Genomic DNA, 109,453 nt, shown 5'->3' with positions numbered 1-109,453 from the left:
GGCGGCCGCAGGCATCAGCACGCGCGACCTTGCCAGCCATTCGCAGCGCCTGCGCACCGACATTGCAGCGGCCAATTCCACCATCGACCAGCAAACGGCCAAGCTCAAGGCCAACGGCGAACAGCAGCGCAAGCTGGCCGAGCTGCGCAAGCGCCACGGCAACGAAATGATGCACACCGGCATGATTGCCGCCGGTAGCGCTGCCCTGATGGCCGGTGGCAACAAGATGGCGGGGCCGCTGCGCTCTGTGGTGGGCGCGTTCATGCCTGCCGAGGTGTCGGAATCCCAGCTGCGCGCGTCCATGATGGGCAAGGCGGGCGAGGTGGGGCCGGAGTTTCAGCAGATCGTGGACCTGGCCACGCGCCTGGGCGATAGGCTGCCCGGCACCACCGCCGAATTCATCGACATGATGACCATGCTGCGCCGCCAGGGCATGGCATCCAAGGCCATCCTGGGCGGCCTGGGTGAGTCGGCCGCATACCTGGGCATCCAGCTGCGCATGCCAGTGACGGCGGCGGCCGAGTTTGCGGCCAAGATGCAGGACGCCACACAGACGGCAGAGGGCGACATGATGGGCCTGATGGACACCATCCAGCGCGCCTTCTACCTGGGTGTGGACCCCACCAACATGCTGCAGGGCTTCACCAAAATCAGCGCGGTGATGCCCTTCCTGGGGGAAAAAGGCCTGCAAGCCAGCAACATGCTGGCGCCGCTGCTGGTGATGATGGACCAGACCGGCATGGCCGGGGAATCCGCGGGCAACGCCATCCGCAAGGTGGTGCAGCTGTCGCTGGATGCCGAAAAGCTGGCCAAGACCAACAAGATGCTGGCGGGCGAAGGCATCGAGCTGAACTTCGCCACCAAGGGCGGCAAATTCGCGGGCCTGGACAACCTGTTCGCGCAGCTGGACAAGCTCAAGGGCGTGGACAGTGACGTAAAGCGCATCGCCGCCTTGAAGAAGCTCTACGGCGACGACGCGGAAACGCATCAGGTGCTCAATACCCTGATGGAAAAGGGTCTGGACGGCTACCGCGAGGTGGTGGCAAAGATGGAAGCCCAGGCCGATCTGCGCAAGCGCGTGGACTCCCAGCTCAAGACCCTGAGCGCTTCGGTAGAGGCCGCCCAGGGCAGCTTCACCAACATGCTCAAGGACATGGGCGCCACCATCGCGCCCGATCTGGTGCTGATCGTGGGCAAGCTGGGCGACATGGCCAACGCCGTGGGCGCATGGACGCGCGAAAACCAGACCGCCGTGAAATGGGCACTGCGCGTGGTGGCCGTGCTTGCCATTGGTGCCACCGCCGTGGGGGCCATCGGCCTGGCCTACGCATCGGTGATGGGGCCACTGCTGCTGTTTCGCTTTGGCCTGGCCCGCCTGGCCTTCCTGTTGCCGGGTGTCGGCAAGGCCGCCAGCCTGTTGGTGTCGGGCCTGGGGTTCCTGCTGGGCGCGTTGCGCGCTGTGGCGCTGTTCCTGCTGGCCAACCCCATCGTGCTGGTGATCGCGGCCATTGCGGCGGCGGCCTTCCTGATCTGGCGCAAATGGGACACCGTGAAGGGCTTCTTGCTCGCCATCTGGCAGCAGCTGGCGGGCGCGGCTTCGGCCTTGTGGGCCAGTGCCACCGCAGGCGCCGCCGCCCTGTGGCAAACACTCGTAAGCCTGAAAGACCGGTTCATGACAGCGGGCGCGGACCTGATGCAGGGCCTGGTGAACGGCATCACCAGCCGCGTGCAGGCCGTGCGCGACGCCATCGTGGGCGTGGCCGATGCCGTGGGCGGATGGTTCCGCGAGAAGCTGGGCATTGCATCGCCGTCCAAGGTGTTCATGCAGTACGGCGGCTGGATCAGCGAAGGGACGGCCCTGGGCATTGCAGGCGGCCAGGGCGCCGTGCGCACTGCGGCGCTGGCCATGGCCACGGCGGCTACCGCCACCATGCCGATGGCGGCCGACGCCGCTGCGTTGCGCATCGACAGCCGCGCGCCCCTGATGGCACACGGTGCAGGCATGGGGGCGCCAATGGGTGGTGGGGATAACTTCTACATCACCGTGCATGCGGCCCCCGGAATGGATGCAAGCGCACTCGCCAAAGCCGTGGCGGATGAGGTGCGGCGGCAGAAGAACGCCGACCGATCGCGCGTGAATTCTCAGTACAGCGACATTGACGGGTAGGAGCACCACATGCTGTTTTCTTTGGGGCAGTTCACCTTCGGGCTGCAGACCCTGCCCACCGATCAGCTACGCCGGCAAACGGCCTGGCGCCACCCCAGCAACTCGCGCGTGGGGGCCAGGCCTGCACGCCAGTTTGTGGGCCTGGGCGACGACACCATCAACCTGTCGGGCGTGCTGGCGCCTGAGTTCGCGGGCTCCATGCGCTCACTGGAAGCGCTGCGCAAGATGGCCGACAGCGGCAAGGCCTGGGCGCTGGTGTCAGGCGCGGGCGAAGTGTTCGGCGCCTGGACCATCGAGAATCTGACCGAAACCCGGTCCGTGCTGATCGACAACGGCGCCGCGCGGCGCATCGAGTTCGACCTGCAGCTGGCGGCCGTGGATGACCAGCGCGCCGAGCCATCGGGCGGTGTGGACCCGTGGCCGGTGGATGACTGGTGGGAGTGGTGGGAATGATGGCGCCCGACTACCAACAGACCCGCCAGCTGCACCGCGCGCCCACGTTCACCCTGGTGGTGGACGGGCGGGACATTTCCAAGAAGGTGGAGGCGCGCCTGGTGTCGCTCACCCTCACAGAAGCCCGAGGCGGCGAAGCCGACCAGCTGGACCTGGTGATTGACGACAGCGACGGCCGCATGGGCATCCCTGCCAAGGGGGCCGAGCTGGCCCTGGCCCTGGGCTGGGAAGGCAGCGGCATGCAGGACAAGGGCACGTTCGACGTGGACGAGGTGGAACACAGCGGCACGCCCGACACCATCAGCATTCGCGCTCGATCTGCCGAGATGCGGCGCGAGCTGCGCACCCGCGCGGAGCGCAGCTACCATGGCGAGAAGCTGGGCGAGATCGTGGGCGACATTGCGAAGCGCAACGGCCTGCAGCTGCGCATGGACGACAGCCTGACCAAGACCCCGGTGGAACACATCGACCAGACGCGCGAGAGTGACCTGCACTTCCTCACCCGCCTGGCCAAGAAGCACGACGCTGTGGCCACGGTGAAGAAAGGCCGCCTGGTGTTCAAGCCCATCGGCTCTACCCGCGCCGCCAACGGCGACGACTTGGAAACCATCACCATCATCCGGGCCGATGGCGATCAGCACCGCTACCACAGCGCCGACCGCAACGCCTACAGCGGGGTGCGGGCGTACTGGCACGACCCCAACGCGGCCGAAAAAAAGAGCGTGCTTGTCGGCGAGCAGGAAAACGAAAAGCGCCTGAAAGACACCTACGGCAGCGAGGCCGACGCCATGGCCGCCGCGCGGGCAGAACGCGGGCGCATCGAGCGCGGCAAAGCCACCATGGAGCTGACCCTGGCTATCGGCCGGCCCGAGCTGATGCCGCAAACCCCGGTGGTGCTGCAGGGGTTCAAGGATGTGATTGATGACACACCGTGGCTGGTGGTGAAGCTGACGCACACCCTAGGCGACAATGGCCTGACCACACGCATGGAGCTGGAAACCCGCGCAAGCGGCAGCTAGGCAAGCACCTAGCCAATGACGACCAGACATGTTCGGTAGCGTACAGAAGTAGTGTGCAGAAATCGGCAATATCTACACATGGTGAACTCACAATTAGCGCTCGACAGTCAAGCGGCCATCCACTACCAACAGTGGCTTGATGCAATGGAGGTTGTCTTGGCCGATGTCGAAAGAGTATCGCTAGGGGGAATACCGAACCCTTTGCATACAGAATCTTTGCTTGCCGCCGCCGATAAGGCACGCGAGCAGGTTGAAGCCTCAACGCTGCAGGCACTGGATAACGTTCGCGGTTGAGGCCAGCGGCACGGGCTGGCAAAACCCGCGTGAATGAGCTGCTGCGCGACGCTGTGCGTCGGGGCAAGCTGGCTGCATGGCACCATCGTGTTGTTGGCCCTCGGCCGGCCTGAACTGATGCCGCAAACACCGGTGGTTCTGCAGGGGTTCAAGGATGTGATCGACGCCACCACATGGCTGGTAGTGAAGCTGACGCACACCCTGGGCGACAACGGCCTGACCACACGCATGGAGCTGGAAACCCGTGCATTGCAAGCTGGCTGAGTGCGCCGCGGACGCACTGTGCAAATTCACAGTACACTCGACGCGAAGATCGTTTGTGCTGCTGGAACAGCTCGGGGCCGGAACCGGCCTTTTTTGTTACCCTACAGCCGAACGGCAGAAAAATACCTGGCCTCTCCACCGAACCGGAAAAAGCGACATGAGCGAACGCAACTTCACCCCGATTCCTGATGCGCTTGCCAGGATGAAACATGCCCGCATTCTGGCCGGCAACGCCCCGCGCACGCTGGACCTCTTTGCCGGGTGCGGCGGCCTGTCGCTGGGGTTTGATGCTGCGGGCTTCAAGACCATTGGCGCCGTGGAGTTTGACCCCGATGCGGCGCGGTCGCATGCGATGAACTTCCTGTCTGACCTGCCACACGAGCTGTTCGAGGTGCACGCCAAGGCCAAGGACATCACCGCCATCGAGCCGGAAGAGCTGCTGCAGTCGTTTGGCTACGCAGGCCCTGCGGAAAACCATGTGGACGTGATCGTGGGCGGCCCGCCCTGCCAGGCATTTGCCCGCGTGGGCCGCGCCAAGCTGCGCGAGGTGGCAGACCACCCCGAGGCGTTCCTGAAGGACCCGCGCGGCAACCTGTATCTGCGCTACCTGCACTACGTGAACAAGCTCAAGCCGCTGGCGATCCTGATGGAGAACGTGCCAGACGTGCTGAACTATGGCGGCCACAACGTTGCCGAGGAAACCTGCGAGCTGCTGACCGACATGGGCTACCGCTGCGGGTACACGCTGCTCAATTCCGTGTACTTCGGCGTGCCGCAGATGCGGGAGCGGATGTTTCTGGTGGCGGTGGCAGCGTGTGCGGTGGACCGCATCAGCTTCCCCAACCCCACGCACTGGATCAACATGCCCAAGGGCTACGAAGGCACCCGGCAGGTGGCGCTGCAGACGGTGAAGCGGGGCATGTTTGATGAGCATGCGTTCTTCATCGACCCGCCCAAGGCCGACAAGGCAAAGTGCCTGCCTGCGGTGACAGCCCGCGACGCGCTGCAGGACCTGCCCGTCATCACCGAACACCTGGAAGGCAAGCTCAAGAAAGGTGCCCGGCGTTTTGACACCGTGGCGCCCTACCCCAAGAGCAAGCTCAATGCCTATGCCAAGAGCATGCGGGCATGGCCCGGCTTTGAGAACGACGAAGGCATCAAGGACCACGTGATCCGGTATCTGCCGCGCGACTACGCGATCTTTCAGCGCATGAACCCCGGTGACCAGTACCCCGAGGCGCACCAGCACGCCGTGGCGCTGTTTGAGGAGCGCATTGCCGAGCGGCGCGCCAAGACGGGCAAGGCCCTGGGCGAGAAGTCGAAGGAGTACCAGGAAATCTGGAACGCCACCGTGCCGCCCTACGATGCCGCCAAGTTCCCGAACAAGTGGCGCAAGATGGAGTCGGACGCACCCGCCCGCACGCTGATGGCCCACCTGGGCAAGGACGGGTATTCGCACATCCATTACGACAGCGCACAGGCGCGCACGATATCGGTGCGCGAGGCAGCGCGGCTGCAGTCCTTCCCAGACGGGTTTGTGCTGTCTGGCTCCATGAACCCGGCGTTCAAGCAGATTGGCAACGCCGTGCCCGCGCTGCTGGCCAAGGCCATCGCGACCCATCTTTTCAGTCTGATCGTGGAGAACAAAGTTGCGGAAACTGGCACTCAAGAAGCTCAAGAACTCTGACCTTTCGTTCTTCAAGACCCACTTCAATAGCCACCAGCAGTCCAAGCAGAAGGGCTTCAACCTTGACACCAAGGTGATGCAGGGCGAGGGCTTTTTCCCTGCACTCAAGAGCCTGCTGGAGCCGCTGCCAAAGAAGGCGGCGCACGTGGACCTGGTGTTCTTTGGGCCGGGCCTGGCGCCAGCGCATTCGCTTGCGCGCAAGGTGAAGATCGACGCCAAGAACCTTCGCCTGAATGGCGAGTTTGTGCACGACCCGGACGAAGAGCCCGGCCGCTACGGCCAGTTTGTGGAAGGCGACTTTGCCGTGATGGAGTTTGGCGGCGATGCCCTGCCCGACTCGGTGAAGGTGGTGCTGGTGGCGGCAAAGAACCCGCAGGACGCAGGCCTGCACAAGGTGTTCAGCAAGATGCTGCCCAGCGCGGACGATTCGATGGCCGCACTGGGGGAAGATGCGCTGCAGGCAGCCATTGAAGAGGCGCAGCCGGTAGCCCAGCACCCCATCCGCAACTGGCTTGACCCGGTGGTGCTTGAAGAGATTGGCAGTGGGGACGCAGACGCGATTGAACGCGTCAACAAGCTGCTGCCCCGCCAGGGCATCAGCCCGGAGGCCTTCAAGTCCACCAAGGAAGCCGCCGCTAGAAACGGGCAGCTGGGCGAAGAGCTGCTGAAGCTCTACCTGGAATCAGACGCGCCGCACGGAGTCGCGTCGCATGAGTGGACATCGCAGATCAACGCCATATCCCCCTACGACTTCAGCCTGACCATGGCTACCGGCGAGCTGCGCCACGCTGACGCAAAGAGCACATCAGGCCCGTTCTCCACCCGGATGTACCTGTCCACCGCCGAGGTCCGCCACGCGCTTGGCAGCGGTGTGCCGTACGACATCTACCGCCTGTACAACGTGACTGAAGAAACCGCGCAGATGCGTTTGGCCCGCGACGTAAAGGCGCGGCTGCAGGCGGTGATGGATTCACTGGCCGACGTACCCGCCGGGGTGAACGTGGACTCGCTCTCGTTCGAGCCGGGCTACTTTGACTTTGATCCAGCCGAAATCCAGATCACACTGCCTGCGGACGAATAGGTTTGAGCGCTTGGGGCTGCAGACGTGTTCGTGCAGCCCACACCATTGCCGCCGCGGATGAAACGCTATGATGCATTGTTAACCTCCCAGATTTCACTCCTTTCCCATGTCCCGCCAGCCCCTCAAGATCAGCGGCCAACTCATTGATGAGCTGCGAGCCGCGTACCAATCCGAAGAGGCGGTGGACCAATTCACCTTGAGGAGATTGGCCCATGAAGTGGACAAGTTGCTGCCTGTTGATCCAACGCCGGCTTATTTAGGCAAAGCCCTGCTCGCAGTGCTCAATCACGACGCAGCGGAGGCCGCGCGATATGCCGCCAACTATTTGAGGCTGGACACGAGCGCAGCTGCCTTTGCCAACGTTGGCATGATCTACCGAAGGATCGGAGAGTCGGCCAAGGCTGTGGCCTGCTTCATGGACGCGTATGCGAAGGCTGAGCAGGACACGGATTTTGTCGAACCCATCGCCTACGAACTGTCTTGCCTGGGCCGCTACGCGGCTGCTGAGAACATGCTGGTGCGACTGAATCGGAAAAACGCGAAGGTAGAAAAGCTGTTGTCGTCTATTCAGGAGGACATGCAATCTATTTCCGAAGCCGATATCGACTTCGCTGATGTGGAAGCACAACTGGACATCGCTTATGAGGTTGCGAGAACCCATAACGTCGCTCCGACGATGTACTCTATTCAAGCATGCGCTGACGAAGGCAACCGCTCTGTTCTGATCGCTCTGCACATAGATGGTGACGACGATCTAGAGTATTCGCTTGAATACCAGCTTGCTGAGAAGCTCAGCGCGTTACCCAGCTGGGCGCCAGAGCGCTTGAACGTAGCATTCGAGTGCCGCTGACATGGCAGTCACCCCAACCCAGATACTCGCCCTGGCAGAAAAGCTTGCAGCTGAGGCCGAAGCGCAGGCATGCGAGGCACATGCAAGGTCTGCCGTCTCTCGTGCCTACTACGCTGCCTTTCTGGCTGTGGCTGATGAAATTTCGCCATATCTGGAAAGCCAGACCACCAGGCTGGACGGAGAGGGCCTGCACTCCCAGCTGATTGGCCGAATCACTGCCTACGCCAGCACGGCAAAGGTAATCCGGCCGGGCTTTCAGGACGCCGCATACATCAGCAAGACACTCGCAAAAATGAAGGCCAAGCGGGTGGAGGCCGACTATAGGCTGGATGTTGACCTGGAAAGTGACGAGCCGCACAAGGCAATAGACCGCGCCACGCGCGTGTTCGAAAGCTTGGAGAGATTCAAGACCAAGGTTGAGCGGACCAGCGCTGCGGGTGCGTGATCCCGGGCGGTAACACTACTCTGTGGAAGGCCGCTGGCCAGCAACTGGCATCGCGCCCGCCACCGCTGGTGCTGCAAGCTCACCGGCTCCGGCGCCCTGCTCTATCCAGTCCGATATAGCGGCGGCAATGGATGGCAACTCCTGCTGCTGCCGAATAAAGCACTCCCACACCACCAGCACGCGCCAGCCCTGAAGGCGCAGTGTGCTCACCGCAGCCGCATCGCGCGCCACGTTGCGGCCCAGCTTGTCGCGCCAGAAGTCGGGCCGGGTAGCAGGCAGCTTTGCCAGCCTGCAGCCCTGGTGTGCGTGCCAGAAGCAGCCGTGCACAAAGATCGCCACCTTGCGGCCGGGCAGCACGATGTCGGGGCTGCCAGGGAGATCCTTGCGGTGCAGGCGAAAGCGGTAGCCAGCGGCAAACAAGGCCTTGCGCACCAGCATTTCAGGCTTTGTATTCTTGCCTCTGATGCCCGCCATCATTGCGCTGCGTACCGCTGGCGAGACTACGTCAGTCATGGTGAGGGGAACGAAGTTGGTTTGCGCCTTGGGCTGCTAGGTGGGTTGCAGCGCGGCGATGCCATCGAGAAAGCACTTCGGTCCCGGCAATAGACATAGAGCGCCGAGACTTTGCAACTCCGGATCGTGCGTAGTGATGGACCGAAAACTGCCCGCACGCAGGCTAGTTACATAATTTCTCCCACAGCGCAGCGTTGCGAAAAGACAAGCTCGCCGTTGGGGCGCACGGTACCCAGTCAACCCTTAAGGCCCTTGAGTACCTCTTGTCTACGTTTTTCCGTTTCAGCTTGAAGGCGGACTTTGTCAATGAAAGACTGCGATTCGTTGAACCAAACAGGAACAAGCACCAAATAAGACACGCTGATCCCAAACAGCACTCCAACGGCAGCAGCGTAGAGTGGGGATGATGCCGGTAGCTCAAGCATAGCCAGAAGCCAATTGAGTGCCGAGCATGCAAGCCCGATAGCGCCAATCCACCAAACGCGCTTGCGTATGGCGGCCAGTCTCATAGCGAGTCGTTCATGTTCACGGGTACTAAGACCCGAAACCGCCGACACCTCGCTAAGTCGTCGAAAGAACAAGAGTTCAAGGCCCCATACAGCTGTGAACACGGCAGACAACCAACGGACTGCTTCAGATGCCAACAGAGCGGGCAGGAGATACCATGCCGCTCCGAAAAGCAGCGGACTTAACAGAAGTATTCCTATCCGTAAAATTTTTAGCATCTCGTTCTAAGGGTCCACAACCCCGTTTTGAACCTGTGCAGTTAGCCAAGAGACCATTCCATCCCAGAGCTTTTGCTCATCGGGTAGCTTGTTGGCAAGGACTGAAATGTCAATATTGGACGAAATTCTCAACTCCTGTCCTTTGACCGTGTTTCCGTCCTCAAGTTCTAGAATGACTTGGTCAGACTCAACATCTCTGAGGGTTACCCCGAGAGTATCCATGAGAGCTGCGGAATCTTCAGGCTTGGTCCGCTTGCGTTTCGGATAACGGATTTCTATCCACAACTCAAGGTTCCCATCGAATACGCCATCCAGCCCTAGGCTTTCAAATGCAGCGTCGTCGGTGAAAAAACCTCGCAGCAAGTCAAGAGCCGGCCCCCCTGGACGAAATTTCTTGGGAGACTTAGCTTGTTTTGACTTCGGAAGTGTTGAGCTGGCTGGCGACTGTGTCAAGTCCTGAGGGAGTGGCGGTACCTCAACTTCAGACATGAGCGGCTGGCCGAAGGAAATGCGTTTCACATGAGAGCGCTTGATCTTTTCTCGCGTAGCTTTCTGAGCTTCGTCCGAGAGTGCGAAAGCCACCGTAGCTGGCAGTTGGTTTGTGCGCTCCTTCAGAAGCCAGCTCAGATGCGACTCTAATGAGGATGTTCTCATCGTCGCGCTTTGGATCACGGCTACATGATTGTTATGTATGGCGAAATACACGACACCCGGCACGTATTGCTGTTGGACGCCCCCTTTCCTTGCTGGTGGAGGTGCCAACATGCTAAGCCGAAGGCTCGCTGCGCTCGGATCATCATCGATCACTGGTTGAGTCGCGCCCCGCTCGAATGCCGTGAGGTATCCGCATAGACAATTGCTGACGGTGGTGAAGTGCCCGATGAAGCGCAGCTCAGAGCTTTGCGCGTTTAGTGGTTCAAGCCGATCAGCCGGCTTGGGCTTTGCACTCAGCGCCGCTCCTACCAACTGTTGCAGCGTTTGCGCTTGCTTCGGTTGCGCAACACAGCGTCGATAGCTGATTGTTCTTTGAACATTTTCTTTCTTCGCCATTTACCCTCCTTTTATGTGACCAGCTGTCCGGTGCACGAGCGAGACACCGCCGATCAGTCTAAAACCGCCGTCCGTTCCAACCGTAAACCACCCGCCCGCAGATACGCACAGGCTGCGTTCCATCCAACACATCCACAGTACGCACGCTAGGGTTGTCACTGGTGATGACGTGGGCACCATCCATGCGGCGGGTCACGCGCTTGATGAACAGCTGGCCGTTGGCCTGCAGCACGTAAACGCCGTCGATGTCTGCCACCTGGCAGTCGGTATCCACGATGGCGAAGTCGCCTGAATTCAGGGTGCCCAGCATGCTGTCGCCGTAGGCGTGCACCAGCTGCAGCGCTTCGGGCCGGGACCGGGGCACGTTGAGTGCCAACCAGTGGCGCGAAACCGGAATGTCCCCCATCAGCACGTCTTCGGTGATGAGGTCATTGCCCTTGCCCATGCTGCCGGTGGCGCTGAACAGGGGGATACGGATGGTGTCGGCGTCTCCCGCGGGCGCAGCTGCTGGGCCAGTAGGAGGCTTTGTATTACGGCGGCCGGTAATGATGTAGTTCACGTCGAGGCCGAGCGGCTCAACATCCGCGAAGAACTCAGCCTTCGGCGTCGTTTTTCCAGCCTCCCAACTGCTCACAGTTCGTACCGGCCAATCACCAAACCGGCCGTAATCTGCCTGCTTGAGACCAAGGCGCTCTCGCTCCTCCTTCATTCGCAAGCCGATTTCCGAACGACTAGCGCTTTCTTGCTTCTTTTTTTCAGGCATCAGCAGATTTTTGCTTGTTACCGGCAGAAAATTGCCGTAAGATTCGGCGCACCAGCAGTTAACGCCATCTACCACGATGGTACACACCGCCACGCATGGCGGATAGGAGGTTTTGGCAATGGCAGATCAAGACAAACCCGTGCGCAACTGGAACGGGTTCGACGCCTGCAAGGCGCGGCTCACGGATGCGCTGGCGGCCTTGGTTGGCAGCCCAGATCCCGGCGCATTTGGCAAGGTGTCCGTACACATCACCCCCGCACGAGACGGCAATGCTTTGCCGGTAGAGCGCTGGGTGCATGACGCACAGGTACTCATCAACTGTCTGCGCGCAATCGAACCCACGGCCCAGGTGCGCATTGACGTGACGGGCATTGGCGCTATGCACAGCATGGCGATGCATGACGCCGGAGTGGATGTAGGGCAGTTTGTGAGAGCCGTGGATTACGCCCCCGTGCTGGCCCTTATCCCAGAGGCGCTTCGGCCGTGTACACGCACCGACTTGCCAGCGAAGCACGCGGTACTTGGTTGCGGTCCGGCTCCTTCGCAAGGTTGAGGATGTATTCAACGCTTGTCACACGCACGCGCCGTTTGCCAGACCCGAGATACAGGATGTCGCCCACGTTCAGAACTGGATCAGTGGGCACCGGGAATGTGCAGGCGACGAACTCACGCGAGCCGGGTTCAAAGATTTGCGTTGGGTTGGTGTGTGTCATTCGGCGTTGGTTATCACGGTAAGAAACACCATGCTACATGGAAGATTTTTGACGGGGAGTCAGGCAATGGCAATCGAGGTTGAGCTGAAGCGTGCCCAGCGCCGCACCCAGGGCGCTAAAAGGCTGCTGGACCAGCGCCGCGCACAGCTGGGTGCGCGCCTGGGGCAGATAGCGGGCGCAGGCCCAGGCACCGACGCCGGGCCGCGCTACCTGCTGGCACAGAGCGTGGGGGCGGCTGACCGCCCGGTGTGGGCCTTTTTGAGCGTTGCCGACGCGACCACCGGGCAGCTGGTGTTTAGCGGCAACCGCAGGCCGGTGGAGTTCTCGGAGCGCGAGGCGCTGGAACTGGCACCGCTGCTGGGGGTGTTTGTGGGGGCGGTGGAGTTTCGGCCCATGGCGGGGGTGAGAGCATGAAAGCGACTTCAACCACCCAGCCAGAGCGTAGGCAACTGCAGCTGCTGCGCAATGCGAAAGCACTCGCGGCACTGCCTGCGACCACTTGCAGAGACACAAAGGCCGCAGCGTCGCCACCCCGCAGTGAGTTCGGAGTGTTCCTAGCCAGAGACCTTATCGGCAAACCTGACCACTTGTTCTACTTGTGCCACAACAGACTGCAAAACGAGCGGCGACCATCGCCATACGTGTGGAGTACGCGAGGTGAGCGGGTGACGTTTTCAATAGCTGACGCCATTGATGCGGCACCACTCCTCAAATTCCGCGTCAAGCAGGCCCTCATCGTCCCAGGCGCTGACAACGACATGCAGCCCATCGACTGGAGCCAGGTACACCATAAAACCGCTGGGGTCGGAGTCCGGGTCGTCAGCGTCATGGGTGGAGCTGACATCAGCTACCTGGAATTTATGTCCATCGCGCGTGGCGAGAACCTGCCCAACTTGTGGTTTCTTCATTACTCCCCCATTCATCAATACGCCATCTGACGCGATGGTACACACCGCCAATAGCGGCGGGTAAGAGGTTTTGGCAATGGCATACGACAACAAGGAACAGCGCCGCGTTTACCGGCACACCGTGCGCTTCAAGAAGGCCGACGATGTTCTGCTGGCCGTGCTGGCGGACCGCCTGGGCGTGCAGAAGGCCACGCTGATCCAGAACATGGCGCTGCTGGCCGCCGAGAAGGAGCTGCAGAAGCTGGGCCTGGGCGGAATGGCGCAGGCGGCCACCGTGGGCAACAGTGTGCGTTGCTGACGCCATGGAATGCGTTCATGCAGACCACAGAAATCCTGGTGGAAGTCTCCGCCGAAATGGAGCACCACCTGGAGCTGCTGCGGCAGGCGTACAGGCTGCCCACCACCACAGCGGTGCTTGAGCTGCTAATCAGCACCCAGATAGACCGCAGCGTCTACGAAATGACGGGCATCAAGCCGGGCCCGAAGCTGGCGATTGACAACACCCAAGGAAGAACATGATGCAGACCGCAAAGAACACCCCGCACAGCTTCAAGGCCCTGGTGGCGGCCAACCGCGCGGCGGGCCGCCTGGCCGAGCCTGTAGCGCCCGAGCCCAAGAAGAGGATGGAGCAGACGGGCATGCGCCTGTGGCCCGAGGAGCTGTCGCAGGCGCGCGAGCTGGCTGCCAGTGAGGACCGCAGCGCGGCCAGCTTCATGCGCCGCATCTACCTGCGCGGGCTGGAAGGCTACCTGGCCGAGCGCGGCGCCGGCACGGCGACGCAGTGAGGGGCTGCAAATAGCCGCTCAAGAGCCGCTGATAAGCGCCAGCACGATGACCGTGGGGAAAAGCATGTTGCACACCAACGCAGAGCACGAAGCGCTGCAGGCGGCCAGGCCGGCGCGCCAGCGCACCAGCCACCAGGGACGCAAATTGCGGCTCGAAGGCACTCGCCGCCCCTGCCCGATGTGTGATGCGCAGGCAGAGATACGCACCAGCTACCACGTGTCGCGGACGCTGTTTGAAACCTTCTACCAGTGCACCAATGTTGAGTGCGGCTGCTGCTTCGTTGTCAATTCGGAAATTGTTCGGCTTTTGAACCCTGGCGCCACGCCAAACCCGAAGGTGAACATTCCGCTATCCACCCACGTACGCCGCGACATGGTGCGCGTGCTGCTGGACAACGCGGGCGAGGCGGCGCATGAAGCACGGTTCACCCTACCCGTGACGGGCGACCTTTTCGCAGGCGGCGCCGACACGTCTTAGACAGCGCCCCAGCCGCTGAATAGCAGCGGCACCCATCACCCCCTACCCCGATTTTTTGCAAGGCGGCAACGCCAGGCGGGGACTTCTGTTGCCCAAAAAACCTGAGAGGACGCGATGAGCCTTTACGCCATGACCTACCGCGCGGCCAATGGCAAGCGCATGACCCAGCACCTGCTGGCCGCTGACCGGCAGGCAGCCACGCGGCAGGCGTTTGACCTGGCAGAGCGCCTGGCCGGGGGCCGCTGCGGATTTGGCATCGCCCCTGTGAAGAAGGGGCGCACATGCATCTGAGACTGGTTGCGCCTGACATGGACCTGCTGCAGCCACCAGCGCCACCTGCGGCCAAGCCCGTGCCGCCGCCGGCGGACGTGCTGGCGCAGCTGATGAAGCTGCGCGACGAGATGACGCAGAGCGCGAGCAATGGGCGCTTTTGCGACGCGGCATCGCGGGAGTGGCGCAGGCTGCCGGTGATGTGGCGCGTGTCGCTGCTGATGATTGCCGGCATTGGTGCGGACGTGGAGCACCTGTACACGCTGGCCGACCGCAACTGGCAAGAGCTACCGCCGCCTGAGCGCGAGGAGCTGCGCGGTGTGGTGCGCGATGCAAAGAAGCACCTGGGTGGCCTGACTGCCCTTGCAGCGCGGGTGTAGAGCCGTGCCCACGATACCGCGCAAGCTGCCCAACGGCAGCCTGAAGGAATGGAACGCGAACAAGCCCACGCTGCACATGGCGCGCGGGCACCTGGAGCGCGTGATCCGGTGTGCACCTGCCAGCTGGCAGGCTGCAGTGCGCGAGCGTCTGGCGCCCGCCGTGCCGCCCATGCTGGCCACGAACAAGACGGATCGGGAATGGCTGCAGGAGCCGCCCGAGTGGGCGCAGGCGTGGGACATGCTGCAGGCGATTGCCCAGTATGAAGACCGCTTTGGCGCCGCAGCCATGTGGAATCTTGACGACCACGAAATCTGCGAGATGGCCAACAAGCTGGCGGGTGAGGCCGACGAGCTGGATGCGCTGGCCATTGGCCAGGGCGCCAGCCTGGCAGAGCGTGTGGACAGCATCCGGCTGCTGGTGCGGTGCGCGGGCATCGTGGAGGACAAGCCCATCACGGGCGAGCCCGCCATCAAGCGGGCACAGGATGCCGCGTGGTGGCGCAAGCGCCTGCGCGTGCATGTTGCGCGTGTGGTTGAGGGCGGCAACATTGGCATGGGGCGTGTCCACGTGAGGCTGGGCGGCTACATCAGCCGCGACGGGCTGGCGCGCCGCAAGGCGCAGGTGAAGCGCAATGCCGAGGCCCTGGGCCGCACGCTGTTCCGCAATGAGGCCGGGCAGGTGTACACGCTGCGTGAGCTGGCCCAGCTGGGCACGGCCAACCCTATCGTGCGCGGTGGCGAGCTGATGACGCGTATCAGAGGCGCGGAGGAATACGCCGACGCGCGCGCACATGTGGGCCTGTTCCTGACGCTGACGCTGCCGAGCAGGTTCCACCCGGTGAAGCTGGGCAGCGGTGGCCGTCCGATCCCCAACAAGAAGTATCGCGGCGCCACGCCGCGCGATGGCCAGCGGTGGCTATGTAACAAGTGGGCCAAGTTTCGCGCCGCGCTGGCGCGCAAGGGCGTGCGCATGTATGGCCTGCGCGTGGCGGAGCCGCACCACGACGCCACGCCGCACTGGCATGCGCTGATATGGGTAGAGGATGAAGCGAGCGCACAGGCCGCTGAAGACAAGGTGCGCCACTACTGGCTGAGCGAGGACGGCGACGAACGCGGCGCGGCCGAGAACCGCGTGAATATCAAGCGCATGGTGAAGGGCGGCGCCGCAGGCTATGTGGCGAAGTACATCGCCAAGAGCGTGGGCCACCTTGCACTGGCTGAGCACCAGGATGTGGTGAACGGCCAGCAGATTGCCATGGACTTCGGCCACACCGACCAGTGGGACGTGAAGGAGTCAGCGACTGGCCATCAGCGCGTGGACGCCTGGGCGGCGCACTGGGGCATCCGGCAGTTTCAGACCATCGGCATGCCCAGCGTGACGGTGTGGCGCGAGTTGCGCCGGGTATCGAGCGACCAGCTGGATCTATTTGCGCAGGAGGGCGACCGGGCCACGGTGCGGGCCTTCAGTGCCTGCCACCGGCGTGGGGAGATTCGGGCGGACTGGCGCATCTTCATGGAGGCGATGGGCGGCCACGCATTGCCCCGCAAGCAGTGGCACCTGCGCACAGCCCACCGCACGCCCGAGGCGGGCCAGGTGAACAAGTATGGCGAGGAAGTGAAGGTGGGCCGCATCGTGGGCCTGCAGCCGCAGCGCGGGCGCATGTGCGGGCGCTGGCTGGTGAGCCGCCGCATTGCCTGGGCACCTGTGGTGGATGAGGTGGCTATTGCGGCCCATGCCGCGCATGCGGCGGATTGCACAGCTGCAGCAGGACAAGCGCAGGGCGACGGCACAGCCACGGCCCGCGCGGCTTTGCCGCGCGCTTGGACTGGTTTCAATAACTGTACGGCCCGCATCACGGGCGAGCTGGCGAGGGAGCTTTTCCCCCCAAGCCCGCACTTCAAAGAGGACTGGTGCACCCCTGAAACGGTGGCCCGGTTCCGCGCATTACGCGCCATGCAGTCCACCGAGGCGTGGCACTGATGAAAAAACAGGCACCAAAGCACACCACCGCCACCGAGGCGCGCAGCGGCATGGCCGAAACGGGCCGCAAGCCCACCCCGCTGCAGGCCCAGGTGCTGCTGGCAGCGTGCCGCCGCAGCGAAGACATGGGCGACAGCCAGGCCGCCCGCGACCAGATGAAACGCGAGGTGCTGGAGACACCGGCCGAGCTGCTGCCCGACCTGTTGACCGCCCTTACCACCGTGCGCATCACGCGCGCCGACCTTTTCCAACCCACCACCACCGACCGAAAGGAGTGCAACCCATGAATGCAAAGCGCACTGAACCCCGCGTGCATTGCTACCAGCGCCCGCTGCAGGGCGGCTACGTGCCAGAGGCTGGCACCACGCCCGAACACCTGCGCGCCGTGTTCGACGCGGAGCGCCAGCGCCTGGCCGATGCCACCAAGCCGCGCCGCCGCCGCCGTCAGCCCGCAGCGCCCACCACCAACCCCGCCCAGGCCCAGCTGCAGCTGGTGGCCTGACAGACCACAGAAAGGAAATCGAAGGCATGCAACCCATTCATCACATCCAACCATTGCGCAGCTATCGCGCAACGCTGGTACCCCAGGGCGTCACTCTCTCGGACGTGGAAGACCTTGCGGACGCCAAGCTGCTGCCCACAGTCCGTGTGAAGGCCGCAACCGCAGAGCAAGCCGAGGCCCACGCGCACATTGCCACCGGCAAGAACGTGCTGCGCGTGGAACGCATCGAAGAACGCGCGGAGGCCTGAACCATGGCAAAGCCGAAAAACGCACCGGCACTGGCGCACCCCGTTGAGCCATCGCGCTGGTCTCAGATCAGGCAGGCAGAGCGCGTGGACTACAGCACCGCGCAGCCCATCAGCATGAGCTGGAAGACGGGCAAGCCGTACACCTGCCCCGAGCTGCAGCACCGCAGCGCGGCCAATCAACCGCCCAGTCTGGTGATGGGCCGGCGGGTGGGTCGATAGGGAGGCCACGCGATGCGAATCTACGTTGCAGGCCCGATGACGGGCTACCCCGACCTGAACTTCCCCGCCTTTCACGCAGCAGCGGCGGCGCTGCGCGCCCAGGGCCACCATGTGGAGAACCCTGCCGAAATCAACGCGGACCCCAAGGCCCAGTGGCTGGACTGCATGCGCATGGACATTGCGCGGCTGGTGACTTGCGATGCGGTGTACCTGCTGCCCGGCTGGGAGAAGTCCCGCGGGGCGAAGGTGGAGCACGGGCTGGCGGTGGGCCTTGGCTTTCAGATCATCAACCCGGAGGGCTGACACATGGGCCAGATCATCATGAACAAGGCCCAGCTGCTGGAAGAGCTGGGCATTGTGGAGAACACGCTGCGGGCGTTGATCGAGCAGCGTGGATTTCCGCCGCCTCGCAAGATGGGGGCGAAGCTGTTTTGGCTGGTGGCGGAGGTGGTGGAGTGGTTGCAGGGGTGCCCGAGGGCGTGGATTGATCTGGGTAAGACTTAAGCGGTTTCATATACCATCTTCGCGGTAAACATCCGGAGAGGTTTTAGGGAACTGCAATGATGAGTCTTTTGAAAAAGTATCTGTTGACGGGGACAGTGGTTACAGTTGCTGCCGCCTTTGTAATTTTTGGGTGGCAGGTCTACCTGGAGCGCACATCAAAATCTTTGTCTGGCCGGGTAATTAGTCAATCCCCACTACAACCCGATTCGACCAGCACACTGCCGGGGCTAAAAGTCACCGTTGATGGAATTCCACTTGAGAAGCCATACCTAACGGTTATTGAGATAAGAAACAGCGGGACACGTCATATCCAAGCCTCTGACTTTGAAGCGGATATTGAGCTGAGGATAAACTCCGAGGCCAGGGTAGTTCGCGCGCAGGTGGCAACTATTCAGCCTGAGGACCTTGATTTGAAAATTTCCGGAGAGCAGAAGTCAATCAAAATTAAACCGCTTCTACTCAACCCGGGCGACTCGTTCAGTCTCTCAATCCTTAGTGCAGGCGATAAACCAGTCTTTACACCGAGGGCCCGTATTGCGGGTGTAGGAAAGTTAGAACTGGATGAAGTTTCCACGAAAAAACAAGTCTCTGGCTCCCAATTTCTTGCCGCTGTTTTTGCGGTGGTAATGCTTGTCATTGGCAATCTAACAGCCCCGAGCTTCATCCAGAGCGGATCGCTTCAGCTGACGAGAAAGACGGCGCTTTTTATATCGCTTACGTCCTCCGTCATCGCAGTCTTCACGATAGGCCCTGTTTTTGAAGCGATAGGACTTCAAGGTTTTCGACAATCGTTCGCAATTATTATTTTCTCCATGTCCGTGCCAACTTTATCTATATTGTGGACTCTATTAAAGGGTAATGAAGCAATATCAAATAAAGCCTAAGCATTGCTTTAAACCGTCAAAGTGGGGCTGGAGAAGTCTGCCCAGTTCTGCATGATTACTGCACGCTTCTCCAGCATGTCGCCACGGCGGTAAGCGGCTTCGGTCTTTGTATCAATGGTGTGAGCAAGGCATAGCTCCACAGCATCACGCGGGTGATGCGTCATTTCTCCAGCCCAGTCCCGAAAGGTAGACCGGAATCCATGGGGCACCGCACTCAGCTTATGCCGACGCATAAGCGCGGTGAACGCCATGTCCGATAGCGGGCCTTTGCGGTTGCTGGGAAAGACGTGTTCCACCAGCTCCTCGCGCGCGGCCTCCTGAGTACGCAACAGCGCTACGGCTTGGCGCGACAGGGGCACCCGGTGTTCCCTATTCGCCTTCATACGTTCAGCGGGAATGACCCACAGGGCCGCGTCTAGATCGACCTCGCTCCACACCATGCCGCGCACCTCGCCCGAACGCACCGCGGTCAAGATCAGGAAGCACAGCGCGCGGGCGCTTTGGCCGTCCACATCGGCTATCTGTTGGTAGGCGGCGGGCAGATCGGCCACCGGCACGGCAGCGCGGTGTTTGACCGGCGCGACCTTTTCCGGGTTGGCCAGGATGTGCTCCAGCTGCCCGCGCCAGCGCGCAGGATTGGGGCCGGTGCGGTGACCGTGGGCGGTGGCCCAATCCAGCACCTGTTCAATGCGCCCACGTACCCGCGTAGCGGTTTCGGTCTTGGTCTTCCAGATGGGCGACAGAGCGCGCAGGACGTGGGACTGGTCAATCTCGGAGACAGACAGCCGGCCAAAGTGAGGGGACGCGTAGGTGGCGAGGGTGTTGCGCCACTGCTGGGCATGTTTGGCGTTGCGCCACGTGCTCTCGTGCTCAGTGATGAAGGCATCAGCGGCCTTGTCGAACTCCAGCCGCTGGGCGGCGGCCAGCCGGGCGGCCTCGCGTTCATCCTGGCGCAACTTGATGGGGTCGGTTCCTGCATCACGCTGTCCCAGCGCAGCCCGCGCGGCTTCACGCGCGGCGGCCAGCGTCACGCCGGGATAGCTGCCCAGGCCCATGCGCCGGCGCTGGCGCATGTGCACATAGCGGAACACCCAGGTGCGCGACCCTCCTTCGATCCGCAGATACAAACCACTCACACCGCCCACAGCGTGCGAGCCTTCCACGCGCAGCCTGGAAACTTCCAGCGCCGTCATCTCAAGAATTCGCTTCGGCATCGTTCAATTTCTGTAGGCCATCATATAGGCCATAAAATTTTGAATTGAGCGTGGAAACCAGTTGGTCAGCGCTTGCGAAAATACTGTACAAAACACCATGAAACAGAGCGTACCACGTTGTTTTATATAGGGTCAATGCCAAGCGCAGACGTAAAAAAACCCGCTGGTTTAGGGCGGGTTTTTTCAGCTCTGGCGGAAACGGAGGGATTCGAACCCTCGATGAGGCTCTACACCCCATACTCCCTTAGCAGGGGAGCACCTTCGGCCACTCGGTCACGTTTCCAATCCCGCTATTATGCCCCATTTCTGAGCCGATTCAGGCAGTCTGGTACGGCTTGCTGGTCGCACTCGAATGCTCTGCACAGGCTCTGCACGGCCAACTCGGCGTACTTTTCGTCGATCACCACCGAGGTCTTGATTGCGGACGTGGAAATCATCTGGATGTTGATGCCCTCTTCTCTCAGGGCACTAAACATCTTGCTGGCCATCCCCACAGGGCTGTGCATGCCGATACCGGCGATGCTCACCGCGCAGATGGTGGTGTCCCCCACCAGTTCCTGCACCCCCAGTGTGGGTGCCACCTTCTCCTGGAGCAGGTCCATGGTGCGGGCATAGTCATTGCAGTGCACGGTGAAGCTGACGTCGGTTTTTCCGTCCTTGTTCACGTTCTGGATGATCACGCCGACTTCGATGTTGGCATCGCCCACCGCGTCCAGGATCTCGCGGGCAAGGCCGCGCTTGCCGGGCACGCCCAGCACGGAGATCTTGGCCTCGTCGCAGTTGACCACGATGCCTGGTACGACGGCTTGTTCCATTTTTTGTCTTCCTCGCAGGGTGCCTTGCGATGTTCGGGCAACTAGAGCTCCCCAACTTGGGGGCAGTACCAGTCAAGGGCTGGCCCGGTCCGCACCACAAAGCCACGCCCCACCTTGATGTGGATGCGGTGGCCGCGCGTGGTGCAGGCCGCAATCTGGTCCAACAGCTCGCCCAGTTGCGCCGCCGCGGGTGTGGTGTGGTGGAACTGGCGCAACCAGTGGCGCAGCACGTTGGCCTGGCGCGAGCGGCTCAAGCCCTGCAGTGCAGCGATCTGCGGCGGTGCACCGACGCGCGCCAGGTCCTGCTGCGCCAGTTCTTCGAGCAGCTCAGCGGCCTGCGCGGCGTTGGAGGCCGAGCGGGCGAACGTGTCGCGAAACGCCGGAAAGGCGGCCTCCAGCGCAGGCAGTAGCTGCGCGCGGATACGGTTGCGGGTGTAGCGTTCGTCGGTGTTGGTGGGGTCTTCCACCCAGCCCTGTTCCTGCGCTCGCAGCCAGCTGCGAATGTCTCCGGCGGCCACCGGCAGCAACGGGCGGTGCCAGACCACGCCAGCGCGTTCCCACCGGGCAGGCATGGCGGCCAGCCCGGCAACGCCTGCACCACGTGACAACGCCAGCAGCAGCGTCTCAACCTGGTCATCCGCATGTTGCGCAATTGCTATTGATTTGATAGCTATTCGCGATTGACTGGCAAGCGCCACAAACTCAAAAGCCTTGTATCTTGCCTGTCTGGCGGCATCTTCGGGGCTCTGGCCCGGGGCATGGCGGGCATCCAACCGTTCCACCCACAGCGGCACGCCAAGGCCCTGGCACAAGGCGGTGCAATGCCGCTCAAACCCATCGGCCGCCGCCTGCAGGCCGTGGTGCACATGGATGGCCTGCACCTGCCCAGGCCACCGGCGCGCACAAGCCAGCAGCAGCGCCGTGGAATCAGCCCCGCCACTCAGACCCACAGCCAGTGGCAGTGCGGGCGCAAAGGCCTGCATGGCAGCGTCGAAAGACTGGGTCACTGCGGCACCCGGCCCGCGCCACGGAGCGGTGGTGGCGCATCAAGCACACAAAAGCGATGGACAGAGCGGGAATGCATGGGCGCCGATTATCGCGGGCACCTTCCCCTCGCCTGCCCCCTTCATCCCATCAACCGGCTGGCGCGGACAAACGCGGCCCGGCGCGTGAGGCATCGGCGGACAGGCGGAACGTGCCCACCACCTCCGACAGCCGCACCGACTGGTCCTTGAGGCTCTGGGCTGCGGCGGCGCTTTGCTCCACCAGCGCCGCGTTCTGCTGGGTCATCTGGTCCAGGTGCGATACCGCCTGCCCGACCTCGTTGATGCTGGTGCTTTGCTCGTTGGTCGAGGCCGTGATCTCGGCCATGATGTCCGTGACGCGCTGCACCGAGGTCACGATGTCTTTCATCGTGGTGCCCGCGTCATGCACCAGGCGCGAGCCGTTTTCCACCTGTTCCACCGACGCGCTGATGAGTTGCTTGATTTCCTTGGCAGCCTCCGCACTGCGCCCTGCCAGGCTGCGCACTTCACTCGCGACCACGGCAAAGCCACGCCCTTGCTCGCCAGCGCGCGCTGCCTCCACCGCCGCATTCAATGCGAGGATGTTGGTCTGGAAGGCGATGCCGTCAATGACTCCGATGATGTCGTTGATCTTGCGCGACGCGGCATTGATCTGCTCCATGGTGGTCACCACATTGCCCACCACCTGGCCACCGTGCTGCGCCACGCTGGATGCCTGGGCCACCAGCTGGTTGGCCTGGCGAGCTGAATCCGCGTTGTGGCGCACGGTTTCGGTCAGCTGCTGCATGGAGGCGGATGTCTCCTCCAGGCTGGAGGCCGTGAGTTCGGTGCGCCCGCTCAGGTCCTGGTTGCCGGTGGCGATCTCTTCGGCCGCCACACGCACCGAGCTGCTGGCGTCTCGAATCTGCGCCAGCACACCCGAGAGCTTGCCCGCAAAGCTGTTGAAGCTGGCGGCAATTTGCGCCAGTTCGTCTTCGCCCTGCGCGTCGATGCGGCGCGACAGATCACCGTCGCCTGTGCCGATCTCGTGCATGGCGTCGCGCACCAGGCTCAACTGGCGCAGGCGCCGGGTCAGGATCACGCCCAGCAGCCCGACGGCTACCAGCAACACCAACACGCTGGAAATCAAGGATGTGGCCAGCATGGAGCGGATGGGCGCCATCGCTTCGCTCTCATCCAGGGCCACCACCAGCATCCACGAGGTGCCAGCGATGGGAACCACACTCAGCAGGCGGTTGCGCCCTCCAATGTCGGCTTGCAACAGGCTGGTACTGTCCTTGGCGGCTGCGACCAATTTGTCCACCGCAAGGTCTTTGGACAGCTCCGCAATGGGCTTGAGGGTGAGCGCCTGATCGCGGTGGGCAATGATCTTGCCGTCGGCTGACACCAGGAACCCAAAGCTCTGGGGCGTGGGCCGGATGGAGGCCACATTTGCCACCACCGACTCCATATACACATCGCCCGCCGCCACCCCCTTGAGGGCTGCGCCTGCGCCCACCGGGGTGGCAAACGTCACCACGAGCTTCTGGTCCGACGCTGAAATGTAGGGCGGCGTGACGACCGACGTGCCCGCCTGCGCCGCCTGCTTGTACCAAGGCCGCGCAGTGGGGTCGTAATCTGCCGGCAAATTGCGTGTTTCAGAGAACACGTATTTTTTGTCGGCATAGCCAAAATAGGCGGTACTGAACTTGCCAGCGTCCCGCAGCATGGCCAGCGGCTTGGCGGGCTCGGGCTCTTCAAAGGCGGTGACGGACGCCGCAATGATCGCCGACTTGCCCCGCGCCCATTCCTCAATGGTCTCGGCGTGGCTTTTGGCCGTGGCCAGCCCCTCTTCCGCCAGCGACACCTGCGCCTGCCCGCGTGCCGAAAAGTAGTTGACCAGGGTCAGTACCAGCAGGGCGGCCACCATACACAGGGCGGACAACACCAGAATCTGGCCTTTGAGCGTCTTCAGAAGCGACATGGGGCACCCCTTCTTGATCCACCCGCGCGGGCGGACATGGACCATGTTACATCCGGTATCAGTCTGCGCGCTAGTGGAGGTTAGCCAGCAGAGCGCTAGGAGTGTGGGCGGCAGAAGGCACCGAAGCGAAACGTGCGAAAACCGAGGATCGCGTGGTGCTACCGACAAGCCCAGGGTGGACCCCTGGGCGCCGGAGGTAGTACCGCGCGAGACCGGTTTATCGCGCGTTGCAGCCGGTGCTCCTTCTGCCGCCCACACTCCTAGGTTCTGACCACAAAAACAACAACGGCCCCGGAGGGCCGTGGGCGCAATGCGCGGTGGGCAGTCAACCGCTCAGCGGCTATCGGCCTTGGTGTCGCTGAAGCGGCCATAGCTCTGCAGACGCTCGTAGCGGCGGTCCAGCAGGTCTTTGGTCTTGAGATCGGCCACCTGGCGGAAGGCATCGCCCAGGGCACGCTTCAAGAAGGCCGCCATCTGCTTGTGGTCGCGGTGGGCGCCGCCCACGGGCTCGCTCACGATCTTGTCCACCAGGCCCAGGGCCTTCAAGCGGTGGGCGGTGATGCCCAGGGCATCGGCAGCCTCCTGTGCCTTGTCGCTGGTCTTCCAGAGGATGGAAGCGCAGCCCTCAGGGCTGATCACGGAGTAGATGGCGTATTGCAGCATGACGACCTGGTCACCCACGCTGATGGCCAGTGCGCCGCCAGAGCCGCCTTCACCAATGATGGTGGTAATGATGGGCACTTCGAGTTGCGCCATCTCGAAGATGTTGCGGCCGATGGCTTCAGACTGGCCGCGTTCTTCGGCGTCGATGCCGGGGTAGGCGCCGGGCGTGTCCACAAAGGTGAACACGGGCAGCTTGAACTTCTCGGCCGTTTTCATGAGGCGCAGGGCCTTGCGATAGCCCTCGGGCTTGCTCATGCCAAAGTTGCGCATGGCGCGCTCCTTGGTGTCGCGCCCCTTCTGGTGGCCCAGCACCATGCAGGCGTGGCCGTTGAAACGCGCCAGGCCGCCCACGATGGACAGGTCGTCCGCGTAATGGCGATCGCCGTGCAGTTCCACGAAGTCGGTGAAGATGTCGCGCACGTAGTCGAGCGTGTAGGGGCGCTCGGGGTGCCGGGCAATCTTGGTGATCTGCCAGGGCGACAGTTCGCTGTAGATGTCTTTGGTGAGTTGCTGGCTCTTCTTGCTCAGCTGGTCGATTTCTTCCGAGATATCGACGGCACTCTCGGTCTGCACGTAGCGCAGTTCTTCAATTTTGGATTCGAGTTCGGCGATGGGCTGCTCGAAATCCAGAAAGGTCTTTTTCGCCAACGTTTTTCTCCTAGGGGATCGCGCCGGTTGCGGCTGCCACGAATACGAATGGCACGCACTGTAACCGACGGTTAACGAGTTTTGTAAAGCGCGTCAGGCTGGGTCAGCCGTTTTCAGTAAGCCACCGGCAGGGGGTCGAGCGATCGCCAAATATACCAAGTTGCCACGCTGCACCATGGCTTCCAGGCCTCAGCCACCTCGCGCGCATCGCTGCGGCTGACGGGATCGCCCGAGAAATAGTTGTGACTGATCCCTGCGATCAACCCTGGGTCATCCAAGGGCAGTACGTTGGGGCGCATCAGGTAGAAGATCAGGAACATCTCGGCCGTCCAGCGGCCAATGCCTCGGATCGCTACCAGTTCGGCAATGATGGCTTCGTCGTCCATCGCCGCCCAGTCCTTCACGTGCAGCTTGCCTTGTTCAAAGTGGATGGCCAAGTCCACTAGGTAATCCACCTTGCGCGCCGACAGGCCTGCGGCCCGCATGTCGTCGATCTTGAGCTTGAGCACGCTGGCGGGCTTCATGCCGCGCGGCAGCAGCGCGACGAAGCGCTCCCACACGGCCTGCGCCGCCGTGACGGACACCTGCTGGCCCACGATGCTGCGCGCCAGCGTGACGAACGCATCACCCCGCGTACGCAGCGCGGCATCGCCCAACTGCGGGATCAGGCGCTTCATCACCCGGTCCTTCTTCACCAAGTGCTTGCAGGCCTCCGCCCAATAGTCGGGCGTGGCCAGCACCAGCGGCGGCGTTGCAGCATCGCTCGCTATCTTTTTAAGAGCTGCCACCGCTTACCCCACCTGCGCCAGAGGCATATTTGACATAAAAACCAGCTTCACTGCGCAGCTTCCCAGGTCGTGCCTGCGGCGGAATCCTTGAGCACGATGCCCTGGGCAAGCAGCGCCTGGCGGATGCGGTCGGCCTCGGCGAAGTTCTTGGCAGCCTTCGCGGCAGCGCGGGCGGCGATCTGCGCCTGGATGTCGGCCTCGTCCACGCCACTGGCACCCGCTTGCAGAAAGGCTTTGGGGTCACCTTGCAGAATGCCCAGGCATCCCCCCAGCGCCTTGAGCAACCCCGCCAGCGCGGCCGATCGCGTCTTGTTGACTTCACCGGCCAGATCAAACAGCACGGCCACGGCCTCGGGCGTGCCAAAGTCCTCGTCCATGGCCGCCTTGAAACGCGCGGCGTAGGGATCGGCCCAGTTGATGGTCGCCACATCGGAGGGCGCCACCAGGCTCAGCGCCGTGTACAGGCGCTTGAGCGCCTGGCGCGCGTCGTCCAGATGGGCATCGCTGTAGTTCAGCGCGCTGCGGTAGTGGGCACGCACGATGAAGAAACGCACCGTCTCGGCGTCGTACTGCTGGAGCACGTCGCGGATGGTGAAGAAATTGCCCAGACTCTTGGACATCTTCTCGTTGTCCACGCGCACAAAACCGTTGTGCACCCAGAACTTCGCGAGCGGCTTGCCCGTGGCGCCTTCGCTCTGGGCGATTTCGTTTTCGTGGTGGGGGAACTGCAAATCAGCCCCGCCGCCGTGGATGTCAAACGTCTCGCCCAGCGTGGCGCAGCTCATGGCCGAGCATTCGATGTGCCAGCCGGGGCGGCCAACGCCAAAAGCGCTTTCCCACTTGGCCTCAGGTGGTTCCTCGGCCTTGGCGGACTTCCACAGCACAAAGTCGAGCGGGTCTTCCTTGCCATCGAGCACGGCCACACGTTCACCCGCACGCAGTTCATCGAGCGACTTGCCCGAGAGCTTGCCGTAGCCGTCGAACTTGCGCACGGAGTAATTCACATCGCCATTGCTGGCACGGTAGGCCAGGCCCTTGCCTTCCAGCTGGCCGATCAGCGACAGCATCTGGGGCACGTATTCGGTGGCGCGCGGCTCGGCCGAAGGCGGCTCGATGCCCAGCAGGCCGATGTCCTGGTGCATGGCGGCAATCATCTCGTCGGTGAGCTGACGGATGGTGATGCCGCGCTCCAGCGCGCGCTTGATGATCTTGTCGTCAATGTCCGTGATGTTGCGCACGTAGGTGACGCGGTAGCCGCTGCTTTTGAGCCAGCGCTGCACCACGTCAAAGGCCATCATCATGCGGGCGTGGCCGATGTGGCACAGGTCATAGATGGTCATGCCGCACACATACATGCGCACATGGCCAGGTTCGAGCGGGGAAAAGTCTTCCAATGCACGCGACAGCGTGTTGTAGATGCGCAAACTCATGGGATTTCAGTAACGGGGGATGGGGTGGTGGGTGAATGAAAATCCACCCGGCAGCTGGGGGCAAAGGCCCCTGGCGAAGGGTTGGCCCAGCGAGGGGCCTACAGCGAAATCACCCGCGGCAACAGCGTTCCGTCATGACAACCCCCTCAGCTACAATCCGCCGCAGTATAAGCCCCCGCCCGGGACAGACGCTGCCCCACACCTTTGAAGCCCCCATGAAGCAAGTCCGCCGCACACTTCCACGCCTCCTGCGCCTGCTGGCACTGACCGCGCTGCTGGGCACTGGCGCGGCCCAGGCCGACGACTACACAGAAATCACCCAGCTGATCAAAGCAGGCAAGCCCGCCGACGCGCTCGCCAAGGCCGATCAGCGCCTGGCCGCCAACCCACGCGACCCGCAGCTGCGCTTCCTGCGTGGCGTGGCACAGGCAGATTCGGGCAAGCCTGCCGATGCCATCACCACCTTCACCAAGCTGACGGAAGAATACCCAGAGCTGCCCGAGCCCTACAACAATCTGGCGGTGCTCTACGCCAACCAGAACCAGCTCGACAAGGCACGCACGGCGCTGGAGATGGCAATCCGCACCAACCCCAGCTACGCCACTGCCCACGAAAATCTGGGCGACATCTACGCCAAGCTGGCCAGCCAGGCCTACAACAAGGCGCTGCAGCTGGACGCCACCAACGCCAATTCCGTCAAGCCCAAGCTGGCACTGATCCGCGAGCTGTTCGCGCCAGAAGCCGCCGGCAAGCCAGGCCGCCCCGCCGCCGCAGCCCCGGCAACGGCCCCTGCCGTGGTGGCCACGCAGCGGCCAGCGCAACCCGCAGCAGTGGCCCCCGCCCCTGCACCGACCCCGGCAGCCACACCCGTACCCGCATCTGCGCCCAGTGCAGCTCCTGCTCCTGCGCCTGCTATCGCCCAAGCCCCCACCGCAGCACCCGCAGCCACCCCGGCAGCAGCAAGCGACGCCGCAGCCGTTCAGGCCGTGACCTCGGCCGTGCAGGCATGGGCGGCCGCCTGGTCGGCCAAAGACATGCAGGCCTATCTGGGCGCCTACGACAAATCGTTCGATCCACCCGGCCGCCAGACGCGCTCAGCGTGGGAAAAGGAGCGCGAGGCGCGCATCGTGGGCAAGTCCAAGATCAACGTGCAGCTGTCCGACGTTACCGTTGCGGTCAATGGCGACAAGGCCACCGCCCGTTTTCGGCAGGCCTATACCGCTGATGCGCTCAACGTCACGAGCCGCAAGACGCTGGACCTGGTGAACTACAACGGCCGCTGGACCATCGTCCGCGAATCCACAGGCGGTTGACTGTGAACCCCGACCCTGGGCCTGCGCAGCGTGCGCGGGCTGTGCCTGCTGCCGAGCCCCTCAAGGCCTGTACCTGAAACCGCGCATGTTTGTGGAGTTGTCCGCACCAAGCCGCCGGGCTGCGGCAGGCACCCTGTTCCTCGCCGCACTGCTGCAGGCAGCACCGGCGCACGCCCAGAGCGGAAAAGTACGCCGCGCCGCCACCCAGCCATCGACAGAGCCAGCCGACACCAAGGCGCCCAACCTGCGCGACGGACAGGCAGAAACACGCCTGCTGGCCGTGTACAAGCTCATCGCAGAAGGCCGCAGCCGCGAGGCACTGGCCCAGGCCGAAACCCTGGCGCGTGACTATCCCAACTTCCAGCTGGCGCAACTGGCCGTGGGCGACCTGCTGATGTCGCGCACGCGGCCCATCCGCCGCATGGGCGATGTGCCAGAGCCCGACACTGCACGCAGCCTGCAGGTAGCCACCACCCTGGAAGAGCTGCGCAACGAATCGCGCCAGCGCGTGGACGCCCAGCGCAGCCGCCCGCCCGCGCACAGCATTCCCGCCCAGTTCCTGGAACTCTCGCCCCGCTCGCGCCATGCCATTGCAGTGGACGCTTCGCGCTCGCGCCTGTACCTTTTCGAGAACACGCCCAAGGGCCTGCAGTTGGTGGCCGACTACTACGCCTCGGTCGGCAAGCTGGGTATCGAGAAAAGCCTGGAGGGCGACCAGCGCACACCGCTTGGTGTGTACTTCATCACCAGCCGCCTGGACCCCGCCACGCTCAAGGACTTCTACGGCGCAGGCGCGCTGCCCATCAACTACCCCAACCCCCTGGACCAGAGCCGGGGCAAGACCGGAAGCGGCATCTGGCTGCATGGCACGCCACCCGACCAGTTTGCCCGCGCGCCCCTGGCCACCGATGGCTGCCTGGTGCTGGCCAATCCCGACCTGGAACGCATTCTGCGCACGGTGGAGCCCCGTTCCACCCCCGTGGTCATTGCGCGCCAGCTGCAGTGGGTAGCGCCCCACGCCGTGCAGGCGGACCGCAAGTCTTTTGACGCGGTGCTCAATGCCTGGCGCAGCGCCAAGACCCAGGGCGACATGAACCGGTTGCTGGGCTTTTACGCGCCAGACTTCCAGAGTTACCGCAAAAAACCGCTCAACGAATGGACCCAGGTGCTCCAGGCGGAGACCCGCGCCCTGAAAGGCCGGGAACTCCACCTCAAGGACAAGTCTTACCTGCGCTGGACAGACTCCGCCGACACCATGGTGGTAACGTTCGGCGAAGTCGCCGAAGGCGCCCGCACGGGCCCCGTCAAACGCCAGTACTGGGCACGGCGGGGCCAACAATGGCAGATATTTTTCGAAGGAGTGATTGGATGATTTCCAGAAGAAATTCGACCCTGGCGCTTGCTGGTATTGCGCTGACAGCTATTTTTTCAGTAGCATCCGTACAGGCGCAAGACACCCCCAAGGTCAAGCTGTCTACCTCGATGGGCGACATCGTGGTGCAACTCGACCCGGCCAAGGCGCCCAAGACGGTGGAAAACTTCCTGGGCTACGTCAAGGACAAGACCTATGACGGCACCGTGTTCCACCGCGTGATCGATGGTTTCATGATCCAGGGCGGTGGCTACACCGCTGACCTCATTCCCAAGCCCACCAGGGCCCCGATTCCGCTTGAAGCCAACAACGGCCTCAAGAACGACACCTACACCATAGCGATGGCACGCACGGGCAACCCCAACTCGGCCACATCGCAGTTCTTCATCAACGTGAAGGACAACGCCATGCTCAACGCCCCGAGCCCCGACGGCCATGGCTATGCCGTGTTCGGCAAGGTGGTCGAAGGCACGGCCGTGGTGGACAAGATCAAGGCCGTGGCCACCGGCAACAAGGGCCCGCACCAGAACGTGCCCACCACTCCCGTCACCATCAACTCCGCCACCCTGGTGAAGTGAACCCGCCATTTTTTTGAAGGAAGCATTGCCATGAGCAACCCCCAGGTCGAACTGCACATCACCGGCTACGGTGTCATCACCCTCGAACTCGATGCCGCCAAGGCCCCCAAGTCGGTCGAGAACTTTCTGGCCTATGTGAACAAGGGCCATTACAACAACACCATCTTCCACCGCGTGATCCCTGGCTTCATGGTGCAAGGCGGCGGCTTTGAGCCCGGCATGACCCAGAAGGGCACTGACGCGCCCATCGAAAACGAAGCCAACAACGGCCTCAAGAACGCCAACTACACCGTGGCCATGGCCCGCACCAGCGACCCGCACTCGGCCACCGCACAGTTCTTCATCAACGTGGCCGACAACGGCTTCCTGAACCACACGGCCCCCTCGGCCCAGGGCTGGGGCTATGCCGTGTTCGGCAAGGTCGTGTCGGGCACTGACGTGGTGGACAAGATCAAGGCCGTGAAGACGGGCCGCAAGGGTTTCCATGACGACGTGCCGAAGGAAGACGTGATCATCGAGAAGGCCGTCGCTCTCTGATCTGACTTCCAAGTCCGTGACCACGACCGTGCCCCGGTTCGAGGAGCTTGCCGCTCCATCGCACTGGCGCACGGTCGATTTCATTTCGGACCTGCACCTGCAGGCCAGCGAGCCCGCCACAGTGGCCGCTTTCGAGCACTACCTGACCACCACCACGGCCGATGCCCTCTTCATCCTGGGCGACCTGTTCGAGGTGTGGGTGGGCGATGACGCCATGGGCGAATCTGGCAGTTTCGAGGCCGAAGGCTGCGCCGCCCTGCGGGCCGCCGGGCAGCGCCTGCCCGTGTACTTCATGCACGGCAACCGCGACTTTCTGGCGGGCCCAGGGTTCCTGGCGCAGTGTGGCATCACTGGCCTGGCAGACCCGACGGTGCTGGTGTTTGGCGGCCAGCGCTTCGTGCTCAGCCATGGCGACCTGCTGTGCCTGGACGATGTCGAGTACCAGCGCTTTCGCGTGCAGGCCCGCAGTGCCGAGTGGCAGCAACAGTTTCTGGCGCAGCCCCTGGCCACACGTCGCGCGCAGGCCCGTGGCATCCGCCAGGAGAGCGAGGCACGCAAACAATCAGGCGTCACCTATGCCGACGTAGACGGCCCGGCCGCCATCACCTGGCTGCAGGCGGCGCAGGCGCATACGCTCATTCACGGCCACACCCACCGCCCCGCCGACCATGTGCTGGCGCCCGGCCTGCAGCGCGTGGTGCTCAGCGACTGGGATGCCGCAGCACTACCGCCCCGCGCGGAAACACTGCGTTTGTCGCAAACGGGCTTGGAACGGCGGTCCCTGACCCCCAAGTACTCGCGATCCTGAACTGCGCGGGGTTTCACCACCCGCTGCCTGATCGCCATGCCCCCTCTTTTCCATCGGCTCTGGAGCCGCGTCCGCGCCACGGTGGCCCCCGTGCCCGACATCTCGGCCACGCTGTGGCTCCAGACCCTGCAGCGTTACCCGTTTCTGGCGGCGCTCTCGCTGCACGACCAGTCCAAGCTGCGCGCCTTGAGCGCCCTCTTTCTGCACCACAAGGAGTTCCACGGCGCCCACGGCTTGGTGGTGACCGACGCCATGGCCATCGACATTGCGGCGCAGGCCTGCCTGCCCCTGCTGCATTGGGGCGACTCGGCCAAGGCGCTCGACTGGTACGACGATTTTGTGGGCATCGTGCTGCACCCTGGCGAAGCCGTGGCACGCCGCCAGACGGTGGACGAGGCCGGCGTGGTGCATGAACACACCCAGGTGCTGCTGGGCGAGGCCATGGAGCGCGGCCCCATCATGCTCAGCTGGGAGCACGTGGCCAATGCCACCGAGAACACGGCACGCGGCCACAACGTGGTGGTGCACGAGTTCGTGCACAAGCTCGACATGAAGAGCGGCGAACCCAACGGCTGCCCGCCCTTGCCCGCAGGCTTCATGGGGACACGCACCGGACGCGCCGCCTACGAGGCCTGGTGGGCCGCCTGGGAGCCAGCGTACGAGCAGTTCCGCGAGCGTGTGATCCTGGCCGAGCGCTTTGGAGCAGAACGCCCCTGGCTGGACGCCTACGGGGCCACATCACAGTCCGAGTTTTTTGCGGTGGCCTGCGAGGCGTACTTTGTCAACCGCGAGCGTTTTGCACAGGAGTTTCCGGCGCTGATGCCGGTGCTGGATGCATTTTTCTGCCCGCCTGTGCGCTAACCCCACAGCCATCTCAAAATCCTCATGCCAATTGGGAGGGCCGGGTGTTTTAACGTATGCCCGCCTGCCGTAACCGACAGTTACTTGGCCGCTGTCATACACAGCCCATAAACTCGTCCCGTCATGTATCGTTGCCCCAACGTCACCGATAGGACTTAGAGCGGCTAACAAACTCAGCGAAGCGGTTCTGGCTAGCGTTGCGTCGCAGGCTGTACGAGCAGTACGACAAGACGCGGCAACCACGCCAGAAGAGTTTTGTTAGCCGCTCTTATGCAAACAGGGATGCAACAACCGCCTTGTCTTGAGGCGCGCTGTTTGCCTGGGCACTGCTTTGCGAAAGTCAAAACCGAAATTCGCGATAGGGAGCTTCATGCCCAACACCGCATCCAAGGATCGACTGCGACGCATTGGCCTGCTTGCTGCATTGGGAGTCCCCGTGGTCGCCGCGTCTGGGGACAGCTCTTCTGACACCCCTACCTCAGCGCTAGCGCCGCACTCGCGACGGCCCGCTTTGGAGTCAGCCTGGATGAGATGGCGGTGACCAACTTCCCCTCCCATGCGTTTTCATCGGGCTGATGGCCAGTCTGCGACTCTGACCCAACATTTTCATAGGATTTTTATGCAAAGCAAACCACGCACCCCACACCGAGCCCGCTGGAGGCTGCTGGCCTCGCTGGCAATCCCTGTGCTTGCATCCTGCGGCGGGGGTTCCAGCGATACACCAGCCCCGCCACCGCCGCCCGCCACAGCCCTGTCCTTGTTGGCAGGTAGCACCGACGGCCCGGGCAACCAGGATGGCACCGGGGCTTTCGCAAAAATCAGCGTCGAAACGGGCGGTATGGCGCTCACCCCCGCGGGCGATGTGCTGATGGCAGACACCGGCAACAACACCATTCGCAAACTCTCCCCCACCGGGCAGCTCACCACAGTCGCAGGCGGCGGCCCCACACGGAGTGGCGCGAGCAGCACCGAGACGCGCTACCTGGACGCCGCAGGCACAGCATCCCGTTTCAACGCGCCGCTGGCCGTGGCGGTGGATGCGGCGGGCAACGCCTACGTGGCCGACGCCGGGAACCACCTGGTGCGCAAGATCGATGCATCCGGCAACGTCACCACGCTGGCCGGCCAGGTGGGCGTGTGTGGCAATGCCGACGGCACCGGCACGGCGGCTACGCTGTGTAGCCCCACCAGCATTGCCGTGGACAAGGATGGCAATGTCTATGTCTCTGAATGGGCACCTTTGACGCAGACCCTGCCTGCCGAGCCCACGGGCAACCCCATCCGCAAAATCACACCAGCCGGCGTGGTCAGCACCGTGGTGTTCAAGGTCAGCCAGATTCCGACGCCAGGACAAGGGCGCAACAACCCCGCGCGCTTCTACCCGGTGCAATTGGCGACCGACTCCGCCGGGGCCTTGTACGCCGCCGATCCCAACGACCATGTGGTGCGCAAATTTGCGCCCGGTGGACAGGCCACGGTGCTCTCAGGCACCGTGGCCCAGGGCAACGCTGGCCATGTGGACGGTTCGGCATCAGCGGCCAAGTTTGGCGAACTGCAAGCCATTGCCATAGACCGCTCCAACCGGATATTTGTACTGGACAGGCACCTGGGCACGCCGCTGCGCGAGATCGCTGCCGATGGTTCCGTCACCACCGTGCGGCGCGCAGCGGACTGCGCCTTCGGCGCCGATGGCCTGCCGCCTGCCTTTTGCGCTGCCAAACGCCTCGCGGTGGATGCCCAAGGGCGCTTCCTCGTCACCGAAAGCAGCGCGTCCAGCAGTTTCCAAAGCTACGCACTGGTCCACCGCTACCCCCGCGATGGCGCTGCCGACTTGAAAGTGGGAACGGCACCCAGCCCTGGCTGGGCCGATGGCAGCGGGAGCACAGCCCGGTTTGACGGCCCGGGGGCGCTGGCCGTGGGCAAATCAGGCACCCTGTATGTGCGCGACCGCAACAATGCAGCCATTCGAACCATTCAGCCGGATGGCATGGTGGGCACCCTGGGCAGGGTTAAAAACCCGTGCTCGCAAATCACGGGGCCAATCAACGAAGTCGCCTTCTGCGGCCCCGAAGCACTCACCGTGGATGGTGCCGGAAACATCTACTCGTACTCTCTCAAGCGCATCCTGAAGGCCACGCCCGCAGGCAACGTCGCAGTTTTTGCCGACCTGTCCGCCCAGTTGAATGCCATCCCAGCATTTCTGGATCTTGGCATCACGGGCCTGGTCGCCGACGATGCGGGCACCTTGTACGCATCGTCGCTGCAAGGCGTGATCTTCAAGATCAGCCCGACCGGTGCCGTCAGCCTGTTTGCAGGCAACCCCAACGCACGGGGGCATGCAGACGGCCCTGCCGGTTCGGCGCTGTTCTCGGCGCTGGGCCATATGGCGCTGGACCCTGCGGGCAACCTGTATGTGGTCGATGGGCGCTACCACAACATCACGGGCGTGGGCCCCACCATCCGCAAGATCACCCCCGCAGGCAGCGTGAGCACCGTTGCAGGCCGCGCGGACATGCCCCCCGGGCTGGTGGATGGCCCCGTATCGTCGGCGCAACTGGCCGTGGACACAGGCGCGGCACTCTCCGACTCTCAGGCCCACCTGGCAGCCGACGCAAAGGGCAACGTCTATGTGACCGATCCGCGCCACCATGTGGTGCGCAAGATTGGCGTCGATGGCCAGGTCAGCACGCTGGTGGGCAAACCCTGGGGCCAGGGATTTGCGGCAGGAGACCTGCCCGGCCTCATCGACGAGCCCTGGGGCCTTGCCGTGCGCGACACCACACTCTTCATCTCCACGTCCAACGCCGTGGCGGCCGTCAAACTGCCCTGACCAAGGGGCTGCGGCCCCTGGCGCACCGAAGGGGCCAAGGTGCAAGGCCCTTTGGCGCCTTGCAGTCGGCATGGCGGGTGGGTGCTGCAAAAAAGCAGTTTCACGAATCAGTGTCGGCCCTGGCGCCCGTTGGTATTGCGTTGGCCGCTATAAAAAACAAAGCCCTTCAACACCTGATGGAATCCAGCAAGCTGCTGGATGCCTGACGGATTCAGGCCCGACAACGGTTCACGCCGACAGCGCCTGCTCGACCGCCAGTTTGGCTTCTTCCAGACTGCTGAAAAACCGTGTGGGCTGGGGCATGGCCTTGGGCAGATGGGGTGGCGCTGGCCACAGGCGCTCATCCATCCAGACCGCCGTCCAGCCGCCAATGTCCTTGCGCTTGATGGAGCAAAGTGCTTGCCCGTCCGCCATCGCTGTCCAGGTGGTCGGCGGGTTGTGGTCCCAGGTGACGTGTGTCATGGCGCCCTCTCGCGGTTGCTGGGCCATTGTAGGAAGCCTGCGCCGAATTGGGCAACGGCATTCACCCACCCCACCCCGGCGGCGGAATTGCGGAATCACGGAACGACAGCAGGCGCCCACATGGCGCCCGTGTTCGTCAGCCAGCGGCCATCGCGCGTCGTGCAGCTTGGGCCACGCTGGAAGCGTCTACGCCAAAAAAATGGCGCAGTGCAGCGCGCGTGTCGCTGCGTCCAAATCCGTCCGTGCCCAGGGTCACATACTTGCGGCCCTCGGGTACAAGCGCCCGCACCGTCTCGGGCACGGCGCGCACGTAGTCGGTGGCTGCAATCACGGGCCCGCGTGTTGGGGCCAGCTGCTGCGTCAGCCATGCGGATGCAGGCGCGGATTCGCCCGCCAGCCAACGCTGCTCGCACGCCACACCATCGCGCGCCAGCTCGCTCCAGCTGGTCACGCTGAGCACGGTCACATCCACGCCTTCTGCGGCCAGCAGTTCGGCGGCCTTGACCACCTCGGTCAGGATGGCGCCAGAGCCCATCAGGGTGACGGATTTGGATGAAATCGTGCTATCGCGCTTATCTATCAAGCGCGAGTAGCTCTTAAAAACATAGCAACCACGCAACACACCTTCTGCCGCACCGGCGGGCAGGTCGGGCTGGGCGTAGTTCTCGTTCATCAGTGTCACGTAGTAGAAAACGTCACGCTGCTCGGTCACCATCTCGCGCATGCCAGCATCGATGATCACGGCCATCTCGCCTGCGTAGGCTGGGTCGTAAGCCTTGCAGTTGGGGATGGTGGCGGCCACCAGGTGGCTCGATCCATCCTGGTGCTGCAGGCCCTCTCCGCCCAGCGTGGTACGGCCCGAGGTGGCGCCCAGCAAAAAGCCGCGCGCACGCTGGTCGGCCGCGGCCCAGATGGCATCGCCCACGCGCTGGAAGCCGAACATCGAGTAGTAGATGTAAAACGGCAGCATGGCCAGGCCGTGCACGCTGTAGCTGGTGGCCGCGGCCGTCCAACTGGCGATGGCGCCGGCTTCGCTGATGCCTTCTTCCAGAATCTGGCCGTCCAGCGCCTCGCGGTAGCTCAGCACCGAGCCGATGTCCTCGGGCGCGTAGCGTTGGCCCACGCTGCTGTAGATGCCGACCTGCTTGAAAAGATTGGCCATGCCAAAGGTGCGCGCCTCGTCGGCCACGATGGGTACGATGCGCGGGCCCAGCGTGGCGTCCTTGAGCAAGGTGCCCAGCATGCGCACGAAGGCCATGGTGGTGCTCATCTCCTTGCCATCGGCCTGTAGCGCGAACTGGGCGTAGCTTTCGATGGCAGGCACGGGCAGCGCGGCGCAGGTGGTCTCTCGGCGCGGCAGGTAGCCGCCCAGCGCGTCGCGGTGGCTGAGCAGGTAGCGCATCTCGGGGCTGTCCTCCGCAGGCTTGAAGAAGGCGAGGCTCGTGGCCTGTTCGTCGGACAGCGGCAGGTTGAAACGGTTGCGGAACTCGATCAGGTCGGTCTCGTCCAGCTTCTTCTGGCTGTGCGTGGTCATCTTGCCCTGGCCGGCCGTGCCCATGCCGTAGCCCTTTTTGGTGTGGGCCAGGATCACCGTGGGCTGGCCTTTGTGCGCGCTGGCAGCAGCGTAGGCAGCGTGGATCTTCACCAGGTCGTGCCCACCGCGCTTCAAGCGATCAATCTGCTCGTCCGTCATGCCCTGGGCCAGGGCCGCCAGCTCAGGGTTCTGGCCGAAGAAGTTGTCGCGGTTGAAGCGGCCGTCCTTGGCGGCGAAGGTCTGCATCTGGCCATCGACCGTGCCTTCAAGGGTGCGCACCAGCGCTCCGGTGAGGTCGCGGGCGAACAGGCCGTCCCAGTCGCTGCCCCACACGAGCTTGACCACGTTCCAGCCGGCGCCCGCAAACAGGCGCTCCAGCTCGTCGATGATGCGGCCGTTGCCGCGCACCGGGCCGTCCAGGCGCTGCAGGTTGCAGTTGACCACCCAGACCAGGTTGTCCAGGCCCTCGCGCGCGGCCAGGGTCAGGGCGCTCATGGATTCGGGCTCGTCCATCTCGCCGTCGCCAAACACGCCCCACACCTTGCGTTGGCCGCAGTCGAGCAGATTGCGGTGCGTGAGGTAGCGCATGAAGCGCGCGTGGTAGATGCTGCTGATGGGGCCGATGCCCATGGAGCCGGTGGGGAACTGCCAGAAGTCCGGCATCAGCCACGGATGCGGGTAACTCGAAAGGCCTTGTGCGCCCGCAGCCGGAGCGGTCAGCTCTTGGCGGTAGTGCATCAGATCTTTTTCGGACAAGCGCCCTTCGAGGAATGCGCGGGCATACACGCCCGGCGCGCTGTGGGGCTGGAAGAACACCAGGTCGCCCCGGTGCTGGCCTTCACCCACACCCTCACGTGCACGGAAGAAATGGTTGAAGCCGCTCTCGAACAAGTCGGCCGCGCTCGCATAACTGGCGATGTGGCCACCCAGTTCGCCATACGCCTGGTTCGCGCGCACCACCATGGCCAGCGCGTTCCAGCGCACGATGGAGGCCACGCGCTCCTCGATGGCCAAGTCGCCGGGGAACACGGGCTGGTCCTGTACCGCCACGGTGTTCACGTACGGCGTGTTCAGGTCGGGCTGCCAGCGAATCCGCTGTGCGCGCGCCACCCGCACCAGCTGCTGCAGCATGTGCCGCGCCCGCTCGGGACCTTCGGTGGCGACCAGGGCCAGAAAGGCGTCGCGCCATTCGGCGGTCTCCTGGGGGTCAGTGTCGGCCAGGGCATCCTGGGTATGGAGCAGATGGGAAGGCAAGGGGGCGTTCATAGGAGCACACTCTAGAAGGATTTGCAAAAAATGTGATGCCGAATCGCGAAAATTAGCCATCTATAGCAGCACAATATTCCACCAACAACCAATATTGCAGCATATGAAGCTTGACACCACCGATCTGCGCATACTGGCCGAACTGCAGGCCGATGGCTCGCTCTCCAACGTGGAGCTGGCCCGGCGTGTGCATCTCTCGCCGTCTCCCTGCCTGGCACGCGTGAAGGCACTGGAGACCGAGGGTGTCATCGCCCGTTATGTAGCGCTGGCCAACGCCGCCGCACTGGGGCTGGGACTGAACGTGTTCATCAGCATCAGCCTGAAAAGCCAGAGCAAGGAAGCGCTGGCCGACTTTGAACAACGGATTGCCGAGCACGATGAGGTGATGGAGTGCTACCTGATGAGCGGCGACTCCGACTACCTCATCCGCGTGGCACTACCCGACATTGCGGCGCTGGAGCGCTTCATCGTCGAACAGCTTTCCCCCATTCCAGGGCTGGAGAAGATCCGCTCCAGCTTCGCGCTCAAGCAGGTGCGTTACAAGACGGCGCTGCCGCTGCCGCAGTCTTCCCCGTAGTGGGCTCGGCCTTGAAATCCAGCGCCTGCACCAGGTCCAGTGCCTGGCCAATATCGGCCAGCAGGTCATCCAGGTCCTCCAGGCCAACCGACAGGCGCACCAGCCCTTCGGCAATGCCATGGGCGGCACGCTGCTCGGGCGTGTAGGTGGAATGAGTCATGCTGGCCGGGTGCTGGGCCAGCGTCTCGGCATCGCCCAGGCTCACGGCGCGGGTGACGAGCTGCAACGCGTCCATGAAGCGCACGCCCGCCTGCAGGCCACCACGCAGCTCAAAAGCGATCATCCCGCCCATCTGGCGCATCTGCTGCTTTGCCAGCGCGTGCTGGGCAAAGCTGGGCAGGCCGGGGTAGTGCACGGCCGCCGCAGCCGGGTGGGCGGCGATGAACTCGGCCACTTTCTGAGCGCTCTGGCAGTGGCGGTCCATGCGCAGCGCCAGCGTCTTGAGGCCACGCATCACAAGGTGCGCGTCCTGCGCCGACATCACCGCGCCGGTCATGTCTTTAAGACCATACAGGCGCACACGCTGGGCCAGTTCTGCATCGGCAAACACGGCCGCGCCTGCGGTCAGGTCACCATGGCCACCGAGGTACTTCGTCATGGAATGCACGCTCACATCGGCACCCAACAGCAGGGGCTGCTGCAGGTAAGGCGTGCAGTAGGTGTTGTCCACCACCACCTTGGCGCCCTGGGCGTGGGCCAGGGCCGAAACGGCGGCAATGTCCACCAGCCGCATGTTGGGGTTGGCCGGGGTTTCCAGGTAGACCACGCGGGTCTTCTGGCTCAGCGCGGCGGCCACGTGGGCCGGGTCGGTCATGTCCACATGGCGCACGCTCACGCCAAAGCGGCCCAGCCCGTGGTGCAAAAACGAGAAGGTGCAGCCATACAGCGTAAGGTCGGCCAGGATTTCATCGCCCGGCTCCAGCATGGACCACAGCGTGGCCGTGATGGCCCCCATGCCCGAGCCGAACACCACGGCGCCTGCGCCCTGCTCCAGGCTGGCCAGGCGCCCCTCCAGCAGCGCCAGCGTGGGGTTGGCGATGCGGGTGTAGAAGTAGCCGGGCTCCTCGCCTGCAAAGCAGCGCGCGCCATAGGCCACATCGGGGAAGGCAAAGGTGGCCGAGGTGTGGATGGGCGGCACCAGTGCGCCCTGGTGGTCGGCCGGGTTGTAGCCGTGGTGGATGGCGCGGGTGCTGAAGCCGGTGGCGGATGTGCGGGTCATGGTGGTCTCCTTGGAATAGAGAGATTCTTCAACCCATCAACGGGTAAGTTTTCGCCTTATTTGCCCTTCATACGATCAAAGAAGGCAAAATTTGCCTTAAATCGCCCAATCTGCAGGACACACTGCCATGCACCCTCATCCGCTCGACCCCGTGGACCGCACGATCCTCAACGCCCTGCAACGCGATGGTCGCGCCACCGTGGGCGATCTGGCCGAAGCGGTTTCGCTGTCCACCTCCCCGTGCTGGAGGCGCGTGCGCGCGCTGGAGGATGCGGGCGTGATTGCGGGCTACCACGCCCATCTGCACCGCCAGCGTGTGGGCTGGGGCGTGCTGGGCTTTGTGCAGCTGGCGCTGCACGACCACACGGCTGACACCACATCGGCCCTGGAGCGCGAGGTCATGGCGATGCCCCAGGTGTTGTCGTGCCACAACCTTTCGGGCCGCTACGACTACCAGCTGGAGGTGGTGGCGGCCGACCTCGCATCGTTTGCCGACTATGTGCGCACCCATGTGCGCAGCCTGCCCGGCGTGCGTGAGATTTCCACGAGCTTCTCGCTCAAGGAGGTCAAGCGCACCATGGCACTGCCGCTGTAGCCGCCGCGCAGCAACCACTCACATCCTTCACCGTTGCGGGAGCTGCAACTCGCTGGTTGCCACGCGCTTGCGCAGATCACGGAGCAGCGCTTTCGCGCGCGCCTGGTTCGCAGGCCCCATCCGCACCAGAATTTTTTGCCCGCTGGTGAGCGATTCGAGTGCCGGGTCCACAAACTCATAGCGCACCCACGGGCGCAGGTTGGGCACATCGGTGTTGACGGGCGTGAGCTTCACGCGCAGCGGGCTTTTGGGTTCGGGCGCCAGCAGCAAGTGGTCCAGTACGGCCACCAGGCGGTCGTTGAAGTAGCGCTTGGGGTAGCCCAGCTCTTCATACGCCTGCTGGAACAGCGGGTACAGCCGCGCATACAAGGCCACGGCAGGCTCCAGGGGCACGGCTTCTGCAAAAGTCAAAAAGGCGCTGTAGCGGGCCGCATTGGTGGTGGCAATCGTGGTGGGGGCATCGCCCTCGCCGTCTACCACAAAGCGCTGCGGCATGGGCTGTACCGGCCACATGCGCGACGGGGCCTGGGCGCGGCCCAGGTTGTCTACCGTGGCCACCACGCTGCGGACAAAACCTTCGGTCAACAAGAACGACGCGACCTTGTCGCTGCCCAGCAATTCGGCCAGCAACTCCGCCACTCGCTTGTCGGATTCAGCCAATGCGGGCAAGGCGGTGTCTGCCGGGGCCAGCGCATCCACAGGGTTCTGGGGACCCGATGCCTCGGGCATGGGCGGTGGGGCCACGGGCGCTTCGGGTGCGCTGGCCACGGGGGGCGGCGCACCCGGGGCCTCCACCGGGCGCAGCCAGAACCACCAGGCGGCTCCAGCGCCGACCGCACAGGCCAGCACGGCGGCAATGATCCACGGTGTGGAGGATGCGCGCGGTGGCACGGGGCGGAACTCGGCGGTTTCGTTTTCAGGCATCGGATCTCCTTCAAGACGGGAACAACCCTTGTCCGAGTGGCTGCGGCGCAGGGCGTTCCCTACCAATCCCCCTTGGGGATCTGCTTGATTGGAAACCTGCTGGATGAGGCGCCGGTAACGCGATGTAGACCGCGCCCCGGAACCCCGCGACTAAAACGCCGTTGGCGTTGTCGACAGCGACTCCAGCCACGCCACCGTGGCCGCCAGCTCAGAAGGTCGGATCTCGTGCGCGCTGGGGAACTCGTGGTACGTCACCGTCACCGGCAGCGGCGCCATGTGGTGCGCAATGGCCTGCGCGTGGGCCAGGGGGATCACGTTGTCGTGCGTGCCGTGGCTCAGCCACAGCCGTTTGCCTCGCAGCGCGTCGGCGGGCGCACTCAAAGGCACCACCTGCTGCAGCAGCCGGCTGTGCCACACCAGCGCGGCCTGCATCAGCGCGGGCCGGGTCAGCAGCAGCGACAGCGCCATGATGCCGCCCTGGCTGAAGCCGCCCACCACCACGCGCTCGGGCGGAATGCCCAGTTGCTCGGCGGCAGACTCGACCGCCTGGGCTACCAGGGCTCGGCTTTGCGCTTCCTGCTCTTCGTTGATGGTGCGCTCGCCACCGGGCTCGATGGAAAAATCAAACCACGCGTGCGCGCCCGGCCCCATGCGAAACGGTGCGCGCAGGCTGAGCACGTGGAACCGATCCGGGATCTGCGGCGCCAGGCTGAACAGGTCCTGCTCGTTGCTGCCCACGCCGTGCATCAGCACCAGCAGCCAGGGGCGGGGGGTGGTGGAAGCAGCGGGTCGCTGCAAAAATGTGAGCGGTAGATTGAGCATAGACAAGCGCCAGCGGCATTTTTAGCTAAAAAACTTACTTAAACCGCCCGTCCTGCGACAGGCTCCAGGGCAAAAGCATCCATCGACAGCATGCTGTACATCACCTCGCGGCTCAAGTAGTTTGCGTGCAGATCGTCGCCCGCCGCGCCCAGCGCGAAGAAGATGGGCAAGAAATGGTCTTCGGTCGGGTGGGCGCGGCTGGCATGGGGGGCCTGGGTACGGTAGTTGAGCAGCGCGGCCATGTCGCCACGGGCCAGCGCATCCTCGATCCAGCGGCTGAATTCCAGCACGTAGGGCGCGGGCGCACGCTCGCCGCCAAAGAATTCGGCCAGGTTGTGCGTCATGCTGCCGGACCCCACCACCAGCACGCCCTGGCTGCGCAGGCTGCGTAGCGCGGCACCCAGTGCATACACATCGGCCGGGCCAGCGCCCACGGGCAGAGCCACCTGCACCACGGGCACATCGGCCTGCGGGAACAAATGCATCAGCGGCACCCAGGCGCCATGGTCAAAGGGGCGCGCGGCATCGCCCTTTGCGGCCACACCGGCGGCCTGCAGCAAGCCCAGCACCTCTTGCGCCAGCGCAGGCGAGCCTGAGGCGGGATATTGCAGCTGGTACAGCGCGGGCGGGAAACCGCCAAAGTCGTGCCACGTGGCGGGCTGCGGGCCGGTCATGACCTGGGCAGAACGCGCCATCCAGTGCGGCGACATGATGACCACACCCCGCAGGCCAGGATACTGCGCCTTGAGGCTTTCACCCCACTGCGTGAGCGCGGGGCCGGTGGTGCCAGCATCGATGGCAAACAGCGGCGCGCCGTGCGATACGAACAAGGCGGGAACCACAGCGGGCGCAGTGAGAGGGGCTTGGGCAAAGGCAGTCATGGCAATTCCATCCGTGAATGCAATGAATGTAGGACTGATAGCACCTGATACCAAGCCCTGCTGGCCGGACAGATTGTTCTACAAGTGATACCAATGCGCCATGGACGATGGCCGTGGAGATACCCACCACACAGGGAGCCCCGGTTCAAGACCCGTCGCGCACCCTGCCCCGCAGTGCCTTGGTCTCGCTGCGCTGGGTCTTGCCCTCCAGCCGCCGCTGTTTCGACCCGTAGGTGGGTTTGGTGGCGCGCCGCACCCGGGGCGGCACAGCCACAGTGTTGACCAGCGCGTTCAGCCGCGCGAGCGCATCGGTGCGGTTTTGCTCCTGGCTGCGGTACTGCTGGGCCTTGATGACCACCACACCCTCTTGCGTGATGCGCGTGTCGCGCAGGGCCAGCAGGCGCTCTTTCACGTCCTCGGGCAGCGACGATGCTGCCACGTCAAAGCGCAGGTGGACGGCGCTTGATACCTTGTTGACGTTCTGCCCACCCGCGCCCTGGGCGCGCATGGCGGTGATCTCCACCTCGTCCTCAGACACCTGCAGGGGCAATGGGGGATTCATTTATCTATCTACCCCCTTGCCCGCCCCGCGTCAGGCCGCAGGTTGTTGGGCCAGCAACTGCGCCAGGCCGTCAATCGCCAGGCCATAGCCCAGCACGCCAAAGCCACACATCACCGCCTTGGCGGCTGCCGCCATGTACGAATGGTGGCGAAACGCCTCGCGCGCATGCACATTGCTGATATGCAGCTCAATCAGCGTGATGCCCGTGCCCTTGGTGGCATCGTGCAACGCGATGCTGGTGTGGGTGTAGGCCCCGGCGTTGATCACCACGCCTGCCAGCTCGCCCGCTGCGTGCAGGCGGCCTGCCTCGTGAATCCAGTCCACCAGCGCGCCTTCGTGGTTGCTTTGGTGAAAGCGCAGCGCAAAACCATGGCGCTCGCACGCATCGGCGCACAGCTTTTCGACATCGGCCAGCGTGGCCGCGCCATACACAGCGGGCTCGCGCGTGCCCAGCAGGTTCAGGTTGGGGCCATTCAGGACAAAAACGGTTTTTTTCTTCACAGACATGCGGCACTCCGGGGGCGTTGCGCCTGCCACGCTGGCAGGCCAGAGTGCGCGATTATGCGGCGCCCCGCGCGCACCGTGCGCGCGCCAAAATTCCCGCGTCAAAAGAAAAGCGGCCCCGAAGGGCCGCTGTAAAAGGCAGCCTGTGCAAAGACGCTGCCTGTGAGCGACTGGCGCCCAAGAGGTTGGTTACACAACGCGGCAACCCGGTCAGGCTGCCAGCGGATCAGACCAGGGATCAACGATCCCAGCGGCCGTGGCCATACCCATGGCCATATCCGTGGTGGCGGTGGTGCCGATGGTGGCGGTAGCCGCGATCACCGTAGTACACGACCGGGGGCGGTGCGTAATACGCGGGGGGAGGCGCGTAGTACACGGGCCGAGGGGGCGCGTAATAAACGGGCGGGGGCGGTGCCACATACACCGGGGCGGGGGCGTAGTAGCCATTGCTGGCCCCCACCACCACGCCAGGCACGCCAATGCCAACCGACCAATTTACGTCGCGGGCCTGGGCTGCGCCCGTGCCGGCCAGCAATGCCAGCGCCACGCCAGCCGAAGCGGCCATGGCATAGATAGAACGGGTTTTCGTCATGGAAATCTCCTGTTTGAGCGAGGGCAGCCAGCCAAATGGACTCACCTCACCGGTACATAACGCACCAAGTAGGCAAAAGGATGGCACAAAATCGTCTTTACGTTGTGTCTGGACGTATACGCGCCTGTTTCTATGCGTAAACCATCACGAAACCGGCGCCTAAAATGGCTGTATGAGCACCCCCTCCCCCGCCAATACCGCCGCCACTGCAACTTCTGCGGCCCCTGAAACCGTCAAGCCCAGCAACTTTTTGCGCCAGATCATCGAGCATGACCTGGAAAAAGGCACCTATACCAACCGCCGCTGGGCAGGCACCCCCGGCGACGCCGCCCACCACGCCCAGGGCGAGCCCGACCCCGCCAAGATCCGCACCCGCTTCCCGCCCGAGCCCAACGGCTACCTGCACGTGGGCCATGCCAAGAGCATCTGCATCAACTTTGGCCTGGCGCGCGACTACGGCGGCATCTGCCACCTGCGCTTTGACGACACCAACCCCGAAAAAGAAGACACCGAATACGTCAACAGCATCATCGACGCGGTGAAATGGCTGGGCTTTGACTGGAACGGCGCACCCGACGCCGCTCCCTACCAGGCCAGCGACTACTTCGACTTCATGTACCGCGCCGCCGAGTACCTGATCGAAGCCGGCCATGCCTACGTGGACGAACAGACGGTGGAGCAGATCCGCATCAACCGGGGCGACTTCAGCAAGCCCGGCGTGGACAGCCCCTTCCGCAGCCGCACCCCGGCCGAAAACCTGGCCAAGTTCCGCGAAATGCGCGACGGCCAGCACGAAGATGGCTCCATGGTGCTGCGCGCCAAGATCGACATGGCCAGCCCCAACATCAACATGCGCGACCCGGCCATCTACCGCATCCGCCGCGCCACCCACCACAACACGGGCGACACCTGGTGCATCTACCCCATGTACACCTACGCGCACCCCATCGAGGACGCGCTGGAGCAGATCACCCACAGCCTGTGCACGCTGGAGTTTGAAGACCAGCGCCCCTTCTACGACTGGCTGCTGGAGCGCTTGACCGAAGGCGGCCTCCTGGCCAGCCCGCCCCCCCGCCAGTACGAATTTGCGCGCCTGAACCTCACCTACGTCATCACCAGCAAACGCAAGCTCGCCCAGCTGGTGTACGACCACAAGGTCAGCGGCTGGGACGACCCCCGCATGCCCACCATCGTGGGCCTGCGCCGCCGTGGCTACACGCCCGCCTCCATCCAGACCTTTGCCGAACGCATCGGCGTGACCAAATCCGACAGCTGGATCGACTACAGCACCCTGGAAGGCTGCCTGCGCGAAGACCTGGAGCTGAAAGCCCACCGCGGCATGGCCGTGCTCAACCCCGTCAAGCTGGTGCTGACCAACTGGGACGACGTGATGGGCGCAGGCCACCTGGAGCCCTGCAGCCTGCCCGCCCTGCCCCACCCACCCGAAGGCGTGGAAAGCCCCGTGCGCCACTTCACCATCGGCAAGGAAGTCTGGATCGAACGCGAAGACTTTGAAGAAGTGCCGCCCAAGGGCTACAAGCGCCTCTTCCCCGGCAACAAGGTGCGACTGAAAGGCGGCTACGTCATCGAATGCACCGGCTGCACCAAGGATGCGAACGGAGTCATCACCGAAGTGCTGGCCACCGTGGTGCCCGACACCAAGAGCGGCACCCCCGGCGCCGACAGCGTGAAGGTGAAAGCCGCCATCACCTGGGTGGGCGTGGCCGACGGCGTGAACGCCGAAGTGCGCATGTACGACCGCCTGTTCCTGGACGCCCACCCCGACGCGGGCGGCAAGGACTTTATTGAAAGCCTGAACCCGAACAGCCTGAAGGTGGTGACGGCCATCGTGGAGCCGTCATTGGCCAACGCCAAGCCGGACGACAAGTTCCAGTTTGAGCGGCATGGGTACTTTGTGGCGGATCGGGTGGACCATGCGGCGGGCAAGCCGGTGTTTAACTTGGCGGTGGGGTTGAAGGACTCGTGGGGGAAGTGATTACCTCCTGATTGGAAAGAAGGCCAGCAAATTTCTACATTTGCTGGCCGTTTTCTTTTGGACTGATGACAGCTTTCGATGCGAAACGACCTGTCACTGTGCAATATGGATCTGTCATTTGCTGCCGTTTAGTCAAAGTCCCCGCCTTCAGATGAGAATTTTCTGCGTCGAACACTTCGCATCTCAAGGGGTAGGACATCAGCTACCCAGTAGCTTGGTGTGAAAACACAGTCTGCGACTTTGGGCGGAATGGCGAATGATGCTGCTGTGCAAGCTGCAGCTTGAAAAGCGAGGAAAACAACATGCTGCTAACCGATATCGCCGTCGAGCACACCCTGGTGTCCAAAAAGAATGGCGTTCGTCAGACCTTCTTACTGCATCCGTTTACCGATACACAGCGAGATTCACTCGGTAAATTTGAGATCGTTCGCGACATCAGCCAGCCAGGATTCAAAGACGTTAAACGTTCAACCTTCGTGACGTTTCAACAACTGGCAGAGTTGTATGCAAAAGGTGCGCTCGAAGAATTCGGGTTTTCCGTTCGCATGTGTCCGGGTCAGGGCACGTACCCCGCCAAGAATCCAGCAAAAAAGATACTGCCAACCAGCATCAGGCCGGGCTCACCGTTCGACGTGGCTGTTCAAAAGGTGGATATTTCAAAACCGGCTACTCGCGAATTGAGAACCGCCTTGCTTCGCACCAACGTCACCCTTCAAGGGTGATGACGCTGATGGAAAGGAAAGTCCTTGTGAACTCATCCGTTGCCCATGCTGAACTCATCGCCACTTTCCAGCGGGCGCAGGCAGATGCCGCTCACAAGCTCGGATTGATCAAAGCTGCGGCGAACAAGGGGCCCAAGGCAGTCCAAGCCGCCACGGAAACGGCTGCAAAGGCCGCAAAACGCAGGGACTCGTATGCAAAAGCTGGACAACCTGGGGGTGAGCCTCAAGGATTGATGGTGGCCCAGCCTAGGGACCGGCACCGGCCAGTAGCCACCGGCTACACCTGGCCGCCAGAGACAGATAAGTGCTAGAGACCAATTGCATGATCCATGCAAACCGCCCATAGTCTCCCACGGGGTGCAGAGCGAAACCTGCGATCGGTCGGCAAAGCACCCACAACACGCGACACACCGGGCAGAGATCGAGCTACCGCGCCGCAAGCGCCACGCCATTTGCGATAGAGACACCGCCATGCTCCCTTCCTCACCCCTGCCGCTCACTTTCACCCCCACCTTCGCCCACATACCGCCCGGCCCGCTGGCAGGCCCCTTGCAGTTGCTGCCCATCAACGCCGCCGCAGTGGCAGTCCACACCGCCGATGGCGCGCATGTGGGCTCGCTCAAGCTGGTTGGCGGGGTGTGGAAGTTCAAGGCCATGGGCTACGACGCTGCGGGCCGCATGGAGCCGGGCCATGGGCCGCTGACGGAACAGCACAACATGGCATTCGCCACGCTGGATGCGGCCGAGGTGAGTGCGCGGTTGCTGGGCGCGTTGGGAAGCAATCCGTAAGAAGCACTCGCACTCATGCATCAAACCCTTTTTTGCTTTCAATTTGATAGCAGAAAAGGCAATACCATCAGGCGGAAATGGCCCATTTCGCCTCTATTTCCGCTCCACCAACGCCCGCAACGGCTGCCCGCCCGTGGAGAGCTGAAACACCAGCCCCATGGCCTGCACCTGCCAGCCTTGTTTGGCAACCGTGGGGGTGATCTGGAAACCCGCCATCACGCAATCGGTCGTGCGCACCTCGCCTGCTTCGGGGGGGCTGCCCAGCATCTGGGTGTAGGTCTGCGGCGGTTGCTGCGTCGGAGCTTGTTGCGGCTGCGCCGCCTGCCCCTCTTTCACCAGCACCAGGTACGCCCTTTCGCGCGCCATGGGGGCGGCGGGGTCGGCGCCGTCGGGGCGCAGGGTGAGGGGGAAGTCGGGCACGGGGGTGGCCGGGTCAAACACCTGCTGGGGCGTGAATTCGGCCTTGGTGGGTGCGCCGTTGCTTTGGGCCCAGTGCAGGCGCAGGTAGGGTGGGGGTTCCTGGGCGGACCACATCAGGTGCACGTCGTTGCCGTGGGTGCAGTAGCTGGGGTGAGCCACGGGGTGGGGGTGCGTGGGCCATCGGCCGCCGCCGTGGCGCTGCTCCACGCGCAGCAGGCGGTTGTCGGGGGTGCCCAGCAGTGACTGGGTGTAGATGAGCCCCACGCCGGGCAGGTGGTAGCGCTGCACGGGCTGCACGGTGTGGGCCAGCGGGGGGTTGCTGGCGGGCAGCTCCCGGCGCTGGGCCACGTCGCGTGCTGCGGTTTGCAGGGCGCTTTGCGCGAGCAGGCTGGCGTAGATGGGCACGGCGGCAATGGCCAGGCCGGTAAGGCCCAGCACCAGGCTTTCAGCGCGCGAGAGTGCGGGCCGCACCCAGCGCCCGGCCAGCACATGGCCGCCAAACCACACCACCGGCCCCAGGGTGTAGAGCGACAGCACAAACACGCCCAGCGCAGCGGGCCCGCCCACGGCGCGTGCGGGCAGCAGCACCGTCGCCACTGCCAGCAGCGCGGCCAGCACCGACACCAGGCGCACCGCCAGCCAGCTGCCCACGCGGCGGCTGGACTTGAAGTAGCGGCTCTCCAGCCACAGCAGCGCCACCACCAGGGCCAGCAGCCCGGCGGCCATGCGCCACCAGGCCTGCTGCTCGGCGGCGGGCATGCGGGCGAAGGTATCCAGCATCTGGGGCCAGTCCATGGGCGTTGTTTCCTTTTAGAGCGACTAACAAAACTCTTCTGGCGTCGTTGCCGCGTCTTGTTGTATTGCGCGTACTGCCTGCGACGCAGCGTCTAGCCAGAACCGCTTCGCTGAGCTTTGTTAGCCGCTCTAAATGCGGGGGGTAGGTGGGCTTGAGCTTTGGCGCCTCAGCGCCATTTGCTTCTATTTTTATAGCTATCAGTGCTTATCCTTCAAGCGGTAGAGGCCAATTTGACTCAAAAAAAAAACGACACAGGTTTACTGCACCCCACACACAAACTCCACCGCCGCGCACACCGCCGCCACCTGCGCCGCGATGCACTGCTCGGGCGTGGCGCGGGGGCTGTCGGGGTAGACCTCGGTGGTGGTGGTGTAGCGCGCACCCGTGACGCTCGCGCACAGGCCCCAGGCCTTGAATTCGTAGCGGATCACGCCGGGGGCCACCACCGGCGAGCCGATGATTTCGTTCTTGTCGTCCGCAGGCGCAATGTGCGTAACGCGGCCCACGGCCTCGATGATGGCCTGCTGGAAGGCGGGCTGCGGGTTCTCGGTGTCGTCCACCAGGTAGAAGCCGTCGGGGATGCTGCCGGGCTCGAACACCTTGCCGTCGCGCGCGGCCACGGCGGGGCGGTATTCGGATTCGTCGGTGTCGGTGGTTTCATGCAGATCGATGTGGGCAGTGAACTGACCATATTGGCCTTGGTGCTGCGCCACCAGCCGCATGAGGGCGAGGGATTCCTGCGCGGAGGAGCCTTCTTTGAACGAGCGGTTGGGGTCGATGGCGTCAAAGTTCCAGCGCTGAAACCGCTCATACGCCCAGGGGCTGACGCAGGGCACCACGAGCAGGTTGGCACGGCCCGCAAAGCGTTCGGCCTGGGTATCCACAAAACGCAGTGCGCCGTGCACGCCGCTGGTTTCGTAGCCGTGCACGCCGCCGGTGATAAGCACGCTGGGCAGGCCGGGTTGCCAGTTGCGGCTGCGAATGGCGCGCAGCGGAAAGCGCTCGGCCGGGAGCTGGTCGTTGGCATACACCACGTCGCCATACAGCTCCACATCAAACCGGCCCCGCAGTGCCTCCACGGCATTGAGCACGTCGTCGGCGTAGCTGCGCTGGCGCACCTGGCGCGCGCGCCACTGGTCGCGCTCTGCGGCGCCCCAGGGCTGGCCGGGCGTGCCGATGGGATAGGTGTGGGTTTCTGGCATGGGTGCGTGGGTGTTGGATGGATTGCCCAGGCAGAACCTGGGGCGGTGCAGGGCATTCATAGAATACCGCGATGCCCTTCCCCCTGATCCGGCCCCTGCGGCTGGCTACCTCGTCCTTGGTTCTGCTGCTCTGCGCCCTGGTGGCCCACGCACAGAATGCCCCTCCACCCGCCGCCCCCCCGGCAACTCGCCCTGCGGGCAGTTACCCGGCAGACGGCACCACACCGCCACCGGGGGCCGCTGCAGCCTCTGTACCCACCGGGGCGGATGCCGCCCTGCTGTCGCGCGATGCGCGGCGCATTTATGAGCTGTCGCGCGACAAGCTGGTGCAGATCCGCACGCTGCTGCGCAATGCCAACACGCAGGCGTCGATTGGCTCGGGGTTTTTTGTATCGGCCGATGGGCTGATCGTGACGAACTTCCACGTGGCCAGCCAGCTGGCGCTGGAGCCCGAGCGCTACCGGGGTGTGTACGTGACGATGGAGGGGCAGGAGGGCGAGGTGGAGCTGCTGGCGTTTGACGTGCAGCGCGACCTGGCCGTGCTGCGCGCCAAGGGCCGCACGGCCGCTGCGCCGGTGCTGGGCTTTCGGCCCGCCGACGAGGCGCTGGCACAGGGCGAGCGCATCTACTCGCTGGGCAACCCGCTGGACATCGGCTTTGCCGTGACCGAGGGCACCTACAACGGGCTGGTCAAGCGCAGCTTTTACCCGCGCATCTTTTTTGGCGGCACGCTCAACCCCGGCATGAGCGGCGGCCCGGCGGTGGACGATGCGGGCCGGGTGCTGGGCGTCAACGTGGCCAAGCGGCTCGACGGCGAGCAGGTAAGCTTTCTGATCCCGGCCGAGTTTGCGCAGGCGCTGGTGCAGCGTGCGGCCAACGCCCAGCCCATCACCCAGGCCGCACATGCCGAGATGACGCGGCAACTGATGGAGCACCAGCAGCTTCTGACAGACCGGTTCCTGAAAGCACCGTTTCGCGAGCAGCGCCACGGAAACTACCGCGTGCCCGTCCCCGACGACGCGCTGGCGCGGTGCTGGGGATCGGGGCGCGACCCGGCGTTTCCGGGCCTGAACCTGGAGCGCACGCAATGCCGGGCCGACAGCGATGTGGTGGCGGGTGAATTCAACACAGGCGCAGTGCGCCTGAGTTATGAGGCCTACAACGCCCCCACCCTGGGCGCTGCACGGTTCGCCCGGATGTTTTCCCAGAGCTTTGCCAACGAACAGCTGCAGCGGCGCGGCAACCGCCACCAGACGGCCGCAGAGTGCAGCGAGCGCTTTGTGGACCCCGGTAGCCTGCCGCTGCGCGCGGTGGTCTGCCTGTCGGCCTATCGCAAGCTGCCCGGTCTGTACAACATGACGGTTCTGGCCGCGTCCATCAACCAGCCTACGCAAGGCGTGCTGGGCCGCCTGGACGTGCAAGGCATTGCTTTTGACAACGGCATGAAGCTGGCCAGCCACTACCTCAAGGCCTTCCGCTGGGAGGCCGCACCATGAGCACGATGCCGACCACCCTGGGGCTTATCGAAGCCTTTGACCGCCACGGCGCATTGCTGGCGCGCGCACCCATCACGCGCTGGCCCATCACAGTAGGCCGGGCGCTGGACTGCGACCTCGTGCTGGACGACCCTTTTGTAGCGCCCCGGCACCTGCGCATCGACCGCGCGGTGAATGAGCCACGCACCGTGCAGATCGAGGTGCTGGAGACGCGCAACGGCGCACGCCTGCAGCGCAAGCAGCATGCCCAGGGCGAGCGCTTTGACTGGCCCGACGCCACGCCTATCGACCTGGGCCACACCCACATCACGCTGCGCCTGGCCGATGCGCCGATTGCCGACGAGCAGCCGCTGCCGCAGTTTCCGTGGCGCACGGTGGGCACCACGGCGGTGCTGGTGGCGCTGGTGCTGCTGGCGGGGCTGGGGGAGTCGTGGCTGGATGCGCGCGACACTTCGCAATACCTGAAGGCTGTGCCGGGCGTGTTGCTCACGCTGCTGGTGGTGCTGGGCGCCTGGTCGGGCGTGTGGGCAGCGGCCAACAAGGTGTTTGCGGGCCACCTGCAGTTCTGGCGCCACGTGCGCATAGCCTGCGCTGCGGCCCTGGGGGTGGATGTGGTGCATCTGGTGGCCCACCTGACCGCATTCGTTTTCTCGCTGGAGGTTTTTTCGCAGTTCGCCAGTGTGTTGATCGTGCTGGTGCTGGCTGGTGCGCTGTATGCGCACCTGGCGACCGTGCTGCCGCGCCGCCGCGTGGGCCTGGCGTGGATGGTGGCTGCAGTAGTGGCCCTGGGCGTGCCGTCGTGGCTGGGTGCGCAGTGGCTCAACAACATGCGCTTGTCGCAAACGCTCTACATGAGCAGCCTGTTCCCGCCCAGCCTGCGCGTGGCCCCGGCCGTGCCAGTAGAGCAGTTTCTGCAAGAAACCGAGTCGCTGCGCAGCAAGCTGGACCGCCGCCTGAGCGATGACGGCCAGGCGGACGATGACGAGTAAAAAGTAGCACCGCGCAGAACGCTACACCGCAGCCCTACTACCCGCGTCTATCCCATCCACCCATGCGCCGCCGCAAGCTCCACCACCACGTCTACGTGGTCGAACTCTCCAAGGACGTGCTGCTGGAGCCGCGCTTTCGCCGGTGCAACCCGGGCTACATCGATGGCAAGCCCTGCGTGTATGTGGGCATGACCGGGCTGGACCCGGATGTGCGCTTTGACAAGCACAAGGCGGGCATCCAGGCCAACCGGTTTGTGACGCAATACGGCCTGCGCCTGCTGCCCGATCTGTACGAAGGCTTCAACCCCATGAGCTACGAGGATGCAGTGGACCGGGAGATCGAGATTGGCATCGACCTGCGGTCGGCGGGGTTTGGGGTGTGGCAGGCGTGATGCGTGCTAGGGAGTCTGGGTTCATTCCGACCCGAAGAAACCCAAAAAGGAATGATCCACCCCAATATGGGTATGGCAGCGCACTCCACCAATCCCTCAACCCGGGCAAGTTGGTGGCTCCATCGAACACCTCCCTTGTGAAGCTGCACCGCGGCCGCAGCGGCTTGATGCAATCAACCGCCAAAATACTCATCTATTCATAGCTACTAGCGCTTACTCATAAAGCGCTAGAGACCAATTTCATTCATATTTTCATTGACAACCATGAACTTCGCAGACCGCTTGAAGCAACTCCCCTCCGCCAGCCACCTCACCGCCCTGCACCTGCTGGGCCCGGATGGGCAAGTGCTGGCCACCATCGAGAACAAGCCCGGACAGACCGGGTCGCTGGTGGTGTATGCCGCGTTGGCTGCCTTGTACGGTAGCAGCATCACGCCTGCGGCCGCCACCCTGGGGCTGGAGTGGTATGCCGAGCATGTAGCCGATGCGCGCACCTTCCCCGGCAAGCACCCCAACATTGACCGGCTGCTGGCCTGGGCGCAGGGCAGCGAGAGCTTTGGGGTGCGGACGGTTGTGGCCTGAAAGGCTGAGGCTTTGCCAAAAAGTTGGCCGTTACAACAGCAGCGTGTCGAAAACGCGCAGGTCCGTTCGTCGTTGGGGTGTGAACACGTTGAATAACCGATATGGTTTGGCGGTTCACGCTTTCATCCACCACAGATCTGCATCCCAAGGAGACCCGAGCATGACGACCAACACCAACACCGGTACCGTCACCCTGCACCGCGTGCTGCGCGCCCCGGCAGAGCGCATCTACCGCGCCTTTCTGGACCCAGACGCCATGTGCAAATGGCTGCCGCCCCACGGGTTTACCGGCCGGGTGCTGAGCATGGACGCACGCGTGGGCGGCAGTTACCGCATGCAGTTCACCAACTTCAGCAGTGGCGGCACGCATGCGTTTGGCGGCGAGTATGTAGAGCTGGTGCCGGGCGAGCGCATCGTGCACACCGACCGGTTTGACGACCCCAACCTGCCGGGCGAGATGCGCACCACGATCCAGCTGAAAAAGGTGATCGCGGGGACCGAGGTGTCCATCGTGCAGGCGGGCATCCCGGCGGTGATCCCCACGGAGATGTGCTACGTGGGCTGGCAGGAGTCGCTGCAGCTGCTGGCGCTGCTGGTGGAGCCAGAGATTCCGGGCGAATAATCCAGACGCCCAAAGCCTCAGGCCCTGATCACTTCAGCCACTTGTCTGCCGCCTGCTTGATGGTGCCCCGGCTGTCCACCAGGCCCCACACAAAGCCCATCACACGCACATAGTCAGCGTCGTCGGTGGGCAACATGAAGCCCAGGTAGTTCTTGGGCGTGAGCGGCGCATCCACAAACGAGGCGTGCAGGCGGGGGTCGGCCTTGGCGTAGTGCAGGGCTTCGTAGGTTTCGGTGATCATTACGTCGCCCTTGCCTTCGGCGATCAGCGCAGGGATCTCGGCGTTCTTGTCGTGCGTGCTGACCTGGGCGGCCTTGAGGTTGGCCAGCACATAGGTTTCGTTGGTGCCGCCGGGGTTCTTGATGACGCGCACGGTGGGCTGGTTCATGGCGTCCACGCTGGTGTATTTGGCCTTGTCGGCCGCGCGCACCAGGGCCACTTTGCCAAAGGGAGCGTAGCCGGGCAGCATGTCAAAGATGCGCATGCGGTTGACGTTGCGGGTGATGCCGCCCACCGCCACGTCAAACTTGTCGCCCTGCAGGTCCTTCACCAGGTTGGGCCAGGTGGTGGGCACGTATTCGATCTTCACGCCCAGTTCTTTGGCCATGGTCTCGATCACGTCGATGTCGTGCCCGCTGTAGCCCGCGTCGGTCTTGATGGCAAACGGGCGGTAGTCGCCGGGCGTGCCCACGCGGATGACCTTGGCCTCCATGATCTTGTCGAGCCGGGGGCCGGCTTGCGCGGTCTGGCTGAAGGCGAGGGTGGCGGCCACGGCGGCTGCGGCCACGACGAGGATTTTTTGGGTGATCATTTCGAGGTTCTCCGGTGGGTGAGGGACAGTTTGGTGAAGGGGGTGCCTGGCACGGGAATCGCCACCAACAATACAGCAGGCCTGGGTGCATCCCGCAGCGTTATGCACGGGGTGGTCGTTGGTGGTTTCTGCGCGAGCATTTGCGGGGGGTCATGAGCACCTGCGGGCTTCGACACCAGCAGGCTCCAAGCAACGCAAGTGGCGTGCCATGCAGCCCGCCCCGTATCGGTGCCAGGCTGCGCAGGTACAAGGCCTCTTCAAATGCTCTATTTTTTATAGCACATTGCGCTGGTGCAATAAGCGCTAAACGCCCATTCTTCTCAAAGTGGGTTACCCTGCCCGGTTAGCAACAAGGAATCGCCATGAAAAAACTCAACGTCACCATCCAACTCGAAATGACCGTGCCCGACGACTGGGAGCTGGTCGACACCTCGGAGGGCACGCCTGTCATCAAGCTGCCCGACGGCAAGTTCATGGACATTGCCATCGAACCCCTGTTTGCGGCAGACCCTGAAGACCTGTGGGCCAGCACCGAAGATGAAGATGTGCTGGACGACATCCTCGACATGGTGGACAGTGAGGCAGTGACGTATGAGTTTGTGACGCACTGATGGACGAGGGTCCCGAGTTTGAAACTCGGGACATTGGGGGCAAATGCCTGCTTGGGTTGGAAAATCCAGGCGGCGTCTTCGCCCCCGCATCAGACGCAGAAAACTACACTATTGATAGCGTCTGGCGCTTTACCCAAAAGCGCTAGCACCTGATTTCATTCAAACTCCATCACAACTGCGACCGCAGCAAGGCCGTCAATTTCTCGTGAGCCTTCTCGCGCAGCGGCCGGTCCAACCAAGCCTGGTAGGTCACGCGGCGTGACCGCTCGATATCGTCTTCAAAAACCTGGGTCTGGCGCTGCGCAAACGCCGCGTCGTACACGTTCAGGTTGGCCTCATCGTTCAGGCGGAACGAGCGGTTGTCAAAATTGGTGGAGCCCACCGACACCAGCAGCTGGTCCACGATCATGACCTTGCAGTGGTACATGGTGGGCGTGTATTCATAAATCTCGGCACCGGCCTGCAGCAGCGGGCCCCAGGTGGCGCGGGATGCAGCCTTCACCGTTTCGGTGTCGGTGTGTTCACCGGGGGTCACCAGGCGCAGGCGCACGCCGCGCGCCAAGGCGTCCATCAGCAACTTGTGGGTCAGCTCATCGGGCACGAAGTACGCCACCGACAGGTCGATGCTGCGCTCGGCCGCGGTGATGGCCAGGTGGTACATGAGCTGCATGCTCTCGCTGCCACTCGATGGCGAGCTGGAGAACATCTGCGCCTTTTGCGTGCCCACGGGAGGGTCTTGTGCGATGGCCGGAAAGTACGCCTCGCCATGCAGCACCTTGCCGGTGACCTTGAGCCAGTTGTCCAAAAACGTGGCCTGCATCTGCGCCACCACGGGGCCACGCACCAGGTAGTGCGAGTCGCGCCAGTGCTCCGGGTCTTGCGCTTGGCCCGTCCACTCAGGCGCAATGCCCACGCCACCGGTAAAGCCCACCTGTCCGTCCACCACCAGCAGCTTGCGGTGGGTGCGGTTGTTCAGGCGGGCCAGGTTGTACCAGTGGGGTTTGTGGAATTTTTCGATCTGCACCCCGGCCGCTTTCATCTCGGCCAGGTAGCTCTCTTCCATCTTGGCGCTGCCTACCCAGTCGAGCAGCACATGCACGGACACACCCGCGCGGGCGCGCTCGCTCAGGGCGTCGGCAAACTGCTTGCCGATGTCGCCCGACCAGTAGATGTAGGTTTCGAAGGTGACGCTTTTTTGCGCGGATTTGATCGCGGCCAGCATGGGCGGAAAGATCTGGTCGCCGTTGAGCAGCTCGGTCACCGCATTGCCGCCCACAATGCCCGGGCCCAGCAGACTGCCCAGGGCACGTTCGAACTGCGGGTGGGCGGTGTTGTACAGGCGCGGCAGCTGTTGCTGCACCTTTTTCTCGCCCGCCGTGAAGTTGAGTGCCAACAAGACAAGGGCCCCCGTGGCCAGGGCCGTGAGCAAGACAGTGAACATGGTGAAGCGGCGGGGGGCGGCAGGTGGCATGGCGCGATGGTAGGTGGCGGCCTGGGGGTGGCGATGTAGGCGGACGCCGCCAACGCTGGGCGGCACAATTGCGGGGTGCTCGCCGTGCACGCGCGGCTGCAGCACGCTTGCCATCCCCCCGCGCTTTTTTCTTACCGTTGCCCTGTCGTGTCTGAACCTGCCCGCCCTGCCCTCATCCGCCCAGCCATCCCCATCAAACGCCGTAGCGCCTTGATCGGCACGGCGGGCCTTCTCGCCCAGCCCGCCCTGGTGGAGCTGCTGCACGCCAAGCCCTTGCCACCCGCGCCCACGGTGTGGCCCCAGGCGCTGCAGGTGCCCGGGGGTGTGGCGCGGCTGTCGCTGGGCCCGGCGGCCACACGGCCGGTGGCGCAGGTGCGCCAGGGCGATGTGGATGTGCCGCTGCGGGTGGTGGGCGATGCCATTGAGTGGACAGCCATCGTGGGCATACCGCTGGCCGCAGCACCCGGCGATGCGTTTATCACCGTGCTGGCCGAAGGCGGCGGCAGCCCGCGCCTGGTGCACTACGCCGTAGCCTCCAAGCAATACAAGGAGCAGCACCTCAAGGTATCGCCGCGCACGGTAGACCTTTCACCCGAGGACCAGGCCCGCTACGAGCGCGAGCGCGACCACCAGGCGCGGGTGATGGCGACCTTCACCGAGCAGCCCGCCGGTGTGGCCCTGCCATCGCTGCGCATGCGGGTGCCGGTGCGTGGGCGGCGGTCCAGCTCGTTCGGGCTGCGGCGCGTGTTCAACGGCCAGCCGCGCAATCCGCACAGCGGCATGGACATTGCCGCCGCCACGGGCACGCCCATCGTGGCACCGTTGTCAGGCCGGGTGATTGACGTGGGCGACTACTTCTTCAATGGCGGCACGGTGTGGTTGGACCACGGCCAGGGCCTGCTGACGATGTACTGCCACCTGAGCAGCATGGATGTGCGCGTGGGCGATGTGCTGCAGGCGGGCGACGCGTTCTGCAAGGTGGGCGCCACCGGCCGCGTGACCGGGCCGCACCTGCACTGGGGCGTGATGCTGAACAGAACCATGGTGGACCCTGCGCTGTTTGTGGCTGTGTAGTTTCGGTATCCACCGTCGCTGCGGGCCAACAGCGCTTGAAGGGGGCGCGCCCCTACCAGCGCCACCGCGGAACCGGCTTCGCCGGGCCGCTGGAGGCGTCCCCCTACGGGGGAAGACGCGAAGCGGCTCAGGGGGTCACTTCAAGTAATTCATGAAGCCTGTGATGATCACGGCGTTGAAAAAGTCGATGAAGAGCGAGCCCACGAGCGGGATCACAAAAAATGCCTTCACCGATGGGCCATTGACGGCGGTGAACGCCTGCATGTTGGCCATGGCGTTGGGCGTGGCGCCCATGCCAAAGCCGCAGTGGCCGGCGGCGATGACTGCGGCGTCATAGTCGCGCCCCATCACGCGGAAGGTGACAAAGTAGCCATACGCAAACATCAGCACGGTCTGGGCAAGCAGGATGACCAGCAGCGGCCCGGCCACCTCGGCCAGCTCCCACAGCTTCATGGACATGAGCGCCATGGCCAGGAAGAACGCCAGCGACACATTGCCCACCACCTCGAACTGACGCAGGGGCAGCGCACTGTCGCGCCAGTCGATGATGTTGCGCACCGCCGCCGCCACCAGCATCGGGCCCAGGTACGAAGGCAGCGTAATGCCCAGGCCCTTGAGCCAGTTGACCAGCAACGTGCCTGCCCCGATGGACACGGCAATCAGGATGCTGGCGTACATCACAGTGTCGCTGTTGCCCATGGGGGCCGGGGCTGCAAGGCGGGCGGTGGAGGCATTGGCGGCGTCGACGGCGCCAGCCGCCGTGGCGGTGGCACCGGCTGGCACGCCCGCAGCCAACCCCGAGGTGTGCAGGCCATTGCGCCGCATCAGCAGGGTGCCCAGCGGGCCGCCAATCACACAACCCGCCACCAGGCCATAGGTGGCCGCTGCAATGGCGGCGGGCAACGCACCTGCGGCGCCCGCCTGCTCCAGCAGCGGGCCAAACGCGGCCGAGGTGCCGTGCCCACCCGTGAGCGATATGGACCCCGCCGCCACGCCGATGAGCGGATGCACGCCCAGCGCAGCAGCCAGCCCGGCGCCCAGCAGGTTCTGCAGCACCACAAGGCCCACGGCGGCGGCCAGAAACAGCGCTACGCCGACACCGCCTTTCTTGAGCAGCTCGAAGCTGGCCGAAAAGCCGATGGTGGTGAAAAACAACAGCAGCAAAAAGGCGCGCATGTTGTCGTAGAACTGAAAGGTGAACAGGCCCGTCTGGTGGCCCACCAGCGCAATCAGCGAAAACACCAGTCCGCCGATGATGGGCCCGGGAATGAAGTAACGCGAGAGCAAGCCGACGCGGTTTTTGATGAAATCGCCCACCACCAGCAGCACGGCGGCGATGCCGATGGTCTGGGCAATGTCGAGTTCAATGGTGGTCATGGCGGTGTCTCCTTGAGGCCTGGATGAGAGGGTCAGGCAACACTTGCCCAGATGAATCAGCTATGGATTAAATAGCTGCCAGCGCAAGCTAGCGTAGCGCTGGAGGCCTATTTTACCTGTCAAGCTCCGCCTCCCCGACCAGGCCGGAGGATGAAGCGGGTGTCAGACGCCACCCTGTTCACTCAGCGCCACACTGGTTCTTTCCTCCCTCGCTGCGGCTATGCTCGGCAGCCCTGCGCCCCCCGATCCACCCTCACCTCTCCCACCGCGTCGTCGATGACAACCCGCCTGATCCGTTTCAACAAACCCTACGGCGTGCTCAGCCAGTTCACGGCCGAGGGCAAATGGCAGGGCCTGAAGGACTACATCGACCTGCCCGGCGTATACGTGGCCGGGCGACTGGATGCCGACAGCGAGGGCCTGCTGCTGCTGACCAACGACGGCAAGCAACAGGCCCGCATTGCCGACCCACGCTTCAAGATGGAGAAGACCTACTGGGTGCAGGTGGAGGGCGTCCCCGATGAGGCCGCGCTGGCCGCGCTGCGCAGCGGCGTGGTGTTGAACGACGGCCCCACCCTGCCCGCCCGCGCACGGCTGCTGGAGCCCGCGCCTGCGGTGTGGGACCGCACCCCGCCCATCCGCGAGCGCAAAGCCATCCCCACTGCCTGGATCGAGCTGATCATCCGCGAAGGCCGCAACCGCCAGGTGCGCCGCATGACGGCCGCCGTGGGCCACCCCACGCTGCGGCTCATCCGTGCGGCCATCGGGCCGTACACGCTGGACGGGCTGGCGCCGGGCACCTGGGCGGATTGAACCGCCAGGGATCCTCTGCACGAATTGAGCGGTAAGTGTGAGCTGCGGATCGGGATGGGCGGCAAGGCGCAAGGCGCAGCAATAGCCGTAGCTATTGCGAGTACTTGCAACGCGGCAGACCGCCCGAGGCCGCAGAGGCACGCGGCGCGGTGATTCGTGCAGAGGATCCCTAGCCTACGCGGCCACCGCCTGCATGCGCCGCGACAGTGCCGAGCCGCGCGCCAGCAAAAAGGCACGCAAGCCCTCGGCATAGTCCGCGCCGACGGCCCGCTGCACTGAAACGCGCGCAGCCAGCGCAGCGCGCCAGTGCAGCACACGCGGCAAACCCTGCCAGAGGCCCAGGTCATCCACACCCGGCAAGGTGTCGATGACGTCAAAGTACCGGAACACCGGGCCGAACACCGCATCCACCATGCCAAAGTCCGGCCCGGCAAAGTACGGCCCCGGCGCGCTGCGCTGGCCCAGGGCCTCTTCGATCTGCACAAAACGGCTGCGCAGGTCCTGCGCGCGGGCCTGCAGCGTGGCCTCATCCGGCGCGGCGTAGAAGCCGCCGATGGTGTTCAGCACGGCAGAGCCAAACTCCATCCATGCCCGGTGGCGTGCGCGTTGCAGCGGATCTGACGGGTGCAACACGGGCATGGCCACCTCCTCAAGGTATTCGCAGATCACGGCCGACTCGAACAGGCTTTGGCCCTGCACCTGCAAGACCGGGGTCTTGCCCAGCGGCGAGATGGCCAGAAACCAGTCGGGCTTGCGGGCCAGGTCGATGGTGCGGCGCTCAAACGCCAGCCCCTTTTCGTGCAGAACGATGGCCACGCGCTGCACGTAGGGGCACAGCGCATGCGAGACCAGGGTGAGTGCGGGTGCGGCTGTTCGCGAGCTCATGCCGTCCATCCTTGAGCGTGTGGGGCACAGAGGGTATTCAACAGGCGGGCAATGCAGGTGCAGGTGCGTTTCATGGGGCGGGCTTTCTATGGCGAGAGGGTTGGCATCGCCCGTTGGTGTATCTACCGACGTATGGCGACCAGCAGAATTTATGATTGCATTAGCGCAAACAAAATAAGCACACATGAAAACATCCATTGCATTCACGCAATACCAATTGGGCGCCGCAGAGCTGGAAGTGCTGCTGGCCATGGTGCGCACCGGCACCTTGGCAGCAGCCGGTGAACGGCTTGGCGTGGATGCGTCCACGGTGTTCCGTGCCATCCAGCGCATCGAGCGCGGGCTGGGCCAGTCGCTGTTCGAGCGCTCGCGCGCGGGCTACCGCGCCTCGGAGCTGGCCCAGGCCCTGGCCGAGCAGGCCGAGCGCGTGGAAGCTGCCCTGGAGGCCGCCCGCACGGCCACGCAGGCGCAGCCCGAGCAGGTGTCGGGCACGGTGCGCATCTCCACCACCGACACCCTCCTGCACGGCCTCATCGCCCCCGCCCTGCAGGTGCTGCAGCCCCGGCACCCGGCCTTGGTGTACGAACTGCATGCGGGCAATGAACTGGTGAGCCTGACGCGCCGAGACACCGACATCGCCGTGCGCGCCACCAAGCGTCCGCCACAACACCTGGTGGGTCGGCAACTGGGCATGATCCGATCCGCGCTGTACGCAGGCACCGCCAGCCCGCTGGTCCTGTCCGACGTGGAGGCGGGCCGCGCAGCCTGGATTGCGCCCGACGACGCGCTGCCCGACCACCCCTCGGTGCGCTGGCGCAAAAAGCAATACCCCAAGGCGCAGCCCACCTACCGCGTCAACAGCCTGCTCACCGTGATGGAGCTGGTGGCCCTGGGCATGGGCGTGGGGGTGCTGCCCCTCTTTCTGGCCCAGGGCCGCAGCGACCTGCGCCCCCTCACCGGGTCGCTGGCCGACTGTGAAACCGAGCTGTGGCTGCTGACGCACCCCGAGTCGCGGCACCTGCGGCGCATTGCCACGGTGTACGGGCATCTGGCGGAGACGGTGCAGTTGCCCTGACGCACTCGGGCCTTCCCGTCGCCCTCCCAGCTTGCTGCCAGCACGTTGTCAGCAGCCGGTCTCTACAGTGCGCCGCCATGACCCTCACACAGTTCTACGGCGCATCCAGCCTCGACGGCTTCATTGCCACGGCAGACCATGACCTTGGCTGGCTCTTGCAGTTCGGCGAGATCGAGGGCTCCAGCTACCCCGCTTTCATCCGCGACGTGGGGGCGCTGGCCATGGGGTCGCACACCTACGAATGGATGCTGAAACACGCCATCGACGCAGGCCAGCCCTGGCCCTACGTGCAGCCCACATGGGTGTTCAGCACGCGCACGCTGCGCGCCATCCCGGGCGCCGATGTGCGCTTTGTGCGTGGCGATGTGCGGCCCGTGCACCAGTCCATGGTGCAGGCCGCAGCGGGGCGCAATGTGTGGATCGTGGGCGGGGGCGAACTGGTGGGGCGGTTTTATGACGCGGGCCTGCTGGACGAGCTGATCGTGCAGATCGCCCCCGTCACGCTGGGTGCGGGCAAGCCGTTGTTGCCACGCCGGATCACACAACCGGCGCTGCGCCTGCAGTCGGCGACAACGCTGGGCGGCATCTTTGCAGAGCTGCGGTACAAGGTGCCGCCAGCCTCGCAACGCAACCCATAGCCACTCTCTTGAAGCTATTGTTTTTATAGCTATTTGCGCTTATCCATCAAGCGTCAGCGACTCTTTGGACGCAAAAATTCTTAACCCAGCGGCACCGCCTTGTTCACCGGGTGCGACAGTACCAGTGATGTGGAGACGCTGCCAAACGCGGCCAGCGCATCCACCACGCGCTCCAGGTCGGCGGGCTGGCCGAAGGCGCAGCGCACCACGAAGCAGTCTTCGCCGGTCACGCGCACCACATCCAGCACTTCGGGCAGGGACTGGAACAGCAACACATAGCGCTGGATGTGCTCATGCGTGGTGCGCACCCGCACCACCGCCTGCAGGCCCAGGCCCACGGCGGCCAGGTTGATGCGGGCCGCGTAGCCTGCAATCACGCCCGCGTCTTCGAGCTTTTTCACACGCTCGCTCATCGCAGGCTGCGACAGGCCGATCTGCTTGCCCAGCGCCGACAGGCTTTGCCGCGCGTCGTGCTGCAGGGCCATGAGGATCTGCCGGTCTTTTTTGTCCAGTTCCACGGGGTGCTTTCTTTGAACAGGCTCTTAACGATGACTTCAAGGTTTGGGCGGGCGATTTCCGATGAGCCCCCCTGGCCGGAACAGCGGCGGTTTCCTATTGTTGGCGGGCAGTGATGGATCTGCTTTGAGAACAAGGACATTGAATGACGACGCGACCTGTTTTGCTGATTCCGGGCATCTACAACTCGGGCCCCACACATTGGCAGTCATTGTGGCAAACCCGGCACGCGGGCGTGGCGCGGGTGGAGCAGGCCGACTGGGACCACCCCGATTGCGACACCTGGGTGCGCACGCTCGATGACGCCATTGCTGCATCGCCCCAGCCCCCCATCCTGGTGGCACACAGCCTGGGCTGCCTGGTCGCGGCGCACTGGGCCGCGCGCCACCACCGGCCCCTGCATGCGCTGCTGCTGGTGGCGGTGCCAGACCCCGGGGGGCCGAATTTTCCGGCCGACGCCAAAGGCTTTGCCCCACTGCCTGCCGTGCTGCCCACCCAGCCCAACCTGCCAAGAAGGGTGCTGATGATGAGCAGCACCTGCGACCCGTATTCCACCCCAGGCTTTTCGGCGCAGTGCGCCAGCGCCTGGAACGCCGAGCACGTGGTGCTGGGTGCGCGGGGCCACCTCAATGCCGACAGTGGCCTGGGTGACTGGCCGCAGGGATGGGAGCTGGTGGCGCGCTGGCGCGGAGAGTGAGAACCGCTGCGGGGATTGCCACGCCCCTCTGAGAGCGCAGGCCCAGAGCGCTCAGGCCCCAGTGCCTGGAACCTCCGCGTCAGCCACCGATGGCTTGTGCCTGGTCCATCACGAGGTAGCGCTTGACCAGATCGAAGAAGCTCTCGTAGAAAGCGTCCTTGGAAATGGTCTCGCTGCCCACCTTGACCAGCGATTCGCTGCTGGCAGAAAACGGCAGCGACACGGACCCGATGGCGCCCACGCCCACGCTGGCCGAGTTGTTGGTCTTGCGCAGGGCATAGGTGTCCTGCAGCGCCGTCACAAAGCCCAGGCTGACCTTGCCGTCATTGGCCTCGGGCACACACACCACGCGCACCACCATCTGCAGGTGCGACTCGGCTTCGGGCTGGAAGCTCTTTTTGCCCTCCACCAGCTCCGGCTGGTGGGTGGAGATGATGTAGCCCTGGCTCAGCAGCGCGCGGCGCGATGCCTCGCAGGTCTGGGCGGGCGTGGCGTCAAACAGGCGCGAGTAGGTGGCCACCGAACCAAAACTCTCCTGCACCCCAAACGTCTTGGGCGTGGTGCCCACACAGCCTGCCAGCAATGCGGCCAGAGCCAAGCTACCTGCAGCGGCGCCAGAACGAACAGTAAAGCGGGTCGGGAAAAGGCACAAACGCAAGGGCGGGCACTCCTTCGGGGTCATCAACATCATCAAGAAAGTCGTCATTGCGGGGGGCATTTCCGGTTGCCATAGCGGCGCAGAACGGCTGCCATGGCGTTCTGACAGTCTGCACCACACCCGGTTCCCGTCGATTCTAGAAAGCCCTATGCCCAGCCTGGCACAACGCCCTTGCCCGTGGAGGGGCTGAAAGCGTGGTAACCACAGCCCAAAGCCCTGCACGCACGCCCTGCGCACCATTTCGGGCATTGCACGCGTCAAGGTATCAATTTGCAGCAGCCCGTAGAGACAACACGCCAGATGCTACACTATTGATAGCTGTTAGCGCTTATCCATAAAGCGCGAAGTGGCAATTTGGCACAACATTCTGTCACCTGCCTTCTTGCTCGCCTTCCACCATTTCTCTCTCCCTCTGCTGCCGTGCCCCTTGCCTCCCTGCTCTGCCTGGTCGTCGCCATCAGCGACGGCGACACCCTGACCGTGCGCTGCGGCGCGCCCGGCGCCTACCGGCAGGTGAAGGTGCGTATCGCCGCCATCGACGCGCCCGAGTCACGCCAGGCCTTTGGCCAGAAGTCACGGCAGCATCTGGCGCAGCTGTGCTTCAGGCAACGCGCCGCGCTGCAGCCGGTGGACGAAGACAGCTACGGCCGCACGGTGGCCCATGTGCGCTGCGGCAGCGCAGACGTGGCTACGGCACAGGTGCGCGCCGGCCTGGCCTGGGTGTACACGCCCTATGCCGAATCCCGCCCGCAGCTGGTGGCGCTGCAGCGCCAGGCGCGCAGCAGCGGCACAGGGTTGTGGTCACAGAAGCGGCCGCTGGCGCCGTGGACCTACCGGCACCGGCACAGCCAGCGCTGACCCTCTTGTCACACTGCCTCAGGTGCGCAGCAAAGCCAGCACGCCCTGGGGCATCTGGTTGGCCTGCACCACCATGGCATTGCCCGCCTGCTGCAGGATCTGCTGGCGCGCCAGGGTGGCGGTCTCCACCGCAAAGTCGGTGTCGGTGATGCGCGCCCGGCTGGCCGAGAGGTTCTCGCTGCCGATCTGCAGGTTGGTGATGGCCGACTCCAGCCGCGACGACTGCGCGCCGATGACGGCGCGCTGGCTGTTCACGTAGTCGAGCGCGCGGTCTACCGACACGATGGCCTGTGCGGCCGAGGTGGTCACATCCAGCGTGTTGCGCAGGCCCATGGCCCCCAGGCCAATCGCGCCCACTCGGGTTTCCAGCGTCTGGTTGGCATTGGCGCCCACCTGGAACACCTTGGTGCTGATGGCGCCGCTGGTCGAGGCGATGTTTTCGTAGGTCTCGGTGAAGCCCTGCAGCGCGTCCTTGCCCGAGCGGCTGCCCTGGTTGGGCAGCGCCGCCTTGGCGTCGCGCACCATGCCGCCGTCCACGTCGGCGCCGCCAATGGCGCCGGTGTCGGCATTGTTCAGGTCAAAGCTGCCGATGAAGGCCGCACCGTTGAGCCCGTACTGCGTGAGCACATCCCCCGCGTTGGTGAAGGCCCCGGCCGAGGCTGCGCCAATGGCCGCGTCCAGCGTGGAGCCGGGGTTGTTGCTCATGTAGGTGAGCACATCCTTGATGCCGGTGCCGCCCGCCGTCTTGATGCGCTCGTGCATGTAGCGCACGGCCGAGTAGCTGGACGAGTAGAACTCGCTGGTGTTGCTGGGCCCGCCAATGGCCGCCACCACGGCCGCCACGCCCAGGTTGGCCACGTCGGCGCGAACCCGTTCTTCGGCGCCGTGGATGAATTCGGCCGCGCCTTCGGCAAACCACAAGTGGCTGCCGGTGATGTTCTGCCAGTTGGTGGAGCGGGCCATCACCGCGTGCACCATTTCGTGGGCAATCACACGGTCGTTGTAGAACGGTGCGGAGCCCCCATTGGGCGGGTTGGGCGGCACGAAGTCGGCCATGTCCACCTGCAGCACCAGGTTGTTGCCCCGCCCCTGCCCGTCAAACCCGGTGACCTGCACATAGGCGGCCACACCGCCCGCGTTGTCGGTAAAGCCGGTGTAGCGGATGTCGATGGCCGCCCCATCGCCCTGCAGACCAAAGTAGTTGCGGATGAGGTTTTCGCTGCTCTCCAGCCAGCTGCCCGCGCTGGTCAGGCCGTCAAACACGGACAGCAGGTTCTCGTCGCCCACCACGCTGGCGTCGGAGCGATCGAACACGTCCATGCCATTGAACTGCGTGGTGCGCCCGGTGCGGTCGATCTCCTGCGCCAGCCGCGTCACCTCGGCCTGGATGGCCTGGCGGTCAGACGCGCTGTTGGTGTCGTTGGCGGCCTGCACAGCCAGCTCGCGGATGCGCTGCAGGCTGGCCGTGACGCTCTGCAGCGCGCCCTCGGCCGTCTGCATGAGCGAAACGCCGTCGTTGGCATTACGCACCGCCTGGTTGAGCCCCCGGATCTGCGAAGTGAACCGCTCGGAGATCGCCAGGCCCGCCGCGTCGTCCTTGGCACTGTTGATGCGCAGGCCCGAGGACAGGCGCTGCACGGTCGTGGCCATATCACTCTGTGCACCGCCAAGCCGGCGCTGCGCATTCAGCGACATCATGTTGGTGTTGATCGTCAACGCCATGGCACGCCCCGGGGACTCCTGGTCAAAGCAGATGAATAGACAAACGGTACAAACCGGTCGAAGCGGCACGCCCAGCCCCACGCAGTAGCAGCGCCGAGGCCGCAAACCCGCTTCTTCCTATCTGGCTTATCGGCGGGCCAGGGCAAAACCTGAAGACCCATTTCTGCGGGTCTTCCCCCAAGCCCCCAGCGTGCAGGCTGCACAGCCGCTAGCATCCTCGGGTCTTTCCCATCTGGCCCCCAGCGTGCGCTGCCCCGGCCGCCCCCGCTCCGTTTTCATGACAGTCCCCCATTCCCCCCCTGCAGCACCCGATGCGGAGACCTCCAGCGTCTACGGCCACTCCGGCTTCATTTCCTTTCTGATCGCCCGCGTGGTGGCCGTGGTCGCCACCCAGGTGCAGGCCGTGGTGGTGGCCTGGCAGGTGTATGACCTCACCCGCGAGCCGCTGGCACTGGCCTATGTGGGTCTGGCGCAGTTTCTGCCCATGCTGGCCCTGCTGCTGCCAGCAGGCGATTTGATCGACCGCTTTGACCGCAAGCGCATCCTGGCGCTGGCCTGGTCGGTGGGCGGCGTGTGCAGTGCCCTGCTGTGGTGGCTGGCGGGCCATGGGGCCAGCGGCGTGGCGGGCATTTATGCGGTCCTGGTTTTGTATGGCTGCGCACGCGCTTTTTCGGGGCCAGCCATGCAAAGCCTGCTGCCGCAGATCGTGCCGCGCGGGCAGCTCGCGCAGGCTATTGCCGCCAACAGCATGCTGATGCGCGTGGCCAGCATCGGAGGGCCACTGCTGGGCGGGCTGCTGTATGCGCTGGGCGGTGGCGAGCTGACCTATGCCGTTTGCTGCGCGTGTTTTGTGCTGGGCGTGGCGCTCCTGCTGCGTGTGGTGGTGGCCCATGCCACTGCGCCCGGCCCCGCGCAGGGAACGATGTTCGAGCGCTTTGGCGCAGGCATCACCTTCATCCGCACCCGGCCCATCATCCTGGGCACCATTTCGCTGGACCTGTTCGCCGTGCTGCTGGGGGGCGTGGTGGCCCTGCTGCCCATCTACGCGCAAGAGGTGCTGCATGTGGGCCCGGCGGGCCTGGGCGCGCTGCGCAGCGCCATGGCCGTGGGCGAGGTGGGTGCGGGGTTGTACCTGAGCATGCGGCCCTTCGACCGCCATGTGGGCCGCACCATGTTCATTGCGGTAGCGGTGTTTGGCGTGGCCAACCTGGTGTTTGCGCTCTCACACTGGTTCTGGCTGTCGTTTGTGGCGCTGATGGTGGCGGGCGCGGCCGACATGGTGAGCGTGTACATCCGCGGCGCGCTGGTGCAGTTCTCCACGCCCGACACCATGCGCGGGCGGGTGAACGCGGTGAACATGCTGTTCATCGGCTCGTCCAACGAGCTGGGCGAGTTCCGCGCGGGCACCAGCGCCGCCTGGCTGGGCGTGGTGCCCGCCGCCGTGGTGGGCGGGCTGTGCACGCTGGGCGTGGTGGGTGGCTGGATGCTGGCGTTCAAGACCCTGCGCACGGTGGACCGTTTCGAGGAAGCTGCGCAGGCCAGCAGCTGAGCAGGTGAGCGGTTCAGCGACGGAGCGACAGGCCTTGTAAACAAGCTCCGGGGCGTTTGTGTCGCGCAGGTAAAACCCGCGCGGCAGGCTTGCACGGCGCGTTGGGGCGGAGCACCATGCGCTCCACTGCCTGCCCCCTGTGCGCCCCATGAACGCTCCTTCCGCCCCGCTCCCCGGCCCTCTTCCCCGCCGCACCGTGCTCGCTGGCCTGCTGGGCATGGCTGCCACCGCCCCGCTGGGCCTGGCCCGCGCCGCCACCCCGGCGGGCGCCGCTGCCTGGAACACCGCCGACGAGCCCACCCTGGCCCGCCTGCTGGACCGCGTAACCTGGGGCAACACCGCCCAGGGCCCACAGGCGCTGCCACCGCAAGGGGTTGCCGCCTACCTGGCCGCGCAGCTGCGCCCCGCGCCCGCCACGCTGCCGCGCGCGGCCCAGGCGCAGATCGACGCCATGGCCATCACCCGCACGCCCCTGCCCGAGCTGGCCGCGCGCATGGAGGCCCAGCACCAGGCCGCCAAGGCCCAGCCCACCGAGGATGGCCGCAAGGCCGCGCTCAAGGCCTGGCAGCAGGACATGCGCGCGCTACAGCAGGAGGCGGCCGAGCGTTTTGTGCTGCGCGCGCTGTATTCGCCCACCCAGCTGCGCGAGAAGATGACCTGGTTCTGGATGAACCACTTCAGCGTGTTTGCGGGCAAAGGCAACCTGCGTGTGCTGGTGGGCGACTATGAGGAACGCGCCATCCGCCCCCATGCCCTGGGCCGCTTTCGCGACCTGCTGGGTGCCACGGTGCGCCACCCGGCCATGCTGCACTACCTGGACAACGCCCGCAACGCAGCGGGCCGCATCAACGAAAACTACGCGCGCGAGCTGATGGAGCTGCACACGCTGGGCGTGGACGGCGGCTACAGCCAGCAGGACGTGCAGGAGCTGGCACGCGTGCTGACCGGTGTGGGCATTGCGCGCCAGCCAGACAGCGACGAGCCCCCGCGCATGAAGCCCGCGCTGCGCCGCCACTACGTGCGCGACGGCCTGTTCGAGTTCAACCCCCAGCGGCATGACTGGGAGCCCAAGACCCTGCTGGGCCAGCCCCTGCGCGCCGAAGGCCTGGGCGAGGTGGACGAAGCGCTGGACCGTCTGGCCCGCGCACCGGCCACGGCGCGTTTCATCACCCGCAAGATCGCGCTCTTCCTGGTGGGCGACAAGCCACCGCCCGCACTGCTGCAGACGCTGGCCCGCACGTTCGAGCGCACCGATGGCGATATCGCCGCCGTGCTGGAGGCACTGTTCAGCGCGCCGGAATTTCGGGCATCGCTGGGCCAGCGCTTTCGCGACCCGGTGCACTATGTGCTGGCCAGCCTGCGCATAGCCCATGGCGACGCCGTGCTGCCCGGCGCCGAGCCCGCACTGGGCTGGCTGCAGCGCCTGGCCGAGCCCCTGTATGGCCGCGCCACGCCCGACGGCTACCCGCTGGACGCGGCGGCATGGGCAGGCTCAGGGCAGATGTCCACGCGCTTCGAGATCGCCCGCGCCATCGGGGCCGGTGTGGCCACCGCCCCCATGCCCACCCCGCGCGAGAAGGAGATGAGGATGGCCGAGCAGTCGGCATCGCAGCGCACGCCCCCACCGCTGGCGCAGAGTGCCTACGTGCGCGCCCTGCAGCCCGCCTGGTCGGCCGCCACGCGCAATGCGCTGGCGCAGGCAACATCACCGCGTGAGTGGAACCTGTTGTTCCTTGCATCACCGGAATTCATGCACGGCTGAGGAAATCACCATGCGACGCAGACACCTTCTTCAAGCCCTGGGCGCCAGCGCCCTCGGCGTGCACAGCGCCAGCACCATTGCAGCCCCCGGCGCGCAGGACGTGCGTTTTCTGCTTGTGTTCTTGCGCGGTGGTTATGACTGCGCCAGCCTGCTGGTGCCCACGGCCAGCAGCTACTACTACGAGACACGGCCCAACATCGCCATTGCCCGACCCGGGCAGGACGGCGGCGCGCTGCCGCTCACGCCCGACTGGGGCCTGCACCCCGCTCTGGCCGAATCGATGCTGCCGCTGTACCAGCAGCGCCAGCTGGCCTTTGTGCCCTTTGCGGGCACCGACGACCTCTCGCGCAGCCACTTCGACACGCAAGACAGCATGGAGCTGGGCCAGCCCGTGGGCGGGCGGCGCGACTACCGATCGGGTTTTCTGAACCGGCTGGTGGCCGAGCTCAACCCGCGCACCGGCAACACCCCAGCCACGGCCGCGCTGCAGCCCATGGCTTTCACCAGCACCCTGCCCCTGGTGCTGCGCGGCGCAGTGGATGTGCCCAACACGCTGCTGAGCGCGGCGGCGGGCCGCAGCGGCGTGGATGCGCGGCAGGCGCAGCTCATCGAATCCATGTACCGGGGCACGCCACTGGCCGCACCCGTGGCCGAAGGTTTTGCCACGCGCGAAGAAGTGGCGCGCACCATGCAGGGCGAGATGGAAGCCGCCAGCCGCAATGCGCTGAGCACCAAGGGTTTTGAAGGCACGGCGCGGCGCATGGCAAAGCTGATGCAGACGCGCTACCAACTGGGCTTTGTGGACGTAGGCGGCTGGGACACCCATGTGGCACAGGGTGCGGCCACGGGCGCGCTGGCCAACCGGTTTGAAGAGCTGGGCCGGGGCCTGGCTGGCTTTGCCGACGAGATGGGCCCGGCGTGGAAATCCACCGTGGTCGTGGTGGTCAGCGAGTTTGGCCGCACCTTCCGCGAGAACGGCAACCGGGGCACCGACCACGGCCACGGCACCGTGTTCTGGGTGCTTGGCGGCGGTGTGGGCGGCGGGCGCATTGTGGGAGAGCAGCAGGCGCTGACGGCCACCACCTTGTTCCAGAACCGCGACTACCCCGTGCTCAACGACTACCGCGCCGTGCTGGGCGGGTTGTTCGCCCGGTTGTACGGGTTGAACGCGGCCGCCGTGGCGCGGGTGTTTCCAGGGACCAAGGGGGCGGACTTGCGGCTGGTGTAGCTTACGTCGATTGCTATATATTTAATAGCTATCAGCGCTTATCCATCGAGCGCAAAGGCCGATTTTTATTCAGAACCGGCCCCTGCTTCAGGCATGGAAGGTGCCAGAGAGCAGCTCGGGCAGGCGCTCCACCTTCATCTTGAAACCACAGGCCTGGGCATGCCCGCCGCCGCCCATGCTTTCGGCCAGCGCGATGCAGTCAAAGTTGCGCTGCGCACGCAGCCCCACCTTCACGCCTTTTTCGCCCGCGCTCCACATCAGCGCAAAGGTGCCGGTCTTGGCCGAGAGCATGTCGCCCACCAGGCTGTGGAACATGCCGGGCGCATTCACCATCAGGCCCGCAATGCCGTTGAACACCAGGGGCTGGGCGCCCTCGGCGATGTCGGCGCAGAGCTTTTTGTACTTCTCGTCCATGGCCGCGCCGCGCACCATGAACTGCGCGAGCTGCTCGGGGCTGAAGCTGGCAATCTCGCTCCAGCGCGCAAAGTCCTGCGTCTCCATGTCGAGCGCCGACAGAAAGCGTGCGCTCTCTTCAAACTCCCACTTCCAGATATCGCGGTCTTCCACATACTGCAGCAGCGCGGGGATGGGCGTGTGCGGGTGGAAGAACTCCCAGGCCAGGCGCGCGCCCGACTTGCTCATGTCGAAGTGCACCACCCCGCAGCGGCAGGCAAAACCGGTGAGCTTTTCTGCTGCGCTCTTGTGGTGGTCCAGCATCACCAGCTTGGCGGCGCGCTCGTCAATGGCCTGCAGGATCTCGGCCGAGAACGAGAAGTCGAGTATGTAGACGGTGCGGCCCGCCACGGGCGGCAGGTCGTCCACCGAGAGCACATCGCCATGGTCCAGCCCCCGGTACTCGGCGCTGTCGCCGTAATACAGCCAGGCAGCCAGCGCGGCGCCAAAGCCGTCGGGGCAGTTGCGCCCGTGGTACAGGATCAGCGGCGCGGGGTCGTTCTTGTCGGGGGCAACCAGCAGTTGCAGGGGGAGTATGGTTTTCTTCGTCATGACCCCCAATTGTCACCGGGGCAGTAGTCAGCCGCGAGCGCAAAGTGCGCAACCGCCTGCGAGCACGGCGGGAACCAACCGGCGCGGCCACACCTCCACCCCCTTGCGCCACACAGCGAAAGCCCTCCCCAAAGGCCCCCGATGTTCCAAACCCTCAAAGACCTGTTCGACAGCTTCACGCAGCCCACGCCGTCACAGTCACCCGCCGAGCGTGCTCACACCGTGCAGCTGGCGGCCGCCGTGCTGCTGGTGGAGGTGGTGCGATTTGATGCCGCCATGGACGACGCCGAGCGCACCACCGTGGTGACCGCCCTGCGCAGCAAGTTTGCGCTGAGCGACGACGAACTGGCCCGCCTGCTGGAGCTGGCCGTGACCACATCCCAGACGGCCTACGACTACCAGCGCTTTACCAGCAGCCTGAACACACACTTCACGCAGGACCAGAAGATCCAGCTGGTCGAAGCCATGTGGCAGGTGGCCTATGCCGATGCGCGCCTGGACGAGAACGAGATGCACACCATCAGCAAGGTGGCAGGGCTGCTGCATGTGACGCATGGGGAGTACATAGCTGCCAAGATGCGGGCGAAGGAAGCCGCGCTGCTGTGACCCTGTGCGGCGAGCCGCCAGACATCTCGCCTTGACACCCCGAGTCGGCGGTCGGTATCTTCCCCCGCATGACAACAAGGAAAACGATGCAGGTGCAAGTCAGCGGTGCGTTGCTGGCTGCGGAGCAGGAGGCTCACCCCTGTGCTGCGGGTGTACCGGTCCTTTTCCTGCACGCCAACGTCGCAGACCGACGCATGTGGCGGGCCTCCAGCAGCTGGCTGGCCACATTCCGCCCTGCCATCAGCTACGACCGCCGAGGGTTTGGCGAATCGCGAACCCTGGCACCCACGCCGCATTCCCACGTGGCCGACCTGTGGTCGGTAATGGATGCCCTTGGATATGAGCAGGCGGTGCTGGTCGGCTGCTCCATGGGTGGTCGTATTGCCATCGATGCAGCCATTGCGCAGCCCGCGCGCGTGGGTGGCCTGGTGCTGGTGTCGCCCGGTGTCGGCGGCGCGCCGGTGCCAGAGCCCGTCGCCACGGTGAAAGAGCTCATGGACACCATCCATGCAACCGCATCGCGTGGCGACCTGGATGCCAAAAACGAACTGCAGGCCCAGCTGTGGTTGGACGGCCCCCTGAGCCCGCCGGGCCGGGTGGGAGGCGAGGCACGCTCCCTTTTTCTGTCGATGAACGGGACCGCACTGCGAGCACCTCACCCGGGCGTGGCCGTCGAAGAGCCGTCGGCATGGAGGCGGCTGGAGTCCATCCAAACCCCCACAGCCGTGCTGTGGGGAGATCTCGATCTGCCGCATTTGCAAGACCGATGTAGGCTGCTCGCGCAGCGCATCCCTGCCGCGCAAGGCACCGTGCTACCGGGCGTGGCGCATTTGCCTTCACTTGAAGCCCCGCAGCAGTTCAATGCGGCCCTCGCGCGCTGCCTGGCCGGCCTCTGAGAATCTGTGGGCAACAGGGTGATCCATCACCCCGCCACATCGCCTACACCGGCAACCAGCGCCACCAGAACGGCTTGCGCTCTTCCTTGGCGCCCTGTGCCTGCAGCAACGTGATGAACTCGGTGCGCCGATAGCGGCGCGCGGCCTCCAGTGGGGTCATGTCGTCAAAGTCTGACCGCAGCCCGGGGGCGGCGCCGTGGGCCAGCAGGTAGTGCGCGATCTCGCTGTGCCCGTGGATCAGGCTGGCCACCAGGGGCGTGCATAGAATCTCGGGGTGCTGGTAGTTGGGGTTGACGCCCGCGCTGATGTGGTGGCGCACCAGTGCCAGGTCGCCCGCCACTGCGGCGGCGTACATGTCTTTCCAGTCTCCAGCGGACATGGGGTCTCCTTGTATTGTTTTTCGGTTTTGCGAGGAGCGCAGCGCGGGCCGATGCCCATGCCTCCAGACCAGGGGCTCCATGGCAAACCGTCAGCATTCTGGCACGCCCTGGCGCGTGGCTGGTAGCGCAAAGAACTACGGCACCCGGCCCAGCTGCTACACCGCTGCCACGGCCTTTTCGCGTTCGGCGGTGGACAGCACACGCACCGCCACCACAGGCGCGCCAGTGGCCGTGAAGAATGGTGTGCGGCGGTAGCTACCGGTGAATCGCGCCGCCGCAATGCGGGGCATGAAGCCCAGCAGCGCCTTCAGTTGGCTCCAGCGCATGCGGGGCGGCGTGCCCTTGGCGCTGGAGGTTTCCAGGTGCATCTGCACCGGCCCAAACGCGGGCGCAAGCGGCTCGCCGCCCGCGCGCAGGCACAGGTGGACCAGCCCCACATAGGGCATGCGCCAGTCGCGCCCCGTATTGGCCAAGGGGGTATTGCAGCAGCGCGCATACCAGCGCAGCAATCCCGCCTCGGACAGCGACAGGCAGGCCAGCTGGGCGGTGCCACTGGTGAAAGACACGTTGCGGGCATGCGTGCCCACCACCTCGGTGCCGGCCAGAGGGTTCAGCACCGCGTCGGGCTGCCCCAGATGGTGGGCATAGGCCTGGCAGTCCCGGCAATAACAGATGGCGTGGATGGCGGAGCACGTGTCGGCCACTTCGCCGACGACCTTGGCACACTGGCATTGAAAGCGATGGATCATGAAGCCCCCTCTGATGGACCGGGAGCTTATCGCCCCTGCTGCCAGAATTTGTCAGCAGTGTGCAGGCTAGGCCATGCGGGCGCCCTGCCCTCCGCCGTGTAGTAAAAACGATGCCCCCCGATAAGCCCCAGCCCCCAGCATCGGCCATACCGTCGTGCGGTTGGGCCTCCGTCCGTAATTTCTCGCGTCATTTTTTCTCTCTTCTTCCATGCCCCCTCTGCACATCCTCTGGCGCGACGAGCACCTGGTGGCCGTCTACAAGCCTGCGGGCTGGCTGGTGCACCGCACGGGGCTGGACGCGGGCGAGACGCGGTTTGTGATGCAGACCCTGCGCGACCAGCTGGGCCAGCATGTGTTCCCCGTTCACCGGCTCGACAAGGGCACCTGCGGCGTGCTGGTGATGGCGCTGCACAGCGATGCGGCGCGGGCACTGTCACAGGCCTTCGAGCACGGCGCCACGCACAAGCGCTACCTGGCCATGGTGCGCGGCTGGGCGCCCGAGGACATCGAGGTGGACCACGCCTTGAAGCCCGACGATGCCCCGGCCGATGCGGCCGTACAGGACGCCCACACCCGCTTTCGGCGCGTGGCGCAGCTCACGCTGCCCGAGGCCAGTGATGCGCGTTTTGCCACCACCCGCGCCTCGCTGGTCGAGGCCATCCCCACCACCGGGCGGCGCCACCAGATACGCCGCCACCTCAAGCACCTGGCGCACCCCATCCTTGGCGACGCTACACACGGCAAAGGCCCCCTCAACCGCTGGTGGGCCGAGCGGCTGGGGCAGCAAAGGCTGTGGCTGCATGCGTGGCAGCTGACGGTGCCACACCCCGTGTCGGGCGCTGTGATGACGTTTGACAGCGGGCTGCCATGGCCGGGGCCTGCGGGCTGGGGCCCCGGGCACGACACGGCAGAGATTGCCAACGCCAGCCCCATCTCCGATTGGCAGCGGCTGTTTGCACGCTTGCCGTGGGAAGAGACGCAAGGCACGCCCACTGCACCGTAACCCGGGCGACACGACGACAGCGCACCCGTCGAAATAATGGGCACTCCAAAAATCAGGAGACTCCGCCCATGACCGCACCCGCCACCAACCGCGTCCTCGCCCACACGGGCGCGCGCTACCCCATCATCCAGGCGCCAATGGGCTGGATCGCGCGCACGCAGCTGGCATCGGCCGTGTCCCGCGCGGGCGGGCTGGGCATCATCGAGACATCGTCGGGCGAGACCGCCAACTGCCAGGCCGAGATCACCAAGATGAGCGCACTGGGCCTGCCGTTTGGCGTGAATCTGCCCATCCGCTTTTTGAAGGACGACGCCATGCTGCGCTTTGTGTGCGCGTCGGGTGTGAAGTTTGTGACCACCTCGGCGGGCAGCCCGGCCAAGTTCATTGCGCCGCTCAAGGATGCGGGTATCACCGTGTACCACGCCGTGCCCACGGTGGACGCGGCGCTCAAGTGCGTGGACGCAGGCGTCGACGGTCTGGTGGTCGAGGGCAGCGAAGGCGGCGGGTTCAAGAACCCCGAAGAGGTCTCCACCCTGGTGCTGCTGCAAGCCATTCGTGCGCGGGTGGATGTGCCGCTGGTGGCCGCCGGGGGCATCTGCGACGGGCGCGGCATGGCGGCGGCTTTTGCGCTGGGGGCTGAGGCGGTACAGATGGGCACACGGTTTGTGAGCTGCGCCGAAAGCCCCGTGCACGCCAACTACAAGAACGCCATCGTCGATGCGGGCGTGACCGGCACCTGGATGCTCAACACCAAGGCCAGCCCCTGCATCCGCGCGCTCAAGTCGCAGCGCACCCAGGCCATCCATGAGGCAGGCCTCATGCCCGCCGACAGCTTTGCGGGCATCCAGCGCGTGTACTTTGACGGTGACATGGAGGCGGCGCCTGCGCTGGCGGGGCAGACCGCGGGATTGATTGACTCTGTCAAGACCGCGCAGCAGATCATTGATGACACCGTGGCAGAGTTTTTTGCGATCAGCCAACGCATGGGCGCCTTGGCTGCAGCGCGGTCATTTGGCTGATCGCCATCGCAGCGCAGGGCTAGGGCCAGGGCTCTACGCCGCCTTCGCGCCCAGCGCACGCATGCGCGCCTTCCACTTGGCAATCCCATCGTCGCCCAGTTGCTCCACGCTGCCCACCAGCGTCTCATGCACCGGCGCAATGCCCACAAAGCCCAGGATATTGCGCTCCAGCGACTTCACGCTGTGCGCGCGGAAGTACCAGCGGTAGACCAGCGCAGGCATGCCCATGGTGACTACCACCCGCGCACTGCGCCCTGTGAGCCCCTTGCGGCCAAAGGGGTTGCTGCCTTCGGTATTGAAGGCAAACCCGGGTCGCGCCACCTGCTCCAGAAAACCCTTGAGCAGGGCTGGCATGTCGCCCAGCCACAGCGGAAAGAACAGCACGATGTGCTGCGCCCAGCCGATGTCCGCCTGGGCAGGCTTGAGCGATGCGGGCAGCAGGCCCAGCTCCCACTCGTGCTGGCTGCGCAGCAGCGCAAAGTCGATGGCAGCCACCTCGATCTCGCGCACCTCGTGGCCCGCCGCGATGGCCCCTTGCGCATAGGCCTGCGCCAGCGCGTGGCACAGGTGGGGCGCACTCGCGTCCGGGTGGCCCTGTATCAGAAGAATGCGTTGGGGCGTCATGGCAAAAACTCCTCGCGGCGCCAGGCCCGCCGGTGATGGCGGCCGCTGCAGGCACCAAGGCAAATCGTGACACGCGCAACCCCGGGGTGCAAGCGCCGAGCAGGTGGCGCCACCCGCAGGGACGGGTTGGGAAGGCACGGGAGGAACGTGGCCATGGGCGGCAACCGCCAGACGCTTCACTTTTGATAGCTACCAGCGCTTTACCATCAAGCGCCAGGTGCCAATTTCTATCAAAACCTGGCGCCCACACCCCGCCAAGCGGTCGTTGGCGTGCGTCGGCAGTGTCCTACCCCCGCGCTCGCCCGCCACCGGTAGACGCTGCCGCGCAGGAGCAGCACAGTCGCAGGGCAGCACTGTTGCTGCGACCCCTCCTCCGCTGGACTCCCCGCCATGCCACCACACGCGTACCGCTCTCTGAGCACACCGCCCTCCCTCGCCACAACGCCGGTCACCGGGTGCAAGGACCATGGCCATGGCTGACCTCTGGCAGGAGATCGCCAGCACGGTGGCCTCGGAATTCTCGGACGTGCCCGATGCGGCACAGGCCACGCGCATCGTGGTGCGCCTGGCCATGGCAGCGCTGCTGGGCGGGCTGCTGGGTTGGGAACGCGAACACGCGGGCAAGGCCGCCGGCGTGCGCACGCACATGCTGGTGGCCATGGGCGCGGCCCTGTTCGTGCTGGTGGCGCAGCAGGCTGGCATTGAAGCGGCAGACAACAGCCGCGTGCTGCAGGGCATCATCGCGGGCGTGGGGTTTCTGGGCGCGGGCACTATCCTCAAGGGCGATGCCGAAAGCCAGGTCAAGGGCCTGACCACAGCCGCTGGCATCTGGCTCACGGCCGCCATCGGCGTGGCCGCCGGGCTGGGCCGCGAAGCCACGGCGGTGCTGAGCACGGTGCTGGCGCTGGTGGTGCTGTGGGCCATTCCGATGCTGCACGACAAGGTGAGCCGCAACGCAGCCAACCACAAGTCGGACTGAGCCGAGCCGAGGCAGCCCGCTGGCGCGGGCTGCGCTACACTTTTTGGCCCACCGACCCCCTGGCTGCGGCGCAGGCCCACGCGCCGCAGGCAGCCACATCTCGTTACCCCATGCACAGTCTTCCAGCGCAGCACCGCTGCCTTGGCGGCACAGCTCCTGCGCCGTTTGCCACCCTGCCACCCGCCACAGCCTGCAGCCTTCCTGTGGCGGTACAACCATGACGCGGACGAGCGACACCGAGGCTCAGCCTGCGGCATCTGCAGCCGCGACCACAACTGCGACTGCGACGGCCACCACAGCGCAGGCGGCAGCCTCGGGCAACCTGCGCGGCATCGTCGCCATGGTCGCGGCGGTGGGGTGTTTTTCGCTGATGGACGCCCTGCTCAAGACCCTGTCGGCCAGCTACCCCGCCATGCAGGTGGCGGCGCTGCGCGGCTGGGCTGCGTTGCCGCTGGTGGCGCTGTATGTGCTGTGGCGCGGCGAGGTGCGGGGCTTGCTCAAGGTGCGCTGGCCGCTGCACCTGCTGCGTGGCGTGCTCAACGTGACCATGCTGGGCCTGTTCACCTACGCACTCAAGGAGCTGGGCCTGGCCGAGGCCTACACGCTGTTTTTCATCGCCCCGTTGCTGATCACGGCGCTGTCCACCGTGGTGCTGGGCGAGAAGGTGCGCGCCGCCCACTGGGTGGCGATCGTGCTGGGCATGGTGGGCGTGGTGGTGGCCCTGCGGCCCAGCCAGGACGCATTTTTCACGCTGGGCGCGCTGGCGGTGCTGGGCGCAGCGTGTGGATACGCCGTGTCGGCCATCACGGGGCGCGTGCTCAGCCGCACAGACTCCAGCGCCAGCCTGGTCTTCTGGACCACCGCCTTGCTGGCGCTGGGCGCGGGCACGCTGGCCTGGCCGGGCTGGGTGGGCGTGGACGCTGCGCACTGGCCGCTGGTGGCAGGCCTGGCGGTCACGGGGTTTCTGGGGCAGCTGGCGATCACCGAGGCGTTCCGGCACGGGCAGGCGTCGGTGGTGGCGCCGTTTGAATACACGGCCCTGGCCTGGGGCATGGGGCTCGACTGGGTGCTGTGGCAGGCCGTGCCGGGGGTTTCCACATTGCTGGGCGGCGCGATCATCATCGGCAGCGGGTTGTATCTGGTGCGGCAGGAGCGGACGCAGGCGGTGGTGCCTCCATGAGCAGGAGTCCCCCCTGAGTCGCTGCGCGCCTTCCCCCAGGGGGACGACGCCCTCGCTGCGGGGCGGCCCTTGCTTGGCGTCCCTCGCCTGGGCCGCGCCAGTTTCAAGGGCTACGGGTGGCGGCCACGGCCCGCGCGGTGGCACGGCATGGTCTTACACCCCGGTACGCGTGCGCGCAGTGGAATAGGAGGTCCATCACATCGGCACCACCAAAAAGGAATTCACCATGACCCAGCACGCCACCATTGCAGGCCACGTTACCTACACCCCGGGTGACGGAGCGCCGTTGACCATTCCGAAAGGCCCCGTAGAGCTGGAGCCTTCCAAAGACAGCACCACCTTGAGCTGGACCGCAGACAACGACGCCGTGGGCTCCGCCGCGATCCCGAAGGACCAGTTCAACCAGTATGTGCGCGAGGGAAAAATCCGCCTCCAGAACTGAGCGGCCAGCATCGATACTATGAAATTGATAGCACCCAGCACTTTATGATCAAGCGCCAGAGCCTTATTTCATGCGATATTCACGATGCAAGCCGAAGACATCCTTCATTTCTGGTTCGAAGAACTCACCCCCGCCCAGCACTTTGCACAAGAGGACGCCATCGACGCGATGATCCGTGTCCGCTTCGGTGCCACCTGGCAGGCAGCGCGGCAGTGCGAGTTGTGGAACTGGCGCGGCACGCCCCAAGGCCGCCTGGCAGAGATCCTGGTGCTGGACCAGTTCTCGCGCAACATCCACCGGGGCTCGCCGCTTGCGTTTGCGCAAGACGCCCAGGCGCTGGCCCTGGCGCAGGAGCTGGTGGCCGGGCAGCACGACAAGGCACTGGCCCCCACCGAACGCGCCTTTGCCTACATGCCCTACATGCACAGCGAATCCGCCGCCATCCACGCCCAGGCGATGGTGCTGTTTGACCAGCCGGGGCTGGAAAACAACCTGAAGTTCGAGGTGGCGCACCGCGACATCATTGCGCGCTTCGGGCGCTATCCGCACCGCAACGCCGTGCTGGGGCGCACGTCTACGGCGCAGGAGCTGGCCTTCCTCGCGCAGCCCGGCTCGTCCTTCTGAGCCTGCCGGTCCTTGCCGGTCAGATCGGCCGGGTCAGGTACACCGCCTCGCGGCCCACGATGGGCTCGCGCGTGGGCATCATCACCGTGCAGTCGTCGCACAGCGCGCGGATCTCGTGCGGGCCATCGGTGGCGATGAGTTCGCCCTGGGCAAACACCTCAAAGCCCTGCACAGGCCGTGTGAAGCGGAAGTCCGGCGTGCGCACCATGCAGGTCTCCAGCAGTTCATAGCGGCGCTGCGGGCCTGGCGCTGGGCGGTTGGCAGCAGCTTCGACCAGCCCGAAATGCGCCAGAAAATCCAGCGCCACGGCCGTGGCCACGTCGGCCGCCGACTGGCGGAAATGCTGGCCACACTCCACCACCAAAGCCACCCCATCGCTCTCAGCCAGCCCATGGCGCCCGTGCTGGATGAGCGGCGTGCCCGAGCCCAGCCCGCTGGGCATCACCAGGTGCACGGGCGGACTGCCAATGGCCAGCGCCACCTGCGCATTGCGCGGATATGCGGGGTACACCCAGAAAGGCTGCACATCCTGGCTGGTGGAGTGGATGTCCAGGATGTGATCGGCCGCAGCCACCACCGGGCGCAACGCACGGGCGCGGTCCAGCTCGGGGCTTGCGGCCGTGCCGTCCAGCTCACCGGCGGACCAGATGCGGTTGAGGTTGTGCACCAGCTGGCGGCTTTCAAACGGACGGGTCGGATCAAACGATGCATACGCCGCCACGTTGGCAAAGCTGATGGTCAGCGTGCCAATCCGCGGGCGCACGCCCGTGTCCAGCAGGTGCGTGGCCGCCACCATGCCGCAGATCTCGTTGCCATGCGTGAGCGCATTGATGAGCACGTGGGGGCCTGGCTGGCCCGATTCAAAACGGTGCACGTAGTCGATGCCCACATTGCCCTGGCGGTAGGCAGACAGGTCGCGGGGAAGGACTTCGAAAACGGGATAGTTTTGCGTCATGGCGGGCAATTAGTAAGACAACACATCATTCTCTGCGCAAAGCAAAAACCACATGGCGCGCGGTGTACGATGCCCCGCCCGTTGTTCCACCGCCCTGCCGCACCATGCCCACTGCCCGACTTTGCCCGCTGGCCGATGTGGCCGCCCGACTGCCCGCCGACAGCTGGATCGCCCAGCGCCTTGCAGAGGACCCGGATGCGCTGGCCACGGAAACCGTGCTCTGCATCACCGGCGATGTGCAGGTGCCCGAGCTGCACCTGGATGCGCCCCTGGCCAGCGGCAGCCCGCTGCGGGCGCTGCTGCAGGGCGGCAACAACACCAACCAAGCTCCCACGGGCCAGCCCTTTCTGATCCTGATCGAAGGCCATCTGCAGATCGACGGCGCACTCACCTGCGACGACACCGATGGCGCCACGCACCTGGTCGTACTGGGCGACGCGCGCATGGACAACGCCGTGGTGGGCGGCCAGCTGCTTTATGTGCAGGGCGCGCTGCAAGTGGCCGACCTGCTGTGGGGCGACTACAACCACGGCGGGCTCACCGTGCGTGGCGGGCTCACGGCGCGGGTGGCACTGTTCACGGATGAATACCCCGTAGACATCACCGGGCCCGAACAGGTGGAGTTCCTCATGGACGAGGTGCGCAGCGTGCCGCACCTGGCGGAGTTCTCCGGCGAAATCGTAGGCATCGTGTTCCCGCCTGAGTTCCATGACGGCATCGATGATGGCGAAAGCGGCGTCAGCTACGTGCTGGACCGCGCCCGCGTGGTGGCCGCCGTGCGCGCGGGCGACAACGCCACGCGCAGCAGCGCCGAGATCCACGCGCTGATGCCCCTGGAGGCCGACCTGTTCGCCGATGAGGCCATCAGCGTGCGCAACATCCTGGCCGCCGTGCACACGCCCGTGATCGGCCCCAAGGAGCACACGGCCACCGGGTGGTTTCAGCAGACTGATTTTTCGCTGTGCCAGCGGCATGTGGACGCCGATGGCGACCAGCGCGACGACAACGTGTTCATCACCGTCTGGAAGACCTGGGACTTCTACCTCTCGGTGGCGCAGGTGCCCGAACGCCAGGGGCTGCTGGCGCGCCTGGCCGCCGCCGTGCGGGGCCACAAGGTGCCCACCACCGCGCAGCTCACGCTGGTGTACCGCGCCTATAGCGAAGGCGAGCCCGGCGAGTGGTTGGCTCTGGCACCCGACACCGCCCCCGAAGCCTGGCAGGCCTGCACGCTGGCCTGGCGCGGCGTGTTGGACTACCTGAGCAAGGCCGTGGGCCAGCACCGCGCCCGCTACCCGCTGTACCAGCGCCTGGTGACCGAGCTGACCGCAGAGCGCATCGAAGAATTTACCTCCCTGCCTGTGTTCACCGAGCGCTACAACGACTGGTGGGACAGCGACAAGAACGGCTGGTGGGAAGGCGACGTGTGGGTGGGTGCGCGCCAGCCCTGCATGCACGAAGGCGAGCCTTGGGGCCGCGCCCTCAAGCTCAGCTGGGAAAACGGCGACGAAGCCCCCGGCGACGAAGACGACAACGCCCACAGCGCCTACCAGATCAACGTGGAAGCCGCGCTGGACGGGCCAGCCGTGGTGGAGTTCACCTATGCGCAGCGCCAGAGCGATGCCCGCGCCACCCTGCCCCGCAGCGCCGCCGACCACATAACGCGGCTGCTGCGTTTTTACGGCGCGGTCCAATTGCGCGTACGCGATCAGCACGAACAGGAGCAGGCCCGTCAGGCCGAGGCGCGGCGCATCGAAGCCGCCGTGCACCTGCTGGCCACACCCCCGCTCGCGCCCGACCTGCCCGATGCAGCGGTCTTCCCTGTCGAGCTGATGACGCTGTCCGACCAATGGCAGGCCGATGGGCAAAGCTATGTGGCCGCCATCCGCGCGCACCAGCTCGCACTGGATTCGGCCGAGGTGCAGAAAGGCAACGGCGATACCGAAGAAGAACAAGAAGAAGAAAACGAAGACAGCGACCTGCCCTCCGACCCGCGCAAGGCGGCCGCAGCCACCGTGCTGCAACTGGCCCGCGTGGTCAACACCTACGCCGACGAAGACCTGGCCGACCGCTTTCGCCAGCGCTTTGCATTTGCCCCCGACGCCTTCGTGCGGCACGCCGCCGATGCGGGCCGCTTCATCGGCCCGGTGTTCGCGCTGGACGACGGCCGCGTGCTGGCGCGCATCGGCGCCCCCTACGACGACACGGCGCACTGGGTGGCCCTGCAGGGCCTGCGGCACATCCCCTTGCCCGCACTGCGCGGCCTCGGCCGCTCGCCCAACCGGCGCTGCTTTGCGCAAAGCGACGGCCAGCATGTCACCACGCACGATGGTTTTGACGGCCCCGTCATCGCCCGCTTTGCACTGCCCCAGGGCAACGAAGCACTGCCAGCTCAGGTGGTGGTATCGCCCGGCCCCCTGGGCCAGCGCTGCGACGAGCTGATCCCCTTCAACGACGGCCAGCGTGTGCTGCTGCGCAACCCCACGGGCGTCTATCTGTTGCACGCCGAGGGTGCCGAGGAAGCCAGCAGCCCCGTGCAGCGCATCCACCCGCAAACCTTTGACGAAGACGGCCCCTACACCTGGCCCAAGAACCAGCAGGACGAATCGGTGAACGGCGCCGAGGTCACGATGCTGGCGCTCGACATGCTGCACATGGCCCTGTCACCGGACGAGCGCTACATCGCCGTGGGCGACCAGGACAGCGTGCACATCCTGCTGAACCCCCGAGGCCAGGTGGTGCGCCGCTACGAGCCCCTGTCGTCCTACCCGCACCACACCACCTTTTCACATGACGGCACGCAGCTGTTTGCCAACTCCTGCCACTTCTACGGGGGCTGCACGCTGGCCGCGCCAGTGAGTGCAGCGTTGCCAGACCTCGCGGCAGACAGTGGAGAAGAAGAAACGCACGAAGCCCCGGCCATCAACACCCAGTGGCGCGTGTATGCATCTGCCACCCTGCCGGGCATGGTGGTGCTGGGCGATGCCAATGGCTACCTGCACGCCATCAGCGACGACGGGCGCCCGCTGTGGCGCCACCACATCGGCAGCACCATCAGTGCCATGGACATGTCGCCCGACGGCAGCACCCTGTGGGCCGCCAGCTACGGCGGCTACCTGGTGCACCTGGAGCGCGTGGAGACGGGGATGGACCCGTATTCCATCGGCACATCGCCGTATGCGGAGGTGCGGCGGTGGATCTTCTGGAGCGATGAAACCGGGCCGTTGCGGTGGTAGGCGATGTGACCGTACTCGTCGGAAGTTAACGCTGCTTTGGGCGTGACCATTGAACGTGGACTAGGTCGGAGATGCACCGGACTCCCACCCTCCCCCCAGTGCTTTGAAGATGGCCACTGCCGAACGGGCAGATTCCGTCTGCGCCTGTACACGCGCATCGGCAGCCCGGAGCAAGGTCTCATCGGCGTGCAGGACTTCGATCAAGCTGACAACGCCTTTTTGGTAGGCCGAGAACGACGCTGCGCGAGCGCGACCCAGCGAATCGACACCGGCCTTCAACACCAAAACTTGCTCCTGGCGCCTGGAAAACGCGGAGAGCGAGTTTTCCACATCTTCCGTGGCCCGCAGCGCCGCCAATCGGTAGGCGGCCAGCATCTCTGCCTCCTGGCCCTTGGCCTGCTCTATCTGCGCATTGATGCGCGCGAAGTCGAAAAGACGCCAGCGCAGCCCGAGCACGCCTGTGGCCTGGCTGGCGCCGCCCGAGAACAGGCTGCCGCTGGACACAGACGTTGCACTCCCCACCAGGCCGCTGAGAGAGAGTTTGGGGTAGTACTCGGAGATGGCGGCGCCAATGCGCGCATTGGATGCAGCCAAGCGGCGCTCCGCAGCGATGAGGTCCGGCCTGCGCCTGAGCAGCTCGCTCGGCGAGCCCGTCGCAATTCCTTGGGGAGTTGCCGGAATGCCGCCCGGCGCGGTCAGTTCTGCGCGGTGGGTGCCCGGGGGAGTTCCCAGGATGACATCCATGGCGTTCATTAACGTGTCCAAGGAAGCGTCCAGCACCGGAATCGCTGCTTGCGCCTGCGAGAGCGCCCCCTCCGCCTGGCTCACCTGGAGCTCTGCCGCAAGACCCTTACTGTGCAGCAGCCTGACGTTGGACAGCAGGTCGTGTTGCGTCTGCACCTGCTGGCGGGCTACTTCTCGGCGGGCCTGCAGGCCGCGAATCGTGATGTAGATATCTGCGGTCTGTGCCGCCACGGCCAATCGGGTGGCAACAGCACCAGCCTCCGAAGACTGGTATTCGGCGGTGGCCGCCTCCCGCCCCCGGCGCAGGCCGCCGAACACATCCAGCTCCCAGCTTGCGCCCAGGTTTGCCTCGTAAGCGCTGCCATACCGGTCAAAACCCGGCGTCGAACTCAAGACCTGTCCCAAGGGTGTTTGCGTGGACTGATAGGCCCGCGCAGCCTGGCCCGACACGGCTGCGGACGGCAACAGTGCGGCGTCGGCCGCGCCCAGCCCCGCACGCGCCTGGGCGACCCGTGCAGCGGCTTGCGCCAGATCGAGGTTTTGCGCCAGCGCGAGCGACACGAATCGCGTGAGTTGAGGATCGCCAAACGCAGACCACCAGGAGGCCAGTTCGGCGGCGGCCTTCTCTGGCTGTTGATTGCTGCCGGGCTGATCCTGGTAATGCCCAGGCAGGGAAATCTCGGGCCGGACATAGTCCGGCCCCACGGCGCAGCCGGCGGAGAGGCTGGCCACAAGAAGGGCGGCGAGTGTGCGTTTGGGCAGCATGGTTTTTTCGGTCATGGTTCAATTGAATTGTGACCATAATACCAAATAGTCACTCGTTGTCTAGTCACCAAGACTGGCGTAAGCTTTGCCCATGACCAAAACAAGCCATCCCACCGCCGCAGGCCGGGGCCCTGCGGACCACGAGGTGCGAAACCAGATCGTGACCGCCGCCACCGAGCACTTCAGCCGCTACGGCTACGAAAAAACCACCGTGTCCGACCTGGCCAAGGAGATCGGTTTTTCCAAAGCCTATATCTACAAGTTCTTCGAATCCAAGCAGGCCATCGGCGAGATGATTTGCGCCAACTGCCTGAGCGATATCGAGAGCGAGGTCCGGGCGGCCGTGGCCCAGGCCGATCGGCCACCCGAGAAGCTGCGGCGCATGTTCAAAGCCATTGTGGAGTCGAGCCTGCGTCTCTTTTTCCAGGACAGAAAGCTCTACGAGATCGCCACCTCTGCGGCAACCGAACGCTGGCAGTCCACCATCGTGTACGAGGAGCGCCTGCAGGCGCTGTTGCGGGATGTCTTGCAGGAAGGCCGGCAGACCGGCGACTTCGAGCGCAAGACGCCGCTGGATGAAACCACTGCAGCCATCCACCTGGTGATGCGCCCCTACCTCAATCCGCTGATCCTGCAGCACAGCCTGGACTACGCCAACGAGGCGCCCACCCAGTTGTCCAGCCTGGTCCTGCGCAGCCTGTCCCCATGAGCGAAAGTTTATTTGTGACTGTTGACTAATTTGGTCACAAGAATCACAATGAAAGTCCCGATCCATCTGCACAAGGGACTTTCATGCTTCGGCCTCGCCTCGCCACTCTGTTTCTCATTTCTGCCTTGCCGTTGGCGCTGGTCGCCTGCGGCGAAAAGGCTTCTTCCGATCCACGCACCGAAGCGCCGCTGGTGCGCGCAGCCATTGTTCAAGAGGCCGCAGCTGCCTCCAGGGCGTTCACGGGTACCGTAGCGGCCCGGGTGCAGAGCGACCTGGGCTTTCGCGTCTCGGGCAAGGTGCTGGAACGGCTGGTGGATGCGGGGCAGACCGTCAAACGCGGGCAGCTGCTCATGCGCATCGATGCGGTCGATCTGAAACTTGCCGCCCATGCGCAGCAAGAGGCTGTGGCCGCTGCGCGTGCCCGTGCTCGCCAGATGGCGGACGATGAAGCACGGTACCGCGACCTGCGCGGCACAGGCGCTATCTCCGCTGCGGCCTATGACCAGGTGAAGGCGGCTGCAGACGCAGCCCAGGCGCAGCTCAGTGCGGCCGAAGCCCAGGCGGATGTATCCCGCAATGCAAGCCGTTATGCCGAGCTGGTGGCAGACGGCGACGGCGTCGTCGTGGAAACGCTGGCCGAACCCGGACAGGTGGTGAGCGCCGGGCAACCGGTGGTCCGCCTGGCCCATGCAGGCCGACGCGAAGCGCTCGTGCAGCTGCCGGAGACTTTGCGCCCCGCCATAGGGTCGCAGGCACAAGCCACCTTGTTTGGCAAGGAGGAGGCCGCCGTCTCGGCCAAGCTGCGACAGCTTTCCAGCTCGGCAGACCGGGTGACGCGCACCTTCGAGGCCCGCTATGTGCTCGAAGGGGATTTGGCCAACGCGCCCCTGGGCACCACGGTGGCGGTTCGCATTCCGGACGAAAAGTCCTCTGCGGCGGCGGGCCTGCAAGTGCCCATCGGCGCCTTGTTCGATGCGGGCAAGGGCCCAGGAGTTTGGGTGCTTCGCGGTGAACCGGCCAAGGTTGCCTGGCAGCCGGTGGCCGTCCAGCGCCTGGACGATGCGGGGGCCTACGTGACGGGCCACATCAAGCCCGGGGAGCGAATCGTCGCACTGGGTGCGCACCTGTTGCGCGAGGGCGAGCAGGTCCGGCTGGCAGATCTGGCGACAGCTGCTCCGAAGGAAGGAGCACGTCCGTGAGCGAAGGCCGTTTCAACCTGTCGGCGCTCGCAGTGCGCGAGCGCGCCATCACCCTGTTCCTGATCTTCCTGATCTCTGCAGCAGGCATTCTCGCGTTTGCCAAACTCGGGCGCGCTGAAGACCCGCCTTTCACCATCAAGCAGATGACGATCGTTACGGCGTGGCCTGGCGCCACGGCCCAGGAGATGCAGGATCAGGTTGCAGAACCCCTGGAAAAGCGCATGCAGGAATTGCGCTGGTACGACCGCACAGAAACCTTCACCCGCCCCGGCCTGGCTTTCACCATGGTGTCGCTGCTGGACAGCGCACCGCCGTCGCAAGTGCAGGAGGAGTTCTACCAGGCACGCAAGAAGATCAGCGACGAGGCGAGGAAACTGCCTGCTGGCGTCATCGGCCCTATGGTCAACGACGAATATGCAGATGTGACCTTTGCGCTCTTCGCCCTCAAGGCCAAGGGTGAACCCCAAAGACAGTTGGTCCGCGACGCGGAAGTGTTGCGCCAGCAACTGCTGCATGTGGCGGGCGTCAAGAAAGTCAACATCATTGGGGAACAACCCGAGCGGATCTACGTCTCGTTCTCCCATGATCGCCTGGCCACGCTGGGCGTGGCGCCGCAGGACATTTTTGCCGCGCTCAACAGCCAGAACGTGCTGACGCCCGCAGGCTCCATCGAAACCAAGGGACCACAGGTTTTCCTGCGTGTGGATGGCGCGTTCGACACGCTGGAGAAGATCCGGCAGACCCCGATCATCGCGCAGGGGCGGACGCTGAAGCTGTCGGATGTGGCGACTATCGAGCGCGGCTATGAAGACCCCGCAACCTTCCTGGTGCGCAACGGCGGCGAGCCAGCCCTGCTGCTGGGCGTCGTGATGCGCGACGACTGGAACGGGCTCGATCTGGGCAAAGCGCTGGAGGCCGAGGTCACCAAGATCAATGCAGAACTCCCCATGGGCATGACGCTGACCAAGGTGACCGACCAGGCCGTCAACATCAGCTCGGCAGTGGACGAGTTCATGGTCAAGTTTTTCGTCGCCCTGCTCGTCGTGATGGTGGTCTGCTTTGTCAGCATGGGCTGGCGTGTGGGCATCGTCGTGGCAGCCGCCGTGCCGTTGACGCTGGCGGCGGTGTTCGTGATCATGGCCGCCTCTGGCAAGAACTTTGACCGGATCACGCTGGGCTCACTCATCCTGGCCCTGGGCCTGCTGGTGGACGACGCCATCATTGCCATTGAAATGATGGTGGTGAAGATGGAAGAAGGCTACAGCCGTGTGGCGGCCTCGGCCTACGCCTGGAGCCATACGGCAGCCCCCATGCTTTCTGGCACCCTGGTCACAGCCATTGGCTTCATGCCGAATGGTTTCGCACGCTCCACGGCGGGTGAATACACCAGCAACATGTTCTGGATCGTAGGCATTGCATTGATTGCGTCGTGGGTGGTGGCGGTGGTTTTTACGCCTTACCTGGGCGTCAAGCTGTTGCCTGACCTCAAAACGGTCGAAGGCGGACACGACGCCATTTACGACACACCGCGCTACAACCAGTTCCGCCAGCTGCTTGGCCGCGTCATTGCGCGCAAATGGATTGTTGCAGCCTCCGTCGTCATCCTGTTTGTGGTGTCGGTGCTGGGGATGGCGCTGGTCAAGAAGCAGTTCTTCCCCACGTCCGACCGGCCGGAAGTGCTGGTCGAGGTGCAGATGCCCTATGGCACTTCCATCGAACAAACCAGCGCTGCGACGGCCAAGGTGGAGGCTTGGCTGGCCAAGCAGGAGGAGGCCAAGGTCGTGACCGCCTACATCGGCCAGGGTGCCCCGCGCTTTTTCCTGGCCATGTCGCCCGAGCTGCCGAACCCGTCGTTCGCCAAGATCGTGGTGCTCACCGGCAATGACAAGGAACGGGAAGAGCTCAAATTCAGACTGCGCCATGCGGTGGCAGATGGCCTGGCGCCCGAGGCACGGGTGCGTGTCACGCAAATCGTGTTTGGCCCGCCTTCGCCCTTCCCCGTGGCATACCGCGTCATGGGGCCCGATCTGGACAAGCTGCGCGAGATTTCCGCCGAGGTCGAGGCGGTCCTGCAGACCAGTCCGATGATGCGCACCGTCAACACGGACTGGGGCCCGCGTGTTCCGACCTTGCATTTCACACTCGACCAGGACCGCCTGAGTGCCGTGGGACTCAGCTCCAGCTCGGTGGCGCTGCAGCTGCAGTTCCTGCTGAGCGGAGCCCCGTTGACGGAGGTGCGCGAGGATATCCGCTCGGTGCAAGTGATGGGCCGGGCCGCCGGTGATGTCCGTCTCGACCCTGCGAAGATTTCGGGCCTGTCGCTGGTGGGATCGAGCGGGCAGCGCATCCCGCTGTCGCAGGTGGGCAAGGTCGATGTGCGCATGGAAGATCCCATCCTGCGTCGGCGTGACCGCACGCCGACGATCACGGTGCGCGGCGACATTGCCGAAGGTTTGCAGCCTCCGGACGTATCCACGGCCATCACCCAGCAACTGAAGCCCCTCATGGACAAGCTGCCTGGCGGCTACCGCATCGTGGAAGCAGGCTCTATCGAGGAAGCTGGCAAGGCGACGGTCGCCATGCTGCCAATCTTCCCGATCATGCTGGCAGCCACCCTGCTCATCATCATCCTGCAGGTTCGCTCCATCTCAGGGATGGTCATGGTCTTCCTGACCAGCCCGCTGGGCCTGATCGGCGTGGTGCCGACACTGCTGTTGTTCCAACAGCCCTTTGGCATCAATGCGCTGGTAGGCCTGATCGCGTTGTCCGGCATTCTGATGCGCAACACGCTCATCCTGATCGGGCAGATCCGCGAAAACGAAGACGCCGGACTGGACCCCTTCCGCGCCGTGGTGGAAGCCACCGTGCAACGTGCCCGCCCGGTGATCCTCACCGCCCTGGCCGCGATCCTGGCGTTCATCCCGCTGACGCACTCCGTGTTCTGGGGAACGTTGGCCTACACCTTGATCGGCGGCACGCTGGCCGGCACGGTACTGACGCTCGTTTTCCTGCCCGCGATGTATTCGATCTGGTTCGGCATCCGGCCCGTTCGCTCAGCCCCCGCATCTGCATCTATCTGATTCCCCTTGCGAATCTCACTATCAAAGGAACTGCCATGTCGAAATCCAAAGTTGTCGTTGTTACCGGCGTGTCCTCGGGCATCGGTCGTGCTGCCGCCATGAAGTTTGCCGAACAGGGCTGCCGGGTTTTCGGCACCGTGCGCAACACCGCCAAAGCGCACGCCATTCCCAACGTGACGCTCGTTGAGATGGACATCCGCGACGAAATGTCCGTTGAAAGCGGCATCCAGACCATCATCGCGCAAGCCCAACGCATCGATGTGCTGGTCAACAGCGCGGGGGTGACTCTGCTGGGCGCTGCGGAAGAAACATCTGTGGAGGAGGCTCAGAAGCTGTTTGACACGAACCTCTTTGGCGTCTTGCGCGTGATCAAGGTAGTGTTGCCGCACATGCGCGGGCAGCGCTCTGGCCGCATCGTCAATGTGAGTTCGGTGCTCGGATTTTTGCCCGCGCCCTACATGGCTCTCTATTCAGCGTCCAAACATGCCGTTGAAGGGCTGGCTGAAACGCTGGACCACGAAGTGCGCCAGTTCGGTATCCGCGTCTCGCTGGTCGAGCCCTCCTTCACCAAGACCAACCTGGATCTGAACGCGCCCCAAACGGTGGCCCGGATTGCTGACTACAGCAAGGAGCTGGACGTCGTGTCGCAAGCGATCCAGAGCAACGTGCAGAAGGCGCCCCCGCCCCAGGGCGTGGCCGACACCATCGTCCGTGCCGCGCTGGGGACTTGGAAAATGCGCCACACACCCAAGGGTGAAGCGTCGATGCTGGCCAAACTGCGCCGCTTCATGCCTGCAGGCCCTGTCGGGAAGGGCTTGCGCAAGTCATTCGGGCTTGCGTGACGGCTCATGCCGATACCCCATACAACCACCGCAGGTTCCGCCCCGCAAGTGCGGCCGCAGATGGACGACCGAATTACCCAACGGGAGACAAGCATGAATGACGATCAAAAGGCATTGGTCTGGGCCCATCAGCAGTCGGAAGCGGCTCAACGCATGCACGACGGCGGTGGCGGGCCTGGGCACGCGCGGGCGGAGCAGATTGAGGGGATGAATGGACAGGACCTTCAGGAATCCATGCGTCCCTTTAGTCGGCGGGCGCAGCAAATCACACATCGCCTCTCAAAAATGCGGCCCAGGCCCCTCCTCTGCGAGCGCATCCTGCGCATTGCGCAGCGGGCAGACCTTGAGCGACAAACAACCGCAGCCAATGCATCCATCCAGTTGGTCGCGCAGCGCCGTCAGCGTGCGGATGCGCTCGTCCAGATCGTCGCGCCAGCGGGCGGACAGGCGGCGCCAGTCGGCCACCGTGGGCGTGCGCCCGGCGGGCAGCGCCTGCAAGGCCTCGGCGATGGCGGCCAGCGGCACGCCCATGCGCTGCGCCACCTTGATCACCGCCACGCGGCGCAGCACGGAGCGCGGGTAGCGCCGCTGGTTCCCCGCATTGCGCACACTGGCGATCAGCCCGCGCGATTCATAAAAATGCAGGGCCGACACGGCCAGCCCGCTGCGGCTGGCAACCTCGCCCACCGACAGCTCGGATTTTTCGCACAGCTCGGACGGGTCAGCCTGCGCGTCCGCTACTACGCGGGCGACTGGAATGCGGGGCTTGCCTGGTTTCACAACAGCGTCTGCAAGGGCTTTCTTCACGGAGATTGACCTCAATTTAACTTGAGGTTTGATACTAACCCACGAAGCCCTTGCAACCGCCGCCGATGCCGCTGCGACTGCGGTCGCCCAGGCTTTCTGGCAATTCCGCCGTGGGCTTCACCTTCACATCCCCTCTCAGGATTTCTGCACCATGCGCCTTGATACCGCAACAACCCAGCACCCCGCCACGGCAACTTCCACGCTGCGCTTCATCAACCCGCCGGGCCTGTACGACCCGCGTGCCAATGGCTACACCCATGTGGTGGTGGCGCCCGCCCCGGCACGCACTGTCTTTGTGGCGGGCCAAGGTGGCGAGAACGCTGCGGGCCAGCTGTCTGCCGACTTTGGCGAGCAACTGCGCCAGGCGTTCACCAACCTGCGTATCGCATTGGCAGGCGCGGGGGCCAGCGTGCATGACGTGGCCAAGCTCACCGTGCTGGTGGTGGACCACACCGAGCAGCGGCTGGCGCTGTTCAGCCAGGCGGTGCGCAGCCTGTGGCCCGATGGGGCGGCACCAGCCTGCACGCTGATCCCGGTGCCCCGGCTGGCGCTCGACGGCATGCTGATTGAAATCGAGGCCACAGCAGTGATGCAGGCATGAGCTGTGCATGCACACCACCCCAGGCAACCACTGTCCCCAAGATGAGTACTCCACCGCACTCCCGCTCCGCATCCACCACACCGCCCAGCACGCCCCACCCAGAGGCGACAGGCCTCAGTACGCCGGTGCTGCTGCTCATGGCCGTGGCCTGCGGGTTGTGCGCGGGCAGCAATTACTTCAACCAGCCCCTTCTGCACTCCATTGCCACGCAGTTGCAGGTGCGTGACGCCTCGGCGGCGCTCATCGTCACGCTGGCGCAGGTGGCCTACGCGGCGGGTTTGTTGTTGTTGGTGCCGCTGGGTGACATGCTGGAGCGGCGGCGGCTCATCACCACGCTGATGTTGCTGGCGGCCCTGGGGCTGTTCACCAGCGGGTTTGCGGGCAGCTACGCCCTGCTGGCGCTGGGCACGGTGCTGACGGGGCTGTTCTCGGTGGCTGCGCAGGTGCTAGTGCCGTTGGCGGCCACGCTGGCTGTACCGGGCCGCAGTGGGCGCGCGGTGGGGATGGTGATGAGCGGGCTGCTTGTGGGCATTCTGGCGGCGCGCAGTGTGGCAGGACTGCTGTCTGAACTGGGCGGCTGGACGCTGGTGTACCGCGTGGCGGGCGTGGCCATGGTAGCCGTGGCGCTGGCGCTGTGGTGGGTAATGCCCCGCTCGCGAAACGCTGGGCGGGCCCAGGGGTATTGCCAGGTGCTGCGCTCTCTGGGCACGCTGGCCCTGCGCCACCCCCGGCTGCGCAGCCGGGCCTTGCTGGGTGGGCTGTCGTTTGCGTCGGTCAGCGTGTTGTTCTCCACCATGGCGCTGTTGCTGGCGGGGCCTGCCCACCGCCTGGGCGATGCGGGCATCGGCCTGGTGGGGCTGGCGGGCGTGGCCGGTGCACTCATGGCCAATGTGGCGGGCCGCATGGCCGACCGTGGTCAGGCCCAGGTAACCACGGCCGTTTCGGTGGGGTTGCTGCTGCTGGGCTGGGGCGCGCTCTGGCTGGGCGCCACCAGCCTGGTGTGGTTTGTAGTGGGCATGCTGGTGGTGGACCTGGCGCTGCAGGGCGTGCACATCAGCAATCAGAACGTGATCTACCGGCTGGACCCCACGGCCCGTGCGCGCATCAACGCGGTGTACATGACCAGCTACTTCACGGGCGCGGCCAGCGGGTCGGCGCTCGGGTCCGTGGCCTGGCTATGGGGCGGCTGGGGCGCCACCTGTGCGCTGGGTGGGAGCATCGCGGTGCTCAACGCCCTGGCGCTGGCGCATGACCAGCGCCTGGCTCTGCGAGCGCAGCCTGCGGCAGCGAACCCCGCTGCGGCGCAGCCCGCCGTGCGCTGAAAGGGGCCGATTTGTGACGTACCATCCCGGCACGGTCCCATTCCGAGACCTTTACAGGAGGCACCATGGCCAAAGGCGAACAACGCAGCAACAAGATGGCAAAGAAACCCAAGAAGGACACTTCGCTGCCCAAGGAAAGCGGCGGCTCTGACCGCCCCATGCCACCGGTGACCGCCGTCATCCCGCGTGGCAAAGAGAAGAACAAGTAAGTCACCAGGCACCCGCAGGCCGTGGCGCTGAGGCGCGCATGCGCCGACAAGCCGTTTGCTATCATAAAAATAGCTGCCAGCGCTTTACCAATAAGCGCTGGCAGCTATTTTTGCTTGAAATTCAGCCTTCATCCTCCACGGTGGCGGTGCCCACCAGCGCTGCACGGGCCAGCCAGTCGGTGTCGGGCTCGGGGCGCCCGAAGAGGTAGCCCTGGTACACGATGTCGGGAGCGCGTTGGCTCAGGAAATCCGCCTGGTCGCGGGTCTCGACCCCTTCCGCCACCACGCGCAGGCCGAAGTGGCGGGCCACCGACAGGATGCCTTCCACCAGCACGCCATCGTCGGCATTGGTGGGTGCGTCGCGCACAAAGGAGCGGTCGATCTTGATCTCCTGGATCGGCAGGCGCTTGAGATAGGCCAGCGACGAATAGCCCGTGCCAAAGTCGTCCAGCGACATGTCCACCCCCAGCGCCGCCAACTCGCCCATCTTGGCCACGGCGTCGTCAAAATCGTCGATCACCAGGCCTTCGGTCACCTCCAGGGTGAGCAGGCGCGGGTCGGCGCCGCTGGCAGCCAGCATGGCGCGCAGCTGCGGCACAAAACCCGCCTGCCGGAACTGCCGGGCACTCAGGTTGACCGACAGCCGCAGTCGCCGCTCCTGAAACAATGGCTGCGCCAGCAGCGCGCAGGCATGGGAGAGTACCCAGCCGCCCAGGCTCACGATCAGGTCCGACTCTTCCGCCACGGGGATGAACACGCCCGGCGCCACCAGGCCGTCGCGCGGATGCTGCCAGCGCACCAGCACCTCAGCCCCGGTGATCTGGCCCAACACGTCCACCTGCGATTGCAGGTACAGCCGCAGCTCGCCCGCGCCGATGGCCTGGCGCAGCTCGCGCTCCACGCGAAAGCGCTGCTCAGCCGCCTCGCCCATGCCTTGCTCGAAGAAGGCCGCCCGCCCACCACCGGCCTGCTTGGCGCGGTGCAGCGCCGTGCCTGCACGGCGCAGGGCGTCGTGCGCAACATCATTGGCGCTTTGCGGGTAGAGCGTGATGCCCACGCTAGCACCCAGCTGGGCTTCTTCGGTGTCGTTGTCTTGCAGGTGCAGCGGCCGCAGCAGCGCTGTCTGCAGCTTTTCGGCAAAGGCCAGGGCACGCCGGCCCGCCAGCGAGGCGTCTGCGCCCAGGCCGTGGAGCACCACGGCAAATTCGTCGCCCGCCACACGCACCAGCAGGCCCTGGGGGGGCAGTATCTCGGACAGGCGCAGCGCCACGGCGCACAGCAGGCGGTCGCCCATCTCGCTGCCGCGTGCATCGTTGAAGGTGGTGAAGCGGTCCAGGTCCAGCAGCAGCAGCGCGTGTTGCGTGGTGGGCGGGCGGCCCGCGCGGCCCTGCAGCGCAGACAGCCGCTCCATCAGCGTGAAGCGGTTGGGCAGGCTGGTGAGGCTGTCGAAATGCGCCAGGCGATGAATTTCCTGCGCTGCGCGCTTGCGCTCGGTGACGTCCTGCTTGAGCTCTACATAGTGGCTGATGTGGCCGTCAGGCTGGCGGATGGGGGCCACCACCACGGCCTCGGCAATCTCGGCGCCGTCCTTGCGGCGGTTGACCTGCTCGCCCGCCCAGCTCTCGCCGCGTGCCAGGGTGGCGCGCAGGCCGTCCCGCTGCGCGGGCGCCAGTCCATTGCTGGAATAGTCGGCCGATGCCTTGCCCACCACTTCATCGCGCTCATAACCCGTGCGGCGCACGAAGGCGTCGTTCACGTACTCGATGTCTTCTTTCAGATCGGTAATAACGATGCTCTCGGGGCTCTGCTCCACCGCCCGCAGCAGCTTGCGCAGTGCAGCCTCGCTGGCAGCCAGGTTGGTAGCGGTCTGCTGCGCCTCCTGCACCCGGCTCATGTAGTTGCGGCGCGACAGCAGCGTGGCCGCTGCCGTCAGCACCAGAATGCCTGCCAGGTACACCGCACCGGCCACCCGGTTGGCCACCTGCACCGGCTTGAACATGCCCTGGATGTCGGCCCAGATGAACCCCAGGAACAGCAGCGCCGTGAGCCCCACCAGCGTCAGGGTGGCCCTGGCCCCCAGCAGCCAGCCGGCCAGTACGATGATCACCGGGTAGTTGAGCAGGTTGGGGCCATTCACACCGCCATTGCGGGCCGCCACCAGCGACACCGATACCCACACGCCCCACACCAGCAGGTGGGCCGCCTGCGTCCAGCGCTGCTGGCGCGCCAGCCACAGCGCTGAGCCCCCCACCAAGCCCGCCACCAGATTGAGCGCCACACGCGCAGGCTGCACGGGGTCGTCAAACATCAGCAGCACGCCGATGACGCCGCCGAGCAGCATCACGGCCCACCCTGCCACACGCACCAGATGGCGTGTGGTGGCGTCTTCGTGGTCGGGCAGCGGAACAGCGGGGGCTTCGGCCATGGCGACGGGGGTTGCAGGGGGGAAGGCCATCGTAACCGCAGCCTTAGAACCTGTTCAAGTTCTTACGGATCGGCTACCAGCAAAACGCCAGCAGCGGCGGCCACGCAACGCCGACGGCGGGCATCCTGCGCGCCCGCTGGGATGCGCCGGGAACCCGGTCAGTCCGTGCCGTCGTCGCTGCCCGGCGCAGGCTCCCGCACACCCGAGCCCTTGCCTTTGGACTTGGCGCGCGCATCCTTCTTGGCCTGGCGCTTGGCGTCTTCGGCCAGGCCCGCAGCGCGCCAGGCTTCAAACTCGGCGGGCGTCTCCAGCGTGATGCGGCCCAGGATGGCGGTGCGGAAATCCGTCATCACGATCTCGGCTGTCTTTTGCAGGTTGACCTTGCCGCCGCCCAGCATGGCACCGCGTTTGCGGCCAATGGCTTCGAGCAGCTCTTCGTCGTGCATCGTTGCCACGGCCCCCTCGGGCAGGCCCAGTTTGTAGCGAGCCTCCAACAGTGGGGCGTAGTTTTTCTGCAGGCGGCGCAGCAGCTCCAGCGCCACCAACTCCTCGTCGTAGGCATTGCGGCCCACCGCGCCGCTGGCGGCCAGGTTGTAGCCGCTTTCGGGCACCACAATGCGCGGCCACAGCATGCCGGGCGTGTCCCACAGGTAGAAGTCGTCGGCCAGGGTGATGCGCTGTTCCAGCTTGGTGATGCCGGCCTCGTCGCCCGTCTTGGCCTGGCGCTTGTTGCTGAGCGTGTTGATGAGCGTGGACTTGCCCACGTTGGGCACGCCGCAGATCAGCACCCGCATGGGCTTGGCCATGCCGCCCCGGTTGGGCGACAGCAGGTGGCACGCGTCAATCAGCTTGCGCGTGGGGGCCGGGTCGGACGCATCGAGTGGCAAGGCGCGCGTGTCGCTCTGGGCGTTGTACCAGTCCACCCACTGCGCCGTGCGCTCGGGGTCGGCCACGTCCTGCTTGTTGAGCACCTTGAGCGTGGGCTTGTGGCCGGTGATCTCCGCCAGCAGCGGGTTGGCGCTGGAGCCGGGCAGGCGGGCGTCCAGCACCTCGATCACCACGTCAATGTCCTTGATGCGTTCGGTGATGGCTTTACGGGTCAGGTGCATGTGACCGGGGAACCACTGGATGGCCATGCGGGGGTACTTTCTTCTTGGTTCAACAGGTTCTAAGGGTGGCAAGGATAATCGCGGTCCCACTTGCCCTACGCCACGGCGTTGTTTGACCTTCATGCCAGCCCCTCTCGACACCCCGCGCAAAGCCACCGCCACCAAGGCCCACAAGGATCTGCTGTTCAAGAGCGTGACCTTGGCCCTGATTGGCCTGGTCATCCTGCTGGCGCCGTACGTCGCCCGCTCTGACAGCGTGCGCGATCTGATGAGCCAGGCGGCCCTGGTGGGCTGGTTTGCGCTGGTGCTGGGCATTGCGTTTGGGGTGCAGTACGCCGTGCGCCGCGCCAAGTCCGGGCGCCACAAGCCGTGACTTCACTCACCATGGCAACCCCGGCCCGCGCTGTGGACGGCGCGACCGCGCAGCAGATGTTCCAGTCGCTGCAGCAACGCGCTGCAGACATGGGCATTGCGCTGCGCACCCCGCCGCCCGAGCCAACGACCTGCTGTGGGCGCGGGTGCAATGGCTGCGTATGGGAGGGGTTTCTGGACGCGGCCGAATACTGGCGGCAAGAGGCGCTGCTGCAGCTGCAAGGCTGAAATTAGCGTCTAAACAGCCTCTAGCGCTTGATGAATAAGCGCAAGCAGCTATCAAATCAGGAGTTTCCTGACGCCTGCGTGCCCCATCACCCGAGCTCCTTCACCGCCATGTACTGCTCGCGCCATTCTTCAAACGGCAGCGTGTCTGCCGCCTCGATGGCTTTCTGCGCGGCAATCGATTCATCTGCCATCGCCAGGTAGCGCGCCTGCTGTTCAGGCGTCCACGGCAAGCCCAGCAACGCGTCGCGCGCAGCGATGGACTGCTGGCGGGCAAAGGATTCAAAGCTGTTGTGGTGGCTCTGCACGATGCTGTCGAGAACGCGGGCCGATGGTGTGCGCTCGGGCGCAGCCATCAGCGCGCGGGCATCGCGCAACGCGGTGCTGTAGTCGTCGGTGCCATGGGTGGCATCCAGCGAGGCAGCCAGCGGCTCGCAGGCGGCCAGCACCTCGGCACCCCATTCGGTCAGCGGCACGCTCTGGCCGTTGCGCGACAGGTGCAAACCGGGCTCGCGGCCACGCTCTGCGGTGAGGTGCTGGTTCTGCTTGAGTTCGGCAATTTCGGCCGGTGTGTCCGGCGGGCTGTCGGACAGCAGGCAGTGCAGCAAAAACACGTCCAGCAGGCGCATGGTGGGCGCGGTGATGCCCACGGGCACAAACGGGTCCAGGTCCATCAGGCGCACTTCAACGTATTCCACACCCCGTTCGCGCAGCGCGTGCAGCGGGCGCTCACCGGTGCGCACGGTGCGCTTGGGGCGGATGGTGCCGTAGAACTCATTTTCGATCTGCAGCAGGCTGGTGCCCAGCTGGTTGTAGTCGCCACCGGGGTTGCGCACGCCCACGGTTTCGTAGGCGGGGTACGGCTTGGTCAACGCCTCGTGCAGCGAGTTGGCGTAGCCCGTCAGGCCGTTGTAGCTCACGGCCAGCGTGGCCTGCGCGTCGCTCTGGTAGCCCAGGCGGCCCATGCGCAGCGACGTGGCGTGGGGCAGGTACAGCGCGCTGCCGCCCTCCATGCGCTCCAGTCGGTGCTCGCGCCCTTCCACAAAACAGGGGCACAAGGCGGGCGACGCGCCGAACAGGTAAAGCAGCACAAACGCGTGGCGGCGGAAGTTGCGGATGAGTGCGAAATACTGCTCGCTGTCCACGCCCGGCAGCGACCAGTTGTAGTGAATGCCCGAGATGGTCTGCATGCGGCGGCCATAGCGGTGGCCCAGGCCCATGCGGTACACGCTCTTGGCGCGGCCCACATTGGAGCTGCCATAGCGGCCAATCGGAATCGTCTCGTCGGTGGGCAGGCCGCAGGGCATGCTGGAGGCCCACAGCAGCTCGCCGCCGCTGTCCTTGAGGGTGTGGTGCACGAACTGGTGCACCTCGGTCAGCTCATCCAGGCACTTCTGCACGCCCTTGTGGGCGCCGGTGATCAGCTCCAGCTGCGACTCGCTGTAATCGGTCGTGATCAGCGGGTGCGTGAGGGCAGAGCCCAGGGCCAGCGGGTGGGGTGTAAGGGCCAGGCCGCCGGTGGGCAGCACGCGCAGCCCTTCCTTTTCGATGCCGCGGCGAATCCCCCCCAGGGCGTCCGCCGGGTAGGCGGCCAGTCTCTCGTGCAGTGTGCTCATATGTTTATACCGATCCAACTTCTGTCGGCCCGGAACTTAGCACGTTGAGCGCTGGCCCGCCTCTGGGGAAATCAAGCCCTTGCGGCCAAGGCCTTTCCAACTTCGTTGGTTCCTTGGGCTGCGCCACTTTGTGGTACTTGCTCACCGGCACGGTCCGTCACCTGGGCCAGGTGGGCCGCCAGTTGCTCGGGCACATCAGCGCCAATGCCCAGATGAACGCCCTGCGTCAGGGTGATGTGGGCGGCCTCGAACGTGCCCGCACCCGCACACAGGATGGTGCGCGTGGGCGCGCTTTCGTGCGCCAGCACCAGCATGGCGGGCACCACGGCCTCGGGCTTCAGGGCGTCCAGCACTTCCTGGGGCATCAGGCCCTCGGTCATGCGCGTGGCGGCCGTGGGGGCCAGGGCGTTCACGTGGATGTTGTACTTGGCGCCCTCGATGGCCAGGGTCTGCATCAGCCCCACCTGGGCCAGCTTGGCCGCGCCATAGTTGGCCTGGCCGAAGTTGCCGTACAGGCCGGTGGACGACGTGGTCATCACGATGCGGCCATATTGCTGGGCCACCATGTGCGGCCACACGGCCTTGCAGCAGTTGGCGGCGCCCATCAGGTGCACATCCACCACCAGGCGGAAGTCGTCCATGCTCATCTTGGCGAACGACTTGTCGCGCAGGATGCCGGCGTTGTTGACCAGGATGTCCACCCGGCCCCAGGCGTCGATGGCCTGCTGCACCATGGCCTCGACCGCGGCAAAGTCGGTGACCGACGCGCCATTGGCCAGCGCCTCGCCGCCCGCAGCGCGGATTTCATCGACCACGGCCTGCGCCGCACCCACGGTACCGCCGCTGCCGTCCACCGCGCCGCCCAGGTCGTTGACCAGCACCTTGGCGCCGCGCGCTGCCAAAGCCAATGCATGCTGCCGGCCCAGGCCACCGCCTGCGCCCGTCACGATCGCCACACGGCCTTTGAAATCAATACCCATGGTGAAGGTTCTCCTGTCCTGTTGTCTTGGTTGGTCCATCAATCAGTGGAATAGAAACGAAACGCATCTCTCTAAACCGCCTCTGGCGCCCATCCCCAATGTGCGGGCACCGCGCGCTGCACTGTAAGCCACGCGGCGCTGGCCGCCGGTTGCGCAGGCGACTGAATAAATGAAGGCATATCCGCCTAAAACCCTGCGTTCCCAGAGGCCCGTGCACAGCTGCGGCGCATTGGGAATAATCGGCCTCGCAATCCCGTTCCGGGGGCTTGCTGCCGCAGCGGCACCCTTTTACTCACAATTTCATAGCTAACAGCGCTTATAAATCAAGCGCCAGCGGCCATTTTTACCAAGGATTTCCCATGAAAGCAGTCTGGAACGGCGTAGTAGTTGCCGAAAGCGACGACACCGTGGTGGTGGAGGGCAACCACTACTTCCCCGAAAGCGCACTCCACCGCGACTACTTCACCTTCAGCAACCACAAGACCACCTGCGCCTGGAAGGGCCAGGCCAGCTACTTGTCGCTGCTGGTCAACGGCGAAATGAACACCGACGCCGCCTGGTTCTACGCGGACCCCAAGCCCGAAGCCGAAGAAATCAAAGGCCGCGTGGCGTTCTGGAAGGGCGTGAAGGTCACCCCCTGAACACCCCGCAGCCCACCACCTGAGGGTTATCCCTGCCAGCGCTGGACAATCATGTGGATAAGTTTTGACAAGCCCTGTATGACAACGCCAAGTGCTTGATTTGTAAAGGATCACCCTATACTGCCTTATTTTTAGGCAACGCAGAACACCATGGCGATGGTTATCCCGTTCTGCACTGGACAATGGTGTGGATAACCTTGGATAAGCCTTGTATGGACGATTTAAGTGATTGATTTACAAGGAATATCCTTGTGACGCTCAAAAAACAGGCAATTACAAAACCCGATCTGCCCCCGCCGCCAACGCCCTCAAACGGCCCCAAAAACCCCCGGTTATCCCTTCCCGGACTGGACAATCTTGTGGATAACTCTGAACAAGCCTTGTATGACAGTTTTAAGTCATTGATTTACAAGGAAACTTCTTATGCCGCTTAAAAAACAGGCAGCGCCGCCTGGACAAAGCATCTGAGGTACAGTCCCCGTCGGCTTCTTCGACGCGCTCTTTATTTCATAGCTACTAGCGCTTACCAGATAAGCGCTAGAGGCTAAAAATACCAAAATACTCAGTGACCACCGCCCCCCTCCAGCACAGCCCCGCCGCCGAACGCAACCAGGGCCCCATCCTGGCGAAGCTGCTGGCCCTGTTGCCACCTACCGGCGCCGCGCTGGAGATTGCCAGCGGCACCGGCCAGCACGCCACGCACTTTGCAACCGCCCTGCCCGGCTGGACCTGGCAGCCCACAGACCTGCACAACACCCACTTCGCATCGATCACCGCCTGGGCCGAGCAGGCCGGTGCCCGCAACGTGCGGGCACCACAGCGGCTGGACGTGCTGCATGACCGCTGGCCCAGCGAAGGCCCGGCGTTCGGCGCCGCGTCGTTCGACCTGGTCTACTGCGCCAACATGCTGCACATCGCGCCCTGGGCCTGCTGCACGGGGCTGATGCAAGGCGCCGCCCGCCACCTGACGCCGGGCGGCCACCTCGTCACCTACGGCCCGTACCTGGAAGATGGCGTGCCCACCGCGCCTGGCAACCTGTCTTTCGACGCCAGCCTGCGCGCACAAGACGGCGACTGGGGCATCCGCCGCATCGAAGACGTGGCCGCCGTCGCCGCCCAGGCCGACCTGCAACTGGCCGCACGGCATGCGATGCCCGCCAACAACCTGCTGCTGGTTTGGACACACGCCTCCCGCAACGCTTGAAGAAACGCACCCCATGAACACACCCACCGCAGCCCCCTTTTTCATCGCCAAGGTCGAGCCCGACGGCCAGCAATGCGACGCCTGGCCCGAGCAGCCCCTGCTGTTGTCGCTGGAGCAAGGCGGCATCGACTGGCCCAGCTCCTGCCGCAACGGCACCTGCCGCACCTGCCTCGGCATGCTGATCGAAGGCGAAGTGCGTTATGCCATCGAGTGGCCCGGCCTGTCTGCCGAAGAAAAGGCCGAGGGCTGCGTGCTGCCCTGCGTGGCCTACCCGGCAAGCGACGTGCGGTTGCAAGCGCAAAGCATCTGACGTTGGCTGAAGGGGCCTGCCCCCCTGCCCCGGCTCGCCCCCCCGAATGGCGCTTTCCTGCTTGCCATGCCCGGCAGTAGTCACCCAGAATCTGCGGCACATACATTGAGGACTTACGCCAATCGGGATGCAGCAACCGGCTTTGTCGTGGGCGTGTCGCTTGCCTGAGCACTGTTTGCGTCAGTCATGATTGGTTGCAGAGCGAGGGGGGACTTCATGAACGCATTTGCCACACCGGCCGCAGTAGCCACGAATCCACCGCGCGCCGCCTACCGTCCCCCCACCCGCGAGGACATCCTGACCCAGTGCATCGCGGCGGACGCGCAATGGGCCAAAAAGCCCGGCCGCAACCTGGTGCTGCTGTTCGACGGCACCGGCAACATTCTGGGCAACCAGCAGGACACCAACGTGGTCAAACTGCTGCGCATGCTCGGCAAGGGCCACGACCCATCGGGCAAGGAGCCCACCCAGCTCGTTTACTACGACCCCGGCGTGGGCACCACCAACGAGTTCCCGGCGGATGGCATCGTGTCCGAGGCCAAGAACCAGCTGCGGCAACTGGCAGGTCTGGCACTGGGCAACGGCGTGTTCCCCAACATCGCAGAGGCCTACCGGTTCCTCGTCAATACCTACCAGCGGGGCGACCGGATCTACCTGTTCGGCTTCTCGCGCGGCGCATTCACGGCGCGGTCGGTGGCCGGGATGATCAACATGTACGGCCTGATCCACACCGAGGGGCTGCCGCTCATCGAAACGCTGGTGCGCACCTACTTTGCGCCGCGCGGCCACAAAAACCAGGCCGGCACCAAAGGCCGGGAGAAATTTGCGGAGGACGTGATCAACAACTTCTCGCTGGGTCGCACGCCGCTGGTGCACTTCGTGGGCGTGTGGGACACGGTGGAGGCCATCGGCCTGGGTGGACTGGGCAGCATCAAGATCAGCAACTCCACCGACTTCGACCGCAAGCGCTTTGCCCACGTGCGCCATGCCATGTCGCTGTATGAATCGCGCAGCAAGTACACGCCCCGCCGCTACGAAGACCCGCACTTCACCGCCGAGGAGCAGCCCTGGCGCAGCTACGACCAGCGCTGGTTCCGCGGCGTGCACAGCGACGTGGGCGGCTCGTACGCGCGCGACGGGCTGTCCAACATCACGCTGGCCTGGATGGTGGACGAAGCCGCTGCCCACGGCTTGCGGGTGGACAAGAGCCGGCTGCAGCCCGGCGACCCGCTCACCGCCATGCACGACCAGGCGTATGACTGCCCCTACTGGGTCTGGACCGGCCTGAACGCCCGTGGCCGTGAGACCAGCGACTTCATCGACCCCACGGCCCGCCCGGTGGGCGGCGCCGTGCCCGCCAGCACCGTGCCGCGCACGCAACCCTGGCGCTGGATGGGCATAGCGCTGGCAGCCGCCACGGCCGTGCTGTACGCCATCACCACCCTCGCTGGCTACCGCGCCTGCGACCTGGATACCGCGCCGTTGTGGCTGCAGATCCTGCCCACGGGCTTTCAGCTGTCGGCCCACTGGCATGCCAGCTGGGAGGTGATGTGCAACGCCGAGGGCGTGCGCCGCGTCATCGCCTTGGATTGGGCCCTGCTCGCCTGCTACACCCTGTGGCTGGCCTACCCGGTGGCGTGGGCCGTGCGGCGGCTGGTCGCACGGGCCGTGCCGCCGGGCCGGGCCCTGGGTGGCCTTTCGCGCCATGCACACTGGGCGATGGGCACGCTCGTGGTGTCAGACCTCGTGGAAAACTTTGCCATGCTGCACATGCACCTCGCCCACTGGCCCACAGTGCTGACGGTGGCCAGCGGCGTCAAGATGCTGTCCCTGATGCTGCTGGTCGGCTTGATCGTGGCCGGCGCGCTGGCCGGGCATGACGGCGGCCGCTCGACTGCGTGATCCGCCTTGGCCGCGCCCCAAGTGAACTAAAATCCCGACTTTCGGGGCGCAGAGCGCTCCCGCACCGTGCGGCCAGCCCCGCACTGCCCGCTCTTTGGAATCGACCCGCTCGGGTCGTGGCCGGACAGCGTGCGGTGCGCGCCACCCGCGCGGCCCACCGAAAGCCCGCCCTTCCATGACCTCCCCCCACACCCCCGTGCCGATCTCCCCCGTCGAGGACATCGTGGCCGAGATGCGCGCCGGGCGCATCGTCATCCTGGTGGATGAAGAAGACCGCGAAAACGAAGGCGACCTCGTCCTGGCCGCCGACCACGTGACGCCCGAGGCCATCAACTTCATGGCCCGCTTCGGCCGGGGCCTGATCTGCCTGACATTGAGCCGTGAGCGCTGCGAGTTCCTCAAGCTGCCACCCATGGCCGCGCGCAATGGCACGGTGTACAGCACGGCGTTCACCGTCTCCATCGAGGCGGCCGAGGGCGTGACCACCGGCATCTCGGCGGCCGACCGTGCCCGCACCGTGCAGGTGGCGGTGGACCGCAACTCCAAGCCCACCGACCTGGTCCAACCCGGCCACATCTTCCCGCTGCAGGCCGTGGATGGCGGCGTGCTCATGCGCGCAGGCCATACCGAAGCCGGTTGCGACCTGGCCGCCATGGCAGGCTGCAGCCCCGCATCGGTGATCTGCGAGATCATGAAGGACGACGGCACCATGGCCCGCCTGCCCGACCTGCAGCTGTTTGCGGCCGAGCACGGCCTGAAGATCGGCACCATTGCCGACCTCATCGAATACCGCAGCCGCAACGAGTCGCTGGTCGAAAAGGTCGGCACGCGCACGCTGCAGACCGCCTACGGCGAATTTACCGCCCACGCCTTCCGCGACAAACCCAGCCAGGCCGTGCACCTGGCGCTGGTCAAGGGCCAGTGGAGCGCCGACGACGTGGTGCCTGTGCGCGTGCACGAGCCCCTGTCGGTGTTCGAC

The 109,453-nt window shown here is 64.9% G+C and carries 115 protein-coding genes, 1 tRNA gene and 1 pseudogene (2 of these 117 running past the window's edge); 76 read left to right on the top strand and 41 right to left on the bottom strand.

What is annotated here, in order from left to right:
* From ACSQ22_RS18570 to ACSQ22_RS18530, 9 genes are all read left to right on the top strand, one after another.
* Nucleotides 1–2,167, top strand: the 3' portion of a protein-coding gene (locus tag ACSQ22_RS18570; RefSeq protein WP_436131178.1) for a phage tail tape measure protein. Its footprint begins 374 nt before the window's first position; only the last 2,167 of its 2,541 coding nucleotides appear in the window; its start codon lies beyond the left edge, outside the window; it ends in the stop codon at nt 2,165–2,167.
* Between the two features lie 9 nt (nt 2,168–2,176).
* Nucleotides 2,177–2,620, top strand: coding sequence for a phage tail protein (locus tag ACSQ22_RS18565; protein ID WP_218384583.1), 444 nt, complete (start codon nt 2,177–2,179; stop codon nt 2,618–2,620).
* Nucleotides 2,617–3,639: a contractile injection system protein, VgrG/Pvc8 family gene (locus ACSQ22_RS18560; RefSeq protein ID WP_436131177.1), complete on the top strand. Its 1,023-nt coding sequence runs from the start codon at nt 2,617–2,619 to the stop codon at nt 3,637–3,639. The genes ACSQ22_RS18565 and ACSQ22_RS18560 overlap by 4 nt, the downstream gene beginning before the upstream one ends.
* A gap of 78 nt (nt 3,640–3,717) precedes the next feature.
* Complete coding sequence (locus ACSQ22_RS18555; RefSeq protein ID WP_436131176.1) at nt 3,718–3,933, top strand: hypothetical protein; 216 nt, start codon at nt 3,718–3,720, stop codon at nt 3,931–3,933.
* Nucleotides 3,934–4,050: 117 nt separating this feature from the next.
* Complete coding sequence (locus ACSQ22_RS18550; protein WP_436131175.1) at nt 4,051–4,197, top strand: hypothetical protein; 147 nt, start codon at nt 4,051–4,053, stop codon at nt 4,195–4,197.
* Nucleotides 4,198–4,354: 157 nt separating this feature from the next.
* Complete coding sequence (locus ACSQ22_RS18545) at nt 4,355–5,884, top strand: DNA cytosine methyltransferase (protein WP_436131174.1); 1,530 nt, start codon at nt 4,355–4,357, stop codon at nt 5,882–5,884.
* Entirely contained in the window at nt 5,847–6,965 is a 1,119-nt protein-coding gene (locus ACSQ22_RS18540) for a hypothetical protein (protein ID WP_436131173.1), read from the top strand. The genes ACSQ22_RS18545 and ACSQ22_RS18540 overlap by 38 nt, the downstream gene beginning before the upstream one ends.
* A 106-nt stretch (nt 6,966–7,071) precedes the next feature.
* A complete protein-coding gene (locus tag ACSQ22_RS18535; protein ID WP_436131172.1) occupies nt 7,072–7,815 on the top strand; it encodes a hypothetical protein in 744 nt (247 codons plus the stop codon).
* Nucleotide 7,816: 1 nt separating this feature from the next.
* Nucleotides 7,817–8,260, top strand: coding sequence for a hypothetical protein (locus ACSQ22_RS18530; RefSeq protein ID WP_436131171.1), 444 nt, complete (start codon nt 7,817–7,819; stop codon nt 8,258–8,260).
* 15 nt (nt 8,261–8,275) lie between these two features.
* Here the strand turns inward: ACSQ22_RS18530 and ACSQ22_RS18525 are convergent, their stop codons facing one another.
* The 3 genes from ACSQ22_RS18525 to ACSQ22_RS18515 form a co-directional block, all read right to left on the bottom strand.
* Entirely contained in the window at nt 8,276–8,773 is a 498-nt protein-coding gene (locus ACSQ22_RS18525) for a very short patch repair endonuclease (RefSeq protein ID WP_436131170.1), read from the bottom strand.
* Between the two features lie 731 nt (nt 8,774–9,504).
* Nucleotides 9,505–10,548, bottom strand: a complete 1,044-nt coding sequence (locus tag ACSQ22_RS18520) for a hypothetical protein (protein WP_436131169.1) — start codon at nt 10,546–10,548, stop codon at nt 9,505–9,507.
* A 58-nt stretch (nt 10,549–10,606) separates the two neighbouring features.
* Complete coding sequence (locus ACSQ22_RS18515) at nt 10,607–11,311, bottom strand: XRE family transcriptional regulator (protein ID WP_436131168.1); 705 nt, start codon at nt 11,309–11,311, stop codon at nt 10,607–10,609.
* 118 nt (nt 11,312–11,429) lie between these two features.
* Between ACSQ22_RS18515 and ACSQ22_RS18510 the strand changes: the two genes are divergently transcribed.
* Entirely contained in the window at nt 11,430–11,864 is a 435-nt protein-coding gene (locus ACSQ22_RS18510) for a hypothetical protein (protein WP_436131167.1), read from the top strand.
* Nucleotides 11,865–12,090: 226 nt separating this feature from the next.
* Nucleotides 12,091–12,438 carry a hypothetical protein gene (locus ACSQ22_RS18505; protein ID WP_436131166.1) on the top strand — a complete coding sequence of 116 codons (348 nt, stop codon included), beginning with the start codon at nt 12,091–12,093 and terminating at the stop codon, nt 12,436–12,438.
* 260 nt (nt 12,439–12,698) lie between these two features.
* On the opposite strand, the gene ACSQ22_RS18500 is transcribed toward ACSQ22_RS18505, so the two are convergent.
* Nucleotides 12,699–12,932: a hypothetical protein gene (locus tag ACSQ22_RS18500; protein ID WP_436131165.1), complete on the bottom strand. Its 234-nt coding sequence runs from the start codon at nt 12,930–12,932 to the stop codon at nt 12,699–12,701.
* Nucleotides 12,933–13,008: 76 nt separating this feature from the next.
* Here ACSQ22_RS18500 and ACSQ22_RS18495 point away from each other — a divergent pair, with 76 nt between their 5' ends.
* From ACSQ22_RS18495 to ACSQ22_RS18430, 14 genes are all read left to right on the top strand, one after another.
* Complete coding sequence (locus ACSQ22_RS18495; protein WP_436131164.1) at nt 13,009–13,230, top strand: hypothetical protein; 222 nt, start codon at nt 13,009–13,011, stop codon at nt 13,228–13,230.
* Between the two features lie 17 nt (nt 13,231–13,247).
* Complete coding sequence (locus ACSQ22_RS18490) at nt 13,248–13,451, top strand: hypothetical protein (RefSeq protein WP_187736444.1); 204 nt, start codon at nt 13,248–13,250, stop codon at nt 13,449–13,451.
* Nucleotides 13,448–13,717 carry a hypothetical protein gene (locus ACSQ22_RS18485; protein WP_192421817.1) on the top strand — a complete coding sequence of 90 codons (270 nt, stop codon included), beginning with the start codon at nt 13,448–13,450 and terminating at the stop codon, nt 13,715–13,717. Before ACSQ22_RS18490 ends, ACSQ22_RS18485 begins: the two co-directional genes overlap by 4 nt.
* 64 nt (nt 13,718–13,781) lie before the next feature.
* Nucleotides 13,782–14,195, top strand: a complete 414-nt coding sequence (locus ACSQ22_RS18480) for an ogr/Delta-like zinc finger family protein (RefSeq protein ID WP_436131163.1) — start codon at nt 13,782–13,784, stop codon at nt 14,193–14,195.
* 114 nt (nt 14,196–14,309) lie between these two features.
* Nucleotides 14,310–14,486 carry a hypothetical protein gene (locus ACSQ22_RS18475; protein ID WP_369641986.1) on the top strand — a complete coding sequence of 59 codons (177 nt, stop codon included), beginning with the start codon at nt 14,310–14,312 and terminating at the stop codon, nt 14,484–14,486.
* On the top strand, nt 14,477–14,845 hold the full coding sequence (locus tag ACSQ22_RS18470) for a hypothetical protein (protein WP_436131162.1): 369 nt from the start codon (nt 14,477–14,479) through the stop codon (nt 14,843–14,845). Before ACSQ22_RS18475 ends, ACSQ22_RS18470 begins: the two co-directional genes overlap by 10 nt.
* Before the next feature lie 4 nt (nt 14,846–14,849).
* Nucleotides 14,850–16,826, top strand: a complete 1,977-nt coding sequence (locus ACSQ22_RS18465) for a replication endonuclease (RefSeq protein ID WP_436131161.1) — start codon at nt 14,850–14,852, stop codon at nt 16,824–16,826.
* Nucleotides 16,826–17,113, top strand: coding sequence for a hypothetical protein (locus ACSQ22_RS18460; protein ID WP_436131160.1), 288 nt, complete (start codon nt 16,826–16,828; stop codon nt 17,111–17,113). Before ACSQ22_RS18465 ends, ACSQ22_RS18460 begins: the two co-directional genes overlap by 1 nt.
* A complete protein-coding gene (locus tag ACSQ22_RS18455; protein WP_436131159.1) occupies nt 17,110–17,328 on the top strand; it encodes a hypothetical protein in 219 nt (72 codons plus the stop codon). Before ACSQ22_RS18460 ends, ACSQ22_RS18455 begins: the two co-directional genes overlap by 4 nt.
* Before the next feature lie 26 nt (nt 17,329–17,354).
* Nucleotides 17,355–17,576: a hypothetical protein gene (locus tag ACSQ22_RS18450; RefSeq protein WP_436131158.1), complete on the top strand. Its 222-nt coding sequence runs from the start codon at nt 17,355–17,357 to the stop codon at nt 17,574–17,576.
* 3 nt (nt 17,577–17,579) lie between these two features.
* On the top strand, nt 17,580–17,795 hold the full coding sequence (locus tag ACSQ22_RS18445) for a hypothetical protein (RefSeq protein WP_436131157.1): 216 nt from the start codon (nt 17,580–17,582) through the stop codon (nt 17,793–17,795).
* 12 nt (nt 17,796–17,807) lie between these two features.
* Nucleotides 17,808–18,098, top strand: a complete 291-nt coding sequence (locus tag ACSQ22_RS18440; RefSeq protein ID WP_187736436.1) for a DUF4406 domain-containing protein — start codon at nt 17,808–17,810, stop codon at nt 18,096–18,098.
* 3 nt (nt 18,099–18,101) lie between these two features.
* Nucleotides 18,102–18,299 carry a helix-turn-helix transcriptional regulator gene (locus ACSQ22_RS18435; protein ID WP_436131156.1) on the top strand — a complete coding sequence of 66 codons (198 nt, stop codon included), beginning with the start codon at nt 18,102–18,104 and terminating at the stop codon, nt 18,297–18,299.
* 56 nt (nt 18,300–18,355) lie between these two features.
* Nucleotides 18,356–19,183 carry a hypothetical protein gene (locus ACSQ22_RS18430; protein ID WP_436131155.1) on the top strand — a complete coding sequence of 276 codons (828 nt, stop codon included), beginning with the start codon at nt 18,356–18,358 and terminating at the stop codon, nt 19,181–19,183.
* Between the two features lie 8 nt (nt 19,184–19,191).
* Here the strand turns inward: ACSQ22_RS18430 and ACSQ22_RS18425 are convergent, their stop codons facing one another.
* The 8 genes and pseudogenes from ACSQ22_RS18425 to cysS form a co-directional block, all read right to left on the bottom strand.
* Complete coding sequence (locus ACSQ22_RS18425; RefSeq protein ID WP_436131154.1) at nt 19,192–20,397, bottom strand: tyrosine-type recombinase/integrase; 1,206 nt, start codon at nt 20,395–20,397, stop codon at nt 19,192–19,194.
* A 190-nt stretch (nt 20,398–20,587) separates the two neighbouring features.
* A tRNA-Ser gene (locus ACSQ22_RS18420) sits at nt 20,588–20,680 on the bottom strand.
* A gap of 10 nt (nt 20,681–20,690) precedes the next feature.
* Nucleotides 20,691–21,215 (bottom strand): annotated as a pseudogene (locus ACSQ22_RS18415) (ACT domain-containing protein); the annotation flags it as partial.
* Nucleotides 21,216–21,253: 38 nt separating this feature from the next.
* Nucleotides 21,254–22,219, bottom strand: a complete 966-nt coding sequence (gene tilS / locus ACSQ22_RS18410) for a tRNA lysidine(34) synthetase TilS (RefSeq protein ID WP_436131153.1) — start codon at nt 22,217–22,219, stop codon at nt 21,254–21,256.
* 127 nt (nt 22,220–22,346) lie between these two features.
* The gene (locus ACSQ22_RS18405; protein ID WP_436131152.1) at nt 22,347–24,200 is read right to left on the bottom strand and encodes a methyl-accepting chemotaxis protein; all 1,854 of its coding nucleotides are present in this window, start codon (nt 24,198–24,200) and stop codon (nt 22,347–22,349) included.
* Nucleotides 24,201–24,533: 333 nt separating this feature from the next.
* Nucleotides 24,534–25,511, bottom strand: coding sequence for an acetyl-CoA carboxylase carboxyltransferase subunit alpha (locus ACSQ22_RS18400; protein WP_055400675.1), 978 nt, complete (start codon nt 25,509–25,511; stop codon nt 24,534–24,536).
* 113 nt (nt 25,512–25,624) lie between these two features.
* The gene (locus ACSQ22_RS18395; RefSeq protein WP_176885413.1) at nt 25,625–26,299 is read right to left on the bottom strand and encodes a DNA-3-methyladenine glycosylase family protein; all 675 of its coding nucleotides are present in this window, start codon (nt 26,297–26,299) and stop codon (nt 25,625–25,627) included.
* A gap of 47 nt (nt 26,300–26,346) precedes the next feature.
* Nucleotides 26,347–27,729: a cysteine--tRNA ligase gene (gene cysS / locus ACSQ22_RS18390; protein WP_436131151.1), complete on the bottom strand. Its 1,383-nt coding sequence runs from the start codon at nt 27,727–27,729 to the stop codon at nt 26,347–26,349.
* Nucleotides 27,730–27,944: 215 nt separating this feature from the next.
* On the opposite strand from cysS, the gene ACSQ22_RS18385 reads away from it, so the two are divergent.
* The 7 genes from ACSQ22_RS18385 to ACSQ22_RS18355 all read left to right on the top strand — a co-directional run bounded on the left by ACSQ22_RS18385 (nt 27,945) and on the right by ACSQ22_RS18355 (nt 36,028).
* The gene (locus tag ACSQ22_RS18385; protein WP_436131150.1) at nt 27,945–29,042 is read left to right on the top strand and encodes a L,D-transpeptidase Cds6 family protein; all 1,098 of its coding nucleotides are present in this window, start codon (nt 27,945–27,947) and stop codon (nt 29,040–29,042) included.
* An 85-nt stretch (nt 29,043–29,127) separates the two neighbouring features.
* Nucleotides 29,128–30,414, top strand: coding sequence for a L,D-transpeptidase family protein (locus ACSQ22_RS18380; protein WP_121419540.1), 1,287 nt, complete (start codon nt 29,128–29,130; stop codon nt 30,412–30,414).
* Nucleotides 30,411–30,992, top strand: coding sequence for a peptidylprolyl isomerase (locus tag ACSQ22_RS18375; protein ID WP_436131149.1), 582 nt, complete (start codon nt 30,411–30,413; stop codon nt 30,990–30,992). The genes ACSQ22_RS18380 and ACSQ22_RS18375 overlap by 4 nt, the downstream gene beginning before the upstream one ends.
* A 30-nt stretch (nt 30,993–31,022) precedes the next feature.
* Nucleotides 31,023–31,529 (top strand): peptidylprolyl isomerase, encoded by a 507-nt coding sequence (locus tag ACSQ22_RS18370; RefSeq protein ID WP_121419538.1) that lies wholly within the window; start codon nt 31,023–31,025, stop codon nt 31,527–31,529.
* Nucleotides 31,530–31,545: 16 nt separating this feature from the next.
* Nucleotides 31,546–32,337, top strand: a complete 792-nt coding sequence (locus tag ACSQ22_RS18365; protein WP_436131148.1) for a UDP-2,3-diacylglucosamine diphosphatase — start codon at nt 31,546–31,548, stop codon at nt 32,335–32,337.
* A gap of 36 nt (nt 32,338–32,373) precedes the next feature.
* Nucleotides 32,374–33,198: a zinc-dependent peptidase gene (locus ACSQ22_RS18360; RefSeq protein WP_436131147.1), complete on the top strand. Its 825-nt coding sequence runs from the start codon at nt 32,374–32,376 to the stop codon at nt 33,196–33,198.
* 838 nt (nt 33,199–34,036) lie between these two features.
* Nucleotides 34,037–36,028, top strand: a complete 1,992-nt coding sequence (locus tag ACSQ22_RS18355) for a hypothetical protein (RefSeq protein WP_436131146.1) — start codon at nt 34,037–34,039, stop codon at nt 36,026–36,028.
* Nucleotides 36,029–36,256: 228 nt separating this feature from the next.
* Here the strand turns inward: ACSQ22_RS18355 and ACSQ22_RS18350 are convergent, their stop codons facing one another.
* Nucleotides 36,257–36,490 (bottom strand): hypothetical protein, encoded by a 234-nt coding sequence (locus ACSQ22_RS18350; RefSeq protein WP_121419532.1) that lies wholly within the window; start codon nt 36,488–36,490, stop codon nt 36,257–36,259.
* A 136-nt stretch (nt 36,491–36,626) separates the two neighbouring features.
* A complete protein-coding gene (mdeB, locus tag ACSQ22_RS18345; protein WP_436131145.1) occupies nt 36,627–39,290 on the bottom strand; it encodes an alpha-ketoglutarate dehydrogenase in 2,664 nt (887 codons plus the stop codon).
* Nucleotides 39,291–39,393: 103 nt separating this feature from the next.
* Between mdeB and ACSQ22_RS18340 the strand changes: the two genes are divergently transcribed.
* Nucleotides 39,394–39,867 carry an Lrp/AsnC family transcriptional regulator gene (locus tag ACSQ22_RS18340; RefSeq protein WP_055393562.1) on the top strand — a complete coding sequence of 158 codons (474 nt, stop codon included), beginning with the start codon at nt 39,394–39,396 and terminating at the stop codon, nt 39,865–39,867.
* Here the strand turns inward: ACSQ22_RS18340 and ACSQ22_RS18335 are convergent.
* Nucleotides 39,815–41,086 carry a methionine gamma-lyase gene (locus tag ACSQ22_RS18335; protein ID WP_176885405.1) on the bottom strand — a complete coding sequence of 424 codons (1,272 nt, stop codon included), beginning with the start codon at nt 41,084–41,086 and terminating at the stop codon, nt 39,815–39,817. The genes ACSQ22_RS18340 and ACSQ22_RS18335 overlap by 53 nt on opposite strands.
* Before the next feature lie 127 nt (nt 41,087–41,213).
* On the opposite strand from ACSQ22_RS18335, the gene ACSQ22_RS18330 reads away from it, so the two are divergent.
* On the top strand, nt 41,214–41,681 hold the full coding sequence (locus ACSQ22_RS18330) for an Lrp/AsnC family transcriptional regulator (protein ID WP_008903283.1): 468 nt from the start codon (nt 41,214–41,216) through the stop codon (nt 41,679–41,681).
* Between the two features lie 27 nt (nt 41,682–41,708).
* Here the strand turns inward: ACSQ22_RS18330 and ACSQ22_RS18325 are convergent, their stop codons facing one another.
* From ACSQ22_RS18325 to ACSQ22_RS18300, 6 genes are all read right to left on the bottom strand, one after another.
* Complete coding sequence (locus tag ACSQ22_RS18325; RefSeq protein ID WP_228894422.1) at nt 41,709–42,605, bottom strand: DUF3014 domain-containing protein; 897 nt, start codon at nt 42,603–42,605, stop codon at nt 41,709–41,711.
* Between the two features lie 150 nt (nt 42,606–42,755).
* Nucleotides 42,756–43,427 (bottom strand): alpha/beta hydrolase, encoded by a 672-nt coding sequence (locus ACSQ22_RS18320; protein WP_055393569.1) that lies wholly within the window; start codon nt 43,425–43,427, stop codon nt 42,756–42,758.
* Nucleotides 43,428–43,465: 38 nt separating this feature from the next.
* Nucleotides 43,466–44,308 (bottom strand): DODA-type extradiol aromatic ring-opening family dioxygenase, encoded by an 843-nt coding sequence (locus ACSQ22_RS18315; protein WP_228894421.1) that lies wholly within the window; start codon nt 44,306–44,308, stop codon nt 43,466–43,468.
* A gap of 145 nt (nt 44,309–44,453) precedes the next feature.
* Nucleotides 44,454–44,870 (bottom strand): alternative ribosome rescue aminoacyl-tRNA hydrolase ArfB, encoded by a 417-nt coding sequence (gene arfB / locus ACSQ22_RS18310; RefSeq protein ID WP_228894420.1) that lies wholly within the window; start codon nt 44,868–44,870, stop codon nt 44,454–44,456.
* A gap of 30 nt (nt 44,871–44,900) precedes the next feature.
* Nucleotides 44,901–45,377 (bottom strand): type II 3-dehydroquinate dehydratase, encoded by a 477-nt coding sequence (gene aroQ, locus ACSQ22_RS18305; protein WP_010460374.1) that lies wholly within the window; start codon nt 45,375–45,377, stop codon nt 44,901–44,903.
* 235 nt (nt 45,378–45,612) lie between these two features.
* Complete coding sequence (locus ACSQ22_RS18300) at nt 45,613–45,966, bottom strand: hypothetical protein (protein WP_055393575.1); 354 nt, start codon at nt 45,964–45,966, stop codon at nt 45,613–45,615.
* Between the two features lie 172 nt (nt 45,967–46,138).
* Between ACSQ22_RS18300 and ACSQ22_RS18295 the strand changes: the two genes are divergently transcribed.
* The 3 genes from ACSQ22_RS18295 to ACSQ22_RS18285 all read left to right on the top strand — a co-directional run bounded on the left by ACSQ22_RS18295 (nt 46,139) and on the right by ACSQ22_RS18285 (nt 49,473).
* Nucleotides 46,139–47,962 (top strand): glutamine--tRNA ligase/YqeY domain fusion protein, encoded by a 1,824-nt coding sequence (locus ACSQ22_RS18295; RefSeq protein WP_436131144.1) that lies wholly within the window; start codon nt 46,139–46,141, stop codon nt 47,960–47,962.
* 302 nt (nt 47,963–48,264) lie between these two features.
* Nucleotides 48,265–48,684, top strand: coding sequence for a hypothetical protein (locus ACSQ22_RS18290; RefSeq protein ID WP_436131143.1), 420 nt, complete (start codon nt 48,265–48,267; stop codon nt 48,682–48,684).
* A 471-nt stretch (nt 48,685–49,155) separates the two neighbouring features.
* Entirely contained in the window at nt 49,156–49,473 is a 318-nt protein-coding gene (locus tag ACSQ22_RS18285; protein WP_228894418.1) for a hypothetical protein, read from the top strand.
* 93 nt (nt 49,474–49,566) lie between these two features.
* Here ACSQ22_RS18285 and ACSQ22_RS18280 read toward each other — a convergent pair whose 3' ends face one another.
* Nucleotides 49,567–50,688: a hypothetical protein gene (locus ACSQ22_RS18280; RefSeq protein WP_228894417.1), complete on the bottom strand. Its 1,122-nt coding sequence runs from the start codon at nt 50,686–50,688 to the stop codon at nt 49,567–49,569.
* Nucleotides 50,689–50,946: 258 nt separating this feature from the next.
* Complete coding sequence (locus tag ACSQ22_RS18275) at nt 50,947–51,891, bottom strand: M14 family metallopeptidase (RefSeq protein WP_436131142.1); 945 nt, start codon at nt 51,889–51,891, stop codon at nt 50,947–50,949.
* A gap of 71 nt (nt 51,892–51,962) precedes the next feature.
* On the opposite strand from ACSQ22_RS18275, the gene ACSQ22_RS18270 reads away from it, so the two are divergent.
* The 5 genes from ACSQ22_RS18270 (at nt 51,963) to ACSQ22_RS18250 (ending at nt 55,972) form a co-directional block, all read left to right on the top strand.
* The gene (locus tag ACSQ22_RS18270) at nt 51,963–53,387 is read left to right on the top strand and encodes a S1 family peptidase (protein WP_436131141.1); all 1,425 of its coding nucleotides are present in this window, start codon (nt 51,963–51,965) and stop codon (nt 53,385–53,387) included.
* Nucleotides 53,384–54,376 carry an FHA domain-containing protein gene (locus tag ACSQ22_RS18265; RefSeq protein ID WP_436131140.1) on the top strand — a complete coding sequence of 331 codons (993 nt, stop codon included), beginning with the start codon at nt 53,384–53,386 and terminating at the stop codon, nt 54,374–54,376. The genes ACSQ22_RS18270 and ACSQ22_RS18265 overlap by 4 nt, the downstream gene beginning before the upstream one ends.
* 62 nt (nt 54,377–54,438) lie before the next feature.
* Complete coding sequence (locus ACSQ22_RS18260; RefSeq protein WP_436131139.1) at nt 54,439–54,768, top strand: hypothetical protein; 330 nt, start codon at nt 54,439–54,441, stop codon at nt 54,766–54,768.
* A gap of 264 nt (nt 54,769–55,032) precedes the next feature.
* Complete coding sequence (locus ACSQ22_RS18255; RefSeq protein ID WP_218299268.1) at nt 55,033–55,350, top strand: DUF2322 family protein; 318 nt, start codon at nt 55,033–55,035, stop codon at nt 55,348–55,350.
* A gap of 160 nt (nt 55,351–55,510) precedes the next feature.
* Entirely contained in the window at nt 55,511–55,972 is a 462-nt protein-coding gene (locus ACSQ22_RS18250; RefSeq protein ID WP_055398924.1) for an SRPBCC family protein, read from the top strand.
* Between the two features lie 28 nt (nt 55,973–56,000).
* On the opposite strand, the gene ACSQ22_RS18245 is transcribed toward ACSQ22_RS18250, so the two are convergent.
* Nucleotides 56,001–56,783: a transporter substrate-binding domain-containing protein gene (locus ACSQ22_RS18245; RefSeq protein ID WP_436131138.1), complete on the bottom strand. Its 783-nt coding sequence runs from the start codon at nt 56,781–56,783 to the stop codon at nt 56,001–56,003.
* A gap of 362 nt (nt 56,784–57,145) precedes the next feature.
* On the opposite strand from ACSQ22_RS18245, the gene ACSQ22_RS18240 reads away from it, so the two are divergent.
* A complete protein-coding gene (locus ACSQ22_RS18240; RefSeq protein ID WP_121419513.1) occupies nt 57,146–57,394 on the top strand; it encodes a hypothetical protein in 249 nt (82 codons plus the stop codon).
* Nucleotides 57,395–57,563: 169 nt separating this feature from the next.
* On the opposite strand, the gene ACSQ22_RS18235 is transcribed toward ACSQ22_RS18240, so the two are convergent.
* Entirely contained in the window at nt 57,564–58,835 is a 1,272-nt protein-coding gene (locus ACSQ22_RS18235) for a phospholipase D-like domain-containing protein (RefSeq protein WP_436131205.1), read from the bottom strand.
* Between the two features lie 177 nt (nt 58,836–59,012).
* On the opposite strand from ACSQ22_RS18235, the gene ACSQ22_RS18230 reads away from it, so the two are divergent.
* On the top strand, nt 59,013–59,939 hold the full coding sequence (locus tag ACSQ22_RS18230) for a peptidoglycan DD-metalloendopeptidase family protein (protein WP_436131137.1): 927 nt from the start codon (nt 59,013–59,015) through the stop codon (nt 59,937–59,939).
* 135 nt (nt 59,940–60,074) lie between these two features.
* Here the strand turns inward: ACSQ22_RS18230 and gltS are convergent, their stop codons facing one another.
* Nucleotides 60,075–61,316, bottom strand: a complete 1,242-nt coding sequence (gene gltS / locus ACSQ22_RS18225) for a sodium/glutamate symporter (protein WP_436131136.1) — start codon at nt 61,314–61,316, stop codon at nt 60,075–60,077.
* A gap of 276 nt (nt 61,317–61,592) precedes the next feature.
* On the opposite strand from gltS, the gene ACSQ22_RS18220 reads away from it, so the two are divergent.
* Nucleotides 61,593–62,129 (top strand): pseudouridine synthase, encoded by a 537-nt coding sequence (locus ACSQ22_RS18220; protein ID WP_436131135.1) that lies wholly within the window; start codon nt 61,593–61,595, stop codon nt 62,127–62,129.
* A 174-nt stretch (nt 62,130–62,303) separates the two neighbouring features.
* Here ACSQ22_RS18220 and ACSQ22_RS18215 read toward each other — a convergent pair whose 3' ends face one another.
* Nucleotides 62,304–63,014, bottom strand: a complete 711-nt coding sequence (locus ACSQ22_RS18215) for a glutathione S-transferase family protein (protein ID WP_436131134.1) — start codon at nt 63,012–63,014, stop codon at nt 62,304–62,306.
* Between the two features lie 184 nt (nt 63,015–63,198).
* On the opposite strand from ACSQ22_RS18215, the gene ACSQ22_RS18210 reads away from it, so the two are divergent.
* Complete coding sequence (locus tag ACSQ22_RS18210; RefSeq protein WP_436131133.1) at nt 63,199–64,089, top strand: LysR family transcriptional regulator; 891 nt, start codon at nt 63,199–63,201, stop codon at nt 64,087–64,089.
* A 77-nt stretch (nt 64,090–64,166) separates the two neighbouring features.
* Nucleotides 64,167–64,727 (top strand): dihydrofolate reductase family protein, encoded by a 561-nt coding sequence (locus ACSQ22_RS18205; protein WP_436131132.1) that lies wholly within the window; start codon nt 64,167–64,169, stop codon nt 64,725–64,727.
* A gap of 80 nt (nt 64,728–64,807) precedes the next feature.
* Here ACSQ22_RS18205 and ACSQ22_RS18200 read toward each other — a convergent pair whose 3' ends face one another.
* A complete protein-coding gene (locus ACSQ22_RS18200) occupies nt 64,808–65,245 on the bottom strand; it encodes an Lrp/AsnC family transcriptional regulator (protein WP_306553184.1) in 438 nt (145 codons plus the stop codon).
* A 143-nt stretch (nt 65,246–65,388) separates the two neighbouring features.
* Between ACSQ22_RS18200 and ACSQ22_RS18195 the strand changes: the two genes are divergently transcribed.
* A complete protein-coding gene (locus ACSQ22_RS18195; RefSeq protein ID WP_436131131.1) occupies nt 65,389–65,940 on the top strand; it encodes an RBBP9/YdeN family alpha/beta hydrolase in 552 nt (183 codons plus the stop codon).
* Nucleotides 65,941–66,019: 79 nt separating this feature from the next.
* On the opposite strand, the gene ACSQ22_RS18190 is transcribed toward ACSQ22_RS18195, so the two are convergent.
* On the bottom strand, nt 66,020–66,646 hold the full coding sequence (locus ACSQ22_RS18190; RefSeq protein WP_228894371.1) for a DUF2242 domain-containing protein: 627 nt from the start codon (nt 66,644–66,646) through the stop codon (nt 66,020–66,022).
* Nucleotides 66,647–67,018: 372 nt separating this feature from the next.
* On the opposite strand from ACSQ22_RS18190, the gene ACSQ22_RS18185 reads away from it, so the two are divergent.
* A complete protein-coding gene (locus ACSQ22_RS18185) occupies nt 67,019–67,456 on the top strand; it encodes a thermonuclease family protein (RefSeq protein ID WP_436131130.1) in 438 nt (145 codons plus the stop codon).
* Nucleotides 67,457–67,474: 18 nt separating this feature from the next.
* On the opposite strand, the gene ACSQ22_RS18180 is transcribed toward ACSQ22_RS18185, so the two are convergent.
* Complete coding sequence (locus ACSQ22_RS18180) at nt 67,475–69,178, bottom strand: flagellinolysin (protein WP_436131129.1); 1,704 nt, start codon at nt 69,176–69,178, stop codon at nt 67,475–67,477.
* A 277-nt stretch (nt 69,179–69,455) separates the two neighbouring features.
* On the opposite strand from ACSQ22_RS18180, the gene ACSQ22_RS18175 reads away from it, so the two are divergent.
* The 3 genes from ACSQ22_RS18175 (at nt 69,456) to ACSQ22_RS18165 (ending at nt 73,717) form a co-directional block, all read left to right on the top strand.
* A complete protein-coding gene (locus ACSQ22_RS18175; RefSeq protein WP_436131128.1) occupies nt 69,456–70,727 on the top strand; it encodes an MFS transporter in 1,272 nt (423 codons plus the stop codon).
* A 148-nt stretch (nt 70,728–70,875) separates the two neighbouring features.
* The gene (locus tag ACSQ22_RS18170; protein ID WP_436131127.1) at nt 70,876–72,489 is read left to right on the top strand and encodes a DUF1800 domain-containing protein; all 1,614 of its coding nucleotides are present in this window, start codon (nt 70,876–70,878) and stop codon (nt 72,487–72,489) included.
* A 10-nt stretch (nt 72,490–72,499) separates the two neighbouring features.
* Nucleotides 72,500–73,717, top strand: a complete 1,218-nt coding sequence (locus ACSQ22_RS18165) for a DUF1501 domain-containing protein (protein ID WP_436131126.1) — start codon at nt 72,500–72,502, stop codon at nt 73,715–73,717.
* Between the two features lie 87 nt (nt 73,718–73,804).
* Here ACSQ22_RS18165 and ACSQ22_RS18160 read toward each other — a convergent pair whose 3' ends face one another.
* Nucleotides 73,805–74,722, bottom strand: a complete 918-nt coding sequence (locus tag ACSQ22_RS18160; protein ID WP_436131125.1) for a DHH family phosphoesterase — start codon at nt 74,720–74,722, stop codon at nt 73,805–73,807.
* Nucleotides 74,723–74,863: 141 nt separating this feature from the next.
* Between ACSQ22_RS18160 and ACSQ22_RS18155 the strand changes: the two genes are divergently transcribed.
* Complete coding sequence (locus ACSQ22_RS18155; RefSeq protein ID WP_436131124.1) at nt 74,864–75,328, top strand: TerB family tellurite resistance protein; 465 nt, start codon at nt 74,864–74,866, stop codon at nt 75,326–75,328.
* An 86-nt stretch (nt 75,329–75,414) separates the two neighbouring features.
* Nucleotides 75,415–76,224 carry an alpha/beta fold hydrolase gene (locus tag ACSQ22_RS18150; protein ID WP_436131123.1) on the top strand — a complete coding sequence of 270 codons (810 nt, stop codon included), beginning with the start codon at nt 75,415–75,417 and terminating at the stop codon, nt 76,222–76,224.
* Nucleotides 76,225–76,267: 43 nt separating this feature from the next.
* On the opposite strand, the gene ACSQ22_RS18145 is transcribed toward ACSQ22_RS18150, so the two are convergent.
* Together ACSQ22_RS18145 and ACSQ22_RS18140 are read right to left on the bottom strand one after the other, a co-directional pair.
* Nucleotides 76,268–76,603 carry an ankyrin repeat domain-containing protein gene (locus ACSQ22_RS18145; protein ID WP_436131122.1) on the bottom strand — a complete coding sequence of 112 codons (336 nt, stop codon included), beginning with the start codon at nt 76,601–76,603 and terminating at the stop codon, nt 76,268–76,270.
* A 156-nt stretch (nt 76,604–76,759) separates the two neighbouring features.
* Nucleotides 76,760–77,353 carry a DUF6151 family protein gene (locus ACSQ22_RS18140; RefSeq protein ID WP_436131121.1) on the bottom strand — a complete coding sequence of 198 codons (594 nt, stop codon included), beginning with the start codon at nt 77,351–77,353 and terminating at the stop codon, nt 76,760–76,762.
* Nucleotides 77,354–77,561: 208 nt separating this feature from the next.
* On the opposite strand from ACSQ22_RS18140, the gene ACSQ22_RS18135 reads away from it, so the two are divergent.
* Complete coding sequence (locus ACSQ22_RS18135) at nt 77,562–78,356, top strand: pseudouridine synthase (protein WP_436131120.1); 795 nt, start codon at nt 77,562–77,564, stop codon at nt 78,354–78,356.
* A 68-nt stretch (nt 78,357–78,424) separates the two neighbouring features.
* Nucleotides 78,425–79,375 (top strand): NAD(P)H-dependent flavin oxidoreductase, encoded by a 951-nt coding sequence (locus ACSQ22_RS18130; protein ID WP_436131119.1) that lies wholly within the window; start codon nt 78,425–78,427, stop codon nt 79,373–79,375.
* Between the two features lie 33 nt (nt 79,376–79,408).
* On the opposite strand, the gene ACSQ22_RS18125 is transcribed toward ACSQ22_RS18130, so the two are convergent.
* Nucleotides 79,409–79,999, bottom strand: coding sequence for an NAD(P)H-dependent oxidoreductase (locus tag ACSQ22_RS18125; protein ID WP_121419494.1), 591 nt, complete (start codon nt 79,997–79,999; stop codon nt 79,409–79,411).
* A gap of 472 nt (nt 80,000–80,471) precedes the next feature.
* On the opposite strand from ACSQ22_RS18125, the gene ACSQ22_RS18120 reads away from it, so the two are divergent.
* From ACSQ22_RS18120 to ACSQ22_RS18105, 4 genes are all read left to right on the top strand, one after another.
* Nucleotides 80,472–80,978, top strand: a complete 507-nt coding sequence (locus ACSQ22_RS18120; protein WP_436131118.1) for an MgtC/SapB family protein — start codon at nt 80,472–80,474, stop codon at nt 80,976–80,978.
* 217 nt (nt 80,979–81,195) lie between these two features.
* A complete protein-coding gene (locus ACSQ22_RS18115; RefSeq protein WP_436131117.1) occupies nt 81,196–82,158 on the top strand; it encodes a DMT family transporter in 963 nt (320 codons plus the stop codon).
* Between the two features lie 226 nt (nt 82,159–82,384).
* Nucleotides 82,385–82,600 (top strand): hypothetical protein, encoded by a 216-nt coding sequence (locus ACSQ22_RS18110; protein WP_218299250.1) that lies wholly within the window; start codon nt 82,385–82,387, stop codon nt 82,598–82,600.
* A gap of 84 nt (nt 82,601–82,684) precedes the next feature.
* Nucleotides 82,685–83,224 carry a DUF924 family protein gene (locus tag ACSQ22_RS18105; protein WP_121507042.1) on the top strand — a complete coding sequence of 180 codons (540 nt, stop codon included), beginning with the start codon at nt 82,685–82,687 and terminating at the stop codon, nt 83,222–83,224.
* A gap of 19 nt (nt 83,225–83,243) precedes the next feature.
* Here ACSQ22_RS18105 and ACSQ22_RS18100 read toward each other — a convergent pair whose 3' ends face one another.
* Nucleotides 83,244–84,179: a succinylglutamate desuccinylase gene (locus ACSQ22_RS18100; protein ID WP_436131116.1), complete on the bottom strand. Its 936-nt coding sequence runs from the start codon at nt 84,177–84,179 to the stop codon at nt 83,244–83,246.
* Nucleotides 84,180–84,283: 104 nt separating this feature from the next.
* Here ACSQ22_RS18100 and ACSQ22_RS18095 point away from each other — a divergent pair, with 104 nt between their 5' ends.
* A complete protein-coding gene (locus ACSQ22_RS18095; protein ID WP_436131115.1) occupies nt 84,284–87,412 on the top strand; it encodes a WD40 repeat domain-containing protein in 3,129 nt (1,042 codons plus the stop codon).
* A gap of 60 nt (nt 87,413–87,472) precedes the next feature.
* Here the strand turns inward: ACSQ22_RS18095 and ACSQ22_RS18090 are convergent, their stop codons facing one another.
* Complete coding sequence (locus ACSQ22_RS18090; protein ID WP_436131204.1) at nt 87,473–88,921, bottom strand: efflux transporter outer membrane subunit; 1,449 nt, start codon at nt 88,919–88,921, stop codon at nt 87,473–87,475.
* Between the two features lie 91 nt (nt 88,922–89,012).
* On the opposite strand from ACSQ22_RS18090, the gene ACSQ22_RS18085 reads away from it, so the two are divergent.
* The 4 genes from ACSQ22_RS18085 (at nt 89,013) to ACSQ22_RS18070 (ending at nt 94,751) form a co-directional block, all read left to right on the top strand.
* Nucleotides 89,013–89,630, top strand: coding sequence for a TetR/AcrR family transcriptional regulator (locus tag ACSQ22_RS18085; RefSeq protein ID WP_121419489.1), 618 nt, complete (start codon nt 89,013–89,015; stop codon nt 89,628–89,630).
* Between the two features lie 83 nt (nt 89,631–89,713).
* Nucleotides 89,714–90,829 (top strand): efflux RND transporter periplasmic adaptor subunit, encoded by a 1,116-nt coding sequence (locus ACSQ22_RS18080; protein WP_436131114.1) that lies wholly within the window; start codon nt 89,714–89,716, stop codon nt 90,827–90,829.
* Nucleotides 90,826–93,909 (top strand): efflux RND transporter permease subunit, encoded by a 3,084-nt coding sequence (locus ACSQ22_RS18075; RefSeq protein WP_436131113.1) that lies wholly within the window; start codon nt 90,826–90,828, stop codon nt 93,907–93,909. The genes ACSQ22_RS18080 and ACSQ22_RS18075 overlap by 4 nt, the downstream gene beginning before the upstream one ends.
* Before the next feature lie 35 nt (nt 93,910–93,944).
* A complete protein-coding gene (locus ACSQ22_RS18070; protein ID WP_436131112.1) occupies nt 93,945–94,751 on the top strand; it encodes an oxidoreductase in 807 nt (268 codons plus the stop codon).
* A gap of 279 nt (nt 94,752–95,030) precedes the next feature.
* Here the strand turns inward: ACSQ22_RS18070 and soxR are convergent, their stop codons facing one another.
* A complete protein-coding gene (gene soxR / locus ACSQ22_RS18065) occupies nt 95,031–95,462 on the bottom strand; it encodes a redox-sensitive transcriptional activator SoxR (RefSeq protein WP_121422636.1) in 432 nt (143 codons plus the stop codon).
* A gap of 247 nt (nt 95,463–95,709) precedes the next feature.
* On the opposite strand from soxR, the gene ACSQ22_RS18060 reads away from it, so the two are divergent.
* From ACSQ22_RS18060 to ACSQ22_RS18050, 3 genes are all read left to right on the top strand, one after another.
* Nucleotides 95,710–96,159: a RidA family protein gene (locus ACSQ22_RS18060; RefSeq protein ID WP_121507048.1), complete on the top strand. Its 450-nt coding sequence runs from the start codon at nt 95,710–95,712 to the stop codon at nt 96,157–96,159.
* A 41-nt stretch (nt 96,160–96,200) separates the two neighbouring features.
* Nucleotides 96,201–97,481: an MFS transporter gene (locus ACSQ22_RS18055; protein ID WP_436131111.1), complete on the top strand. Its 1,281-nt coding sequence runs from the start codon at nt 96,201–96,203 to the stop codon at nt 97,479–97,481.
* Nucleotides 97,482–97,546: 65 nt separating this feature from the next.
* The gene (locus ACSQ22_RS18050; protein WP_199727021.1) at nt 97,547–97,690 is read left to right on the top strand and encodes a hypothetical protein; all 144 of its coding nucleotides are present in this window, start codon (nt 97,547–97,549) and stop codon (nt 97,688–97,690) included.
* A 121-nt stretch (nt 97,691–97,811) separates the two neighbouring features.
* Here the strand turns inward: ACSQ22_RS18050 and ACSQ22_RS18045 are convergent, their stop codons facing one another.
* Together ACSQ22_RS18045 and ylqF are read right to left on the bottom strand one after the other, a co-directional pair.
* Nucleotides 97,812–100,115 carry a putative bifunctional diguanylate cyclase/phosphodiesterase gene (locus tag ACSQ22_RS18045; protein WP_055398881.1) on the bottom strand — a complete coding sequence of 768 codons (2,304 nt, stop codon included), beginning with the start codon at nt 100,113–100,115 and terminating at the stop codon, nt 97,812–97,814.
* Nucleotides 100,116–100,273: 158 nt separating this feature from the next.
* Nucleotides 100,274–101,251 (bottom strand): ribosome biogenesis GTPase YlqF, encoded by a 978-nt coding sequence (gene ylqF / locus ACSQ22_RS18040; RefSeq protein ID WP_218299242.1) that lies wholly within the window; start codon nt 101,249–101,251, stop codon nt 100,274–100,276.
* A 94-nt stretch (nt 101,252–101,345) separates the two neighbouring features.
* Here ylqF and ACSQ22_RS18035 point away from each other — a divergent pair, with 94 nt between their 5' ends.
* Together ACSQ22_RS18035 and ACSQ22_RS18030 are read left to right on the top strand one after the other, a co-directional pair.
* Nucleotides 101,346–101,597 carry a hypothetical protein gene (locus tag ACSQ22_RS18035; RefSeq protein WP_218299241.1) on the top strand — a complete coding sequence of 84 codons (252 nt, stop codon included), beginning with the start codon at nt 101,346–101,348 and terminating at the stop codon, nt 101,595–101,597.
* Between the two features lie 11 nt (nt 101,598–101,608).
* Nucleotides 101,609–101,824, top strand: coding sequence for an oxidoreductase-like domain-containing protein (locus tag ACSQ22_RS18030; RefSeq protein WP_055398886.1), 216 nt, complete (start codon nt 101,609–101,611; stop codon nt 101,822–101,824).
* An 86-nt stretch (nt 101,825–101,910) separates the two neighbouring features.
* On the opposite strand, the gene gshA is transcribed toward ACSQ22_RS18030, so the two are convergent.
* Together gshA and ACSQ22_RS18020 are read right to left on the bottom strand one after the other, a co-directional pair.
* The gene (gene gshA, locus ACSQ22_RS18025; protein ID WP_436131110.1) at nt 101,911–103,437 is read right to left on the bottom strand and encodes a glutamate--cysteine ligase; all 1,527 of its coding nucleotides are present in this window, start codon (nt 103,435–103,437) and stop codon (nt 101,911–101,913) included.
* A 71-nt stretch (nt 103,438–103,508) separates the two neighbouring features.
* Nucleotides 103,509–104,417 (bottom strand): SDR family oxidoreductase, encoded by a 909-nt coding sequence (locus ACSQ22_RS18020; protein ID WP_218299239.1) that lies wholly within the window; start codon nt 104,415–104,417, stop codon nt 103,509–103,511.
* Nucleotides 104,418–104,776: 359 nt separating this feature from the next.
* Between ACSQ22_RS18020 and ACSQ22_RS18015 the strand changes: the two genes are divergently transcribed.
* From ACSQ22_RS18015 to ribBA, 6 genes are all read left to right on the top strand, one after another.
* The gene (locus ACSQ22_RS18015; protein ID WP_055398894.1) at nt 104,777–105,058 is read left to right on the top strand and encodes a DUF427 domain-containing protein; all 282 of its coding nucleotides are present in this window, start codon (nt 104,777–104,779) and stop codon (nt 105,056–105,058) included.
* 251 nt (nt 105,059–105,309) lie between these two features.
* Nucleotides 105,310–105,492, top strand: a complete 183-nt coding sequence (locus tag ACSQ22_RS18010) for a hypothetical protein (RefSeq protein ID WP_436131109.1) — start codon at nt 105,310–105,312, stop codon at nt 105,490–105,492.
* 131 nt (nt 105,493–105,623) lie between these two features.
* Entirely contained in the window at nt 105,624–106,262 is a 639-nt protein-coding gene (locus ACSQ22_RS18005; protein WP_436131108.1) for a DUF938 domain-containing protein, read from the top strand.
* Between the two features lie 13 nt (nt 106,263–106,275).
* The gene (locus ACSQ22_RS18000; protein ID WP_055398898.1) at nt 106,276–106,572 is read left to right on the top strand and encodes a 2Fe-2S iron-sulfur cluster-binding protein; all 297 of its coding nucleotides are present in this window, start codon (nt 106,276–106,278) and stop codon (nt 106,570–106,572) included.
* A 216-nt stretch (nt 106,573–106,788) separates the two neighbouring features.
* On the top strand, nt 106,789–108,474 hold the full coding sequence (locus ACSQ22_RS17995) for a DUF2235 domain-containing protein (protein WP_436131107.1): 1,686 nt from the start codon (nt 106,789–106,791) through the stop codon (nt 108,472–108,474).
* Between the two features lie 175 nt (nt 108,475–108,649).
* Nucleotides 108,650–109,453 carry the 5' portion of a bifunctional 3,4-dihydroxy-2-butanone-4-phosphate synthase/GTP cyclohydrolase II gene (gene ribBA, locus ACSQ22_RS17990; protein ID WP_436131106.1) on the top strand. The gene runs 318 nt beyond the window's last position, so 804 of the gene's 1,122 nt are visible here — the first part of the coding sequence; its start codon is at nt 108,650–108,652; its stop codon lies off the right edge, out of view.

It is taken from the genome of Acidovorax sp. LjRoot38 (assembly GCF_964252975.1).
Lineage (GTDB): Bacteria > Pseudomonadota > Gammaproteobacteria > Burkholderiales > Burkholderiaceae_C > Acidovorax > Acidovorax facilis.
This window is presented reverse-complemented; position numbering and strand designations above follow the sequence as displayed.

Bases quoted from the DNA above. Each gene is read 5' to 3' on its own strand.
- ACSQ22_RS18565 (WP_218384583.1), top strand. From the start codon at position 2,177: ATGCTGTTTTCTTTGGGGCAGTTCACCTTCGGGCTGCAGACCCTGCCC.
- ACSQ22_RS18560 (WP_436131177.1), top strand. From the start codon at position 2,617: ATGATGGCGCCCGACTACCAACAGACCCGCCAGCTGCACCGCGCGCCC.
- ACSQ22_RS18555 (WP_436131176.1), top strand. From the start codon at position 3,718: ATGGTGAACTCACAATTAGCGCTCGACAGTCAAGCGGCCATCCACTAC.
- ACSQ22_RS18550 (WP_436131175.1), top strand. From the start codon at position 4,051: ATGCCGCAAACACCGGTGGTTCTGCAGGGGTTCAAGGATGTGATCGAC.
- ACSQ22_RS18545 (WP_436131174.1), top strand. From the start codon at position 4,355: ATGAGCGAACGCAACTTCACCCCGATTCCTGATGCGCTTGCCAGGATG.
- ACSQ22_RS18535 (WP_436131172.1), top strand. From the start codon at position 7,072: ATGTCCCGCCAGCCCCTCAAGATCAGCGGCCAACTCATTGATGAGCTG.
- ACSQ22_RS18530 (WP_436131171.1), top strand. From the start codon at position 7,817: ATGGCAGTCACCCCAACCCAGATACTCGCCCTGGCAGAAAAGCTTGCA.
- ACSQ22_RS18525 (WP_436131170.1), bottom strand. From the start codon at position 8,773: ATGACTGACGTAGTCTCGCCAGCGGTACGCAGCGCAATGATGGCGGGC.
- ACSQ22_RS18520 (WP_436131169.1), bottom strand. From the start codon at position 10,548: ATGGCGAAGAAAGAAAATGTTCAAAGAACAATCAGCTATCGACGCTGT.
- ACSQ22_RS18515 (WP_436131168.1), bottom strand. From the start codon at position 11,311: ATGCCTGAAAAAAAGAAGCAAGAAAGCGCTAGTCGTTCGGAAATCGGC.
- ACSQ22_RS18510 (WP_436131167.1), top strand. From the start codon at position 11,430: ATGGCAGATCAAGACAAACCCGTGCGCAACTGGAACGGGTTCGACGCC.
- ACSQ22_RS18505 (WP_436131166.1), top strand. From the start codon at position 12,091: ATGGCAATCGAGGTTGAGCTGAAGCGTGCCCAGCGCCGCACCCAGGGC.
- ACSQ22_RS18500 (WP_436131165.1), bottom strand. From the start codon at position 12,932: ATGAAGAAACCACAAGTTGGGCAGGTTCTCGCCACGCGCGATGGACAT.
- ACSQ22_RS18495 (WP_436131164.1), top strand. From the start codon at position 13,009: ATGGCATACGACAACAAGGAACAGCGCCGCGTTTACCGGCACACCGTG.
- ACSQ22_RS18490 (WP_187736444.1), top strand. From the start codon at position 13,248: ATGCAGACCACAGAAATCCTGGTGGAAGTCTCCGCCGAAATGGAGCAC.
- ACSQ22_RS18485 (WP_192421817.1), top strand. From the start codon at position 13,448: ATGATGCAGACCGCAAAGAACACCCCGCACAGCTTCAAGGCCCTGGTG.
- ACSQ22_RS18480 (WP_436131163.1), top strand. From the start codon at position 13,782: ATGTTGCACACCAACGCAGAGCACGAAGCGCTGCAGGCGGCCAGGCCG.
- ACSQ22_RS18475 (WP_369641986.1), top strand. From the start codon at position 14,310: ATGAGCCTTTACGCCATGACCTACCGCGCGGCCAATGGCAAGCGCATG.
- ACSQ22_RS18470 (WP_436131162.1), top strand. From the start codon at position 14,477: ATGCATCTGAGACTGGTTGCGCCTGACATGGACCTGCTGCAGCCACCA.
- ACSQ22_RS18460 (WP_436131160.1), top strand. From the start codon at position 16,826: ATGAAAAAACAGGCACCAAAGCACACCACCGCCACCGAGGCGCGCAGC.
- ACSQ22_RS18455 (WP_436131159.1), top strand. From the start codon at position 17,110: ATGAATGCAAAGCGCACTGAACCCCGCGTGCATTGCTACCAGCGCCCG.
- ACSQ22_RS18450 (WP_436131158.1), top strand. From the start codon at position 17,355: ATGCAACCCATTCATCACATCCAACCATTGCGCAGCTATCGCGCAACG.
- ACSQ22_RS18445 (WP_436131157.1), top strand. From the start codon at position 17,580: ATGGCAAAGCCGAAAAACGCACCGGCACTGGCGCACCCCGTTGAGCCA.
- ACSQ22_RS18440 (WP_187736436.1), top strand. From the start codon at position 17,808: ATGCGAATCTACGTTGCAGGCCCGATGACGGGCTACCCCGACCTGAAC.
- ACSQ22_RS18435 (WP_436131156.1), top strand. From the start codon at position 18,102: ATGGGCCAGATCATCATGAACAAGGCCCAGCTGCTGGAAGAGCTGGGC.
- ACSQ22_RS18430 (WP_436131155.1), top strand. From the start codon at position 18,356: ATGATGAGTCTTTTGAAAAAGTATCTGTTGACGGGGACAGTGGTTACA.
- ACSQ22_RS18425 (WP_436131154.1), bottom strand. From the start codon at position 20,397: ATGCCGAAGCGAATTCTTGAGATGACGGCGCTGGAAGTTTCCAGGCTG.
- ACSQ22_RS18405 (WP_436131152.1), bottom strand. From the start codon at position 24,200: ATGTCGCTTCTGAAGACGCTCAAAGGCCAGATTCTGGTGTTGTCCGCC.
- cysS (WP_436131151.1), bottom strand. From the start codon at position 27,729: ATGAGTTTGCGCATCTACAACACGCTGTCGCGTGCATTGGAAGACTTT.
- ACSQ22_RS18385 (WP_436131150.1), top strand. From the start codon at position 27,945: ATGAAGCAAGTCCGCCGCACACTTCCACGCCTCCTGCGCCTGCTGGCA.
- ACSQ22_RS18380 (WP_121419540.1), top strand. From the start codon at position 29,128: ATGTTTGTGGAGTTGTCCGCACCAAGCCGCCGGGCTGCGGCAGGCACC.
- ACSQ22_RS18375 (WP_436131149.1), top strand. From the start codon at position 30,411: ATGATTTCCAGAAGAAATTCGACCCTGGCGCTTGCTGGTATTGCGCTG.
- ACSQ22_RS18370 (WP_121419538.1), top strand. From the start codon at position 31,023: ATGAGCAACCCCCAGGTCGAACTGCACATCACCGGCTACGGTGTCATC.
- ACSQ22_RS18360 (WP_436131147.1), top strand. From the start codon at position 32,374: ATGCCCCCTCTTTTCCATCGGCTCTGGAGCCGCGTCCGCGCCACGGTG.
- ACSQ22_RS18355 (WP_436131146.1), top strand. From the start codon at position 34,037: ATGGCGCTCACCCCCGCGGGCGATGTGCTGATGGCAGACACCGGCAAC.
- ACSQ22_RS18350 (WP_121419532.1), bottom strand. From the start codon at position 36,490: ATGACACACGTCACCTGGGACCACAACCCGCCGACCACCTGGACAGCG.
- mdeB (WP_436131145.1), bottom strand. From the start codon at position 39,290: ATGAACGCCCCCTTGCCTTCCCATCTGCTCCATACCCAGGATGCCCTG.
- ACSQ22_RS18340 (WP_055393562.1), top strand. From the start codon at position 39,394: ATGAAGCTTGACACCACCGATCTGCGCATACTGGCCGAACTGCAGGCC.
- ACSQ22_RS18335 (WP_176885405.1), bottom strand. From the start codon at position 41,086: ATGACCCGCACATCCGCCACCGGCTTCAGCACCCGCGCCATCCACCAC.
- ACSQ22_RS18330 (WP_008903283.1), top strand. From the start codon at position 41,214: ATGCACCCTCATCCGCTCGACCCCGTGGACCGCACGATCCTCAACGCC.
- ACSQ22_RS18325 (WP_228894422.1), bottom strand. From the start codon at position 42,605: ATGCCTGAAAACGAAACCGCCGAGTTCCGCCCCGTGCCACCGCGCGCA.
- ACSQ22_RS18320 (WP_055393569.1), bottom strand. From the start codon at position 43,427: ATGCTCAATCTACCGCTCACATTTTTGCAGCGACCCGCTGCTTCCACC.
- ACSQ22_RS18315 (WP_228894421.1), bottom strand. From the start codon at position 44,308: ATGACTGCCTTTGCCCAAGCCCCTCTCACTGCGCCCGCTGTGGTTCCC.
- arfB (WP_228894420.1), bottom strand. From the start codon at position 44,870: ATGAATCCCCCATTGCCCCTGCAGGTGTCTGAGGACGAGGTGGAGATC.
- aroQ (WP_010460374.1), bottom strand. From the start codon at position 45,377: ATGTCTGTGAAGAAAAAAACCGTTTTTGTCCTGAATGGCCCCAACCTG.
- ACSQ22_RS18300 (WP_055393575.1), bottom strand. From the start codon at position 45,966: ATGACGAAAACCCGTTCTATCTATGCCATGGCCGCTTCGGCTGGCGTG.
- ACSQ22_RS18295 (WP_436131144.1), top strand. From the start codon at position 46,139: ATGAGCACCCCCTCCCCCGCCAATACCGCCGCCACTGCAACTTCTGCG.
- ACSQ22_RS18290 (WP_436131143.1), top strand. From the start codon at position 48,265: ATGCTGCTAACCGATATCGCCGTCGAGCACACCCTGGTGTCCAAAAAG.
- ACSQ22_RS18285 (WP_228894418.1), top strand. From the start codon at position 49,156: ATGCTCCCTTCCTCACCCCTGCCGCTCACTTTCACCCCCACCTTCGCC.
- ACSQ22_RS18280 (WP_228894417.1), bottom strand. From the start codon at position 50,688: ATGGACTGGCCCCAGATGCTGGATACCTTCGCCCGCATGCCCGCCGCC.
- ACSQ22_RS18275 (WP_436131142.1), bottom strand. From the start codon at position 51,891: ATGCCAGAAACCCACACCTATCCCATCGGCACGCCCGGCCAGCCCTGG.
- ACSQ22_RS18270 (WP_436131141.1), top strand. From the start codon at position 51,963: ATGCCCTTCCCCCTGATCCGGCCCCTGCGGCTGGCTACCTCGTCCTTG.
- ACSQ22_RS18265 (WP_436131140.1), top strand. From the start codon at position 53,384: ATGAGCACGATGCCGACCACCCTGGGGCTTATCGAAGCCTTTGACCGC.
- ACSQ22_RS18260 (WP_436131139.1), top strand. From the start codon at position 54,439: ATGCGCCGCCGCAAGCTCCACCACCACGTCTACGTGGTCGAACTCTCC.
- ACSQ22_RS18255 (WP_218299268.1), top strand. From the start codon at position 55,033: ATGAACTTCGCAGACCGCTTGAAGCAACTCCCCTCCGCCAGCCACCTC.
- ACSQ22_RS18250 (WP_055398924.1), top strand. From the start codon at position 55,511: ATGACGACCAACACCAACACCGGTACCGTCACCCTGCACCGCGTGCTG.
- ACSQ22_RS18245 (WP_436131138.1), bottom strand. From the start codon at position 56,783: ATGATCACCCAAAAAATCCTCGTCGTGGCCGCAGCCGCCGTGGCCGCC.
- ACSQ22_RS18240 (WP_121419513.1), top strand. From the start codon at position 57,146: ATGAAAAAACTCAACGTCACCATCCAACTCGAAATGACCGTGCCCGAC.
- ACSQ22_RS18235 (WP_436131205.1), bottom strand. From the start codon at position 58,835: ATGTTCACTGTCTTGCTCACGGCCCTGGCCACGGGGGCCCTTGTCTTG.
- gltS (WP_436131136.1), bottom strand. From the start codon at position 61,316: ATGACCACCATTGAACTCGACATTGCCCAGACCATCGGCATCGCCGCC.
- ACSQ22_RS18220 (WP_436131135.1), top strand. From the start codon at position 61,593: ATGACAACCCGCCTGATCCGTTTCAACAAACCCTACGGCGTGCTCAGC.
- ACSQ22_RS18215 (WP_436131134.1), bottom strand. From the start codon at position 63,014: ATGAGCTCGCGAACAGCCGCACCCGCACTCACCCTGGTCTCGCATGCG.
- ACSQ22_RS18210 (WP_436131133.1), top strand. From the start codon at position 63,199: ATGAAAACATCCATTGCATTCACGCAATACCAATTGGGCGCCGCAGAG.
- ACSQ22_RS18205 (WP_436131132.1), top strand. From the start codon at position 64,167: ATGACCCTCACACAGTTCTACGGCGCATCCAGCCTCGACGGCTTCATT.
- ACSQ22_RS18195 (WP_436131131.1), top strand. From the start codon at position 65,389: ATGACGACGCGACCTGTTTTGCTGATTCCGGGCATCTACAACTCGGGC.
- ACSQ22_RS18190 (WP_228894371.1), bottom strand. From the start codon at position 66,646: ATGACGACTTTCTTGATGATGTTGATGACCCCGAAGGAGTGCCCGCCC.
- ACSQ22_RS18180 (WP_436131129.1), bottom strand. From the start codon at position 69,178: ATGGCGTTGACGATCAACACCAACATGATGTCGCTGAATGCGCAGCGC.
- ACSQ22_RS18175 (WP_436131128.1), top strand. From the start codon at position 69,456: ATGACAGTCCCCCATTCCCCCCCTGCAGCACCCGATGCGGAGACCTCC.
- ACSQ22_RS18170 (WP_436131127.1), top strand. From the start codon at position 70,876: ATGAACGCTCCTTCCGCCCCGCTCCCCGGCCCTCTTCCCCGCCGCACC.
- ACSQ22_RS18165 (WP_436131126.1), top strand. From the start codon at position 72,500: ATGCGACGCAGACACCTTCTTCAAGCCCTGGGCGCCAGCGCCCTCGGC.
- ACSQ22_RS18160 (WP_436131125.1), bottom strand. From the start codon at position 74,722: ATGACGAAGAAAACCATACTCCCCCTGCAACTGCTGGTTGCCCCCGAC.
- ACSQ22_RS18155 (WP_436131124.1), top strand. From the start codon at position 74,864: ATGTTCCAAACCCTCAAAGACCTGTTCGACAGCTTCACGCAGCCCACG.
- ACSQ22_RS18150 (WP_436131123.1), top strand. From the start codon at position 75,415: ATGCAGGTGCAAGTCAGCGGTGCGTTGCTGGCTGCGGAGCAGGAGGCT.
- ACSQ22_RS18145 (WP_436131122.1), bottom strand. From the start codon at position 76,603: ATGTCCGCTGGAGACTGGAAAGACATGTACGCCGCCGCAGTGGCGGGC.
- ACSQ22_RS18140 (WP_436131121.1), bottom strand. From the start codon at position 77,353: ATGATCCATCGCTTTCAATGCCAGTGTGCCAAGGTCGTCGGCGAAGTG.
- ACSQ22_RS18135 (WP_436131120.1), top strand. From the start codon at position 77,562: ATGCCCCCTCTGCACATCCTCTGGCGCGACGAGCACCTGGTGGCCGTC.
- ACSQ22_RS18130 (WP_436131119.1), top strand. From the start codon at position 78,425: ATGACCGCACCCGCCACCAACCGCGTCCTCGCCCACACGGGCGCGCGC.
- ACSQ22_RS18125 (WP_121419494.1), bottom strand. From the start codon at position 79,999: ATGACGCCCCAACGCATTCTTCTGATACAGGGCCACCCGGACGCGAGT.
- ACSQ22_RS18120 (WP_436131118.1), top strand. From the start codon at position 80,472: ATGGCTGACCTCTGGCAGGAGATCGCCAGCACGGTGGCCTCGGAATTC.
- ACSQ22_RS18115 (WP_436131117.1), top strand. From the start codon at position 81,196: ATGACGCGGACGAGCGACACCGAGGCTCAGCCTGCGGCATCTGCAGCC.
- ACSQ22_RS18110 (WP_218299250.1), top strand. From the start codon at position 82,385: ATGACCCAGCACGCCACCATTGCAGGCCACGTTACCTACACCCCGGGT.
- ACSQ22_RS18105 (WP_121507042.1), top strand. From the start codon at position 82,685: ATGCAAGCCGAAGACATCCTTCATTTCTGGTTCGAAGAACTCACCCCC.
- ACSQ22_RS18100 (WP_436131116.1), bottom strand. From the start codon at position 84,179: ATGACGCAAAACTATCCCGTTTTCGAAGTCCTTCCCCGCGACCTGTCT.
- ACSQ22_RS18095 (WP_436131115.1), top strand. From the start codon at position 84,284: ATGCCCACTGCCCGACTTTGCCCGCTGGCCGATGTGGCCGCCCGACTG.
- ACSQ22_RS18090 (WP_436131204.1), bottom strand. From the start codon at position 88,921: ATGCTGCCCAAACGCACACTCGCCGCCCTTCTTGTGGCCAGCCTCTCC.
- ACSQ22_RS18085 (WP_121419489.1), top strand. From the start codon at position 89,013: ATGACCAAAACAAGCCATCCCACCGCCGCAGGCCGGGGCCCTGCGGAC.
- ACSQ22_RS18080 (WP_436131114.1), top strand. From the start codon at position 89,714: ATGCTTCGGCCTCGCCTCGCCACTCTGTTTCTCATTTCTGCCTTGCCG.
- ACSQ22_RS18070 (WP_436131112.1), top strand. From the start codon at position 93,945: ATGTCGAAATCCAAAGTTGTCGTTGTTACCGGCGTGTCCTCGGGCATC.
- ACSQ22_RS18060 (WP_121507048.1), top strand. From the start codon at position 95,710: ATGCGCCTTGATACCGCAACAACCCAGCACCCCGCCACGGCAACTTCC.
- ACSQ22_RS18055 (WP_436131111.1), top strand. From the start codon at position 96,201: ATGAGTACTCCACCGCACTCCCGCTCCGCATCCACCACACCGCCCAGC.
- ACSQ22_RS18050 (WP_199727021.1), top strand. From the start codon at position 97,547: ATGGCCAAAGGCGAACAACGCAGCAACAAGATGGCAAAGAAACCCAAG.
- ACSQ22_RS18045 (WP_055398881.1), bottom strand. From the start codon at position 100,115: ATGGCCGAAGCCCCCGCTGTTCCGCTGCCCGACCACGAAGACGCCACC.
- ylqF (WP_218299242.1), bottom strand. From the start codon at position 101,251: ATGGCCATCCAGTGGTTCCCCGGTCACATGCACCTGACCCGTAAAGCC.
- ACSQ22_RS18035 (WP_218299241.1), top strand. From the start codon at position 101,346: ATGCCAGCCCCTCTCGACACCCCGCGCAAAGCCACCGCCACCAAGGCC.
- ACSQ22_RS18030 (WP_055398886.1), top strand. From the start codon at position 101,609: ATGGCAACCCCGGCCCGCGCTGTGGACGGCGCGACCGCGCAGCAGATG.
- gshA (WP_436131110.1), bottom strand. From the start codon at position 103,437: ATGAGCACACTGCACGAGAGACTGGCCGCCTACCCGGCGGACGCCCTG.
- ACSQ22_RS18020 (WP_218299239.1), bottom strand. From the start codon at position 104,417: ATGGGTATTGATTTCAAAGGCCGTGTGGCGATCGTGACGGGCGCAGGC.
- ACSQ22_RS18015 (WP_055398894.1), top strand. From the start codon at position 104,777: ATGAAAGCAGTCTGGAACGGCGTAGTAGTTGCCGAAAGCGACGACACC.
- ACSQ22_RS18000 (WP_055398898.1), top strand. From the start codon at position 106,276: ATGAACACACCCACCGCAGCCCCCTTTTTCATCGCCAAGGTCGAGCCC.
- ACSQ22_RS17995 (WP_436131107.1), top strand. From the start codon at position 106,789: ATGAACGCATTTGCCACACCGGCCGCAGTAGCCACGAATCCACCGCGC.